Below are 115,343 nucleotides of genomic sequence, written 5' to 3' on the forward strand. Positions count from 1 at the left end.
GCTGGCCGCAACCGTTGCGCCCTCATGCTCACCCTCAACAATGCGAGCAGATTGGATGCTCAAAGCTGAAGCGTTCGATGTCGCCGCAAGTACGAAAATCCCTTTGCCAGCGTTGCGTGCCAACTCAAACGGTCCTGAAAGTTCTGAAACGCCCTGGTACGCGACAGCCGTCATTGCATCAGCTTCCAGAGGAGATCCCGGAGTGAGCCACGCTTGCCCATACGCCTCTACCGAAGACGAGAGATCGCCACGCTTGACGTCGGCGATGACAAGCATTCCGGCCGAACGTGCCAAAGCGAAGGACTCTTCGAGCACCGCATAGCCGGCAGATCCAAAGCGCTCGAAAAATGCCACCTGTGGTTTGATCATTCCTACGTTGCCTGCTGCAGCATCCACCGCACGAAGCGCAAATTCGCGAACACCGTGCACATCATCGGAAAGCCCCCAACTCTCGAGCAAGAACGGGTGGGGGTCAACCCCCATGCAGACTCCCCCGAATTCCTCGAAGGTTTGCTCTAGTCGTGACGCGAAGCTAGGCATTGTTAGCAACTTTCTCCAGCTCGGCAGCGCGATCGAGGGCGTAATCCTGGAGAGAGCGAACATCGAAGCCATCACGGATGGCCTCAAACGAAGCTACCGCCGCCGCAAGTTGGGCCATGGTTGTGAAGATCGGTTTGTCGGCGGCGACCGTCGCTGTGCGGATTTCGTAACCATCGGCACGCGCGCTGCGGCCGCTTGGCGTGTTGATGACGACATCCACCTTGCCTTCGTTGATCATCTCCACGATCGACGGTTCCGCAGCGTCAACCTCTTGACCCATGAAGTATTTTCGCACCACTTGAGCCTCGATGCCGTTGCGCGCGAGAATTTCGGCGGTGCCTTCGGTGGCGAGAATCGTGAAGCCAAGCTGGCTGAGGCGCAGCACCGGCAGGATGACGGCTCGCTTGTCACGGTCAGCAACCGATACGAACACCGATCCGCTGTCGGGTAATCCACCATAAGCCGCCTCCTGGCTCTTGGCGAAGGCCTTCGGGAAGTTGGAGTCGATTCCCATGACCTCACCGGTCGAGCGCATCTCTGGGCCAAGAACGGAGTCAACAACCTGACCCTCAACCGTGCGGAAGCGGCGGAATGGCAACACTGCTTCTTTCACCGAGACCGGCGACGTCGATGGCACTTGCGAGCCATCGAGAATCGGCAGTAGGCCGCTATCGACGAGCGAACGGATGCTCGAACCGGCCATCACGAGAGCGGCAGCCTTCGCCAGCGGGATACCGAGTGCCTTCGATACGAAGGGAACGGTACGACTCGCGCGAGGGTTGGCTTCGAGCACATAAAGGATGCCCTGACCGATCGCAAACTGCACGTTCAGCAGACCGCGCACGCCGACGCCTTCAGCGATGGCGAGTGTTGCTTCGCGCACGCGATTGAGCACGTCGCGGCCAAGAGTGACCGACGGAAGGGTGCATGCAGAATCGCCGGAGTGAATACCGGCTTCTTCGATGTGCTCCATGATTCCGCCGACGTAAAGCTCAGTACCGTCATAAATTGCGTCGATGTCGATCTCGATCGCGTCATCGAGGAAGCGGTCAACGAGCAACGGTGAGCTCGGCGAGATGATCACAACGTCGCGCACCCGTTCGAAGTAGTCGGCGAGAGCTTCGGAGTCATAAATGATCTCCATGCCACGCCCACCAAGCACGTGCGAGGGACGAACGAGAACCGGGAACCCGATGTGCTCTGCGATCTCAATCGCTTCGGACTGGTTAGTGGCGGTGCCGTTCTTTGGTGCGAGCAGTCCAGCGTTGTCGAGAATCTCCGAGAACAACCCGCGCTCCTCGGCAAGGTCAATCGCCTCTGGTGTCGTTCCGAGGATCGGGATGCCTGCATCCTTGAGTCCCTGAGCGAGACCCAGAGCTGTCTGGCCGCCGAGCTGCACGATCACTCCGAGGAGTTCACCACTCTTGCTCTCTGCATGGATGATCTCGAGCACATCTTCGAGGGTGAGGGGCTCGAAGTAGAGCCGGTCACTCGTGTCGTAGTCAGTCGAGACCGTCTCGGGGTTGCAGTTGATCATGATGGTCTCGTAGCCCGCATCGGAGAGGGCGAACGAGGCATGAACACACGAGTAGTCGAACTCAATACCCTGGCCAATACGGTTCGGTCCCGAACCAAGAATGATGACCTTCGTCTTGTCGCTCGGGGCAACTTCAGTCTCGGAGTCGTAGCTGGAGTAGTGGTACGGGGTAAGTGCGGGGAACTCGCCGGCACAGGTATCGACCGTCTTGAAGACGGGACGTACGTTCAGGCCCCAGCGAAGATCGCGAATTTCTGCCTCGGTGGAACCACGAAGGTCAGCAATCTGCACGTCGCTGAACCCATGATTCTTGGCGTGAGTGAGCAGGGCAACAGTCAGCTTTTCTGCTTCGGCAATGTCAATTGCGACCTCGTTGATTAGCGCGATCTGGTCGATAAACCACGGGTCGATTTTGGTGGCATCGAAGACCTCTTCGGTCGTGGCGCCGGCGCGCATGGCCTGCTGCACCGTAACAATGCGACCGTCAGTAGCGATGGCCGACAGGGCAAGCAATTCCGTCTTGTCACCCACTTGACCGTTCCAGTGGAAGCTTGAATCTCGCTTCTCTAGTGAGCGAAGCGCTTTTTGCAGGGCCGTCGAATAGTTGCGACCGATTGCCATGGCCTCACCGACCGATTTCATGGTGGTCGTGAGGCGGGTGTCTGCCGCCGGGAACTTCTCAAACGCGAACCGCGGAACCTTGACCACGACGTAGTCGAGGGTCGGCTCGAAGCTTGCGGGGGTGACCTTGGTGATGTCGTTTGGGATTTCGTCGAGACGGTAGCCGATGGCGAGCTTGGCCGCGATCTTTGCGATCGGGAATCCGGTTGCTTTCGACGCGAGTGCGCTCGAGCGTGATACCCGTGGGTTCATCTCGATGACAATCACACGACCAGTCGCGGGATCGATAGCGAACTGAACGTTGCAGCCACCAGTGTCGACCCCAACAGCACGGATGATGTCGATGCCAATGTTGCGAAGGTTCTGGTACTCACGGTCTGTCAAAGTGAGCGCCGGCGCGACTGTGATCGAGTCACCGGTGTGAACACCGACCGGGTCAACATTCTCAATCGAACACACGACAACAGTGTTGTCTGACGTGTCGCGCATGAGCTCGAGCTCGTACTCTTTCCAGCCCAGGATGCTCTCCTCGAGCAGCACCTCGGTAGTTGGACTCTGGTGCAAGCCGTCGGTGACCATGCGGATCAGTTCCTCGCGAGAGTACGCAAACCCCGAACCGAGACCGCCCATCGTGAAAGAGGGGCGGATCACGAGTGGATATCCAAGATCCTCGGCGAACTCAACCGCCTCCGTAACTGTACGAGCGATGTACGACTTTGCGACGTCTGCCCCACAGTCGATCACGAGCTGCTTGAAAATCTGGCGGTCTTCTCCGCGGTTGATCGCTTCGAGGTTCGCGCCGATCAGCTCGACGTTGTACTTTTCGAGGATGCCGTGAGCGTCGAGCTCGATAGCCGCGTTGAGCGCCGTCTGGCCGCCGAGGGTCGGGAGCAGAGCATCCGGACGCTCCTTGGCGATGATCGACTCGATGACTTCCCACGTGATGGGCTCGATGTAGGTTGCATCGGCGAAATCGGGGTCGGTCATGATCGTCGCGGGGTTCGAGTTGACCAGGATGACCCGGATGCCCTCCTCGCGCAACACTCGACAGGCTTGTGTTCCCGAGTAGTCAAACTCTGCTGCCTGACCGATAACGATCGGGCCGGAACCGATGACCAGTACCGAGGAAATGTCTTGTCTCTTGGGCATTACTTGCTGTCCTTTGCGTTCTCGAGAACAAGGTCGCGGAACCTGTCGAAAAGATAGTTGGCATCGTGGGGGCCAGAGGCCGCCTCGGGGTGGTACTGAACTGAGAAGGCGGGGATGTCGAGCGCTCGAAGGCCCTCGACCACGTTGTCATTGAGGTTGACGTGGCTTACTTCGACGCGACCGAAGCCGGCCGGTGACTGGCTGATCACACCGACGGGGGCGTCAACCGCGAAGCCGTGATTGTGAGAAGTGATCTCAGTGCGGAGTGTGTTCACATCGACAACTGGTTGGTTGATTCCGCGGTGACCGAATGGCAACTTGTAGGTTCCGTACCCGAGGGCTCGGCCCAAAAGTTGGTTTCCGAAGCAAATTCCGAAGAACGGAAGTCCCTTCTTGAGGACGTCGGTGAGGAGGGCGACATGATCATCCGATGCAGAAGGGTCGCCGGGCCCATTCGAATAGAAGACTGCGACCGGGTTGATGGCGAGCAGCTCATCGAAAGTGACCGTCTGTGGCAGCACGTGCACTTCGAAGCCGCGCTCCGCCAAGAATCTCAGGGTGGATGTTTTCACACCGAGATCAAGCACGGCGAGACGCCCGATGCTGTCGCCGATCGCGTCGACGACATAGCTTTCAGCGGTGGACACCTCGGATGACAAGCTTCGGCCGGTCATCTGCGCTGTGCTGTTCACTGCGGCGAGCTGATCTTCGTGACTCAACTCAGCGTCAGCACCGGAAAAGATTCCGCCGCGCATTGACCCAGAATCACGCAAGCGCCGGGTGATCGCCCTAGTATCGACACCGCTGATGCCCACGATTGACTGCTCGGTGAGCTGGTCATCGAGGGAACCGTTTGCGCGATAGTTGGAAACAACGCGGCTAGCGTCGCGAACGACAAAGCCCGATACCCAGATGCGCGAGGACTCAGGGTCTTCGTCGTTAACCCCGGTGTTGCCAATATGCGGCGCCGTCATCACGACGATTTGTCCGGCATAGCTCGGGTCGGTGATCGTCTCTTGGTAACCGGTCATCCCTGTGGCGAACACGACTTCGCCAAGACGCTGGCCGCGGGCACCGTATGCCTGTCCGAGATAGCGAGTGCCATCTTCCAGTACGAGCACTGCTGCTTCAAAGGTCATGGGGCTGCCTCTCATTGCTGATGACACCGGCGAGGGCTTGTTCACAGGCCTCGGGGTCATCCATTCGGAAATAACTATCGACTGCTGTGCCATCGAGCGTCCACTCGATCACCTGCAATCCGTTGTTCTCGACGACACGGTCGATCGTCAAAGATGCCCGCGAAATGCCGCGCACGTCGGCGCGCGGTATCCACACATCGCGTTCGCCAGTGCGGAACACCGCGACGCCGTGGGGGTGCACCTCGATGCTGCAGTTGCCGCGGAAGCCCAGCGTGTGAACGGCAACACGATTGAGTTGATCTCCGCCGAGCGTCGTCGACACATACTTTCCCGTGAAGCTCGGGTGCGTGCCAGGCAAATCTGCTGGAGGCAGCTGGGGAACGCTGATGTGCGATTGGCGACGCTTGCGCGCGAACCACCCGGCAACCATCAGCCCCAGGAGTAGCGCGAGGAAAGCGACCACGATCAGCGTTGACACATCTTTAGACATTGTTGGCCTCCACGGTGGCAAGTCGCGCGCTCCGAGCAACTTCATCACTATCAACCAATTCGCCATCCCTCACGGTTTCATACCCGTTATGGATCGTAGTGAGCACGCGGCCGGGAAGCGTGCGCCCCAAATACGGCGAGTTCGTGCTCTTGCCGCGCAACGATTCGGTACTGAACGTCGATCGTGCACTCGGGTCAATCAGCACGAGGTTCGCTGGCGAGCCGAGCGCAAACGGAACCTGATAGCCGTCGAGACGCCCGATCTGTGCCGGCGCCTGTGAGAGTACGCGCGCGACATCTGCCCATGTCAACTGACCGGTATCGACAACGGCCTCTTGCACAACGTTCAGCGCTGATTCGAGACCGACCATTCCAAACGCTGCCTCTGCCCACGAACACTCTTTTGCCTCGGGAGGATGCGGAGCATGATCGGTAGCAACAATGTCGATGGTTCCGTCGGCGAGAGCCGCTCGTAACGCGTGCACATCCTCATCACGGCGAAGCGGCGGATTCACTTTGAATCGAGCGTCGTAGCCACGCACAAGTTCGTCTGTCAGCAGAAGGTGATGCGGTGTGACTTCTGCCGTTACCGCAATGCCGCGGGCTTTCGCCCACCGAATGACGTCAACCGAACCTGCCGTTGAGAGGTGACAAATGTGAAGCCGTGCTCCGACGTGCTCAGCGAGCAGTACATCGCGAGCGATGATCGACTCTTCGGCAACCGCCGGCCACCCGGCGAGACCAAGCTCGCTCGATACAGCGCCCTCGTTCATTTGGGCATCCACTGTCAGAGTCGGCTCTTGCGCGTGCTGAGCAACAACTCCATCAAACGTCTTCACATATTCAAGCGCTCGGCGCATGAGAAGCGCGTTGTGAACGCACTTGCCGTCGTCGGAAAAAACCCGGACACCCGCACGCGAGTTCGCCATGGCACCAATCTCAGAGAGTGTCGTGCCGCCAAGGCCCTCGGTGACAGCGCCGATGGGGCGCACTGTGGCATAGCCGTGGGTATCGCCCAATGACTGCACTTGCTCTACTACTCCGGCAGTGTCTTGCACCGGCATGGTGTTTGCCATAGCAAAGACGGCGGTAAAGCCGCCGATAGCCGCTGCCCGCGTGCCTGACAAGACGGTTTCGCTCTGTTCAAAGCCAGGTTCACGAAGGTGGGTGTGGAGGTCAACCAGACCTGGCAAGGCTTGAAGTCCCGAAGCATCAATGGTGCGATCCGCAGTGCTGTCGTCGGTAAAAACGCCCCGGTCAATGGTGAAGTCGGTGCGCTCGCCACTAGGCAAAGTTGCGTTGACAATTCTTATACTCAAGAGAGTCCTCTTCTCTGGGGTACTACACGGACGTCGGTGACAGAGGCTAGTTCTTCACTCATCGCTCTACAGCTCCGGACAGCAAGTGATACAGCACCGACATTCTCACTGAGACGCCATTTCTGACCTGATCGAGCACTGTCGACTGCGGCGAATCTGCCGCCGCAGCGGAGATTTCTAGACCGCGGTTCATCGGCCCAGGATGCATAACCATGCTACTGGCTGGAAGTGCACGCATTCGTTCGTCGTTGAGTCCCCACTGCTTCGAATATTCGCGAGCATTAGGAAAGAATGCGGCAGCCATTCGTTCACCCTGAACTCGCAACATCATGATGACATCTGGGCCCTTGGCAATCGCGTGATCGAGGTCATAGGACACTTCAACAGGCCACCCGCTGAGGTTCACCGGCAAGAGCGTGGCCGGGGCGACGAGAGTGACGTGCGCTCCGAGCGTTGTGAGTAGCCAGACGTTCGACCGGGCTACCCGAGAATGCACAATGTCGCCAACAACGGTGACGGTGACGCCGTCGAGATCCCGTCCGCGAGCGTTCGCACCATGAAGTCGGCGCCGAATGGTAAACGCGTCAAGCAGCGCTTGAGTGGGATGCTCGTGGGTTCCGTCGCCAGCATTGACAATGCCGGCATCGATCCATCCGCTGTCAGCGAGTGTTTTGGGCGCTCCAGATGCCCAATGACGAACGACCACAGCATCAGCCCCCATGGCGGCAAGAGTCTGAGCGGTGTCTTTGAGGTTCTCCCCCTTAGATACGCTCGAGCCCTTGGCGGCGAAGTTGATCACATCGGCACTGAGCCGTTTCGCTGCTGCCTCGAAGGAGATACGAGTGCGAGTGGAGTCTTCGAAGAACAGGTTGATGACGGTCTTGCCGCGGAGAGTCGGCAACTTTTTGACCTCACGCTCGCCAACAGCCGCCATGTCTTCGGCAACATCGAGAATCGCGATGGCTTCGTCACGTTGTAGACCCTGTGTTGTCAGTAGGTGCCTCATCCGATCGTCACCTCATCAGTGCCGTCGATTTCTTCCAGGCGCACATTAATGCGTTCTTCCATTGAGCTCGGAAGGTTCTTCCCTACGAAGTCAGCGCGAATCGGAAACTCGCGGTGGCCACGGTCAACAAGCACAGCTAATCGAACCGCTCTCGGTCGCCCTAGGTCACCCAGCGCATCAAGAGCAGCGCGAATTGTTCGGCCTGAGTAGAGAACGTCGTCAACGAGCACAACAGTCTTACCGTCGATACCACCACCGGGGATGTCTGTCGGGCCAGTTGCGCGAGTGGGGTTCTGAGCAAGGTCGTCGCGGTACATCGTCACGTCGAGCGCACCGGCGGGAATAACCGCAGAGTCGACGGAGTGGATGATCGTCGAGATTCGCTTCGCGAGAGTTACACCGCGGGTAGGGATACCGAGAATGACGAGATCGTCTGAACCGCGATTGGACTCAAGAATCTCGTGGGAAATACGAGTCAACGCTCGGGTGATATCAGCATGCTGCAGCACTGTGCGTACAGGCATTCTGACCTCCTTCCCCGCCTCTCTGGACGGAATTTAAAGGAAATCTGTTTCACCGACTATAGCGTGCTCACGACAGACTTATGAACCCCAGCGCTTGAGTAGGAAACGCTCAAGCAAGCCCACAAGGCTGTCGGTGGTCTTGCCAAGCACACCAAGCAGAATGATCGTCAAGAACAATCGATCGATCCGACCATTGTTCTGTGAATCAACCAGCAGATAACCGAGTCCCAAAGATGCTCCTAGCAGCTCGCCCGCCACCAGAAATAACCACGCCTGCGCCAGAGCAAGCCGCAGCGAAGAAATAACTGCAGGCACCACCGCTGGCAGCTGAACGAGACTCAGGAGGGCCGGGCCGGAGTAACCGTAGCTACGACCCAATTCCACTAGGTGAGCATCCACATGTCTGAGAGCGGACGCGACCGTTGTGTAGACAGGAAAGAACGCGCCGATCGCAATCAAAACAACTTTGGAATCCTCGTTGTAACCGAGGTAGAGCCCGAGGAGCGGAACCCAAGCCAGCGACGGGACTGCACGAAGCGCCCCCAACGTCGGGGCAAAAAAATCAGAGACGCGAGCGGACAATCCGACAACGGCTGCCAATGCCAAACCAACAATTGAGCCCATCGCGAAGCCAAGGATCACCCGTTGCGTCGAGATAGCAACATGCTGATAGAGCACTCCACGCTCGTAGAGATCTACGCCCGCTATCCAGACACTGAGGGGTGTTGGCAGTCGATAGCTCGCTACCACGCCGGAAGTCGCAATGATTTGCCACAGCACGATTAACGCAACAGGAACAACCGCACCCAGACTCATTGAGCGCACCAAGCGACGTCGGCGCTGTGGCGCTGCGGCAGAGATCGCCGGAACGGCCTCGACGTGGTTCACGTCGGGCCGCTCCAACACGCTTGAATCGTTACTCGGCGACACGGCTCGGATCCGCAGCATCGACATATGTGGTCTCGAAGAGTGAGGCGAGTGCATCGTCAATCTGTGATTGCGCAGCAACAGCACCAGAATCCACGAAAATTGGACCGATTATGTTCAGCACATCGAGCTGCTTCTGGCCCGGCGCGGGATCGATGGCAAGGTTGGTGCGCTCCAGCAGCACCGAGTTGGCGATGGGAAGATCAATACCCGCAACATCAGCGAAAATCGCTGCAGCATCATCGGGGTTATCTGCGGCCCACTGCCGAGCCTTCTCGTAAGCATCCACTACGAGTTGGGCGAGATCAGGGGACTTCTCGAGAAAACTTTCCGTCGCATTCAAGAACCCGTAGCTGTTGAAGTCAGGATTGTCATAGACGATGCGCGAACCCGCATTGACGACGGATGCACTCATCAGCGGATCAAGACCAGCCCACGCATCCACTGCACCCGATTCCAACGCCGTCTTACCGTCAGCGTGTTGAAGCTGGGTGATCGTAACTTCATCAAGGCCGATACCGAATTCTGCGAGAGTTTGAAGCAAGAAGAAATAGGGGTCGGTTCCCGCATTGGCTCCAATGTTCTTACCGCGCAGGTCCTCAGCCGATTGAATAGGCGAATCCGCGGCAACGACAATAGCGGACCAGTTTGGTTGCGAGTACACATCAACCGTTTTGATCGGTGAACCATTAGCCCGCGCCAGCAGTGCTGCTGAGCCAGCAGTCGAACCGATGTCAAGAGCTCCGGCGCGGAGAGCATCGTTCGCCGCTGCGGAACCGGATGACTGAATCCAGGTCACCTCGACATCATCGCCCAGGGTGTCTTCAAGCCAGCCCTCTTCCTTGATGATGAGACTCAGAGGGTTGTAGGTAGCGAAGTCAACAGCGAGGTGGTCACTGCTCCAGCCACCGTCGTTGTTTGCAGCCTCCGGAGACAGTGCGGAACCTTCACCGGCAACACAGCCAGAAATGCCAAGCGTCAACGCAACTGCGCCAGCGGCAAGGGGAGAAAAAAGTGAACGGCGAGACATGATTTCCTTCGTGGGTGAGTAAAGAAGCGGGGATTAGTGGGAACTGAGATGGTGGGTGGGAACCCCGAGGCCTTCAAGTAGTTCGGCCCGAAGTTCGGCAAGATCTCCGCTGCCGCGATCACGAGGGCGCACACCGGGGACAGTGACAGTGGCCCTGATACTCGAGCCCTCGTGTGCGGTGTCACTACCGACCGCACCAAGCAAAATGACGCGATCCGCTAAGTAGAGCGCTTCATCAACATCGTGAGTGACGATGACGATAGTGGCGGGTTCAGCAGCATGAAGCTCGAGAAGCAGATCTTGCATTGAGAGCCTCGTTAGCGCGTCGAGCGCTCCGAAAGGTTCGTCGAGAAGGAGCACGCCTGGCCGGCGGGCGAGAGCTCGCGCGAGAGAAACTCGCTGCGCCATTCCCCCCGAGATTTCCCGCGGGCGAAGCTGTGCAGATTCAGACAGTTTGACAAGCTCGAGGAGGTCAGCGACCCGATCGCTATCGTCGCTCGTACGCTTGCCACGAGGAAGCCCGACCTCGACATTTCGTTTGATCGAACGCCACGGAAGCAAACGAGGCTCTTGAAAAGCAATTGCCGAACGCGCGTCAAGACCGGTAACGGGTGCACCGCCGATGCTGATTGCGCCACCGGTTGGTGAATCCAATCCACCGATATGGCGCAACAGCGTTGACTTGCCGCAGCCAGAGGGCCCGATGAGGGCAACAATTTCTCCGGCGCTGATGTCGAGATCGATGTTGTTGAGAACACGGCGCTCGCCAAACCTTCGCGAGAGATCGCGAATAGTGACGGACAGCGCATCGGCTGCCGTGCTGCGGCGGGGGGATGAAGAACTCATCCCTGAACGCTAGAACTCCTCGGCGACAATGGCGATCTGCGCCGTAACGTAGCGTCACGCAACTGCGTAACGCTACGTCACAATAGAGCTAGTTACTCGCTACTGGCCGCAATGCGACCGAGCAAACCGTTGATGAAACCTGCTGAATCTTCAGTGGAGTGAACCTTGGCCGATTCGACGGCTTCAGAAATCGCGACACCGGTGGGAACATCATCGTTGTACAAGATTTCCCAGAGACCGATACGCAATAGAGCGCGATCTACCGCGGGCATCCGGTTAAGGGGCCACCCCTGCGAATAGGTCTCGATGAGTTCATCAATCTCGTCACCGTGAGCGGTAATCCCTAAGACAACTTGCTGGGCGTACGCCCACGAGGTTGCCCGTGCCGGATCGTTCATCGCACGGAGTGACTCTGCTGCCAACGCTTCGTTGATGCTTTCGCCACGAACATCGGCACCGTACATAAGGTCAAGCGCGCGCTTACGCGCCTTGCTGCGTGCCCCCATTTACTCGTTCACGCGGCCGAGGTAGCTACCATCGCGAGTATCAACCTTGACGCGGGTGCCCTGCTCGAGGAACAAAGGAACCTGAATCTGATATCCGGTTTCGACGGTCGCAGGCTTGCTGCCACCGGTCGAACGGTCGCCCTGAAGGCCAGGCTCCGTGTACGTGATCTCCAGAACAACGGATGCCGGGAGCTCGACGTAGAGAGGGTCACCGTTGTGGAGAGCGATTACCACGTTCTGGTTCTCGAGCATAAAGTTTGCGGCATCGCCAACAGCTTCAGCACTCAACGTGATCTGGTCGTAGTCGCTCGTGTTCATGAACACGAAATTTTCCATGTCCTTGTACAGGTACTGGAATTCGGAACGGTCAACCGTCTCGGTCTCGATCTTGGCGCCAGCGTTGAATGTGCGGTCAACGGTCTTACCCGAACGCACGTTCTTCACCTTGGTTCGAACGAAAGCGCCACCCTTGCCGGGCTTGACGTGTTGGAACTCGATAACGGTCCACAATCCACCGTCCATGTTGAGAACGACGCCGTTCCTGATGTCAGCGGTAGAGGCCATGCGTAAATCCGTTTCTGTTAACGAGCAAAAGCGCGAGTAAGTCGCGAAGGCGACAAATGCGACGTTCGAGTCTAACTGAGTCGACGAGCAACCGCGTCGAGGGCGAGAATGTACGATTCGAAACCGAATCCGGCAATCACTCCGGTTGCCACACCAGAAATCACGCTCGTGTGACGGAATTCTTCTCTGGCGTGTGGATTCGTGATGTGCACCTCCACGAGCGGGAGCCCTGCGCCAGTGACTTGAGCTGCAGCATCCCGCAGAGCGTACGAGTAGTGAGTGAAAGCAGCAGGATTCATGATGACCGGCGATCCTGAATCGACAGCCTCATGGAGCCAAGAAATCAGTTCTGTTTCGCTGTCGGTTTGGCGAAAGTCGAGCACAACATTTTCTCCATTGGCCAGCCCTCGGGTGTGAGCTTCAAGAGCGGATTGCAGCTCGCGAAGCGTTCCCCCACCATAAACATCAGGCTCTCGACTGCCGAGCCTGCTGAGGTTGGGCCCATTGAGGACAAATACTGTAGTCACCGCTCCACTCTAGCGAGGCACGAGCCCGCTAGACCCCGACTTCCTGATAGGCGGAGTACAGCATCGCTTCGTCGGGGCCATTCAACATGGATGTGCGGCCGACAGAGTCGAGCACCACAAAACGAATCATTCCCGCCCGGGCCTTCTTATCGCGCTGCATAGTCGCGAGAAGAGTGTTCCAACGACCGAGGGGGTAATCGATGGGCAAGCTGAGCGACTGCAGGATGCTCCGGTGCCTGTCGACAACTTCAGAACTGAGCGATCCAGCGAGGTGGGCTAGTTCCGCAGCAAAAACCATTCCGACGGACACTGCAGCGCCGTGACGCCAGCGGTAACGCTCGGCATGCTCAATTGCGTGACCAAGAGTGTGCCCGTAGTTCAGAATCTCTCGAAGACCGGTCTCCGTGAAGTCTTCGCCAACTACACGAGCTTTCAGTCCGATCGACAATTCAACAACGCGCCGAAACTGTTCAGAATGTGGATCGATGACCTTGTCGACGTCAGCTTCAATGATGTCAAGAATTTCGGGCTCACCGATGAATCCGCACTTGACGATCTCAGCGAATCCGGCCAAGATCTCGTTGCGAGGAAGGTCTTCTAACACGTCGAGGTCCGCGACCACAGCGCTCGGGGCATAGAACGCTCCCACAAGATTCTTGCCTTCAGCAGTGTTGATTCCGGTTTTTCCACCCACAGCAGCGTCAACCATGCCCGCGACACTCGTTGGGCACTGAATGAGCTTGATTCCGCGCAGCCAGGTGGCGGCGACAAAGCCAGCAAGGTCAGTCGCTGCTCCCCCGCCGAAACCAATCACAGCATCGGTGCGAGTGAAATCGGTCTGACCCATGATCTGCCAGCAAAAAGCGGCAACTTCGATCCGCTTGGCGTCTTCGGCATCCGGAATCTCCGCAAGAAGTACCTCGTAGTTCTCCGAGAGCGACTCGCGCAGTGCATTTGCTCTCGCACCAAGCGTCGGCGGGTGAATGATCAACACCTTTGTTACTCGCGGACCTAGCTGCTCAGCGAGCTTCGGCAGCAGGCCTCGGCCGATGAGAACATCGTAGGGGCTCGTTCCAGGGACCGGGATGATCGTGGTTTCAGTCATTGCTGTTGGGTTCCCAACCAGTCGGCGATCTCGCGCGCAACTTTCTCCATAGGCTTAAGTGAGGTATCAATCGTGAGAGAAGCAAGCTCGTCATAAATAGGACGACGGGCTTCGACGAGCTTTTCCCATTCATCAGCGTTATTGGCCAATGGCCGTTTACTTCCGGCAATCCGCAGGCGCGCGGCAGCCTTCGACATCGTCAATTGCACAACGCGGTGGGACGCAAGGTCAGCACGCGTCTCGAGGTTCAGCACCGCTCCCCCACCCAGAGTGACGACGGCAGGTTCGAGTAGTGCGTTGGCGACGGCTTCGCGCTCTCGCGCACGAAAATATTCTTCGCCAAATTCTGCGAATAGTTCAGGGATGGGGCCGTGTGAGGCGACGACAACCTTGTCAGTGTCGACAAGGGGCACATCCAAAATTTTGGCTAGTCGCTTGCCTGCTTTAGTTTTTCCTGCACCGGGCGCCCCAATGATGACAACGATCGCTCCGCCATCATTGAGCATACGTAGCCCCGGTGGTCTGGAGCGCATCAGGGATCGCGGCTAGGTATGCCTCGAGGTTTCGCTTAGTTTCGCCAAGCGAATCTCCACCAAATTTTTCGAGCACTGAGTTCGCCAGAGTGAGCGCAACCATCGCTTCCGCTACCACGCCCGCAGCGGGAACGGCACACACATCCGAACGCTGATGATGCGCCACGGCTGCTTCGCCCGTCGCAATATCCACCGTTCGAAGAGCACGAGGAACCGTCGAGATTGGCTTCATGGCGGCACGAACACGCAAGACAGTGCCGGTAGACATTCCGCCTTCGATTCCGCCGGCACGGTCACTCTCTCGAGAGATTCCGTCAGGCGAGTGCACAAGTTCATCGTGCGCGACTGAACCACGACGTGCAGCTGTCTCGAAACCATCCCCGACTTCGACGCCCTTGATCGCTTGGATGCCCATGAGTGCGGCAGAAAGCTGCGCGTCGAGACGACGATCCCAGTGGGTGTACGAACCGAGTCCCGGTGGCAAGCCATAGGCGAGGACTTCGACGATTCCCCCGAGGGTGTCGCCATCTTCATGGGCGAGATCGACCTCAGCAACCATTTGCTCAGATGTCTCGGGGTTGAAGCACCGCAAAAGGTCGGCGTCGAGGGTCGCAACATCGCCGGGTGTTGGCAGTGCGCTTCCTGCTGGCACCCGAACCGTACCAATCGACAGAGTGTGACTAACGAGATGAATTCCGAGACCGTCGAGGAACGCGCGCGCAACGGCCCCGAGAGCAACGCGAGCTGCAGTTTCGCGTGCGCTCGCTCGTTCGAGAACGTTACGGGACTCGGCAAAGTCGTACTTTTGCATCCCTGTGAGGTCGGCGTGCCCCGGACGCGGACGCGTGAGGGCGGCGCCGCGCCCCTTGGGCAGAGTCTCTGGGTCGACGGGAACCGGACTCATCACTTCGACCCACCGAGGCCATTCAGTGTTACCGATGCGCAACGCAATGGGGCTACCCATCGTGGCACCGAAACGGATTCCCCCACTCAGCGTGAGCTCATCCTGCTCAAACTTCATGCGGGCACCACGGCCATAGCCGAGCGTACGACGCACCAAGTCCGCCTGAATTTGTTCAGGTGAGATGGGCACGCCCGAAGGCATCCCCTCAAGAATTGCGACCAATTCTGGGCCGTGAGATTCACCGGCCGTTAACCATCGAAGCATGCGTCAATCCTCCCACACGAGATGACGCCACATTTTACGCAGTGCTGGATCACCGTCCCAGTGAACTCGCCGTACCTGTTGCTAGACCTCGTCGCGAATCGACGGCGTCTCAATTGCGGCACGCATCGAGTCAATCGCATCCGCCTCATGCGCCAGCGGCACATCTGGCGTTCCTGAGGCAAAAATACGTACTTGAGCAATGGCCTGATTGATCAGCAAATCATGACCAGAAATTACTGTTCCGCTTGCAGCCATCCAGCTGTGCGCAATGTCGCTCGGCCATGGGTCATAGGCAACATCAAAGAGGGCTGCTTGCTTGCGCACAGCCTCAGCGAACTCAAGATCTATGGCCCCGCCAGGGACCGTTGTGACAACAACAGAGGGAATGTCGGCCGCCCGAGCCGCATCGTGCCATTGTCGAACAATAATCGTTGCACCGAGCGACTCGCCAAGCACCTTGAGGGGTTCCGCTTTTGCTGGGCGGCGCGCGAAGATGACGATCTTTTGCGCGCCGAGACGAACAGAAGCCACGAGAAGCGATGCGGCAGTGGCACCTGCCCCCAGAATCCAGACGGATTCCAAGCTCGACAATCCGGCATCGAGAAAACTGCGCATGGCGCCCTCGACGTCCGTGTTGTAGCCACGGAGACCGGCATCCGTCACTACGACAGTGTTTGCCCCTCCAACGAGCTCAACAAGCGGGTCAGCCCAATCGAGTAGTGGAACGACATCGCGCTTGAGAGGCATCGTCAGTGACAGTCCACGCCAGCGTCCATCGAGAGCCGCAAGAAACGCGGGCAGAGACTCTTCTGACAGATCGATTGCATCGTATTCCCAATCGAAACCGAGAGTTTTGTACGCCGCACGATGGATTGCCGGGCTCAACGAGTGAGCGATGGGAGAACCGAGAACGGCAAGCTTCGATCGGGCGGATCCCGCGGCCGGAACACGTGAGCTGTCTAGCAATAGCTGCCATTCTCTTCGCTCTCGGCGCACCAATCGCGAAGCTGCTGGGCTGCAGCCTCATGGTCGTCAACATTGCTGGTGAAGACCGTCTCCCCTGTCGCCAAGTTGATCGGAACGAAGAATAGCCAGTCGCCGGCGGCAGGGTTCAGGGCAGCATCGATCGCCAACTCGCCGGGGAGACCAATCGGTCCGACAGGCAGACCGGGATTGGCGTACGTGTTGTAGGGATTGCTGGCATCAGCGCGTTCGGAGTCTGTTGTCCACACCGTGTGGAGATTTCCGGTGCCATAGGCGACGGTCGCGTCGGACTGAAGCAACATCCCCTGATCGAGTCGGTTGTAGAAGACACGGGCAATTTTGTAGAAGTCGTCGGTATTGGGGCCGGCTTCGCGCTGGACAAGCGCTGCCATTGTCAGAATTCGGTAGCGGTCTTCAACAGGGACACCCGCTGCATCCAACTTCTCGTACATGGTGTTGACCATCAGGTCGAGTACGACGTAGGGGTCTTGGCTGCCGTCGAGTTCGTAGGTTGCAGGGAACAGGTAGCCCTCAAGGCTGACAGCTTCGGCGGGAAGCCCAAAGTGTGCGAGATCTTCGGATGCCGCCTGCACATCAGCGAGGGCAATGCCGGTGGTTTGGGAGATGATTTCGAGCGCGTCGGGCAAGGTTGTGCCCTCGGTGATCAAGACTCTGTCGGTTACCTTGTTCTCTGGGTCAAGCAGAGCATCAAGTGCAGATTGAGCACTCATCTCCTTTTGAAGGGAGTAGTTTCCTGGAAAGAAGGCTGGGTCCGTTTCTTGCGCAAGCAACAGATCGTAGAACGCATCGAAGGTCATCGTGACGCCAGCAACATTAAGGCTCCGCGCGATATCGGATCCGATATCACCCGAGTTGACGGTGACGATAACTTCCTCGCCGTTGCCACTTCCTTCAAAGTCGTTTGGCAGTTCCCAGCCGAGCACTTCGCGGATCTTCTCTTCGTAGTTGACCCACGCAAAAGTTGCGACTGCAGCACCGGCGATGGCAATAACAAGAATCGGGAGCCCAATGATGAGCCACCAACGACGCTTGCGTGGTAGGCCTCCTGGTGTCGAACCGTCAGTTTCCGGAGCAGCTTCTGCGGTCCTCCCCCGCGATGCTTGCGCCTCGTGAGCCGCTCGCGCTTCGCGCCGGGTCAGTGGCTGTTCGCCAGCGCCTACTACCGGAGTAGAGGATTCGGTGCTTGCCGCGCCATCGGCACGTTCGGTGCCATGCGAGGCCGCGGCGCGAGCCGACTTCGGTGCACTTTCACCGGGTTGATCGTTGAAGATATCTTCCCAGTTCGGTTCATCGGCCATGGTTCAGGATCCTAGCGTCGGTTCGACAAGTTCTCCGGGCAATCGCGCCGCTGAGCGCTCGAAGTCGAGGGCGTGTTGCAAAATTATAACGGCGGCAACCTGATCGACGACCGAGCGAGAATTTTTTGCGGTGCGACCGGATGCCCGCAGCGCAGTATGCGCACTCATCGTGGTCATCCGCTCATCTACGAGCCGCACGGGCAAATCGGAGCTATCGGCAAGCTGTTGAGCGAATTCTCGAGCATCACCGGTTGACGCAGTATCCCGTCCAGAAAGAGCGATGGGGAGGCCGACGACCAGTTCAACAGCCTCGTATTCCTTCGCGATAGCCAGCACTCTTGTGATACTTGCTTGTGCGCGCTTCACCGTCTCTACTGGGGTCGCCAACATCCCGTGAGGGTCGCTTCTCGCAACCCCGACCCGAACTTTTCCGACGTCAATACCGATTCGAGTACCTGAGCGCATGGACTAAGCGGACAGAGTCGAGACGATAAGTGCGAGAGCGTCGGGAATCGAAGCGGGGTTTGCGCCACCACCCTGTGCGATGTCTGGCTTGCCGCCACCGCCGCCACCGAGCACCCCTGCTGCCGCCTTGGCCAGTGCCCCAGCGGCGAGACCATGAGCACGAGCCGCCTCATTGGTCGCGACAATGACGGCAGGCTTTTCGCCAATTGTGGCAGCAAGTGCTACGACAGCAGCCTTCGAGCCGAGCCGCTCACGAACTGACTGGACAAGTCCACGAAGGTCATCGTTTGACGGAAGCTCGCCAACATTCTCGACGACGGCCTTCACCGAGCCCAGCACTTGCGCTGTCTCGACCAAGGCCGGTACGCGCTGCGAGAGCTGGCCAGCCTCAAGCTGGGCAATCTTGCGCTCGGCTGCCTTAAGGTTTGCCATCAGTTCGGCAATCCGATCAGGCAATTGCTCCTTAGGCGTCTTCAAATTGGCAGTAAGTTCTGAGACGATTGCGCGCTCCGCTGCAAAGTTTCGGAATGCGCTCATGCCGACGAGGGACTCAACGCGGCGGTTTGACGATCCGACCGACGACTCACCAACGAGCGAAATAAGTCCGATCTCAGCGGAACGGGCAACGTGGGTGCCAGCACACAACTCGAGCGACCAAGGTCCACCGATTTCGACAACGCGAACCGTATCGCCGTACTTCTCACCAAACAGCGCCATCGCGCCGAGGTCCTTGGCGTCATCGAGTGCCATGATTCGTGTCGTGACTTCGAGGTTGTCACGCACAGCAGTGTTCGCGACTTCTTCAATCTCAGACTTTGTCTCAGCCGAGAGAGCCTGCGACCACGAGAAGTCCAGACGCATGTAGCCAGCCTTGTTGTATGAACCAGACTGGTGAGCATCCTTGCCCAAAATTTGACGCAAAGCTGCGTGGATGACGTGGGTTGCCGAGTGCGCTTGAGTTGCGCCGCGACGCCAATCGGCATCCACGATCGCTGTTGCAGCGTCTCCGACGCCGACCTCACCGGACGTCACTTGCACCTTGTGGCTGATGAGTCCCTTTACCGGGCGTTGGACGTCGAGAACCTCTAGGTGGTAGCTGGCACCAACAATCGCACCCGCATCCGCTTCTTGACCACCGGATTCGGCGTAGAGCGACGTTTCGGCGAGGATCACTTCAGCGACTTGGCCGGATGTCGCTTGCGATACCGAGACGCCGTCGACGATGATCCCGAGAACGCTAGATTCGGTTTCAAGATTTTCGTAGCCGGTGAAGGTGGTCTCGCCGAGCGCGCGGAAGGCGCCGTAAACCGACAGGTCAGCAAGGAATTGCTTTTTGGAGCCTGCGTCTGCTTTTGCGCGATCGCGCTGCTGTTTCATGAGCGAATCAAAAGCTTCGCGGTCCACCGATAGTCCAGCTTCGCCCGCCATCTCCAGCGTCAGGTCGATGGGAAATCCAAAGGTGTCGTGCAGGAGGAATGCGGTGTCACTAGGCAGTTCCGAAGCGCCGGACTTCTTGGTGTTTTCGACCGCAGTGTCAAGGATCGTTGTTCCGCTAGCGAGCGTGCGCATGAAGGTATCTTCTTCGGCGAGAACGACGCGCGAAATGCGATCGTAGTCTTTCTCGACTTCGGGGTAGGCGGCCTTCATGGCATCCCGCGACTCGGGAAAGAGTTCAGCGAAGGTGGTTCCTTCAACCCCAAGCAGGCGCATGGCGCGCACTGTGCGGCGTAGTAGGCGCCGCAGCACGTACCCGCGACCTTCGTTGCTGGGAGTAACGCCATCCGCAATGAGCATGAGGCTCGAACGAACGTGGTCAGCGACTACGCGCAGTCGAACGTCAGCTTCATGGTCAGCGCCGTAAGTGCGGCCAGAAAGTTCTGCGGCCTTGTCGAGCACGGGACGGACTTGGTCGATTTCGTACATGTTCTCGACGCCCTGCTTGAGGAACGCAACGCGCTCCAGGCCCATGCCGGTGTCAATGTTCTGCTTGGGCAGTTCGCCGAGGATCGAGAAATCTTTGCCTTTACCTTCGCCACGGAGGTACTGCATGAAGACGAGGTTCCAGATTTCAACGTAACGATCGTCGTCGGTGGCTGGGCCGCCATCGGCGCCGTAAGCAGGGCCTCGATCGAAGAAAATTTCCGAACAGGGTCCAGCGGGACCTGGCTGGCCTGTTGACCAGTAGTTGCTGTCCATCCCGAGTCGCTGAATGCGCTCGTCAGGAAGCCCTGCGGTCTCTTTCCAATAGGCGACAGCATCGTCATCGTCTTCGTAAACGGTGACCCAGAGGTCCTCTGCGTGAAAACCAAGTCCCCCATCGGCCTCGGGAAGCGTGAGGAACTCCCAGGCAAACTGAATGGCTTCCTTTTTGAAATAGTCGCCGAAAGAAAAGTTTCCGTTCATCTGGAAGAACGTTCCGTGACGCGGTGTCTTGCCGACTTCTTCGATATCGAGCGTTCGGATGCACTTCTGAACGCTCGTTGCGCGATCGAACGGCGCCGGAACGAGGCCCGTCAGATAGGGAACGAAGGGAACCATGCCCGCGACAGTGAATAGCAGCGTCGGGTCATCGCTGACGAGCGAGGCTGAAGGAACAATAGTGTGACCACGGTCGCCAAAATAGGTCAACCAACGGTTCTGAATGTCTGCGGTCTGCATGGGATCCCCGGGAACTCAATAATGCGGCCCGAGGGCCCTGATTTTCTTACTTAGAACGCTGCGAAAAGTCCGAGAGAGCTTCTTCTGCCTCGCCCACTGCTGCGCGAAGTTCTGCTTCACGCTCGCGGTAGCCATCAACAACGGCACTCGTGAACTCGCGTGCCTTGCTGTCAACCTCAGAGAAGAACTGCTTGCCCTCAGGTGTCTTCGCGACTTGGTGGGCTGCGACGAAACCGACGGCAATACCTACAACGAAAAGAACGGCGCCTTTCATAACTTCTCCTTCAGATTTGGGTGCGAGAGCGGTACTAGAACCGTACTAGCTTAGGCCGTGCGAAAAGGTCAGCGACGGCGCTTCGGGCGGATGCTCAGCACAGCGGCACGCACTCCGGCACTGAGGCCAGCGATCTTGATCAAAGGGCCGCCGACGGTTGCGGCTGCTAGTGCGACCAATGCTGAGACATTCCCGGTGGTTTCTTCCACATTCTGAGTGATCGCATCGACGCGAGCCAATTGGCGATTCGTCTCCGAAATCGTGGCCGTTGCCTCAGTCAACATGGGGTCCAGATTGTCGCTGACTCCACGTATTGCGGAACTCGTTTCGTCGAACACCCTTCCCAACTTGAGCAAGGGAACGGCGAGCAACCCGACAAGGACTGCGAATACTCCTGCCGCGATAAGCCCTGCGATATCTCCGCCAGTCATGCCTGCTCCGATCCGTCTCAGAAAAAGTGGTGGTTACACGCTATTCGACAATCGCACCAACATCCCGCCAAACGCAAAAAAGGGCCGGAGCATAAGCCCCGACCCTTTCGTGCGTTAGTTAGCGTGCTGCGTAGTACTCAACAACGAGCTGAACTTCACAGGTCACGGGAACCTCGGCGCGCTTCGGGCGACGTACGAGACGTGCCTGCAGCTTGTCGATTTCAACTTCGAGGTAACCAGGAGTCTTAGGCAGAACATCCACGTGTCCACCAGCTGCGGCGACCTGGAAGATTTCCATGCCCTCGCTGCGAGCCTTGACGTGCATGAGCTGTCCCGGCTTGACGCGGAACGAGGGACGGTCAACGAGCTGGCCGTCAACCAGGATGTGGCGGTGAACGATCATCTGACGAGCCTGAGCGGTCGTGCGAGCGATAGCCGAACGAACGAGCAGTGCATCGAGACGCATTTCGAGCTGCTCAACCAAGTTCTCACCGGTTAGGCCGGCGGTCTTGCGAGCTTCCTCGAACTGAATCTTCAGCTGAGCTTCACGGATTCCGTACTGGGCCCGTAGACGCTGCTTCTCGCGAAGACGAACAGCGTAGTCACTGTCCTGCTTGCGCTTGGTGCGGCCGTGCTCACCGGGAGCATAGGGGCGCTTTTCGAGGTACTTTGCAGCCTTCGGCGTGAGGGCAATGCCCAGTGCACGCGAAAGGCGAGTCTTGCTGCGGGTACGTGACTTAGTAGACACAAGATCCTTTTCGATTGATTCAAGTAAGAACACTCTGGTGATTACTCGCACGCGAACGCGCGTACACAACACACCAGAAGAAAGTAGAGGGATGGCCCAATGGAGACTGGTCGGCTACAGACCTTGCTCCGCGATTTCCGGTTTCATTGCAGCCGCGCGCCGAAACCGTATCGATGGGACGCATAACTCTAACACGCCAAGCATCGCTATGGCACGAAACGAGGCAAGCAAGGGTTTGGCGCGTCGGCTGGTCACTCTCCGCGGATAATCTCTCGAAGTTTCGCCAGTCGAGCCGACACGTCGCGTTCGTTTCCGTTGTTGGTTGGGCGGTAGTACTCGGTCCCCTGAAGGACATCGGGGAGGTACTGCTGCTTCACGACGCCGAACTCGGAATCGTGAGAATACTGGTACCCCTTGCCATGGCCGAGGCGTTTTGCTCCCGGATAGTGCGCATCGCGCAGCGGCTTGGGAACCCGCCCAATCTTTCCCGCGCGAACATCGGCGATTGCGGCGTCCAAGGCAACATAAGCGGCGTTCGACTTGGGCGCTGTCGCGAGATACACAACGGCCTCCGCGAGAGGGATTCGGCCCTCCGGCATCCCGATCATCTGCACGGCATCGGCCGCAGCGACGGCGATGACGAGAGCTTGGGGGTCTGCGACGCCGACATCTTCAGCGGCACTGATGATGATCCGTCTGGCGATGAACCGCGGATCTTCACCCGCTTCGATCATTCTCGCCAAGTAGTGGATGGCAGCGTCGACGTCTGAACCACGCACCGATTTGATAAAAGCGCTGATGACGTCGTAGTGCTCATCGCCCTGACGGTCGTAGCGCAACAGCGCACGGTCAACGGCAGTGGCAACATGCTCTGCGGTAACTACGGGTGGACTCGAAGCGTTGTCTTCGTTGGCAGCCGATACCGCTGAAGCCTCTAGCGCCGTGAGGGCGCGTCTCGCGTCGCCAGATGACAGCCGTACAAGCAATGCGCGAGCGTCTGATTCAAGCACTACCGCATCGTTCAGTCCACGAGCGTCGGAAACCGCCCGATCGACCAACTCGCCTAGCTCATCATCGTCAAGTTGATTGAGCGTCAACAACAATGACCGTGAGAGGAGAGGAGAGATTACAGAGAACGACGGATTCTCGGTCGTTGCGGCAATCAAAATGATCCACCCGTTCTCGACCCCCGGCAGCAGAGCATCCTGCTGTGCCTTCGTGAACCGGTGAATCTCATCGAGAAACAACACGGTAGAGACGCCGTAGAGGTCGCGCGCGGTCAAGGCTTCTTCAATTGTCAGACGCACGTCCTTAACCCCGGCGGTCACGGCAGACAATTCAACGAACTTGCGTTGAGACCCTCGCGCGATTGCCTTCGCGATGGTTGTTTTGCCCGTGCCCGGAGGACCCCACAAAATAATGGATGCCGAGCCATGACTGCCGCCAGCATCCGATGCGAGACTCATGAGCGGCGAACCTCGCTGCAGCAGATGCTTCTGCCCAACGATCTCGTCAAGTGTCAGCGGACGCATGCGCACAGCAAGAGGCGTAGCCCCGCTGTGAAGACTTGCGGAAGCATCCATAGGTCAATCGTAATCGTCCGCACTGATGAAATGCGCAGCCCTTCGGCTCAGGGCTAGAACGCCGTGGCGTTTGGTCGAGATTCGCACGAGACCGTAAGGTTCAGTGTGGCGTTCCTACGACCGCGGCGAAATCCGCAATTCTTCAAGGAGTAATGGTGGCATCCAGCAAAAAGCATTCACGCGAGCAACGAGACGCTCGGGAACGCCTGCGCCACTACTCTGCCCGCAATGCGGTCCATGAGAACACTCTTGCACGCCGCAAGCGCGACAATGTTCTGGCCGTTGGCGTTGGGATCCTCGTAATCGCGCTTGTCTCGACCGCTCAAGTGTTCTATTTCAGTGCTGGACCAGGAACGCCGGAACCCGCGCCGTCCTTCACCCCCGAACCCACTGCGGCCGCCCAGGAGAACGTCGGCGACGTTCCAGATGTCTCAGTCTCCGAAGACCGCACGTGGACGGGTGAGCTTACTCTCAACGACGTGGCTCTCGGAATTGAACTCGACGGAGCCGCTGCACCTCAAGCTGTTGCCTCAATCATCGACTCGATCGCTACTGACTACTACGTCGGTACTACCTGCCACCGCATGGTGAAAACTGAGAACGCCGGGTTGATCCAGTGTGGATCGCTCGACGGCACCGGCGCCAGTGATCCCGACTACGCCTATGGGCCGGTGGAAAATGCAGGAGTTGGCGGCTTCTACCCCGCGGGCACTATCGCAATGGCGCGTACCGGAAACAATGCCTTCTCCAATGGGCGACAGTTCTTCATCGTCTTTGACGATGCGATAATTCCTGACGACACCGCCGGCGGCTACAGCATTGTCGGTACGGTCGTTTCTGGTCTCGATGCTTTGCAGTCCGAGATCACCTCTGGAGGCATTGTCGACAATGCCGAGGATGGGGCTCCGGTGATTGCCACAAGCATCACGGGCTTCACGATCCAGTAACAGCGTCAACGACCGTAAGCGTGGTTGTCCTAAGCTTGGGTTCACCCGGGCAGCGGCTTCCGGCATAACCAGCAAGGTGAAGTAATTGGCTACACAGGAGCAAAACGAGTGGGGACGCGTCGATGAGACGGGTACCGTCTTTGTACGCGAAGCAGAAAGCGAACGCGCTGTCGGTCAATACCCCGATGGAACACCGGAAGAAGCTTTGGCTTACTTCACCCGCAAGTATCACGAGCTTGCAGGTCAAGTGACGTTGCTCGAGCAGCGCGTGAAGAACGGTGCGCCCGCCGCAGACGTCTCGAAGGCGATTAGCGCCCTGAAGGAGTCAATCGCAACCGCAAACGCCGTTGGCGATCTCGCGGCGCTCAGCGCACGTGTCGAAGCCCTTGGTGGCTCGGTCTCAAAACTCACCGAGAAGCAGAGCGAAGAAGCCAAACTGGCTCTGGGCGAAGCTATCGCTGTGCGAACTGCCCTTGTTGTCGAAGCTGAGACGCTTGCTGCGGCAGATCCTGCCAAAGCACAGTGGAAGCAGGTCACGGCTCAGATCGACGACATCTTCGCGCGTTGGAAAGCCCACCAGGCCGATGGCCCCCGTCTTCCGAAGGCGGAAGCGAACGAGTTGTGGAAGCGTTTTCGAGCCGCCCGCAGCACGATCGACACCCATCGCCGCGCATTCTTCGCTGAACTCGACACGAGTCACAAACAAGCCCGCGCTGACAAACAGGCTCTTGTCGACGAAGCGGAAGCGTTGGTAGCTCAGGGTGCCGACGCCATCCCCAACTACCGTCGCCTCCTCGATCGTTGGAAGGCAGCCGGGCGCGCTGGCAAGAAGTTTGACGATGCACTCTGGGCAAAGTTTAAGCAGGCTGGCGACGTGCTCTACGCCGCAAAGTCCGAGGTGGATGCGCAAGACAACGTCGAGTTCACCGCAAATTGGGAGCTCAAGAAAGCGTTGCTCGCCGAGGCCGAGCCACTCTTGACCGCCACAGACCGCGCTCAAGCCAAGAAGTCGTTGTTGTCGATTCAGAAGCGCTGGGATGAAATTGGTAAGGTCCCTCGCGACAAGATCAAAGTCGCCGAGGAACGCCTGCGCAAAATCGAAACGGCCGTGCGCAAGCTCGACGAGGATCACTGGAACAAGAGCAACCCCGAGCGCCAAGAGCGTTCCGAAGGATTCTTGGGTCAGCTCAACGACGCAATCGCGAAACTTGAAGCCGAACTTGCTGAAGCGAAGGCCACCGGCAATGCTAGGAAGATTGCGGATGCTCAGGACGCACTAGATGCTCGCAAGGCATGGCTCGGGGCACTGAAGTAGCAGACTCTCCACAGGCCATCTGTTTGTCCACCGAACCAGAGTGAACACACCGTCGGCGTGAGTGCCACTGCACGATAGAGGAATGACCTCGCGACTTCCTTCCGTGCTCAGCGCACTCGATCTGCCCCTTGTTGAGCTGCAGTGTGCCGTCCTCGATGGAGAGCTCTATGCCCTCGATCAATGCTTCTGCCCTATTGACGAATTTGAAACGACGCACTTGCGTGCACGGGCCCTCGGTGTGGTGCTCGATCCGCGAATAATTGCCGAGAGGTTGAGCGCAGCCTGGGTGTGGGGTGCGCTGGTGACTCCCCACGGCGGCATCAGCTCTGCGTTGCCATCGGCGCACGAACTAGGCCGCATGCGAGCCTGAATGCAACGCTGCGGGAAGTCGTGATCTCTCCAGAAGAGATTGATAGCGTGGCCGGCGTGAGCGTGACCTCACGACTCCGCACAGTAATTGACCTACTGAGATTTAGCGAGAGCTTCGGAAACCGCGAGATCCAAGCAATTGCAACATTGATGACCGAAGGCACGTTGGATTATTCCGAGTGCGCTAACTCAATGCTGGTCCGTCGCAATTTGCCCCAAAAACGGATCGCCCTTGAGCGACTCACGTTGGTGCGTGCGAGACATCCTCAGCCCGCCGCGAGCTAGCCGCTATTGACGCGATAAACGTCATAGACCGCGTCAACACGACGCACGGCATTGAGCACGCGATCGAGATGGGTTGTATCTCCCATTTCAAAAACAAATTTGCTGATAGCTAAACGGTCCGTTGACGTGTTGACGGTGGCAGAAAGAATGTTGACGTGTGTTTCGCTCAGCACCTTGGTGATGTCTGAAAGCAAGCCAGAACGATCGAGCGCCTCAACCTGAATCTGCACGAGAAAGAGACTCTTTGACGTTGGCGCCCATTCAACGTCGATCATGCGCTCGGGCTCGTCTAGGAGCGATTGAACATTCTTACAATCCGCCCGGTGAACGGAAACACCGGCGCCACGAGTGACAAATCCGACAACCTTGTCTCCCGGTACCGGGGTGCAACAGCGCGCCAGCTTCACCAGAATGTCTGGCGCTCCCCGCACGAGAATTCCGGAGTCAGAGTGCTTGAAGGGACGCAGCTTTCCCTGCGCGGGGAATGTGAGTTCCCCTTCGTCCTCTTCAGTACCTGAACTCAGCGACGCGACAAGCTTTTCAATTACCGACTGAGTGGAAACGTGCCCTTCACCCACTGCGGCATACAACGCAGATACGTCTTCGTAACGCATTGTCGACGCGAGGTCGGCGAAAGACTCGTGATTCATGAGCTTTTGCAGTGGCATATTCTGCTTACGCATTGCGCGCGCGATCGCGTCCTTGCCCTGCTCGATAGCTTCGTCGCGGCGTTCCCTCGTGAACCAGGCGCGAATCTTGTTTCGGGCTCGAGTGCTCTTGACGAAACTGAGCCAGTCCTGGCTAGGAGCAGCATCCGGACTCTTGGAGGTGAAGACCTCAACAGAGTCGCCACTGGTGAGTTCTGTCTCTAGGGGAACGAGCCGCCCATTGACCTTGGCACCCATAGTGCGGTGCCCGATTTCCGTGTGCACCGCGTAGGCAAAGTCGACGGGCGTCGCGCCAGCTGGTAGGCCGATCACTTTTCCCTGAGGAGTGAAGACGTATACCTCTTTGGCGCCGATCTCGAATCGCAGCGACTCAAGGAACTCACCGGGGTCTGACGTTTCGGCCTGCCAGTCCGTGATGTGCGCAAGCCACGCCATATCGCTATCAACGGGCCCAGATTCGACGATCTTGCCCGCACTACGGTCTTTGTATTTCCAGTGCGCAGCTACACCGAACTCGGCACGGTGGTGCATCTCGCTCGTTCGAATCTGGATCTCAACCGCGCGACCGTGCGGTCCGATGACCGTCGTGTGAAGAGACTGATAAAGATTGAACTTAGGCGTCGCAATGTAGTCCTTGAAACGACCAGGAATCGGATTCCATCTGGCGTGGATCGACCCAAGCACCGCATAACAATCGCGAACAGAGTTCACGAGAACACGAATGCCCACAAGGTCATAAATTTCATCGAACTCGCGACCTCGAACGATCATCTTCTGATAGATCGAGTAGTACTGTTTCGGACGGCCAGCGACAGTGCCCTTGATCCGCGATGTCTTGAGGTCGTCATTAACCGAGGCAATGACCTCTTTGACGAATTCGTCACGCATCGGGGTGCGCTTAGTTACCAGGCTCTCGATTTCGACGTAGATCTTAGGGTGGAGCACAGCGAACGACAGGTCTTCGAGTTCAATTTTTATCGCCTGAATACCCAGACGATGCGCGAGCGGTGCATAAATCTCAAGTGTCTCTTGTGCTTTTCGGGAAGCAGACTCGCGCGGCACAAAGCCCCACGTGCGAGCGTTATGGAGACGGTCGGCCAGCTTAATCACGAGGACTCGGATGTCTTTCGACATCGCGACGATCATCTTGCGCACCGTCTCGGCTTGCGCGCTGTCGCCGTACTTGACCTTGTCGAGCTTGGTCACACCATCGACCAACATCGCAATCTCATCGCCGAATTCAACCCTCAACTCATCAAGCGAGTAGTCAGTGTCTTCAACGGTGTCATGCAAGAGTGCAGCGGCGATCGTCTTCTCACCGATACCGAGATCAGCGAGAATCTGCGCCACCGCGACGGGATGAGTTATGTAGGGCTCACCGCTCTTACGCTTCTGACCGTCGTGCGCTCGGAAAGCTGCGGCATAGGCGCGCTCGATCAGTGCAAGGTTCGCTTTAGGGTGATGAGTCTTTACCGTTCGCAGTAAATTCTCTACGGCTCCAGCGGGCTGAGCGCGGGAGAAAATCCTCGGCAACAGCGCACGGAACGAGGCAGCTGACTGTGGTGATTCACTCATTCCGCTACCCCCTAGAACAATTCTAGAACGCGTAGCTGCATTGGCATACCGTTACCCCTATCGGGGCACTGCGCAGCCTGCGAACGTCGAGATCCACGTCCGCGCACGCTGGCTACTTGCGGTCCTTCTCTTCGGCGCGCGCTGCGGTCAACCGCTTCGTGCGACTGAGAATTGCAGGCTCATTCTCACGGAACTGCGCGTAGAGCGGAGCAGCGATGAAGATCGTGGAATAAGTACCAACAATGATTCCGATAAAGAGCGCAAGAGCAATATCGCGCAACGTGCCGGCACCGAGCACATAAGCGCCAATGAAGAGAATCGCACCGACAGGCAGAGCTGCAACGACTCCGGTGTTGATCGAGCGAACAAGAGTCTGGTTAACCGCAAGGTTGACAGATTCAGCGAACGTGCGTCGGGATTCGGCCCCGTCTTCCGAGGTGTTCTCTCGAATTTTGTCGAACACCACAACGGTGTCGTAAAGCGAGAAACCAAGGATCGTCAAGAACCCGATAACTGCGGAAGGAGTGATCTCGAATCCGAAGAGTCCATAGACGCCGGCAGTGATGACAATGTCGTGGAGCAACGCAATCATCGCTGCGAGCGACATCTTCCACGTGCGGAAATAGATCGCCATCATGATGGCCGCGAGAGCGACGAAGACGAGCAAAGCCCGCAGTGCAGAACTCGTGATGTCTGCGCCCCATGACGGGCCAACAAACGATGCGGCCACCTGGTCGCTGTCGACATTGAACGCGCCGGCCAAGGCATCGCGCACCTCGTCGGACTGGTCGGCTTCAAGCTGTTCCGTTTGCACACGCAAGGAGTCAGTTCCCACCACGGTGACCTTGGGATCAGCTTCTGCTACCACTCCCGATACGGTGTCAATCGCAAGGTTCTGAGCGTCGGCGTTGGTAGCAGGATCTGTTAGCGCTTCGACCGAGTCGATCTGGAATTGTGATCCACCAGTAAATTCAATGCCCAGTACGTAACCACCACGGAGCGCGGGGCCAGCAATGGACACCACAATCAAAACTATCGCGAGGGTGTACCACACCATCCGACGCCCGATGAAGTTAACCGATAGTTCACCGGTGTAGAGGTCGTTGCCGAACTTCGAGAAGCTAGCCATCAGGATGCCTTTCCATCTGAGCTGGAATCTTTGGCGGTTCCCGCCAACTCAGCAGCTTTTCGTTCAGCAATAGTTTGGCGGCGAGCAGCCTCGCGGCTTGCTCCCGCGGTCGCCTTCGTGGCTACCGGCGTTCTGAACTGAGCTCGACCGCGGTAGACCGCGCCCAGAGCTCGGGGATCAAGACCGCTAATGGGGTGTCCGCTCGCAAAGAACTTCGTTGTTGCGAGCAACTGAAGCATGGGATGCGTGAAGAGAACGACAACGAGCACGTCGATCACTGTGGTGAGTCCCAAGGTCAGCGCGAAACCGCGAACGTTTCCCACGGCAAGGACGAACAGAACTACGGCCGAAAGAAGGTTGACGGCCTTCGCAGCGAAGATAGTGCGCAGGGCACGCTTCCAACCGGCCTCGACCGCGCCGGTCAGAGATCGACCATCGCGAAGTTCGTCTCGAATGCGTTCGAAGTAGACGATGAACGAGTCCGCGGTAAATCCGATCGCCACAATCAGTCCGGCAACACCAGCCAACGAGAGTCGGTAGCCGTGCTGCCACGAAAGGTAGGCGATGACGAGATAGGTGAGCACTCCGGCGACTACAAGCGAAGCCACCGTAACGAGACCGAGAAGGCGGTATTGGAACAGCGAGTAGATGACGACCAGCAGGAGACCAATCAGACCAGCGATCAGCCCAGAATTAAGCTGAGTTGTACCTAGCGTCGCTGAGATGGAATCGTTGCTCTGTACTTCGAAACCAATGGGTAGCGCACCGAACTTCAACTGGTCAGCAAGAACTTTTGCGCTGTCCTGGTCGAACGAACCCGAAATCTGTGGGTTTCCGCCAGTAATGATGCCCTGAGTCGTCGGCGCCGAAATGACACGACCGTCGAGCACGATTCCGAATCGGTTGCGCGGATCAGTGTTGTCGAAGCCGAAGAGACGCGTAGTCATCGCTGCGACGTCTGTGGTGCCCTCGGCGTTGAACGTCGGGAAGACGCCCCACTGTCCGGTGCTGACGCCTTGCGAGCTGGAAATCAGTCCGCTGCTCGCGTCGGTGATCGTGCTGCCCTCTACCTCGACTGGGCCGAGAATGTACTTGAAGGCATCATCCGAATCACAAGTGATGAGCGGCTCAGCAGCGGGAGCAACGCTAAAGCTGTCGAGCGAAGCACAATCGAAGTTGGTGTATTCGTCGAAAAGAGATTCGGTAATCCAGTTGAGATCGCTTGCGTCGGTGGGTGTCGCGGTTGGCGTTGTGGCCAAGGTCGGCTCTGGGGTGCTCGTTGCCGACTCTCCGTCCGGCGTCTCCGCCGCATCGGTCGGTTCAGGAGTTGCTTCAGCAGCAGCAGTCGTCGCGACCTCGGTGTAGAGCACCGGGCGGAATTCGAGCTTTGCCGATGACTGGATCCGGTTGAGTGTTTCCTTATCAGGAGTACCCGGGATCGAGACAATGACGTTGCTCGCGCCTTGAGTCGTAACTTCAGCTTCAGCGACACCACTGGCGTCGACACGATCTCGAATAATCGAGACTGCTTGAGCCAGCTGCTCCTTGGAAACCGTCTGTCCGCTCTCGAGCTGAGGGGCGAGAACGATTTGCGTTCCCCCCTCAAGGTCAAGAGCGAGCTTCGGAGCCCAGGAGGCCGAACCGAAAATGGAGCCAGCACCGATCAATACGGAGAGCCCCACCGTGAGTGCGGTGAGCCAGACGATGGCTCGCCACGCGTTTTTCACAGGGGTAGTTCTTGCCACCTAATTGACTCAGCTTTCTTAACAGAGCAGTGCAGAAGCGCACGCCATTGGACAACCGTCCTCGGGAGGGACGACTCTCAACACTAGTGGGTTACTCGGACGCCTTTTTTGACTCAGCAGAGCTAGCCGGCTTCGTGTCTGACAACTCACCAAATTCTGGCTTCACGTCAGCGTCAACCTCAGCAGTGCCAGCTTCGCGTTCCGCAGCTTCGCGGTTGGCGATTTCCATAGCTTCTTCCACCGAACGAGGAGCGCCTTCGACAGCCTCTTCTTCGACAACGACCTTGGCCAGCGTCTGGCTGTGAACCTTGACGATTACGCCAGTGCTGATCTCGATCTCGGCAGAGTTGGCAACGGTGTCGTTGGTAACGAGCGTTCCAAAAAGCCCGAAGTTAGTCATAACTTCGACGCCAGGAACCATCTGCTCGCGCAGTTCTGCCATCTGAGCTTTGCGCTTGCGGCTGTTGCGGAACATAAAGAAGATGAGTACGCCAAGAATGGCGAGCATCGCAATAGAAAGAGGATCCATGAGGTACCTTTCGGTGGTCTGTGGGCCTGGCGCTCAAGCTGAGGCGCGTACTAAGCCAATAAAACTATAGTTCATCACTGAAGAGAGACGAATTTCGATCGTCGATGCCGAAGTGCTCCCACGCTGCGCGAGTCGCAACACGACCGCGCGGCGTGCGCGACAACAGCCCTATTCGCACCAGGAACGGCTCGACGACTGACTCGACCGTCTCTGCTTCTTCTCCGACGGAAACTGCAAGCGTGCTGAGTCCAACTGGTCCGCCATCAAAGCGGGTCAGTACGGTCTGCATCACCGCTCTGTCCAGACGATCAAGGCCGCGTTCATCGACGTCGTACAGCTCAAGGGCGGCACGCACCGCATCCCGAGAAGCCGGAATGTGATTGACGAGCGCGTAATCGCGCACACGCCGAAGCAATCGGTTCGCGATTCGAGGAGTGCCGCGACAACGACCAGCAATCTCCGCGATCGCATCGCGATCAATCTCGAGCTCAAGCATCACGGCAGCACGAACGAGTACCTGTTCAAGCTCGGGCTCGTCATAGAACTCAAGGTGTGCGGTAAACCCAAAACGATCTCGCAGCGGGTTCGGCAGCAATCCCGATCGCGTCGTGGCACCGACAAGCGTGAACGGCGCAATGTCTAAAGGAATGGATGTCGCGCCGGCGCCCTTGCCGACCATAATATCGATGCGAAAGTCTTCCATCGCGAGGTAGAGCATCTCTTCGGCCGAGCGTGCCATCCGGTGGATTTCGTCGATGAAGAGAACTTCGCCGGGAAGAAGCGACGACAATACCGCCGCAAGATCACCGGCGTGCTGGATCGCAGGACCGCTAGACATGCGCAATGGTCGGTTACTTTCGTGCGCAACAATCATCGCCAATGTTGTCTTGCCGAGGCCGGGTGGGCCCGCAAGCAAGATGTGGTCTGCCGTGCGGTTTTGCATCGCTGCTGCCTTCAGAAGAAGCTGCAGTTGGCCACGCACCTTCTGCTGACCGACAAACTCATGGAGGGATTTCGGTCGAAGCGCGCCCTCAAAGGCAAGCTCTGCATCCGACTCAACACCAGAGTTGGCGACGACATCATCGTTGTCAGGCATCACGAACCACCATTCGGGGTTTGCGAGCCGACGAGCAGAAGGGCGCGCCTCAAGACGGCCTGTGTATTGCCTTTATCGGCCTCTGCTGCCTCGCGGAAGGCAGCCTCAGCCGCGGGCCGGGCAAGCTTCTCAGACCACCCGAGCCCCTGCAACGCCATCGACACACTTTCGGATACCGGAGTGGAGACAACGGGCTGAGCGCCACGCTGGGGAGAACTAACGAAGAGTTTGCCTGCGAGATTGAGAACAATGAGTTTTGCCGTCTTCGGACCGATGCCCGATACCTTACGAAATGCAGCGTCGTTCTCTTCGGCCACGGCACGGGCTATCTCCTCTGGCGCGAGGGCAGCAAGCACGCCCATCGCACTTTTAGGGCCAACGCCCGTTACGCCGCGAAGCAGGGTGAACGCAGAAAGTTCGTCCGGAGTGCGAAACCCATAGAGCGCTAAATCATCTTCACGCACGATGAGCGCTGTATTGAGTTGAGTTTCGGATCCGACGCGCACCGATAGTGCGTGCTCGGGAGTGACACTCACCGAGAGGCCCACTCCCCCAACTTCGATGACGACCGTGGTTCCGGCCGCGGCAAGGACGGTGCCACGAAGGGAAGAAATCATGGCTTCACCCTACGAGCACCCGCCGACTTCTCTGCTGACCGCCACGCCTCCTGGGCCGGTGTCAGCTGTGATGAGCCGGATGACCCTGAGCGATCAGCCCCGCGACCTGACGGAGAAGCAGCGAAACCAGGGCCACTCTTCCACGCTCCACAAATTGCGAGAGCACAGGCATCCGCCGCATCCGCAGGTTTAGGAGCTTCAGCGAGGCCCAAAACACGCGCAACCATTGTGCCAACCTGCTTCTTTTCAGCGCCACCGTATCCCGTAATCGCAAGCTTCACTTCGGTGGGGGTGTGGAGGGTGACCGGTATGCCGTGGCGAGCGGCGACATACATTGCGACTCCGCTTGCTTGAGCCGTTCCCATCACTGTGCTCACGTTGTTTTGGGCAAAGACTCGTTCGAGCGCAAGCTGTTGAGGCGCGAATTCGGCGATCACCGCATCGATGCCGTCGCCAATTTCGCGGAGTCGCTCTTCTAACGCCATGCCCGGAGGGGTGCGCACCACGCCAACATGCACGAGCGTCGCGCGACGATCTGGTGCAACATCCACCACACCGATGCCGCATCGCGTGAGACCGGGATCAATCCCGATCACGCGGAGCGTCATCGACTAGTCCTCGTCGAGTTCGGCCTGCACCTCAGGCGTGATGTCGAAGTTCGAGTAAATATTCTGAACGTCGTCAGACTCTTCAAGAGCATCAATCAGTCGGAAAACCTTGCGCGCGGTGTCCGCATCAACTTCGACCTTGAGGTGGGGAACGAATTCTGCCTCTGAGGAGTCGTAGTCAATCCCTGCCGCCTGAAGGGCGTCCCGCGATTGAACGAGGTGCGCCGTGTCGGTAATTACCTCGAAGCCTTCGCCGTGGTTCTTGACCTCTTCAGCACCGGCATCGAGTACGGCAATGAGGATGTCGTCTTCGGTGACGCCCTCGGTCTTAGTGATCGAGATAACACCCTTGCGTTCGAAGTTGTAAGCGACGCTGCCAGGGTCAGCGAGCGAACCGCCGTTACGACTCATGATGGTGCGTACGTCTGCCGCAGCGCGGTTCTTGTTGTCGGTGAGACATTCGACCAGAAGAGCAACACCATTGGGGCCGTAGCCTTCGTACATGATGTTGAGATACTCAATGGCATCGCCAAGCTGGCCGGAGCCGCGCTTGACTGCACGATCGATGTTGTCGTTGGGCACCGATGTCTTCTTCGCCTTTTGAATAGCGTCAACAAGAGTCGGATTACCCGAGAGGTCAGCTCCGCCAATCTTGGCGGCGACCTCAATATTCTTGATCAGTTTCGCGAATGACTTCGCGCGGCGAGAATCAGTAATCGCCTTCTTGTGCTTGGTAGTTGCCCATTTGGAATGCCCTGACATAAACACCATTCTACCGGGCACGCAGACAGTTCGCCTGCGCGAATCCCCGCTCTAGTGCTCGACAAGCGCGCTGCGCACGCCGAGCGAGTGCAACTGGAGCTGTGCAAGACGCGCGACAATCACCGGATCCCCAGCCCGCCACAGCGCGGCGGCGTCTGGCGCCACCTCGGCAAGATCCCCCAGCTTGTGAGTAGATAACGCGCGAAGAGCAAGCAAATCTGCGCCACCTGGAGAACTCAAGAGGATTTTCGCTTCGGTTGCTCGGCGCGCGAATCGCAGTCGGGGCACCAGCCACAACAAAAGGATTAGCGCAATGGGAACAACCGCAATCACTATCCCAACGACGGTCGCAGTAGCAAGCACCGTGTCTTGTTGGCTCTGTCCGGCATTTTCCAACGCGACCCCGGCGTCGCTCGCTCCATCAAAGGGAACTCGGATGCCCGCCCCGATGAGGGGAACCGAACCCAGAGTGTCCCCCAGCTCGATCATCGTAGACCTGAAGCCGGCCCCCGCCTCCTGCATCTGAACACCGAGCTGCTGGAACGCAGCGATCAGTTGATACACCCATACTCCGAGCGCAATCCACCCAACGATGAAAACTAGCGCGAGGATGTCACCGGTCAGTTGGCGAGCCCGACGAGGAGCATGGTCTGCGTACAGTTTCATTCCCCCATGATGCAGGAACTAGCTGCGGCTCCGCACTCGCGCGACGAAATACTCGTGAAAACGTGTATCGCCCGTGATCTCTGGGTGAAAAGAGGTACCCATGAGCTGGCCGTGTTCGACAGCGACCACGCGACCGTCTTCGAGGGTAGCGAGAGCACGAACATCCGTCCCCAGAGAGACGACGACTGGAGCCCGAATGAAAACAGCGCGCACGGGTACTTCACCGAGCTCAGGCACGACAAGATCAGTCTCAAAAGAGTCAGTCTGCGAGCCGAACGCATTGCGCCTGACGACGATATCGAGACCGCCAAAGGACTGTTGACCTTCGATTGCATCAAGAACGGTGTCTGCGAGCATAATCAGCCCTGCGCAGGTTCCGTACACGGGCAGACCCGCCGCAATCGCGGACCGGATGGGTTCAGCAAGCCCATAGAGGCGGGACAGTTTGTCGATCACACTTGATTCGCCACCAGGAATGACAAGGCCGGCGATGTGCTCCAGCTGTTCAGGCGTCTTGACCGCTACTGCGGTTTCGCCCAGTTGCTGGAGCACATGCAGGTGCTCACGAAAATCGCCCTGGAGAGCGAGAACTCCAATAGGGAGTTGACCGACTGGTGAACTACCAGCCACGCTCAGAGAGACGGTGAGGAGCAGCGAGGTCAGAAACGTTAATGCCGACCATGGCTTCACCGAGTCCGCGCGATGCTGCCGCAATCACACTGGGGTCATCGAAGAACGTCGTTGCCTTGACGATCGCGGCGGCGCGCTGAGCCGGGTTTCCCGACTTGAAGATTCCTGAACCAACGAATACGCCATCGGCACCAAGCTGCATCATCAACGCAGCGTCGGCCGGAGTCGCAACTCCACCAGCGGTGAAAAGAACAACCGGGAGCTTGCCGGTTTCAGCGATCTCCCGAACGAGGTCGTAGGGAGCCTGAAGCTCCTTAGCTGCAACATAGAGTTCGTCAGCAGTCTTCGAACGAAGCTCGTTGATTTGGCCCTTGATGGTGCGGATGTGCTTGGTCGCCTCAGAGACGTCACCGGTTCCGGCTTCACCCTTCGAGCGGATCATCGCGGCACCCTCAGTGATGCGACGCAGCGCCTCACCCAGGTTGGTAGCACCACAAACGAAGGGAACATCGAAGTTCCACTTGTCGATGTGGTTCACGTAGTCAGCAGGGCTCAGTACTTCTGATTCGTCAATGTAGTCAACCTTGAGCGCCTGAAGAACCTGCGCCTCAACGAAGTGACCGATGCGGGCCTTCGCCATAACCGGGATCGACACAGCTTCGATGATTCCGTCGATGAGGTCGGGATCGCTCATGCGAGCCACTCCGCCTTGTGAACGGATGTCTGCGGGAACGCGCTCGAGAGCCATCACGGCTACTGCGCCGGCGTCTTCAGCGATCTTCGCTTGTTCTGCGTTGACGACGTCCATAATGACGCCGCCCTTGAGCATTTCAGCGAGTCCACGCTTAACGCGGCTCGTGCCCGACTGGTTTGATGAAGTGTTGTCGCTCATAGTGACCCAATTTTACCGTCGGATTGGCGGTGAAGGGCGTAGCCAATTCCTTCTCAGTGGTTCGTTGGCCACGCGTTAGCGAGCTCGTCACGCACTTCACCAAGTAGACGCGGAATCGCCTTTGTTCCCGCAACGATGGGAAAGAAGTTCGAGTCGGTGGCCCACCGAGGCACCACATGTTGATGAAGGTGGTTAGCGATGCCCGCTCCGGCCAACGCTCCCTGATTCATGCCGATATTGAATCCGTGCGATTTCGAGGTTTCGCGCAGCACTCGCATTGCTGTCTGAGTGAGTGAGGCGATCTCGGCAACTTCGTCATCCGTAGCTTCGTCATAGAGCGCGACGTGGCGGTACGGGCACACGAGCAAGTGCCCGCTGTTGTACGGAAAGAGGTTGAGCAGAACGTACGCGTGAGTTCCCCGCGCAACGATGAGAGCCTTTTCGTCATCCAGGGTTGGCGCAACGCAGAACGGACAATCATCCTTCTCTGGTTGGGTCTGGTCCATGATGTACGCAATGCGATGGGGCGTCCACAGCCGCTGGAACGCGTCAGGCACCGCAGCGAAGTCGTTACTAGACTCCCCCGCCGGAAGCTCGGAACCGTCGTAGTCGCGCACGAATTAAACCTGGGCTCGGGTCGCGATCGCGTCGGTAATACGCGCAACCGCGTCCGCAATCGGGATGCCGTTCTCCTGAGTTCCGTCACGGAAACGGAAGCTGACCGAGCCAGCAGCCTGATCTTGCTCTCCAGCAATGAGCTGGAACGGAACCTTCGACTTCGTGTGCGTGCGGATCTTCTTCTGCATGCGCTCACTGGATGCGTCGAGCTCGGCGCGAACACCGAGAGCTTTGAGCTGGTCGACAACACCGCCCAAGTACTCCTCGTAGGCTTCAGCGACAGGGATGCCGACAACCTGAACTGGCGAAAGCCAGACCGGGAATGCCCCAGCGTAGTGCTCGGTGAGAACGCCGAAGAAGCGCTCGATCGAGCCGAACAGCGCGCGGTGAATCATGACGGGACGCTGGCGTGAACCATCCGCAGCCGTGTACTCCAGATCGAAGCGTTCCGGAAGGTTGAAGTCGAGCTGCACGGTAGACATCTGCCACGTACGCCCGATGGCGTCGCGAGCCTGAACCGAAATCTTGGGGCCATAGAACGCGGCTCCGCCCGGGTCAGGAACAAGTTCAAGCCCCGACTCTTCGGCCACCTCGGCAAGGGTCTGCGTCGCTTCATCCCACACATCGTCGTCACCGACATACTTCTCAGGATCCTTCGTCGACAGTTCAAGGTAAAAGTCTGTGAGGCCATAATCCCGCAACAAAGAGAGCACGAAGTTGAGAGTGTTAGTGAGCTCAGCCTTCATCCCCTCCTTTGTTGTGAAAATGTGGGCGTCATCCATGGTGAGTCCACGCACGCGAGTCAGTCCGTGAATAACACCAGACTTCTCATTGCGGTACACCGTGCCGAATTCAAACAGGCGCATGGGAAGGTCGCGGTAGGAGCGGCCGCCTGACTTGTAAATCAGGATGTGCATCGGGCAGTTCATGGGCTTGAGGTAATAGTCGGCACCCTGGCGAGTTATTTCGCCTTCCTCATTGCGCGCCTCATCGAGGTGCATCGGTGGGAACATACCGTCTTTGTACCAGCCCAAGTGACCGGAAGTTTCGAACAGCGCCTCTTTAGTGATGTGAGGCGTGTTGACGAAGGAATAGCCCTCCTGCAAGTGGCGCGTTCGGGAGTAGTTCTCCATCTCGTGGCGGATGATTCCGCCCTTGGGGTGGAAGACAGCAAGGCCAGAACCGATTTCGTCAGGGAACGAAAAGAGATCTAGCTCAGCGCCGAGCTTGCGGTGATCGCGCTTCAATGCTTCCTCTTGACGCGCTTGGTATTCACGAAGCTCATCTTTGGTCGGCCAGGCCGTGCCATAGACGCGCTGCAGCTGCTTGTTCTTTTCCGAACCGCGCCAATATGCGGCAGCGGTACGCGTGAGTGACCACCCGTTGCCGATCATGCGAGTGTTGGGAAGGTGCGGTCCACGGCACAAATCTTTCCAGTAGACCTCGCCAGTCTTGCCATCGACGTTGTCGTAGATGGTGAGCTCGGCGCCGCCGACCTCGACCGACTCGTTATCTGCATCGGCGTCGCCCTCGGCAACAGCCCCCTTCAGGCCGATAAGTTCAAGCTTGTACGGCTCGTTAGCGAGCTCTTCCCGGGCTTCAGCCTCAGTCACGACACGACGCTGAAAGCGTTGCCCCTGACGGATGATGCGATCCATCGCCTTGGTGATCGCCTTGAGGTCCTCGGGCGTAAACGGCTCCTCGACATCGAAGTCGTAATAGAAACCATCCGTAACGGGCGGACCAATACCGAGTTTTGCCTCAGGGTTAATGGTCTGGATCGCTTGAGCTGCGACGTGCGCCGCCGAGTGACGAAGGATATTGAGCCCATCAGGCGAATCGATAGTGACAGCCTCGACCTCATCCGTGTCAGTTACCGTCGTGGCGAGGTCTTTCAGCTCACCGTCGACGCGCATGGCGACGACGTTGCGGTCGGTGTATAGGTCAAATCCAGTCTTAGTCACAGTGCAACTTTAGCGGCGATCAGGTCACTGCCGTGTCACGAGACAAACGAGCGTTCGGTTGCGCTTCTTAAACGAAAAAACCCGACCTGAGTCGGGTGTTTTCGAGTGAGCGATACTGGGATCGAACCAGCGACCTCTTCCGTGTCAGGGAAGCGCGCTACCGCTGCGCCAATCGCTCATGCTATTTAGTTGAAACACTAGATACCGAGGTGGAGACGGGATTTGAACCCGCGTATACGGCTTTGCAGGCCGCTGCCTCGCCTCTCGGCCACTCCACCGCACATGGAAAGTGCCAGCGAGGCTGACACTTCCCACTCGAGCGGATGACGAGATTCGAACTCGCGACCCTAACCTTGGCAAGGTTATGCGCTACCACTGCGCCACATCCGCACTTTGCAGCTATTCGGTTACCCGTTTTCGCGTGCTAGATGACTGTATACGAAGTCTGCGCTGAGAGCCAATTCGGTAGCGAGCGTGTCGCGAAGATATGCGAAGATTGGCCTGCGGGGCGATTGGCGCAGTTGGTAGCGCGCTTCCTTCACACGGAAGAGGTCATCGGTTCGAGTCCGGTATCGCCCACTATTTATGCACTGAATTGCAAGAGCGACACGTATTCGCCATCAGGCCGTGTGTGCAATCAGCCACGTTGAGGCCTTGCCCAATGCCAGTACCCTTGGGGAATGCGCGCCGCGAAGTCCCCCAGATCAACGCCACTTCGTCGATTCTTCGTCGGCGTCAGTTTCTTGTTTCGAGGCTTCCGCGAAGTGCTCACGGCGCCCCGCCAAATGTTTCTGGGGATGATTCCTGCAGCTATCGTCGGCGCTGTCGCAATCGCGGTATTAATTACCCTGATTGTCACCATTGACCCCATAGCGACCCTGATAACCCCTTTCGCTAACGACTGGGACGAACTCCCCCGAACCGCTGTGCGATTTGCCGCCGGGGTTGCGCTGCTCTTAGCGAGCATCCTCATCATCGTGAACACCTACACGACGGTGACGCTGATGGTCGGAGATTTCTTTTATCGTCAAATTTCTAGCCACGTAGATTTCCGTCATGGTGCGCCGCCCACGCCCGCGACGCAAGGGTTCTGGAAAGACGCACGACGCGGATTCGGCGAGGGCCTGCGACTGCTTTTCCCCACGATCGGTCTAGCCCTGCTCGTGCTCCTGCTCGGATTTATCCCCATCGTCGGCGCCATTATTGCTGCCACCGCCGGTGCCTTACTCGGCGGCTGGCTCCTAGTCGTCGAGCTCGCCAACATCCCCTTCGAGGCTCGAGATATGCACCTCACTGCACGGCGTCGCATCCTCAGAGCCTCACGGGCACAGTCGCTCGGATTGGGAACAGCGACCTATCTTGTCTTCTTGATTCCGTTCGGTGCTGTGTTCGCCATGCCCGCTGCCGTCGCCGGTGCCACGCTCCTCACGCGATCGCTACTTGACGAAGAGGTGCGAGTCGCGGGCGCGAACGCCTCTACCGACCTTGCTGAGCAACCACCAGCATCCTGACGAAATAACAAACGACCAGCTTGCCGTCGCGACGACGCTGAGGAGCTGTTCTTGGAAAATTCCCGTCTGGCCGGTGAATAGAAAACCTGACCCGGTCGCGAGTACGCCCAAGGAAACAACGCCAAGACTCCCACCCAATAAATGGGTGTTGACCAGAAAACGCAACTGGTTACCCAGCGGCGATCCGCGCCGCACGGTAAACACACACGCCACAGCACCCGCAATAAGCCCGGCCACTGCCGCAGAAACTGGAGTGAAAAGTGGTGCGCCGGCCGTTACCGCAATCAGGCCACTCACCACGCCGCCTGCGAGCGATCTGAGACTAATTACACCGTGGCCAATCAACTGAACTGCGATCCAACCAACCGCACCGGCGATAGCGCTCACTACACCATTGACGATAATGAGGCCCGCGACATCGTCGATGGCAAACTCTGCTCCAACTAGCCAACCAATCCACGACACAACCACGATGACCAGTGCGACGATCCCCAGCGGGACGGGGACAAACATCCGACGACCACGAATCAGCGACTTCCGTTCCACCACCAGGACGGCGAACATGCCGGCACCAACCGCAACGCTCATAACGAGCGCACCACCGTGATCAATCGGACTCAGCCCAAGAGGCGTGGTTGCTCCGAATGGCTCAAACGTGCGGATCGCCGTCGGCACAAACACACCAACGGCCCAAATAGATCCAAAAGTCATACTCCGAACAAACGATGCACCCGCACTTCGCGCGACGACGGTCACCAGGTAGCTACAGATTCCCCCAAGCAACGATAGCGAAGGCATCATGATGGGGCGCAATGTCGATGACATAAGAGGGCCAAGAGCCAGCCACGCAACGACACCGGGCAACGAGCACAGGAGAGACTCTGTCATCACGCGTGCCCAAGACGCTTCCGGAAGAATCCGGGCGTACAAAACGATCAGCGCCGACAACAACACTGCAAGCGCAATTACCCCAATGGTCGCCGCCGCGAATGCTTCCGCCACAGTGAACCTCCCCGTGACCAGTCTTATGCCTCAGCGGGCACATACACAATGACTTCGCCAAGAACCACCCTTGATGGGCGAATTGGGCCGGTCCACTGCATACCGCGACTAGACGTGGTTGGCAGTCAGCGCAATAAGTCGGGATACGGCACGCAAATACTTCTTGCTATAGCCGCCAGCGAGCATGTCGTCGGGGAAAACACCGTCGAGTGGCGTCCCCTCAGCGAAAATACGAACCTGCGCGTCATACAGTCGATCTACAAACGCAACAAATCGCAGCGCATCCGTCTGGTTAGAAAATGGATGCACGTCCGTCAAGCCAATCGCGTCGATCCCCTCAATCAGTTTCACGTAGCGCGAGGGGTGAACTCCCGATAGATGTTTCAGCACTTCATCGAACGAGTCCAAAGTCACTGTCCCGGCTATCTGAGAAACCGCCGCAGCCGCATCCTCGACTGTGAGCGCGTGCGCCCCGGTGTCTCGGCGCCGATAGTCAACTCCATCAATTCGAATGGTTTCGAACTTGGCTGAAAGGGAGTCAATTTCTCGCAAGAAGTCCTGAGCGGCAAACCGTCCTTCGCCGAGCGCGTTCGGCGGAGTATTCGAGGTTGCCGCAATCTTGGTGCCCGAGCCGACGAGGTCAGACAGCAGTCGCGAAATTAACCGAGTGTCTCCGGGATCGTCAAGCTCAAATTCGTCGATGCACACCAGCGAAGCACCCTTGAGAAGCTCAACAGCTTGGGCATAGCCCACGGCACCGACGAGAGCTGTGTACTCAATGAACGTGCCGAAATACTTGCGGCCAGGAATGTGATGCCACAAAGCCGCAAGCAAGTGGGTCTTACCAACCCCAAACCCGCCGTCCAAATAAACTCCAGGTTTAGCTACCGGCGTTTTTTTGCGAGAAAACAGTCCTCCGCCGGGTTTCGTCGGGGCAGAAAAGTGGCGCATCGCGGCAACGGCGGCGCCCTGAGAGGGGTAGTCGCGGTCAGGTCGATAGGAATCTAAGGTCGCCCCGGTGAACTGACGCGGTGGCACCAGTTCGGCGAGCATCTGCGCTCCGGTCAACGACGGGATACGATCGACTAGACGCTCAGGAGTCGTAGGCGCAGTAGCGCTCATTCTCAGCCTCGGTTATGTTTCGCAGTCTTACGGCAACGCGGTGTAATCAGCGGCGAATGCGTAATTTTCTTGGGCAAGGGACTAATCAAGCTTAGTTTGAAGCCCGCGCCAGTTTTTCCATCCACTATCGGAGGTAGCTATGACTATCGAACGCGACCCGGCCCCCCAATTCGTTGAGTTCTCGAACCCTGAACGATTGGTTTCGGCGGACTGGCTTGAAGAACGTCTCGAAACTCCTGGCTTAGTAGTTGTCGAATCTGATGAAGACGTTTTGCTTTACGAAACTGGCCACATCCGCGGCGCCGTAAAAATCGACTGGCACACTGATCTCAATGATCCCGTAACCCGCGACTACATCGACGGTGAGGGATTCGCCGAGCTCATGTCTCGTAGCGGAATTTCCCGAGACACTACCGTCGTCATCTACGGCGACAAGACAAACTGGTGGGCGGCCTACGCACTATGGGTCTTCACTCTTTTCGGGCACGATGATGTCCGCTTGCTCGATGGTGGGCGCGCAAAGTGGGAAGCTGATGGCCGCGAATACACTCTCGAGGTACCGACTCCCCAAGCCACCGAGTACCCGATCGTCGAGCGCAACGACTCCACAATTCGCGCGTTCCGTGACGACGTACTCACCCACTTGGGCAACCCGCTCATTGATGTCCGTTCCCCTGAGGAGTACAGCGGAGAGCGCACCACAGCGCCTGCCTACCCTGAAGAGGGTGCGCTCCGTGCCGGTCACATTCCCAGCGCTCAGAGTGTGCCATGGTCCAAGGCTGTCGCGGATGACGGAACTTTCCGTCCGCTCAGCGAGCTGAACGCGATCTACCGTGACGGTGCCGGGCTGAAAGATGGCGACGATATTGTTGCGTACTGCCGTATCGGTGAGCGCTCGAGCCACACATGGTTCGTGCTCAACTACCTGATGGGCTTCGATAACGTTCGCAACTACGACGGGTCTTGGACTGAATGGGGATCTTTGGTCGCAGTGCCGATCGTCATCGGCACTGAGCCCGGCGAGGTTCCTTCCCGTTAGACTTAAGTGATGAGTGAGCAGCAGATCCCGACCCAGTTGGCTGAAATCCGCGACGATTTTTTGGACCTCCAGCTGCGGGATCGGCTGCAACTTCTCCTTGAGTTCTCGAATGAGCTGCCGGAACTCCCGGAGCGCTACCGCGATCACCCCGATCTTTTTGAACGGGTAGAGGAGTGCCAGTCCCCGGTCTTCATTTTCATTGAGGTCGAAAACGACACGGTGCACATGTTCGCGACCGCGCCTCCCGAAGCTCCGACCACACGCGGGTTTGCTTCGATTTTGGCACAGGGCCTTTCTGGCCTCAGCACCCAGGAAGTCCTGGAGTTGTCGGACGACTTCCCTCAGTCACTTGGCCTGGCCAAGGCAGTCAGTCCACTCCGCCTTCGCGGCATGACTGGAATGCTGGCACGAGCTAAGCGTCAGATTCGCCTCAAGAGCATTTCCTAGTCGAGACCTTCTCGGGCGTCGTCTTCGCCCACGTGAATTCTCAACCATGACCGAATAGCCGAAAGCCACCGTTCGCTGTCGTAGTTCCACAGCCTCGTGTGACCGGCAGTGTCAAATTCTTCGAAGGTGACGATGTCCGGGCGAAGCACCGCAAGCGCACGTGACGGTTCAACGGGAACATAAGCGTCAGCTGTGCTGTGCATCAGCAGGATGGGACGATCGAGTTCGGTCGCGCGGCCGACGAAATTCATCGCGGCAAAATCGAGCGGGTTCTCGGTGCCTACGAGCAGCTGCGCTTGTTCGCCCGCGAGAATTTCTTGCGCCGCGCGCTGAATCGGAGTGGGGATTCGGTTAATTGTGCCGTGAAGCTCGAGGATGGGACCCCAGGCGATTACGGGAGAATCCAAGATGAGGCCAACGATTACTTCCCGACTCTTGGAGCGCATCAGTGTCTGCAAGACTGTCGCACCTCCCATTGACCATCCCATCAGAACGATTCGCTCTGCACCTGCCTCGAGCGCATAACTGATAGCAGCGTCGACGTCGCGATACTCCGTAGAACCCAACCCGTAGCGCCTGTCGGGTGAATCTGGTGCTTCAGTATCATTGCGGTATGACACGGCAAGTGATGTGATTCCGGCGTCATAAAACTCGGGCAGAGCGCGCAGAGTCTCTTGGCGTCGGACTCCCCGACCGTGTACATGAATTGCCCACGTCGAACTCGCCGCCGCTGCTGGGACCAACCACGCCGGTGCCGCGCCCAGCTCCGTTTCAATGTGTACTTCGGAAAATTCGAGCCCAAGTTCTGCGGGACTGAGATAGAACCAGCCACTCGTTCGCGCGTTGTCCCCGGCGTGCGGAATCCCTCGTTGAACCGAGATCAACTCTCGTGCGACCCATCGTGAACTCTCCGAAACGACAGCACCGATGCGGGCGTGACCTGCCTCGTCGGCAAACCACAAGCTAAAGCGGCCTGGCGCGCGACTCTCCAGAGCGGCTGAAAGCACAATCGTCGATTCGCCGACCGCAAGAATCTGCAGTCCACTGTCTGCTCGCCCTGGTGGGGTCACGAGCCGCCGAGCAAAAACTACGGAAAGAACCGCGCTAGCGACCAAACCGACGATTCCGACTGCTGTGACACCGATAGCAATTCCGCTGACGATGCCGACGACCATGCGCCCCGGTTGTGGTGCTCGCATCCGCAAACCTCCGTCTGCACCCGCACTGGCGCGGCGTGCCTCACTAGCGATCGTTCCTCTAAAGCCTAATCTTCAGTCGTGCCCGATTCACCAGCTGGACCAACACCACCCGCAGTCTTCACTGCCGCGGTCGAGTCGCTTCGTGGCGCATCTTTGCGCTCGGAGCTCGCAGTAACCGAAATCACTGCTCCGTCTCAGATCGCACCATGGTCATTCGCTCTGGCCGCCGACGTCACTCCGTCACGTCACGGTGAAGACTCAGATCTTGGCACTGGCCGTTTTGTTCTTTTATACGATCCCGAAGTTCCGGACGCTTGGGACAGCGAGTTTCGCATAATTTGCTTCGCACAGGCACCGTTAGAACCGGAGATCGGCGTTGATCCGTTCCTGAGCGAGGTCACCTGGTCGTGGCTCGTTGATGCTCTTGACGGTCGCGGTGCTACCTACGATCAAGTGTCCGGAACTGCGACCCGAATTTTGTCGACAGGGTTTGGCGAACTTGAGTCGCAGCCTGACGGTGCTCAGATCGAATTACGTGCCTCGTGGAGCCCCAAAGATCTCAGCATGGCCGCGCATGTGGAAGGCTGGAGTGAATTGGTCTGCATGTTAGCTGGCCTACCACCAGCCATTGAAGGAGTCACCCTGTTGTCGGCCCGTAAAGTTGGACGTGAATAGCGCAACCGAAAGTGCAACCCCTGAGGGTGAGTCGCACGCAACCCAAGCCCCTCATGATCCCGTAAACGTCATAGACGATCGGGAAGAATACCTTGCCGCCGTTGCGGCTATTGCTGCGGGCCATGGTCCTATCGGAATTGATGCCGAACGTGCGAGCGGCTATCGCTACTCGCAGCGTGCGTACCTCATTCAAATCTTTCGTCGCGGAGCTGGCACCTTCTTATTTGATCCGCCAGCTATCGGCGACTTCGCCGAGCTCAATGACATCATCGCCGGTGAAGAGTGGATTCTGCACGCAGCGACACAAGACCTCACGTGTTTGCGCGAAGTTGGTCTCCACCCCACTCGACTATTTGACACAGAATTGGGCGCTCGTCTCGCGGGGCTCCCCCGTGTTGGACTCGGCACTGTCGTCGAACATCTCCTCGGCATTCACCTAGCGAAAGAGCATTCGTCGGCGGACTGGTCAACGCGGCCGCTTCCGCAGGCGTGGCTCGTCTATGCCGCTCTCGATGTTGAGTTGCTCGTAGATCTTCGCGAAGCTCTTGGTGAACTGCTCGACTCTGCAGACAAACACGACATCGCACAGCAGGAATTCGATTCTGTCTTAGTTCGGGATCTCAGCAATGTTCGCGCAGAACCTTGGCGCCGGCTCAGCGGGGTTCACTCACTTCGTGGCGGAAAAAATCTCGCCATTGCGCGTGAACTCTGGCTTGCTCGGGATGCCTACGCTCAAGAAGTAGACACGGCTCCCGGTCGACTTGTTCCTGATTCGGCGCTTCTCGCCGCCGCGCGCTTTCTGCCCGAGTCAAAGCGTCAGCTCTCTGCGATGAAAGAGTTCAGCGGGCGTGCTAGTCGTACTCAAATTGATCGTTGGTGGGACGCGATTCAAGCGGGAATCGCGTCGACGGACATTCCGGCTTCTCGTGTCGCTAGCGACGCACTTCCGCCGCCACGAGTGTGGTCAGACAAGAACCCCGCAGCCGATCTTCGGCTGAAGGCAGCACGAGCGATGATGACCGAGCGCTCGGAAGAATTGTCGATCCCGATCGAGAATTTGCTCACTCCTGACTACCTCCGACGTGTCGCTTGGACCCCACCGACCGAGATCACGCGCGAGAGCATTGCGGCAGTACTTCATGCCCTCGGCGCGCGCCAATGGCAAATTGACGTTTCTGCACAGTCAATCGCCCAAGCCTTTGTCGAAGCCCACCAAACGCCTGAGGAGTCCGACGACACCGAGTCGTAGGAACAATCAAAGGATTCCTAACCCTAATCTTGGCCACCTAGGATCAGTCCTACATCCAAGGATCTAGTGGAGGCATTGTGGCCAAGGAAACCGAGATTGTGTTCGTAGATGGAGTCCGTACTCCATTTGGGCGTGCTGGCGAGAAGGGCATGTTCTGGAATACCAGAGCGGATGACCTCGTCGTCAAGGCGATGATCGGACTGCTGGAGCGTAACCCCCAAATCCCTAAAGAACGCTTTGACGAAGTTGCGATTGCCGCGACAACTCAGACCGGTGATCAGGGACTCACAATCGGACGCAGCGCAGCAATTCTCGCTGGATTGCCGATTTCAGTTCCTGGTTACGCCATCGACCGCATGTGCGCCGGAGCTATGACCGCCGTCACGAATGTCGCCGGAGGCATCGCATTCGGCGCCTACGATCTGGCAATTGCTGGCGGCGTGGAGCACATGGGGCACCACCCGATGGGATCTGGCGTTGACCCTAACCCCCGATTCATGTCAGAGAAGCTCGTCGACCCCGAAGCGCTCAACATGGGAAACACTGCTGAGAAGCTACACGACCGCTTCCCTCACCTCACGAAGGCTCGCGCCGATGCCTTTGCACTTCGCAGCCAGCAGCGTGCAACCGCTGCGTACGAAGCCAACAACATTCAGCCTGACCTGATTCCTGTCGCCACGCGAAGTGACGCCGGATGGGGAATGGCCACTCGCGACGAGGGACTCCGCCCCGAGACAACTCTTGAGGGACTCGCCGCACTCAAAACCCCGTTCCGCTCTCACGGACGCATCACCGCGGGAAACGCATCCGGTCTTAACGATGGTGCAACAGCCAGCATCATGGCGAGCGGCGAAGTAGCGCGCGAGTTGGGATTGAAGCCCAAAATGCGCATGGTGAGCTTCGCCTACGCCGGTGTCGAGCCAGAAATCATGGGCATCGGGCCCATTCCGTCAACCGAGAAAGCACTGCGCAAGGCGAGCCTCTCGATCGACGACATCGGACTCTTCGAACTCAATGAAGCTTTTGCGGTGCAGGTTCTCTCACTGCTCGATCACTATGGCATCGACGATGAAGACCCCCGCGTAAACCAGTGGGGCGGCGCGATCGCGATGGGCCACCCCCTAGCGTCATCGGGTGTCCGTCTTATGATTCAGCTCGCAGCCCAGTTCGAACAGCACCCTGAGGTGCGCTACGGGCTTACGGCAATGTGCGTCGGTCTTGGCCAAGGTGGATCCGTTATCTGGGAAAACCCCAACTACAAGGGAGCTAAGTAACAATGACCCAGCAGTTTGCACGTCTCGCTGGCCTGTCTCAAGACGAGGTCATCACCCACTCCTTCGTTCGCGATGTGCCGTTGTCCGGCGGGCGCACGCTTGCTCTCGTCACTCTCGACAACGGGAAAGACCACACTCGGCCGAACACTCTCGGCCCAGCAACTCTTCTTGAGTTTGCAAAAGTACTCGATGAGCAGAAAGAACGGGCATCCGCTGGAGAAATCCACGGATTGGCTGTCACCGGCAAGCCATTCATTTTTGCCGCAGGCGCCGACCTCTCGAAGGTCAGCGAAATCCCTGACCGCGAAACCGGTAAGCAGATGGCGCAGCTTGGTCACTGGGCGCTCGGCAAGCTGAGCGACTTGGGTGTTCCCTCGTTCGTGTTCATTAATGGACTCGCTCTCGGTGGCGGCGTCGAGGTTCCTCTCAACGCTGACTACCGCACCATCGACAGTTCGGTACCTGCGCTGGCGCTTCCTGAGGTATTCCTCGGTCTGATTCCTGGTTGGGGCGGCGCCTGGTTGCTTCCTAACCTGATCGGAATCGAAAATGCACTCAAGGTAGTGATCGAGAATCCGCTCAAGAACAACCGAATGCTGAAGGGGCCAGAAGCTTTCGAGCTGGGTATTGCTGACGCCATGTTTGGTCCTGCGAACTTCCTCGAAGACTCTATTCGCTGGGCCGACGGTGTCATTGCTGGCACGACGAAGGTCAAGCGCAAGAACGAGCCGGGAAAAATCGAACGTACCGTCAAATGGGATGTTGCGATCGGAATCGCCGAGAAGATGCTCGCGAACCGCATTGGTCGCGTCGCCAAGTCGCCCTATGCAGCGCTCGCATTATTGAAGGCAGCCAAGAACACTGACAAGAAGACCGGGTTCGAAGCTGAAGATGAGGCTCTGGCTGACATGATCTCTGGAGATCAGTTCCAGGCGAGCATCTACGCATTCAACCTCGTTCAGAAGCGCGCCAAGCGACCGGCTGGGGCTCCAGACAAGGAACTGGCCCACAAAGTAACAAAGGTGGGTGTGATTGGCGCAGGGCTCATGGCCCGCCAATTCGCATTGCTCTTCGTCCGCCGCCTGCAGGTCCCGGTTGTTATTACTGACCTCGATCAGGCAGCGACGGATGCCGGTGTTGTCGCGATTCACTCGGAGATCGACAAGCTGCACGACAAAGGCCGGGTGTCATCAGACGACACTAACCGCCTCAAAGCCCTTGTTACCGGCACCACGAACAAAGCGGACTTTGCTGATTGCGACTGGGTGATTGAAGCGATCTACGAAGAACTCGGTGCTAAGCAGGCTGTGTTCGCGGAGGTTGAGCAGTACATCTCCGAGGAAGCAATCCTGGCCACAAACACTTCGTCGTTGTCGGTGGAACAGATCGGTGCAAACTTGTCGCATCCGGAGCGCCTTGTTGGGTTCCACTTCTTCAACCCCGTCGCAGTCATGCCGCTCATCGAAGTCGTCAAAACACCGCACACCAACGATGAGACGTTGTCGACCGCAATGGTCACGGCTAAGAACCTGCGCAAGAACGCGGTGATCACAACCGATACGCCCGGTTTCGTCGTGAACCGCATCTTGGCCAAGGTTTTGGGTGAGGCAATGAACGCTGTCGACACCGGAACGCCGTTTGAGGTCGTCGAGGAGTCGACCCGTCCTTTCGGGCTGCCGATGACTCCGTTCGAACTTCTCGAGCTGGTTGGACTCAAGGTCGGGGCGCACGTGCTCGACACTCATCACGCTGCATTCCCTGAACGATTCTTCAAGAGTGAGAACCTGCACAAGCTCGCCGAGCTCGGATACATCTTTGACCGTGACAGTAAGGGCAAGGCAAAGGGCGTTTCCAAGAAGGCTGTAGAAATCGTCAAGGGCGGCACTTCACCGATGACGGCCGAGGAGCTTCAGATTCGCATCGAAGACGGTCTTGCCGACGAGATTCACCGGATGCTTGAAGACAGGGTGGTTGCGGCGGCGGAGGACATCGACCTGTGCCTCATCCTCGGTGCCGGCTACCCCTTCCAGATGGGTGGAGTCACGCCCTACCTCGATCGCGCTGGCGCTTCGGAGCGGGCGTTTGGTGGAACTTTCCACGATCCGCAGATTCGCGGAGTGCAGTAAGCGTTTCGCACTAACGCGGCATAGCTAGGAAGAGGGCCGACCCGGACACTGTCTGGGTCGGCCATCTTCTGCTGTTAAAAGCCGAGGGGCTCATTGGAGCACGCAGAAAGTGTCGAAGAGAACTATCTCGTTGACGTCACGGAGAATAATCCGGGAAATCTAGCTTCGTTCGGCGGGAAGCGTAACAGCCTGCGAATCGGTATCACTCAGCGGTCGAGCAATAGGAATTTTGCTTCCGAGGACTTGCGCTACCACGTCGCGCGCGATGTGTTGAGGAGTAAGCCCGACCTGATCAAGAACGTAGTCGCGGCTGCCGTGATCCAAGAACTCGGCAGGGAGTCCCAACTCATTCACCGCAGTATCTACGCCCTGAGCCCGCATATCCTGACGAATCCGGGTACCGATTCCGCCTACACGAACTCCATCTTCAATCGTGATCACAATTCGGTATTGAGCCGAGAAATCGATCACGCTCTGCGCTACGGGAACTACCCATCGCGGGTCAATTACGGTTGCGCCGATTCCCTGCGCCGCGAGAAGCTCAGCGACCTGGAGTCCGGTCTTTGCCATTGAGCCAACGGTGACAATGAGCACATCGTGTTGCTCATCCTCGCGGAGAACATCCACGCCGTCGTCCGTTCGGCGAACCGCATCGTAGGAGGTTCCCACAGTGCCTTTAGCGAAACGGATGACCGTGGGACCATCATCAACCGCGACGGCTTCTCCGAGCTCTTCACGCAGGCGCTCAGCGTCGCGAGGGGCCGCAATGCGGATGTGCGGGACAACCTGGAGCAGAGCAAGGTCCCACATACCGTGGTGACTAGCACCATCGGGACCAGTGACCCCTGCACGGTCGAGCACGAACGTGACGCCAGCTCGGTGCAACGCGACATCCATCAGTACCTGATCGAAGGCACGGTTCATAAACGTCGCGTACAGCGCCACTACCGGGTGCAGACCGCCAAAGGCAAGCCCAGCGGCCGAAGTGACAGCGTGCTGCTCGGCGATGCCAACATCGTGAACACGTTCTGGATACTTTTCCGCAAATAGATGGAGCCCTGTTGGCCGCAACATCGCCGCAGTGATACCAACGAGTCGAGGGTTCTCGTCAGCAAGCGCGACGATTTCTTCTGAGAACACCGAGGTCCACGATGCTGCTCCCCCGGACTGAACCGGCTCGCCTGTTGCTGGATCAATCTGACCCACGGCATGAAATTGATCCGCAACGTCGAGCAGTGCTGGCTCGTAGCCACGGCCCTTCTCGGTGATCGCGTGAACAATGACCGGCGCACCGTATGACTTGGCCTGTTCGAGAACTTCAGTGAGGGCCGCAATATCGTGGCCATGAACCGGGCCAAGATACTTGATGTCAAGATTCGAATACAGAGCCTCGTTGTTGCTGAAACGAGAGAGGAAGCCGTGCGTCCCCCCGCGAATACCGCGATATAGGGCACGGCCTGGACCGCCAAAAGCGCCGAAGAAGCGCTGGCTTGAGCTGTACAGGGAGCGGTACGAACGACGAGTCCGTACGCTGTTGAGGAAATGAGCCATTCCGCCGATGGTCGGCGCGTATGAACGACCGTTATCGTTCACTACGATAATGAGGTTGCGACTGTTGTCGTCGCTGATGTTATTGAGCGCTTCCCACGTCATTCCGCCTGTGAGCGCGCCGTCACCAACGACAGCGACAACGTGGCGATCGCTCTGCCCTGTCATCTCGAACGCTCGTGAAATTCCATCGGCCCACGAGAGTGAACTTGAGGCGTGAGAACTCTCAACAATGTCGTGCTCTGACTCTGAACGCTGCGGATACCCCGCTAGGCCGCCCTCAGTGCGCAGCTTCGTAAAGTCTTTGCGTCCCGTCAGAATCTTGTGAACATAACTCTGGTGCCCCGTATCGAACACAATGGAATCCCGCGGCGAATCAAAGACACGATGAATAGCGGTTGTGAGCTCGACCACTCCGAGATTTGGCCCCAAATGCCCACCGGTTTGCGAAACATTCTGAATCAGAAACTCACGGATCTCTTGCGCTAACTCGACAAGCTGGGCAGTAGAGAGACCGTCAAGATCTCGGGGACCATTGATTCCCTCGAGTAAGTTCATTCCTTCAGTCTAGGCTCCTTCAGCTGACCGTGAAGGATTACGCACGGGGTTCTGCGGTACCGGGATTTTCCGCCGGGGAACGCAGAAGGCGCGTGGCGAAAGTAAATACTTTCGGCCACGCGCCTTGAGCAGCTAGTTCGAGCTAGACCAGCGAACGCAAAACGTACTGAAGAATGCCGCCATTTCGGTAGTAGTCAGCCTCACCAGGAGTATCGATGCGCAGTTTCGCGTCGAACTCCACCGTCGTCTTGCCCTCTGGAGAGTGCGCAGTCGGCTCCGCTACAACGTGCAGGGTGCCCGGAATGCGGTCGTCATTGAGCTCTTCGACTCCCGAGATGCTGATGCTCTCAGTGCCGTCAAGACCCAACGATTCCCAGGATTGTCCCTCAGGGAACTGGAGCGGAAGAACACCCATTCCGATGAGGTTCGAGCGGTGAATGCGCTCGAAGCTCTCGCAGATGACAGCCTTGACGCCGAGCAAGCTCGTGCCCTTAGCCGCCCAGTCGCGTGAGGAACCAGAGCCGTATTCCTTGCCACCAAGAACGACGAGCGGAGTGTCCTGGGCTGCATAGTTTTGAGCCGCATCGTAGATGAACGACTGCGCAGCATCCGGCGTGGTGAAGTCACGGGTGTAGCCACCCTCGACGCCATCGAGAAGCTGGTTCTTGAGGCGGATGTTCGCGAACGTTCCACGAATCATTACCTCGTGGTTTCCGCGACGCGATCCGTAGGAGTTGAAGTCCTTGCGATCAATGCCGTGCTCAGCCAGGTATTGTCCGGCCGGGCTGTCGCCCTTGATCGAACCAGCGGGGCTGATGTGGTCGGTGGTGACCGAGTCGCCAAGCTTTGCGAGGACACGTGCACCCGTGATCGAGCTGACCGGAGTGATCTCCATCGTCATGCCTTCGAAGTACGGAGGCTTGCGAACGTAGGTCGACTCGTCATCCCACTCGAAAGTGGATCCGGTTGGCGTTGGCAAGTTCTGCCAACGCTCGTCGCCGTCGAAGACACCCGCGTATTCGTGGATGAACATGTCTCGGTCGATCGACGAGTCGATCGTGGCCTGAACTTCAGATGCATCGGGCCAAATGTCCTTCAAGAAGACATCATTGCCATCCTGATCTTGACCGAGAGCATCGCTGTCGAAGTCGAAGTTCATCGATCCGGCAAGCGCGTATGCAATGACCAGGGGCGGGCTAGCGAGATAGTTCATCTTCACATCGGGGTTGATACGGCCCTCGAAGTTGCGGTTACCAGAGAGCACCGCAGTGACCGCGAGATCGTTCTCGTTGATCGCGGCAGAGATTTCATCTTCCAGCGGTCCCGAGTTTCCGATACACGTTGTGCAGCCATAGCCGACGGTGTAGAAACCCAAAGCCTCGAGAGAAACGTCAAGTCCAGACTTTGCGTAGTAGTCAGTGACTACTTTGGAGCCTGGTGCAAGAGTGGTTTTGACCCACGGCTTCGACTTCAAGCCCTTGGCGGCAGCATTCCGAGCCAGAAGGCCGGCAGCAAGCATGACCGATGGGTTCGAGGTGTTCGTGCACGAGGTGATAGCCGCGATTGCGACAGCACCGTGATCAAGGGTGAACGGGTCTCCCCCATCAACACTCACGGAAGTGGGCGAGGAAGCAGTGTACGGCGCATGGCTAGCGTGAGTGTGCGAGCGCTCGTGAGCCGAGTCCTCATCCTGCGGCGTGAGACCAATCGGGTCGGATGCCGGGAACGTACCCTCAACCGCGGCATCAACCTTGGAGTGATCTCTCGACGCGTAGTTGTTGAGGTCGATTTCGAACTGGTTCTTCGCATTCGTGAGCTCGACACGGTCCTGAGGACGCTTCGGCCCGGCGATCGAAGGCACAACGGTAGCGAGGTCAAGTTCGAGATACTCGCTGTAGTTTGGCTCAACGCTGGGGTCGTGCCACAGCGACTGCAGCTTCGAGTACGCCTCCACAAGGTCAACCTGCTCTTCGCTGCGACCGGTAAGACGCAGGTAGTCAAGAGTCACGTCATCGATGGGGAACATCGCGGCGGTCGAACCGAACTCAGGGCTCATGTTTCCGATAGTTGCGCGGTTCGCGAGCGGAACTGCGCCAACGCCCTCACCATAGAACTCGACGAACTTGCCGACGACGCCGTGCTGGCGCAGCATCTGCGTGATCGTGAGAACAACGTCAGTTGCGGTGACGCCGGCCGGGATCGAACCCTTGAGCTTGAATCCAACAACCTTGGGGATGAGCATGGAAACCGGCTGGCCGAGCATCGCTGCTTCGGCTTCGATTCCGCCGACTCCCCATCCGAGAACACCGAGGCCATTGACCATTGTGGTGTGCGAGTCGGTTCCGACAAGAGTGTCGGGGAAGGCGCGCGTCTTGCCGTCCACCTCGCGCGTGTAGGTGACTCGAGCGAGGTGCTCAATGTTCACCTGGTGAACGATTCCCGTTCCGGGAGGAACTACCTTGAAGTCGTCGAAAGCCGTTTGTCCCCACCGAAGGAACTGGTAACGCTCACCGTTGCGCTCGTACTCAAGTTCAACGTTGCGCTCCAGCGCGTTCTCAGAACCGAACAGGTCCGCAATCACGGAGTGGTCAATGACGAGCTCTGCTGGCGCGAGCGGATTGACCTTGGTGGGGTCTCCACCGAGCTCGGCGACAGCTTCGCGCATCGTAGCGAGGTCAACGATGCAGGGAACTCCAGTGAAGTCCTGCATGACGACGCGTGCTGGAGTGAACTGAATCTCGGTGTCGGGCTCTGCACTGGGAACCCAGGAGCTCAGCGACGTAATGTGCGCTTCGGTGACGTTCTTTCCGTCTTCCGTGCGCAACAGGTTCTCGAGCAGAACCTTCAGGCTAAAGGGAAGCTTTTCGTATCCCGCTACTTTGTCGATGCGAAACACTTCGTAGTCGGTTGACCCGACTGTGAGTGTGTCTTTCGACCCAAAACTATTGACTGTCGACACTGTCATCTCCCTTGCTACGGTTCATCAATCCTTGCGCGGAGCGTGCGCTGCATCCAGCAAGGCAAGCCTAAGGCTGAATCGCAGCAACAAGACTACGATTGCGGCCAAAAGTATCTTGACGTCGAGATAAATATACACCATCGCGAACCTCGGGCGAGATCGCCACGACGAAAAACACGAACTAGTCGGATGCCGTTCGTCCGTAGGCCGTGCGCATGAGCAACCATGTAACCCACAACACTCCCGCATACAGCGGTACGCCCAAGAGAAGCTTCATCGTGGCCAAAGCCTGAGTCTCTTCGGCGAAATAGAGCGGCAACTCGACGCCGAGTCGAAGTGCGAATAATCCCGCCCACATGACGGTAGCGATGGACGCAACGCGAAACTTCGCTTTGTCCTCACGCCAGTCAGCAGCAGAAGGAACCAAGAGCATCGCAATCAATCCGACGAGAGGTCGACGAACGATGATGCTGACGATGATGGCGACAAGGAATACCACGTTAATGATGAAGCCGAGGACGAAATTGTCTTCGGCTCGCCCGGTAATAAGCGCCAGTCCCGCTGACAGCGCTACTCCGACAACGCCGACAAGGGCTGACGACACAGGAGTGCGCGTGATCAAGCGAACCGCAACGAACCCCAAAGCCACGATCACCGGGGCAGCAACCGAGATGACCAACTGTTGAGTGAGAGTGAAAATAACCAGAAAACTCAGCCCGGGAAGAATCGACTCGACGAGTCCTCGAATTCCCCCCATGGCGGCGAGCAATGCGCCACCCGTAGGCGTCTCACCAGGAGCCACATGCCCAACCGCGGATCGGCGTGCGGCAGCCGCGAGAGCATCACGCACCGACGGTTCGGCCGACGACGGTTCGGCCGACGAAGGGTCCGCCGAGGAAGGATCCTCCGGCGCTCCAGACGGCAGGTCGGAAGAACTCACGCCTGAGCTTCCTTCTCTCCCGTTGCTGGCATGTGCAGCGGAATCAGGTCCCGCGGCGGCATTGGCGTATTGCCCCGAACGACGACGATGGAACGGAACAGGTCTTCGATCTTTGTCGCGGCATCCGCATTAGTGAGAGCCTCACCAGCGATCACGCCACGCAGGAACCAACGCGGACCGTCAACGCCAACAAAGCGAGCGATTCGCTTCTCACCAGACTGTGCCCCGGCAACCGGAATCTCTGCAAACACTTCAGGCCCAAATGGGCCTTCCGAAACCTTCGTCGTCCCGCCCTGGGTGTGCACCTGATCAATAATCTGCTGGCGAATTTCGTGCCACAGCCCGCTTGATCGCGGAGCAGCGAACGGCTGAATTTGAAGTGTGGAACCCGAATAGTCCAGTCCGACCGCAACAACACGCTTGCTGGCTTCCTCAACTTCAAGGCGCAAGTGCAGTTCTTGGCGAGGCAGAATTTTCACGCCACCGAGATCTACATAGGGTCGCACTGCATTGGCTTCGCTCTCGTCAAGCGGACCCTCGCTTGCACGATTCTCTGGCGCTGACTTTGGCTGGTCTTGAGGTTCAAGAGATTCGGTGTTGTCGCTCACGAAGTGGCTCCTTGTTGGGTTGAATCTGCACGGAATCCGGTCGAGCCAAAGCCCGACTCACCGCGATGACTGCCGGGAAGTGTCGATACCGGGATGAAGCGAGCACGGGACACCGGCATAACGATCAATTGCGCGATTCTATCCCCCGGCTCGATCTCGAATGTGGATGCTGTATCCGTATTAAGCAAGGTAACGCGAATTTCTCCACGATATCCGGCATCTACGGTGCCCGGGCTGTTCACAATAGTGATTCCGCTGCGTGCCGCCAAACCACTTCGTGGCACAACAAAAGCAACGTATCCATCGGGAAGCGCGAGCGAAACTCCGGTAGCGACGGTGTCGCGGTGGCCGGGAGGTAGGGAGTAGCTTCCTGCCGAATACAGGTCAGCTCCGGCATCACCGGGATGTGCATAGGTGGGAGTTTGCCCACCGGAGATGAGCACCTCTACGTTGTCAATCACGAGTCGAGGCTAGTGCAGAACGCCAGCCAGCCCGAAACGCCATCAAGAAAAGCAGTGTGTAATGGATGAGTGACTATCTATCGTGAACGTTTGTGGCCAACTGCTTGGCTATATGTCAGCACCGCACTCATCATTCCCGCAAGCATCTTGGTCTTTATGCCCATCAACATTCTTGCCGGCTACATCACCGCAGCGGTGTTGTATGGGGGAATCGTCTTATTTCTCGTGGCATCGGCACCAACGATTGAAGTTGATGAGACTGAACTTCGCGCCGGAAAAGCACGGCTGCCAATTTCAATCATTGGCGCGGTGACGACATTCCACGGGGCTGAGGCGACTCTCGAACGAGGTCAGCGACTCGACGCTCGTGCGTGGCTAATGATTCGGGGCTGGGTTTCTCCCGTAGCGAAACTCGAAGTCAACGATGAGGGCGACCCGACACCATATTGGTTGTTGTCGAGTCGCACTCCCGAGTTGCTTGCTGAAGCAATTGCGCAGTCTAGGCTGCGCACTCCAAGCAGATAGCGCCGAGCTTGGTGGTGTGGTCTACCTGCGAGCGGTGCTTCACAAGGAAGCAACTCACGCAAGTGAATTCGTCCGCCTGAGGAGGCAGAACAACCACGTCGAGGTCGAGATCAGAAAGGTCTGCCCCAGCGAGTTCAAAGTTCGCAGGGTTATCTGAATCGTCGACGTCAACCGAGCCCGACATCTTGTCAGGAACACGCTCTTTAAGAGCTTCGATCGACTCGGAGTCGTCGTCGGTCTTACGAGGTGCGTCGTAGTCGGTGGCCATGCCCATCCACTTCTGTTTTACGTTGAATCACCGGAATCGGCGGGCACAGTCTCCATGAAAGCGAGCCGAAATGCAAACCGCCGAATCTGCATCACGGTGCAGCGCCTGAGACAACTGTTATCCGAGGCGTGTTATTCCCACGTTTTCGGGCAACTTCATGCGATCCTGAAGCAGAATCGTCAGGGCTGGAGAAGTTCACTATGGAAGACCTTCGGGTAGTCGAAGTACAAGACGGTGCACTGATCGTTTCAGGCACTGATGGAACGCAGTACCGCCTCGCGGTAGATAGCGTGCTGCAGTCACGCCTCCGCCAGAGTCGCGGTCAAGCCAGCGCTAGCCCCAAAATTGCGCCCCGTGAAATCCAGGCGCACATCCGTGCCGGAATGTCTGCGCAAGACGTCGCGAGTGTCACCGGTGCCGATTTGGAATACATTCTTCGTTTCGAAGGTCCAGTCATGGCCGAGCGTGAGTTTGTTATTGAATCCGCGCTGGGAATTCCCGTGCACGTTGCTGGCGAGACTGACACTCTCACCTCCTCGCGCACTTTCGGATCCGCTATTCGCGATCGCCTCCTCGAGCTCCGTGCCACAGATGAGCGTTGGGCAAGCTGGAAAGATCCCGAAACCGGGTGGATCGTCAAACTAGCTTTTACCGCGAGCGAGATTGACCACGACGCTCGCTGGCAATTTGATCCGAAACGTCAATCACTAGCTCCCCTCAACAACGAAGCTAAGACCTTGTCGCAGCAAGGAGAGTCCACTGGCGCCCTTATCCCTCGACTCCGTGCCGTTGCGCCCGTAGACAGTGCAGCGGATGCCGCTCGCTTCGACAGCGGGGCGTTTGACATGAACGGTCTCGATGACGAACCAACGCCCGTTCGGCCAGCTGAACTCCCAGTCATGCGTGATCGCACCGCCGAAGCTGGGGTTGGTAATCAAACGGCTGATCTTCTTGATGCGCTGCGCAGACGCCGCGGTGAGCGAGAGCCTGCGAGCTTCGATGCTTCTGACGAGGATGACTCGCCCGCGGCAGCCCCCGAAGCATCAATGCGCCTTCTCGATCCACCGGTTGTTGAACAGCGTCATGATGCTCCTGCCCCGCCTCAGGCAACTGCGCCCCAACCGACCACTAAGTCGCGCAGGCGACGTGTAGCAATGCCCAGCTGGGATGACATCGTCTTCGGTACGAAGCCAGACGACGACCCTGCCTAAACCGCTAGATCCAGCGCAACCCGCTAATGGGCAAACGCGCCGAAACGCACGAGCGGAACGCGCAGCTCATCGTCTGTCCACGATCCATGCTGACCAACCATGAGTCGACCGTGATCATTCGGAATTCGTGAGTCGTAGTACGCGATTGCCTTGCGTGCCGCAACGATGATGTCGCCAATACGCGCTGCGACTGCAGGGGCGACATCGCCGAACCAGCCAGCAGCTATTGCGTCATCACGGCTAACGACCCACGAACGATGACTCTCAGCCGCGTACCAACGATCGAAGACCTCGGTGCGTTCATCCGTCGTCAATGACGGTTCATAATGAAGCTGCAAACAGCGAGGTTCTCCGGCAACGTGACGCACGCCAGCAAGGAGCTCTGGCGAAGTGTCGAAGAGCACATGAGCGTGGGCAGGAACATCCACCATGCCGTGATCGGCGGTAACGAGCATTCCCTGATCATCAGCAAGCTGCCCAACAACACCGGCGAGAGCCCCATCGAGAGCTTCCAGCGCGTGAGTCCATTGCGGTGACTGCCAACCGTTAGCGTGACCGGCCATGTCAAGTTCTGGAGCATAAACGTAGGTGAGGGATGCCGCATCACTCGAGCCGGCAACTGCCACGGCCGCGCGCAATCGGTCAGCTAAAGAACCTGCCGCGACGTATTTCGCTCCACGCAGTACGGCTCGAGTGAACCCAGAGTCGCGATAGCGAGCCGCCCCAACCGCCACTGCCGTGTGTCCGCGCTCGCTAGCGCGTTCGAAGAGAGTCGGAACACGCTGCCATACGGCAGGGTCGAGCCGAGCATCCCAACCAGAAAGCTGATTGACCACCCGGTCATTGACGGTATCGAGAGCGCTATAGCCGACCAACCCATGCTGGCCAGCTCGAGCGCCAGTCGTCAGGCTCGCTAGCGCTGCTGCCGTTGTGGTGGGAAATCCTGATTGAATCACCGAAGTTTTTGAGAACGCAGAACTGAGAGTGCGCGCGTGGCCGGCGCGGGCCTTCAAGCTCTGAGCGCCAAGGCCATCGACGAGCACAACTACCGCGTGCCGGACGGATGGCAAGCTTAAGCGATTAGCCTCACCTTCGATTGCCTGGAATGAACTTGACAACACATCGGTGAGGTTCGCTGAGTCTGGGTTAAGCGCCGGTAACATTAGGGCAATCCTATGGCTACTCCCACAAAACCCACCCCAGACTCCCCTGCCGGCGAACGCATCGAAGATATCGATGTAACCACTGAAATGCAGGGGTCCTTCTTGGAGTACGCGTACTCCGTGATTTATTCGCGCGCTCTTCCCGATGCCCGCGACGGCCTCAAGCCCGTACAACGCCGCATTTTGTACCAGATGAGCGAGATGGGGCTGCGCCCCGAAAAGGGTCACGTCAAGTCCTCCCGCGTCGTTGGCGACGTCATGGGAAAACTCCACCCTCACGGTGACGCGTCAATCTACGACGCGATGGTTCGACTGACCCAAAGCTTTATTCTTCGCGTTCCGCTCATTGACGGCCACGGTAACTTTGGCTCGCTCGATGATGGTCCCGCTGCCCCGCGTTACACCGAGGCACGCTTGCAGGCCTCCGCGATCGCAATGACCGACAACCTCGACGAAGACGTCGTCGACTTCGTGCCGAACTACGACAACTCCACAACTCAGCCAGAAGTTTTGCCTGCGGCATTCCCCAATCTGCTCGTCAACGGCGCCAGCGGAATCGCTGTCGGCATGGCAACGAACATGGCACCGCACAACCTCATCGAGGTCGTGGGAGCCGCACGCCACCTGCTGTCAAATCCCGACGCTTCGCTCGAAGAACTCATGCAGTTCGTACCCGGTCCAGACTTGCCGACCGGGGGAAAAATCATCGGACTCGCCGGTGTAAAGGATGCGTACGCGAACGGCCGAGGAGCGTTCAAGACACGAGCGAAAGTTTCTGTCGAATCCATCACAGCCCGCAAAATGGGGCTCGTCGTCACCGAACTCCCCTACCTCGTTGGCCCCGAGCGTGTGATCGAAAAGATCAAAGACGGCGTCAACGCAAAAAAGATCGTCGGCATCTCTGACGTTACCGACCTCACTGACCGAAATCATGGTCTTCGCCTTGTCATCGGAATCAAAACGGGCTTCAGCCCGGATGCTGTCCTCGAACAGCTCTATCGCCTCACTCCCCTAGAAGACAACTTCAGCATCAACGCCGTCACCCTCGTTGACGGTCGCCCACAAACTTTGGGCCTCAAAGCGCTGCTTGAAGTTTTTCTCAAGCACCGCCTCCAAGTGGTTACGCGGCGCAGCAATTTTCGTCTAACCAAGCACCGTGAGCGCTTGCACCTGGTCGAGGGACTGCTCGTCGCGATCGTCGACATCGATGAAGTGATTCAAGTCATTCGCCAGAGTGATGACAGCGATCAAGCGCGAACGCGCCTGCGCGATGTCTTCGATCTGAGCGAACTGCAGGCTGAATACATTCTTGAGCTGCGCTTGCGACGACTCACGAAGTTCAGCCGGATCGAACTCGAGGCAGAGGCCGACAAGTTGCGTGCCGAGATTGCGCGCCTTGAAGCCCTACTGGCAGACGAAAAACTGATTCGCGCACTCGTCTCAGACGAACTCGAAGAAGTCGCTGAGAAATTTGGTACACCGCGACGCACGCTACTCACCGAAGCTCCCGCATCGATCGCAACAACCTCACGCTCCGCCGCCCGCAAGAACTTGCCGGTGCTCGAAATAGCGGACGAGCCGTGCGTCATTCTGCTGTCAACAACGGGCCGCGTCATCCGCGTTGGTATACCCGAGGGTGAAACCGTCCTTGCCACTCCCCGTCGATCACAGCATGATGCGATTCGCTCGCGCGTTACAACAACAAGCCGCACCGAAGTCGGCGCAATCACAAGCCGTGGCCGCCTCATTCGATTCACGGCGATGGAACTGCCGAACGTTCCATCAAGCTCGGTGCAGCTGGGAGCCGGATCCAAGATCAACGAATACTTAGCAATCGACGGCAAAGAGAAAGTATTGGCTCTCGTCTCGCTCGAGAGCGATCAGCCGATCGCGTTGGGAACTCGACTCGGCACGGTAAAGCGGGTCACCCCCGGCGCGTGGCCATCGAAACCTGACTTCGAGATCATCGCTCTGAAAGATGGCGACGAACTGGTCGGAGCGGGACACAGCAAAGACGGTGATGAACTCACATTCATCACCTCAAATGCACAATTGCTTCACTTTGCGGCGTCATCAGTGCGCCCCCAAGGACTCACGGCTGGAGGAATGGCCGGAATCCGCGTGGAGTCCAGCGCCGCCGTGATCTTCTTCGATTCCATCGACCCAAGCACCACCCCTGTAGCCGTGACCGTTTCCGGTTCGAGCGCAACGATTGCCGGCACCGACCCTGGCCGCGCTAAGGTAAGCGAATTCGACCAGTTCCCGGCCAAAGGACGAGGAACAGGCGGGGTGCGCGCACACTCACTCCTCAAGGGCGAAGACGTGCTCACCCTTGGATGGGTCGGAGCGGCTCCTGCAACCGCCGTAGCGCCCGATGGGGTCGTACGTCACCTCCCAACAGAGCTAGTGAAACGCGATGCCTCAGGGGCACCTCTTGACGGCGTAATTGGCTCGATTGGAACGACTCCCTAGCTGGGCAGTCGGCTGTGTAGGCGGCGGCCCTTCCGTCGCTAGATGTCGATCCGGTCGCGGTCGAGACCCTGACCCTGGATGATGAACTCCTTGCGCGGAGCAACCTCATTGCCCATGAGCAGCTCGAACACGGTTCCGGCTTGTTCGGCATCCGAGATGTTCACGCGACGCAGCACCCGGTTATTGCGATCCATGGTCGTCGTCGCTAGCTGATCGGCATCCATCTCACCCAGACCCTTGTAGCGCTGGATGGGATCTTGGTAGCGCTTGCCCGACTTTTTGAGGCCAGCCAAGACGCCGTTGAGTTCCTTTTCGGAGTACGTGTAGATCGTCTCATTGGGCTTCGACCCTGGATTGATCACGACTACCCGGTGAAGTGGTGGGACCGCGGCGTAGACCCGGCCGTCACGAATCATGTCAGGCATGTAGCGGAAGAAGAGAGTGAGGAGCAAGGTACGAATGTGGGCACCGTCGACATCTGCATCGGCCATGATGATGACCTTGCCGTAGCGGGCTGTTGAAAGATCAAAGCTTCGCCCGGAGCCAGCACCAATAACTTGAATGATCGACGCGCACTCTGCATTCGACAACATGTCGCTAATCGATGCTTTTTGAACGTTGAGGATCTTGCCTCTGATGGGTAGCAACGCTTGGTATTCACTGTCACGGCCGAGCTTCGCCGTGCCAAGTGCCGAGTCACCCTCGACGATAAATAGTTCGCTATTGGCAACATCGCTCGAGCGGCAGTCCACAAGTTTCGCCGGCAAGCTCGAGCTCTCGAGCGCATTTTTTCGGCGTTGAGTCTCTTTATGGGCACGCGCGGAAATGCGCGACTTCATTTCAGCAACGACCTTGTCGAGCACCAACGAGGACTGAGCCTTGTCGTCGCGCTTCGTCGATGAGAACTTTTCAGCCAGAGCGGTGGCAACAACCTTCGCGACGATTGCGCGTACCGCCGGGGTTCCCAAGATCTCCTTAGTTTGCCCTTCGAACTGAGGCTCTGGCAATCGCACTGTCAATACAACCGTCAGACCAGCAAGTACGTCGTCTTTGTCGAGCTTGTCGTTGCCCAGCTTCAGTCGTCGTGAATTTTTTTCTGTCTCGGCCCGCAAGAACTTGAGCAAGCTCTGCTCAAAACCTGCGAGGTGCGTTCCGCCCTTGGGGGTAGCAATGATGTTGACGAAGCTCTTGACCACAGTGTCGTACCCCGTGCCCCAACGGAGAGCGACATCCACGACGCAGTCTCGGGAGACCTCGGTAGAAACCATGTGACCGTTTGGCTGCAAGACGGGCACGCTCTCAGTGAAGCCGCCTGAGCCAGTGAGCCGCCACGTGTCGGTAATGGGCGGATCAACGGCGAGATGTTCAACGAACTCTGAGATTCCGCCTTCAAACGCGAAGCTCTCGTGGCGGGGCTCGTCACCGCGCTCGTCCGTGACATTCAACGTGAGGTTGGGCACGAGGAACGCGGTTTGGCGAAGTCGATCGATCAATCCGTCAGACTGAAATGTTGCGCCCTTGGTGAAAATCTGGCGGTCAGCCCAGTAACGAACACGGGTACCGGTGCGTGCCTTGGGCACCTTGCCAACGATGCGAAGTTCACTGCCGGAAACGAAAGGAGTGAATGGTGCGTCTGGCGTAGGTGCGCCCGTGTCCGCGAATGTTCCTGGCTCGCCACGATGGAATGACATTGCCCAGGTCTTGCCGTCGCGGTCGACCTCAACGTCGAGTCGTTCAGACAGAGCGTTGACGACCGAGGCGCCGACACCGTGAAGACCACCGGATGCCGCATACGAGCCCGAACCAAACTTGCCTCCGGCGTGCAGCTTTGTGAAAACTACTTCGACCCCTGAGAGCCCGGTCTTAGGTTCGATATCGACGGGGATGCCCCGTGCTTGGTCTCGCACTTCAACGCTCTCGTCAGCGTGCAGAATCACGCTGATTTCTGAACCGTGCCCGTCGAGCGCCTCGTCGACTGAGTTGTCGATGACTTCCCATAGGCAGTGCATAAGCCCGCGGGAGTCAGTGGAACCGATGTACATACCGGGACGTTTGCGTACAGCTTCGAGCCCCTCAAGTACTGAAAGGTGACGGGCTGAATAGTCAGAGCTCGCCATGATGTGCTCCTAGGGTTTGACGACGGAAGACCAGCGTTAAGACTACGTTCTCCGCACGACATTGCTGCCCATCAACACCCATCGCGCACTGAGACCGCCATGGACTGATTCTGATACGCGCTGAGCGAAATGCCCTCGATATAGGAACAATCCGCAGGTCCGCATGCTTGTATAGGCGTACGGATTAACAACCGCAAGCAAGAAGGAGTAGGCCATGTCGAACATTGCAACAGAAGACACCACAGTCGATGAGATGGACTACACCCTCACGGCGCTCGATCGCTGTGACAGTTGTGGCGCGCAGGCATACATTCGCGCGACTCTCGCCAGTGGCGATCTCCTCTTCTGCGCTCACCACGGCGCAAAATTCAAGGAGAAGCTCTTCCCTACCGCTCTTGGGTGGATCGACGAGTCGAGCCGTCTGGCCTCTGGACGCACCGTTTAGTTTCGCCCGCTAGCTAGCTCGTAACCGGCACCCGTGTCGGTGTGACCTTCGTAGGAGAACTGTGAAGCGCATCCGGCATTATGTGTCGCGTCTGAAGTCTTTGGACGTTTCGAATATGTTGGCGGTTGCGCGGGCCATTAGCGCGCGCGACCGCACTCCGGTCATCCAAATTTTGCTCGACATGGTGTGGTGCTCGCTCGTTTATCAAGCGGGTTACCTCGACTATGAGGAATTCGAATTTAACGTGCTCAGTCGCGCCGAACGACGCACGTGGATCACGAGCGGGAATGCAAACTCGATCGTCGTCAAATATAACCAGCGTGACTTTCGACAACGCTTCTACGACAAACCAACGTTCAACACAACGTTCAACGAATGGCTTGGTCGTGATTGGCTAGATCTCAGAACCGCCACGGAGTCTGAGTTTGTCGAATTTGTCGGTTCCCATGACCCCATCATGGTCAAAGTGGTCGACAGCATGAGCGGTGCCGGAATCGCGAAACATTCCGGTCAAGAACTAGCTGATGCTCCTGCTTTGTACCGCGAGCTCATGAACAATCGCCAGTTTCTGGTGGAAGCGTTCATCGAGCAACACCCTGGTATGTCAGCGCTGTGTCCTACTAGCGTCAACTCGCTGCGCATGATCACTTTCTTCGATGGAACCGATGTGCATGTCCTTGAGGCGGTACTGCGCATGGGCAACGGCGCCGACGTCGATAACTATGGCCGAGGCGGCATGTATACCGTTCTCGACGAAAAAACTGGCATCGCCCCCTATGGCGCCTTCGATAAGTACGCGAATACTTTCGTTACTCATCCACAAACAGGAACCCCAATCGTCGGGTTCAAAGTTCCCCTCTACGACGAGGTACTGAGTACCCTCGACACGGTCTCTCGCATCATTCCGCAGATACCGTATGTCGGATGGGACATCGCAATTTCGACCACAGGTCCGGCAATTATCGAAGGCAATTACAACACTGGCGTGTTTCAGATGAAACCGAGCCTGACCGGAATCAAGACAGGTTTGTTGCCCAAGTTCCGCGAAGTAATCGACTTCTAGTTGCACACCTTGTTCGGCAGCTGCCACAGTTCGAGGCAGTTACGCCGGCAGCCGGAATCTAAACTGCAGCGCGACGGATGACACCAAGTGGCGTGCTCTGGTGGTCTTGCCCGAGCGGATTATCTTTGAGAACGTGCAGTACTAACGCGTTCGTGCTCTTGTCTGTTGAGCCGAGAACGTTGCCACCGAAGTCGTTGATATCGACGACTGCCACCGTGATCGAACCGCCGAGAGCCTGAGCAATATCGTTCGCGACGCCATTGGGCCGAGCCGGGCCGAGCACGACGTGGGAATCGTACGGCGGGATGGTGTTCTTTGTCGGGCCATCGATGGCGCGAGCCTTCGGACCAGCAATCCGGTAGAAATCACCACGGCGGCCAAAAGCCTTCGTGACGGCGGCGACCGCTGCAGCAAAAAGAATCCGGGGCGTTCCACACTCCCGAAGCGCCATTTCCATCGTTTCGGGCATGCCAAGGCCAATGCCATGAGAGGTCTTGGTGACGTATTTCGAGAGCGTCGTCGCAAGTTTGCGCGGTACAACCTCAGAGATTGGGTACGCGCGGCCCTGCGTGATTCCGACGATCTTCTCCGTCACGAAAAGAATGTCGCCATCGCGCACGACGTCTGTCGCGTACTCCGTGACAACCTGAACTATGTCGTCATTATGAACCACCAAGCGAGTCTTGATGGGAAGTCGCTCGTAAACAACTCCATCTACCTCGACGGTGAGACTCTTTCCCGCATTCGCTTCAGAACCCATTGTTGGCCTATTCGAGGTAGTCGCGTAGGGACTGCGAACGTGACGGGTGGCGCAGCTTGGCCATCGTCTTGGATTCAATCTGTCGGATGCGCTCGCGCGTAACACCGAACGTGTCACCGATCTGGTCGAGAGTCTTCGGCATTCCATCGCCGAGTCCAAAGCGCATGCGGATTACTCCAGCTTCGCGCTCGGAAAGTGAATCAAGCAGGCTCTCCAGTTGCTTCTGCAACATGGTGAATCCAACGGCATCCGCAGGAACTACGGCCTCGGTGTCCTCGATGAGGTCACCGAACTCGCTATCGCCGTCTTCACCAAGCGGCGTGTGGAGCGAAATTGGCTCACGCCCGTACTTCTGAACTTCGACAACCTTCTCAGGGGTCATATCGAGTTCGCGCGAAAGCTCTTCCGGAGTGGGCTCGCGACCCAAGTCCTGGAGCATCTGGCGCTGAACGCGGGCAAGCTTGTTGATGACTTCAACCATGTGCACGGGGATGCGGATCGTGCGAGCCTGATCGGCCATCGCCCGGGTAATCGCCTGGCGAATCCACCACGTTGCATAGGTCGAGAACTTGAAGCCCTTGGTGTAGTCGAACTTCTCAACAGCACGGATAAGACCGAGGTTTCCCTCTTGAATGAGGTCAAGGAACTGCATTCCTCGGCCCGTATAACGCTTGGCGAGCGAGACAACCAGTCGAAGGTTGGCTCCAAGCAAGTGGCTCTTAGCGCGTTGACCGTCTTTGGCAACCCACTGAAGTTCGCGACCAAGAGTCGAACGAACTTCGGCTGGAGTCATCGCAGCGAGCTTGTCTTCAGCGAAAAGTCCCGCTTCGATACGCATCGCGAGCTCAACTTCTTGAGCCGCGTTGAGCAGAGCAACTTTACCGATCTGCTTCAGGTAGTCCTTGACGGGGTCAGCAGTTGCTCCGGTGATCGCAGCCGAGTAAACCGGAACGTCATCTTCATCATCAACGAGCGAGAGTACGAGCGCACCAGTGGGCAGCGCTTCGTCTTTGCTCGTCGACTTCTCTTCTTGGTCGTCGTCTTTCGGCTCCTCGTTACCATCAGCCTCAACAATTTCGACGGTCGAAGCGGCAGCTTTACGGGCCTTGGCCGGGGCTTTCGCCTTGGCCGGCGCCTTAGCTGTGGCTGGCTTTTTCACTGCTGCAGCCTTCTTTGCCGTTGCCGATCCGGCGGCCGACTTCGTCGTCGTCGCCTTCTTGGTTGCTGGCTTCTTGGCGGCAGTCTCCACGCCATCAACAGATGTGGTCGCCTCGTCGGCCGCTGCGGCGGCTTTCGTGCTCGCTGCTGTCTTAGCAGGAGCCTTCTTCGATGCGGTTACGGACTCCGCAGTCTTGGTTCGGGTCGCCATGTGAACACCTTTCCGAGGTTTTCGGGCAGTACTAAGACCCATGTCAAGTATCTGAACCTTTTGTGCACTGCACAAAGTCCCAGAACAAGAACGGGTCTTACTTCTAGTATGCCACGCTTTTGGGCGGTTACACACCAGAGCTAAAGAGGGAGTCCCGGGTTGCTATTGTCATCGCCCGCGCGCTTGATGGCGAGGAACTTTTGCAGTTCTGCGGCGATTTCATCGGCCGACGGCAATTCGCCATCCTCATCGGTCAGTGGCGACCGCATCGGATTTTCTTCCATGTAATTGTCGTGACGCTCTTCTAAAGTGCCGACGAGGCGCGCGAGTTCTTGATTGCTCTCGACTTGGCTATCGATCTTGGCCAAAAATTCCCGGCCATCTTCACGCAGTCGATCGGTGGGAAAAATCAAGCCAGTCGCCGCGCTCACGCTTTCTAGCGCGGTAACAGCGGCGGTCGGCCATTCGGTATCGGCCAAGTAGTGCGGAATGAGTAAGACGAAACCTGCGGTCGGATGCCCGAGCTCTTGCAAGCGGAACTCAATGAGGTGCATGGCGTTTGCCGGGACCTGCGTGTGAGGCTTCCAGACGGAAAGTGCGTCAATCAGCTCAGTGCGATTGCCGCTGACGGTAACGCCGATACCTCTCGTGTGCGGAACCGGCATGGGAATAGCGTGAACCCAAGTGGTTGACGCTACGTCGAATTTCTCAACAAGGCGGAGGACTGCAGCCGAGAATCGTTCCCACTGAAAATCTGGTTCGTACCCCGTAAGCAACAAGAAGGGTTGCCCTAGCTCGTCCTTGGCGAGATACAGCTCAAGCTTGGCCGGACGGTAATCACTCAAGTGGTCTTGATCGAAATAGATCGTCGGTCGTCGCGCCCGGTAGTCAAGAAGGGTGTCATTGTCGAATGATGCAACCACCGTGCGTTCGAGCGTATCGAGTAGGTATTGGCTGAGCTGACTGACAGCCCCGCCAGCATCAGCAAAGCCCGTAAGACCCGCTACCAGTGGGAGGCCGCGGGGCACTGCAGCAACATCGGTGACGATGTCGTATAGGCCTGCCGGATCTCGCATGATTCAACTCTAATCGCGTGGGCGCCTGCATCCTGAGGATTACGGCCCACAACATCAAGCTGCTAGCGAACACGCAGCCGGATGCTGGATATCATGAGGGTATGACCGTTGCTACTTTGCATTTGTCCACCGCGCCCGCCTCTGAAATTGAATCCGATGTACTCGTAATTGGGGTGGTAAAGACGGAATCTGGACCGCAATTGGTCGACAGTTCTGCCGCGCTTGCGCCTTTTGCTGACGCGCTGAAGATCATCGGCGCGACTGGCGCTCAGGATGAGCTTTACCGCATCCCCGCTTCCGGAATCTCAGCACCAGCAGTTGCCTTCATCGGCCTCGGAGACAAGGAAGTTACCGCCGAGGTTGTGCGCTACGCCGCTGGCTCCGCTGCTCGCCAGTTGAAGGGTGCTGCGCACATTTCTCTCGCCTTAGGTATCGAATCATCTGAGGACACGCTCGCGGCCCTAGAAGGCGCAGCGATCGGCGCATACTCCTACGACGTCTACCGGTCAACTGCACCCGATGCCGCAAAGAGCCTTGCCGCCACGATCACGGTAGTAAGCCCGGCAGACGACCCTGCGTTAGTAGAGCGCGCGCTCATCATCGCCCATGCCACCCACGTGACCCGCGACCTTGTCAATCAAGCTCCCGGTGAGCTCTACCCCGCTACCTTCGCTGAACGCGCAAGTGCGCTGGCCGATCTCGATAATATCGAGGTAGAAATCCTTGCCGAGAAAGAACTCGAAGATGGCGGATATGGCGGCATCCTCGGTGTAGGTCAAGGATCGAGCCGCGGACCCCGACTGGTGAAGCTCAGCTACAACCCGGCAGGCGCCACCAAGCACCTTGCACTGGTTGGTAAAGGAATCACGTTTGATTCCGGCGGGCTATCACTCAAACCAGGACTCGGCATGATCGGCATGAAGTTCGACATGAGTGGCGCAGCAACCGTCATGGCTGTAGTCGAAGCGTGCGCGAAACTCGGCACCAAGGTTCGCCTTACTGCGTGGCTCTGCCTTGCGGAAAACATGCCATCTGGCACCGCTATCCGCCCCAACGATGTACTGACCATTCGCGGCGGTAAGACCGTTGAAGTCCTCAACACGGATGCTGAGGGCCGCCTGGTCATGGCCGATGGCCTCGTCGCCGCCAGCGAAGAGAACCCCGATGCCATTGTCGATATCGCGACGCTCACCGGCGCGGCGGTTGTCGCCCTCGGAAATCGCTATGCGGGGACAATGGGCGACAAGGAACTCGTAAGTCAGGTAGTTGCGGTTGCTGATCGAGTCGGAGAGCCTTTCTGGCCAATGCCGATCAGCCCAGAACTGCGCCCGATGCTTGCCTCGGACATTGCGGACATCGCCAACATAAAGGCGGGGAACTCGGCGGGAGGCATGCTGATCGCTGCCGCTTTCCTTAAGGACTTCGTTGGCAAGCGCGCTGACAGCACCGAAACTATCCCGTGGGCGCACATCGATATTGCCGGGCCTTCCGATAATCGCGCCACTGGCTGGGGTTACATCGGCAAGGGCGCAACCGGAATCGGTGTAAGAACGCTCATCGAACTGGCCGAGGAATTTTCTCGACCGTAGTAAGGTTTTTACGCGGGTACTTTCCGCACCATCCGGTCGCACCGTGAACACACTCTGCGTACCGTCGAACAAATTTCCTTACAGAGGAGCTGCTGTATTGGCTGAGCACAATTTTGACCTTGTCGTTCTTGGTGGAGGAAGCGGTGGCTACGCAGCCGCGTTGCGCGCCTCCGAACTGGGCATGACCGTTGGCTTGATCGAGAAGGGCAAGCTCGGCGGCACGTGTCTCCACGTCGGCTGCATTCCGACGAAGGCGCTTCTCCACTCGGCAGAAGTTGCTGACGTTACTCGGGAAGCGGCTAAGTACGGCGTAAACACCACCCTTGAAGGCATTGACATCGCGGGGGTAACGAAGTACCGCCAGGACATCGTTGCCAGCAAGTACAAGGGCCTTCAGGGACTCATCAAGATGCGCGGAATCACCGTCATCGAGGGCGAGGGCAAGCTTGTCGCGCCCAATACCGTCCAGGTCGGTGAAGACACCGTAGTTGGCAAGAATGTAGTTCTTGCCACAGGTTCCTACTCTCGCTCGCTTCCCGGTCTCGAAATCGGCGGTCGAGTAATCACCTCCGAACAGGCTCTTGAACTCGACTTCGTTCCGAAGAAGGTTGCCGTTCTCGGCGGCGGCGTCATCGGTGTCGAATTCTCTAGCGTGTGGAAGAGCTGGGGCGCCGACGTGACGATCATCGAAGGTCTCCCTCACCTCGTTCCCAATGAGGACGAATCCGTCAGCAAGCAGTTCGAACGTGCGTTCCGCCGTCGCGGAATCAACTTCCACACCGGTGTGCGCTTCAAGAGCGTTGAGCAGAACGATGACGGTGTCGTTGTCACGCTGGAGAACGGTGAGACTGTCGAGGCGGAGCTTCTTCTGGTTGCTGTCGGGCGTGGACCATCCACTGCCGGGCTTGGCTTCGAAGAAGTTGGCATCGAAATGGATCGCGGCTTCGTGCTAACCAATGACCGACTCGCAACCAACGTTCCCGGCATCTACGCCGTAGGCGACATTGTTCCTGGCCTCCAGCTCGCACACCGCGGGTTCCAGCAAGGAATCTTCGTTGTCGAAGAAATCGCTGGCCTCAAGCCGATCGTTATCGACGACCTCAACATCCCCAAGGTCACGTACAGCGACCCTGAAGTTGCCTCCATAGGTCTCAGCGAAACGAAGGCCATTGAGCTTCACGGCGCGGACAACGTCAAGGCTTACGACTACAACCTTGGCGGAAACGGCAAGAGCGCCATCATCGGTACTGCTGGATCGATCAAGGTAGTTCGGGTAGTCGACGGGCCCGTCATCGGCGTCCACATGATTGGTGCACGAGTAGGCGAACTGATTGGTGAAGCACAGCTCATCGTCAACTGGGAAGCGCATCCAGAGGACATTACGCCGCTGCTTCACGCACACCCCACCCAAAACGAGGCCCTCGGCGAGGCATTCCTCGCTCTGGCCGGTAAACCGCTTCACGCGGTATAGGCTCCGCCTCAACCACGGAACTAAGCTATTGATGACAAGCATCACAAAGGAGCAGTACTGATGAGCGAATCCGTTAACCTTCCGGCACTCGGCGAGAGTGTCACCGAGGGCACGGTGACCCGCTGGCTTAAGCAAGTCGGCGATAGCGTAGAGGTCGATGAGCCCCTACTCGAGGTCTCAACTGACAAGGTCGACACGGAGATTCCTTCTCCTGTCGCCGGCGTCATCGAAGAGATCCTGGTCGCCGAAGACGAAACAGTAGAAGTGGGCACTGCACTGGTACGAATCGGTGACGGATCTGGCGGCTCTGATGCTGCTCCCGCCGCCGAACCCGCCGCCGCTGAAGCTGAGGCGACCGCCCCGGCTGCTGAGGCCGCTACCGAGGCTGCGCCCGCTGCTGAAGCTGCGCCCGCTGCTGAAGCACCAGCTCAAGAAGCACCAGCTCAAGAACAGCCCGAAGCGACACCTGCTGCGGCTGAGCCCGAGCCAACTCCGGCTGCGGCGCCTTCCGCTGAAGCTCCGGCTTCCGAGCAAGCCCCCGCTGAGGAAGCTCCTGCCGCTGAGCAGGCTCCTGCCGAGGAAACTCAGGCGACTGAGGCTGCAGCTACTGAGGCTGCGCCTGCTGCTGAAGCTCCGGCTCACGCTGCAGCAGAAGCTAGTGTCGAGTCCAACAGCGACACTAAGACTGATGACTCTGACGCTGACGATTCCGAGGCTGATGACTCCGACGCTGATGACTCGCAGGCCGGGTACCTCACTCCCCTCGTGCGCAAGCTAGCTAATGAGCGTGGTGTTGACTTGAGCACAATCACCGGTACCGGTGTTGGTGGTCGAATTCGTAAGCAGGATGTTCTCGAAGCAAGCGAAAAGGCCGCTAACGTAGAAGCGCCCGCGGCTGCTGCAAGTGCACCCGCTGCTCGCGAAGTTTCACCGTTGCGCGGAACGACAGTACCGATGTCTCGCTTGCGCAAGGTCATCGCTGAGCGTGCCGTCATTTCGATGCAGTCCTCCGCGCAACTCACCTCGGTGGTTGAGGTCGATGTCACCGCAGTGGCCAACTTCCGCACTTCGGTCAAGGACAAGTTCCTAGAGAAGACCGGAACGAAGCTTTCGTTCTTGCCATTCTTTGCCCTTGCGGCAGCTGAAGCACTCACGTCGAACCCGATTATCAACGCGACAATCGAAGACAACTCGATCGTGTACCCTGCGCAGGAAAACATCAGCATTGCTGTCGACACCGAGCGTGGGCTCCTCACACCGGTCATCCGCGACGCGGCATCGCTTGACCTTGCAGGACTCGCTGGAGAGATCGCCGATCTCGCCAAGCGAACCCGCGACAACAAGCTCACGCCCGACGAGCTTTCTGGAGGAACGTTTACGCTAACCAACACAGGTTCGCGCGGCGCACTCTTCGACACTCCGATTGTGTTCCTCCCGCAATCCGCCATCCTCGGCACCGGAATCGTCACGAAGAAGCCCGTTGTCATCAGCGACGCTAACGGTGACTCAATCGGCATCCGCTCGATGGTCTACTTGGCTCTCAGCTACGATCACCGCATCGTAGATGGCGCCGACGCAGCTCGTTTCCTCGTTGACATGAAGAACCGTCTCGAGGGTGGCGATTTCGCCGACAAGCTCGGAATCTAGATAACTACGCACTACTGAGCAAGCGTGTAGCTTCTTATTCGCCAACCGGCCTCGCCCTTCACCAGAAGGATCGAGGCCGGTTTGCTTGTATCCGCTGTCGCGAACTCAAAAAGGACGCTATCCCCAAGTTGTTGAACTTCCACACTTTTCTCGATAGCGAAAAGCGACGCAGTCGGGAACTCACCGCCAGCGAGTACGGCGTTGACCAGCGCGACATCGCTCGCATACGACGGGGTGCCGACAAGAGAAACAGACTCAAGACACACCGTGGAGAGGTCTCGAAGACATTCTGACCTTGCCTTCAACAACACAGGCAATGCATCCGCGGCCTCACCCCCGAGCAGCGCCACCGATACCGGCGCATCGACCGTTTCCTCAGTGATTTCAGTTGGTTCTTCCTCCACCGGACCGGAGAGTCGATTCGCCTGCACTGCAGCCTCGCCCTCATCGGTTGCATCGACGGCGAGGACCACGCCAGCGAGCACCACACAGAGTAGGCCAGCAGTCGCGAACAGCCACGTTCGCTTGCGAACGGGCCTGCACCACGCAGATGCCGCACGAATCCCCGCCGCGCTCCGCCGGCGCACTAACTCAAGCACCTGCGTGAGGTCAAGGTCGAGCCACGGCGGTAGAGCAAGAACGGAACTGGCTTCGCTCTCAGTGTGCACCGTACGATCGACGACAGCACTCACGCGGAGGGCGGTCGGTTCCTCAGCGGCGGACTGGGAGTCATCGCTGTTGAGCCGCAGCGGCTCAGGAGCGCCAATGCTGAACAGTCGCCTCTCTAGGTGGTGATCCCAGTTAGGTTCATCGAAGTGAGCATCGTCAGCGAGCCAATCATCGAGCTCGCACACCGCACGCTGCCCGTCTCGATCACCGCGCACAGCGGCGAGAACGCTTCGAGCGAGCTGTGCCAACAATCGACGATCATCGGTGAAAGCACAGTTAATCTGGAGCTCATGAGGTGTTCGCGGTGCGGTATGAAGCTGCGCGAAACTGAAATCAGTAAAGAATGGGCACCCCGTCTCATCAAATTGGACGGCATCCAGATTTATTGCGACGATCGCGACACCCGATCGATGCGCACGGCCGAGTGACGTCAGGAGCGGTGCAACGATCGTGATCGCCTCGCCTGGACGCAACGAGTTGCGATCGCGCAGAATCTTTCGGAGCGAAACGCCTCCGCCCCATCGCACGACCAGAATCGGCTCGTCGTCCGCGGACGCAGCCACATCGTCGATATCGGGAACGTGACGACCACTAGCCAGAGAGAGACAGTGGATCTCATTAAGTATTTGCGTGCTCGTCGTGGTCTTCGGGAATTGTTTGAGAGATCGAATTTCAGGCCAGCTTTCCGCAGATGATTGCGGAGTTACAGAGTGCTGATCTTGTGCGGATATCCGCTTCAGCTGTCGAGCGTGGGCAAGAACAAGGCGTGCCCGAGCGTTCTCTTCCAGAACCCGAACACTCCTATAGCCAGCCACAACGTCATCAGTCACGGAACCATTCTTTGCGGAGAATTCCGGGGGCACTGGGGACGAGAGGCGAGCTGGGGAAAACCGTCCATTACCCCTACCCGTTGGGGCGAGGTGGGCGCGCCTCTCCTTTGAGAACGATCCGATTGCGGCGAGAGCTCAGATCCGGAATTCCGGAACGCGCTCTAGGCCGTATCCTAGAAGCATGGCACGCAGAGAAAAGACGACAAAGGCTCCAAAAGAACCAGGCCGCATCAAGCAGATGTATCAGGTCTTCCAGATGACGAGGCGGTACGACAACCTCGCAGTATGGTTCTTCTTGCTCGCATTCCTGCTGCCGATAGTCGTCGGACTCGCCCTTGCGTTCCTGCTCTCTGCAGACAACGTACTCGGCTTCGTCCTCTATATCATTGCTGGCGTTATGGCTGGACTCCTCGCCTTCCTCATCGTTCTCGGTCGTCGCGCCGAACGCGCTGCCTACTCGCAGATCGCTGGCGAGCCCGGTGCAGTTGGCGCCGTTTTGAAGAGCTCTCTTCGCCGCGGCTGGACCGCGAGCGAAATGCCGGTCGCGATTAGCCCCAAGACCCAGGATGCTGTCTATCGTGCGGTCGGCAAGGGTGGCGTCGCACTAATCGGCGAAGGCCCGCGAAGCCGCACGCAAAAGATGCTTGAAGACGAACGTCGCAAGCTTGTTCGCTTCTTGCCCAACGTTCCCGTCCATTTCATTTATGTCGGCCCTGACGCTGAGTCGGTGCCGCTTCACAAACTTGCCCCCGCCCTCGGTCGCCTCAAGAGCGTTCTCCGCAAGCCAGAAATACTCGCGATTTCGAATCGTCTTACGTCCCTCGACAAGAATGGGCTGCCCATTCCCAAGGGAATCGATCCGATGAAAGCCCGCGCGCAGCGCTCACAACGCGCTTAGCACTTCTCGCGCCACGTGCAGGAGTGTGCTGCTTGCGCAGACCTGCCGGGCTAGCGACGAACGAGTAGAGTCCCTGCTAGTCGATCGTGCATGCCTCGCTGATCGATGTCCCAAATCACCGCCGGGATCACAATGGCCATGAGGAGCGTTCTCACAATGGGACGCCAGACACCGAGGTAGCCTCCGGCAAGGGGCACCACTCGCATCCCCATAATGATGTGCCCGAAGCTGCCATTCGCTGTGATGAGCAAGACGATCTCGGCTGTCACGAAAACAGCAAGGGTCGCGAACGCGTCATAATCAAAAAAGGCAATCGATACAACGACGGCAAAACCCCAGTCGATCGCCAAGGCGACAAGGCGACGGCCGAGTCGCACAATCGAACGTGGGCCCTCGGCAGGGAGTCCGATTCGCTTGCCCGGCCACTGATCGTTAGAGTTTTGCTGCTGATTCACTGCCTCAGCCTAACCAATACCTCTCATGTAACACGCCCGAAACAATTCGGTGATGATTGTGAAACTCGGGTTCTGTACCCTAAGAGGTGGTTGTAACGACAGCCGATCGCCAATGAACACCTTGGAGTTCCACTCAATGTCTCATCCGAAGTTTTCCAATTCGTCTGAGGTTCTTGCATTTATCAAGGACACAGACGTGAAGTTTCTCGACATCCGGTTTACCGATCTGCCCGGAATCCAGCAGCACTTCAACATTCCTGCTGCCACCGTCGACGAAGACTTCTTCACCGTAGGCCAGCTCTTTGATGGTTCATCAATCCGCGGTTTCCAGTCGATCCACGAATCAGACCTCCAGCTCATCCCCGACGTCACCACCGCATACGTTGACCCGTTCCGTGTCGAGCGCACCCTCATCATCATTTTCGACATCTACAACCCGCGCAATGGTGAGATTTACCCTCGCGACCCGCGCCAGGTAGCCAAGAAGGCTGAGAAGTACCTCACGTCGACGGGAATCGCCGACACTGCTTTCTTCGCCTCCGAGGCAGAGTTCTACATCTTCGACGATGTTCGCTACGAAGTAAGCGCCAACAAGAGCTTCTACGAAGTTGACTCCAGCGAAGGTGCTTGGAACAGCGGACGCACGGAAGAAGGCGGAAACCTCGCAAACAAAACGCCATTCAAGGGCGGCTACTTCCCCGTCTCCCCCGTCGACCAGCACGCTGACTTGCGCGACGACATCGTCGTCAAGCTCATCGATGTCGGACTCGACGTCGAACGCAGCCACCACGAGGTCGGCACGGCAGGGCAGGGTGAGATCAACTACAAGTTCGACACTCTGGTTCACGCTGGCGACGACATCCTCAAGTTCAAGTACATCGTCAAGAACACGGCGAACGAATGGGGCAAGACTGCAACGTTCATGCCGAAGCCGCTCTTTGGCGACAACGGCTCGGGAATGCACACGCACCAGTCGCTGTGGAACGACGGAACTCCGTTGTTCTATGACGAAAAGGGCTATGGCGGACTCAGCGACGTGGCTCGTTGGTACATCGGTGGACTGCTCAAGCACGCACCAGCGGTGCTCGCATTCACCAACCCGACCGTCAACTCGTACCGTCGTTTGATCCCTGGATTCGAAGCTCCCGTGAACCTCGTGTACTCGGCCGGAAATCGTTCGGCTTCCATCCGTATTCCGATTACCGGAACGAACCCCAAGGCAAAGCGCATCGAGTTCCGCGCACCCGACGCATCAGGTAACCCCTACCTCGCGTTCGCTGCCCAGCTCATGGCTGGCCTTGACGGCATCAAGAACAAAATTGAGCCGCACGAGCCCGTCGACAAGGACCTCTACGAATTGCCTCCCGAGGAAGCACGCCTGATTCCTCAGGTTCCTGCCTCTCTTGAAGAAGCTCTCGTAGCTCTCGAAGGTGACCACGAGTTCCTCATGGAAGGAAACGTCTTCACCAAGGACCTCATTGAGACCTGGATCGACTACAAGCGTACGAACGAACTGCTCCCATTCGCACAGCGCCCGCACCCGTACGAGTACGAACTGTACTTCGGCGTCTAAGCGCTAACACAGCACATAATCGGGTCGCACCTTTCGGGGTGCGGCCCGATTTGCGTTAACCCGGCTAGCGGCGGACGGTATTCGCGACACCATAGAAGCGTCGCTCGAAGACCCGTCGAGCTCGGCGGGTTGCACGAAGGTAGTCTTCTTCGAGTTTGGTAGCAGAGCCAGGTGGGTACTCCAGCATTCGGGCTATACCCTCTAGCTGGAGCCGATCATTAGGAAGCACGTCGGCAGACTTTGACGTCCACAGGGTGATTGCGGAGCGTGCGCGCGAAGCCAAAATCCACGCTTCACGCAACCGGGCAGCATCAGAGGCAATGACGAGTTTTTCTGCCACAGCAGCGTCAAGTGCATCCAAAGTTGACGTCGTGCGGAGCCCCGGCACCCGTGCGCCGTGCTGGAGTTGAAGCAACTGGACAAACCACTCGACATCGCTAATCGACCCGCGTCCCAGTTTGAGGTGTCGCGAGGGGTCAGCAGCTTGCGGAAGTCGTTCGGACTCGACTCTGGCTTTGATCCGCTTCACTTCGCGTACATCTTGGGGAGAAATCGCTTTCGGATAGCGAACACCATTAGCCAAGGTTTCAAAGTCGTTTAGCAGCCCCAGATCGCCCGCTACGCCGCGCGCACGCAACAACGCCTGTGCTTCCCACGTGAGTGACCAACGCTCGTAGTAGGCCTGATAGGAGTCCAATGAGCGCACTATTGCGCCGTTCTTCCCCTCTGGCCGCAAGTCGAGATCCAAGTCGAGCGGCAACTTCACATCTTCCGTGATGCGTTTGAGCCCCTTAGCGAGAGCTTCCGCTCGTTTGGCGGCAACTTCACTCTCGGCATCCGTGGCTCGGTAGACGTACATCACGTCGGTATCTGAGCCGAAGCCAGACTCCGCACCGCCGTAGCGCCCCATCGCAATTACGCCGAACTCTATGCCGTCGGGCTCGGGCCGGAGCACCGCCAACGCGCCCTCGAGGATTGTTGTGGTCACATCACTGAGACCACGGCCCAACTCCTGAATAGAAATAACTCCGAGGATCGAGCCAAGTGCGAGACGTAACACCTCACGTCGCCTCGCAGTGCGCAGCGCGACTGCCGCGGCATCCTCGTCACCGCGATGACGCGCGACGATTGCTCGTGCCTCATCCCGCAAGACGTCCGCCGATCGGGGGCGAAGCTCCTTCTCTGATTCCAACCAGGCGGCCGCCTCGGGAATCCTCTCAAAAAGCCCACCGACATACTTCGATGAGGAGAGCACTTGGGTGAGCCGCTCCGCTGCCCCTGAGGAGTCTCGCAGCATCCGCAGGAACCAGTACGCCTCTCCGAGAGCCTCGCTGAGTCGTCGAAAAGCCAAAAGCCCATAGTCGGGGTCCGCTCCGTCAGCGAACCATTGCAACATGACGGGAAGAAGTGTCTTTTGCACAGTCGCTCGGCGGCTGACTCCCCCGGTGAGTGCCGCAATATGGGCAAGAGCACCTTTCGGATCGAGGAAGCCGATAGCAGCAAGTCGCGCCGACGCCTGATCGCTAGACAGCGCGAGCCCTTCTTCTGGAAGAGCGGCGACAGCTGAAAGGAGCGGGCGATAGAACAGGCGCTCGTGCAAACGACGAACCGCAATCTTGGTCCGCTGCCACTGCTCGGTCAGATCACTTGCACTCTTAGCAACACCAGTAGCGCGAGCCAAGACGCACAGATCATCAGGATCGCGCGGCATCAGGTGAGTGCGCCGCAGTCGTGACAACTGGATGCGATGCTCCAATAGGCGGAGGAACCGGTAATCACGCGCAAACTCGCCCGCCTCAGTACGGCCGATATAGCCCTGCTCCGCTAGAGCGATGAGTGCCCGCAGACTCGAAGTTTGACGCACTTCTTCGTCGTTTTGTCCGTGCACAAGTTGCAGCAATTGAACAGTGAATTCAATATCACGCAAGCCACCGGGGCCCAGTTTGAGTTGCACGTCGCGTTCTTCTGGCGGGATGTTCTCTGTTACCCGCTCCCGCATCCGCTGGACCGACGCAACAAAGTTCTCGCGGGATGCACTCGACCACACCATCGGCGCAACTCCGGCAACGTAGCGTTCGCCGAGGTCCTGATCGCCCGCAATCGGTCGGGCCTTGAGGAGTGCTTGAAACTCCCAACTGTCTGCCCAGCGTTCGTAGTAGGCAAGATGCGATTCCAACGTACGAACCAGCGCACCGTCTTTGCCCTCTGGTCGGAGATTGGCGTCGACTTCCCACAGCCCGGGTTCAAGGGTGAGGTCATTGATTCCGCGCATCGTCTGAACAGCAAGGCTCGTTGCGATGTCGACAGCACGGTTCGCCTCGATGCCATCCGGCTCGGTGACAAAAATGACGTCGACATCCGACACATAATTGAGTTCGCGGGCGCCGGCTTTCCCCATTCCGATAATTGCGACCCGAGTGCCCGCGATATCAGATGCGGGAAAATTGACTGTGCGGCGAGCAATGTTTAGCGATTCTTCTAGCGCTGCCCCCGCGAGATCCGCCAGTGCCATCGCCACACGGTCCACAGCAGCAAGGGGATCTTCCTGCGCTAAATCCCACCCCGTTAGCTTGGCCAGTTCGCTCCGGTAGCGGATTCGCAATGCGACCCACGCGTCTTCGCCGTCAAGCCCCACCGTCGCCTCAGCCAGCTTCGCCACGTATTCTTCTGGCGTTGGCGGGCCCTCGATAGGCGAGCAAAGAGCATCCAATTCTTGAGGATGGCGGACAAAGAAATCGCCCAACCCGGATGACGCACCCAAGATCTGCACAAGACGCACCGCAGCGGCAGCGTCTTCGAGAATGGGTTCAAGCTTTTCTGGTGCCGTTTCGGAGAGCGATAACAGCAGCCGTAACGCCTGATCGGGATCTGCCGCTCGCGCGAAAAGTTGCGGAACTTCAGGACGATCGAGAGCAAGAAGCCGCTCACGCGCTTCGCTCAGTTCTAGGAAACCCAGCTTGGCGAGTTCGGTCAGAGTATAGGGAGACTTAGACATGAGACGTCGGCGTCCTCTAGAGAATCTCTAGGTTGCTCTCCAGCTCATAGGGAGTCACCTGAGCGCCGTATGCCTTCCATTCGCGTCGCTTGTTGAGGAGAACGAAATTGAAGACCTGCTCCCCCAGCGTTTCAGCGACGAGCTCGGAACTCTCCATGATCGCGAGAGCATCATTGAGATTCGACGGCAACTGCTCGTAGCCGAGAGCCCGGCGCTCGTGCTCGGAAAGGTCACCGACGGCGTCTTCAGCTTCTAGAGGTAATTCATAGCCTTCTTCGATGCCTTTGAGCCCAGCAGCGAGCAAAAGCGAGTATGCCAAGTACGGGTTCGCTGCAGAATCGAGGGCACGGTATTCGATGCGAGCGCTCTGGCCCTTGCCTGGCTTGTACAGCGGAACCCGGACGAGTGCAGAACGGTTGTTGTGGCCCCACGTTACGAAGCTCGGCGCCTCGTCGCCACCCCAGAGCCGCTTGTAGGAGTTGACGAACTGGTTCGTGACCGCTGTAATTTCGGGTGCATGCTTGAGAACGCCAGCCATGAATTGCCGCCCGACCTTGGAAAGCTGGTAGTGACCGCTCGCGTCGTAGAACGCATTCTGGTCGCCTTCGAAGAGCGACATGTGGGTATGCATGCCAGAACCTGGCTGGTCGGACATCGGTTTCGGCATGAACGTTGCATAAACGCCCTGCTCGATTGCGACCTCTTTGATCACCGTGCGGAACGTCATGATGTTGTCAGCCGTCGTCAGCGCATCTGCGTAGCGAAGATCGATTTCGTTCTGGCCAGGACCAGACTCGTGGTGGCTGAACTCAACCGAAATGCCCAGGTCTTCGAGCATCCGCACAGAACGGCGACGGAAATCGTGTGCTGTTCCGCCAGGAACGTTGTCAAAGAAGCCGGCTGAATCGACGGGCTGCGGCTTACCGTTCTTCAGCTTGCTCGACTTGAGGAGGTAGAACTCGATCTCAGGATGTGTGTAGAAAGTAAAGCCGCGATCCGCAGCTTTTTCGAGTGTGCGCTTCAGAACATTGCGGGGGTCAGAAGCTGCAGGCTGGCCATCTGGCGTTGTGATGTCACAGAACATGCGTGCTGTGGGATCAATCTCGCCACGCCACGGCAGAATCTGGAAAGTTGTGGGGTCTGGATGCGCAAGCATGTCTGCTTCGTAAGCGCGGGTAAAACCTTCAATCGCTGAACCATCAAAGCCCAATCCTTCGGCAAACGCGCCCTCGATTTCGGCAGGAGCAACAGCAACGCTCTTGAGGGTTCCGACGACATCCGTAAACCAGAGACGAACGAACTTGATTCCACGTTCTTCGATCGTACGAAGAACGAAGTCGCGCTGCTTGTCCATTGACATTGAGTCCCTCGATCCGTGCCGTGTCGCGAAACCGCGACGTCGATTGTGCCTTCCTTAGGCTACTTGCTCTGAAGCGGCATTGCAGCGCAATCGCCGCCGCGCGACCCAATCATCGGCTGCTGCGGTGTCGTTAGACTTACCCGTATGACTGACCCTGCAGCAGCTGCCGCGCAAGCCAACCTGAAACGTGTCCGCACTCGCCATTTTCAGACGGCAAAAGAGAATGGCATCAAGATCGTTGGACTAACCAGCTATGACCAACTAACTGCTGGCATTTTTGACGAGTCCGGCATCGACTTTCTGCTAGTCGGGGACTCCGCAGGTAACAACGTTTACGGCTATGACACAACTTTGCCGGTCAGCATCGATGACCTCATTCCGCTCACGCGGGCGGTAGCAGGCGCTGTTACCCGCGCTTTTGTCGTTGCGGATCTCCCATTCGGCTCCTACGAGACTGGCCCGGATGAAGCCCTCCACACCGCGTTCCGGTTCATGAAAGAGACGGGCGCTCACGCCGTGAAGCTTGAAGGCGGAGTTCGCAGTGCCGAACAGATCCGTCGAATTGTCGACTCCGGCATCCCTCTCATGGCGCACATCGGCTTCACCCCGCAGAGTGAACACGGCCTCGGCGGGCACGTCATTCAAGGGCGAGGCGAAGGTTTCGAACAGTTGCTTGAGGATGCACTCGCGGTTCAAGAGGCCGGTGCATTCGCTGTTGTGCTTGAAATGGTTCCTGCGGATGCTGCCGCCAAGATCACCGAAGCGCTCAGGATCCCCACGATCGGTGTTGGCGCCGGCCCCCACGTTGACGGGCAGTTGCTCGTCTGGACGGACTGGGCGGGACTCACGAAGGGCCGCATCCCCAAATTTGTGAAGCAGTACGCCGATCTGCGTTCGACACTTTCCGGTGCCGTCTCTGAGTATCGCGCTGAAGTCGAAGCAGGAATCTATCCCACAGCGGAACACTCCTATTAGAGCGCCCCGCTGTAGAACAGCGCGGACACGACTTAGTCTGCCTTTTCCTCTTCGGCCCACTTGCGAGCTCGTTCGGCGATGATCTGGGGTGCGCGCTCAGCGCTCTCACGGCTATCAAACGGACCGTCCCGATCTACCCCGAGAGATTGTGGGCCCTCTTCGACTTCACCGGTCTTATGGTTGTACCACCATTGCGTCATGGTCTCGTCCCTTCGTTAAGCACAAGGCTACGCCGGTAGACTGGTCAGATGCCTCGGAATAAATCTGGTCACCTCGTTCCGGGAGTAATCCCACCCCCACTCGCAGTTCCGTCGTCAATAACCCGTCCGGAGTATGTCGGCAAGAAGGCACCACGCCCGTTCACCGGGTCTGATGTCTACAGTGCAGAAGCGATTGACCGCATCCGTGAGTCTGGCAAGATCGCAGCCGGTGCTGTTGAAGCGGTAGGCGCCGCGGTCGCACCGGGCGTTACCACCGCACAACTCGACCAGATCGCTCACGAATACATGATCTCCCGTGGAGCCTACCCATCCACCCTGGGCTATCGGGGCTTTCCCAAATCGTGCTGCACGAGCATCAATGAGGTGATCTGTCACGGGATTCCCGATGACACCGTGCTCGAAGAAGGTGACATCATCAACATTGATATCACCGCATACAAAAACGGGATGCACGGAGACCTCAACAAGACCTTCCTGGTCGGCACAGTGTCAGAAGATGCGCGCAACCTCGTCGAGCGAACTCAAGAAGCACTCAATCGTGGAATTAAGGCTGTAGCTCCCGGCCGCCAGGTTAACGTCATAGGTCGTGCAATCGAGTCATACGCCAAGCGCTTCGGCTATGGCGTTGTTCGGGACTTTACTGGCCACGGAGTTGGCGAAGCCTTCCACTCCGGCCTCATCATTCCCCACTACGATTCGGCGCCGCAATTCAATGACCTCATTGAGGTCGGGATGGTCTTCACAATCGAACCAATGCTCACGCTCGGAACTCACGAGTGGGATCAATGGGAAGACGACTGGACGGTCACAACCCGCGACAAGAGTTTGACCGCACAATTCGAGCACACGATGGTCGTCACAGAACGCGGCACTGAAATTCTGACGCTTCCCTAACTACGCGAAAGAGACACACAATGACTCAGGCTCTAGGCATCGATATTGGCGGCACGGGAATCAAAGGTGCCATCGTCGATACAAGTACCGGAGAACTTGTCAGCGAGAGAAAGAAGCTCGCGACGCCCAAGTCGGGCAAACCACACGCCATCATTGATGTCGTCGTCGAACTCATCGAGAAACTCGGTGGCATCCCTGAGGACATGCCCATCGGAATCTGCTTTCCTGCCATCGTTCACAACGGAAAAACCATGTCAGCAGCCAACATCTCTGACGAATGGATCGGCCTCGAAGCGGAAGAACTGTTCGAGAAAGCACTCGGGCGCGACATCCACTTTGTCAACGATGCGGATGCCGCTGGTGTCGCCGAAGTTCGCTACGGTGCCGCAAAAGGCGTTCGCGGTCTCGTGCTACTCACAACGTTGGGAACGGGAATCGGCAGCGCGCTGATCTACAACGGCACGCTCATCCCGAACTCTGAGCTCGGCCACCTGCTCATTGGCGGTCGTGATGCCGAAAAGGGGGCATCTTTCGCAGCGAAGGAACGTCGCAGACTCAGTTGGAAATCGTGGGCAAAGCGACTGCAGCGCTACTATTCACACCTCGAGCTGCTCTTCTCCCCCGACCTCATCCTTGTCGGAGGCGGAGTCTCAAAAAGCCACGAAAAGTTCTTGCCATTATTGAAGCTCACTACCCCCATCATCCCTGCAGAGCTGCGCAACAATGCTGGCATTCTTGGCGCAGCCGCCCTTGCCGTAAAGGAATAAGTCGTGAGTATTCACCCGAATGAACCCCACACCGGAGATCTCGCAGGGCGCCTTAACTGGCTTCGCGCTGGAGTTCTGGGAGCCAATGATGGAATTGTGTCTGTTGCGGCGATTGTCGTCGGTGTTGCTGGAGCGACGTCAGCTATAGCGCCCATCCTCACTGCCGGCATTGCCGGGCTGGTCGGCGGTGCGATCTCGATGGCTCTTGGCGAGTACGTTTCCGTCAGCAGTCAAAGCGATAGCCAGCGCGCACTCATCGAGAAAGAACGACGAGAGCTTGCCGAAATGCCTGAAGAGGAGCTTGCCGAGCTGACGGCGATTTATGAGTCAAAGGGCATCAGTTTGGCTACGGCCACGCAGGTAGCGAAAGAACTCACCGAACACGACGCGTTGGCCGCGCATCTGGAAGCCGAGCTCGGGATCACAGAACATGCCGTTACTAGCCCGTGGGACGCTGCTGGAGCATCGGCGTTGGCATTCACCGTCGGTGGGATACTGCCGGTAGCAGCCATCCTTCTCGCTCCCGAACCGGTGCGGGTACTCGCAACATTCATCGCGGTGCTCACCGCGCTCATCATCACCGGTGCTCTCTCGGCTAGGGTCGGCGGCAACCATTGGCTGCGCCCTACGCTAAGAATTGTGATCGGTGGAGCACTGGCTCTCGCAACAACGTTCCTTATCGGAACTTTGCTCGGAACCTCAGGAATCGTCTAACCGAAGAGAAGAATGGGCCGGCTAGTACGCCGGGTTCTGTTCACACGAGACCGAGATCTCGTGCTGGACGGTCATCTATCTACGATGTACGTTGCCGCACACCTCTAGCGATCTACCCGAAGACTCGGCGAGCAGCCTTAGCGTCTTCTGTCTGATCTTGCTCCGGACGAGGTTTACCTAGCCGACCGAGTCACCCCGGCCGCTGGTGGTCTCTTACACCACCGTTTCACCCTTACCCCAGGTCGAAACCTGTGGCGGTCTGTTTTCTGTTGCACTGTTCTCGCGGGTTACCCCGGGTGGGTGTTACCCACCATCCTGCTCTACGGAGCCCGGACGTTCCTCGGTACCCTTGCGGGCAACGCGACCGTCTTGCCGACCCATTCAGCTGTCAATCCTATCGTTCGAGCTGCAGGTGGCACACCACAGTGCTGTGGCGCTAGAGTCCGGACTGGTCCGTGCGCACCAGAATTGCTTCGCTGCTGGCACACATGATGACCGCCTCGGGAGCTGCCGCGCGAATTTCTTGCATCTCGTTCTCGAGAAGCTTCACACCGGATGCCAAGGAAACGCCTCCTCGCAGGAGCGAAGCACCGGTTCCGTAGCGAGTGCGCTGGCGCTCGTAGAGAGCGAGGAGGTCTTCAGGAATCGTGCTCTGGAGCGCAGTACGCCCCGCCCGCACGGTGCCCAACTCGGCCTCAATCTCTCGAAGAGCTTCATCTCGGGCTGCTTCAAGCTCAGCAGTCTGGGCAGTAAGGTTTTGGCCCTGCTCAATGAGGTTGTCGACAACTTTCTGCTGACCCTCGAGGCGCTCCATAACGGCAAGCTCAATGTCTTCGAGGTTGCTCAAGCGCGTTCGCAGTGCGGTCAACTCGTGTTCGAAAGCCGCCGCGTCTTTTGCCGACGACGTTGCATCGAGACGGGCGCTGTCCCGAGCGATACGGGCGTCAACAACCTTCACATCGGAGTCAATACGACTCAGCTCAAGCTCGATATCTTCTTTGATTCCACGCTCTTCAAGAAGGGTCAGTTGAAGCTTGTCTCGGTGTTGTTGCAACTCCGCTAGTGCCTCGTGCTGCGGGAGCTTCTTGGTACGGTGCTCAAGCTGCGAAATCTTTGTGTCAAACGCCTGCAAGTCGAGGAGTAATGCCTGGTCGGCTGGGCTAGCAGTTAACGCCATAGTGATACTTCTTTCTGTCTACCGGTGCGCTTACTGCACAACCGCAAAATCCCAAGGATCGGTGCGCAGTTCGCTCACCGTAATCATGACTTCTGGGAGCAAAGCCCGTAATTCTTCTGCTGCAGCCTCCAGCCACAGCCATTCACTTGCCCAATGCGAAACATCCACAAGCGCCGGGCCCTTCATGAGGCGAGCGTTCTCTCGTGCCTCCGAGGCCGGATGGTGCCTCAAATCACTCGTGATGTACACATCAGCGGCAAGAACCGCCGGCTCGTTCAAGTATGCGTCACCGGCTCCCCCACACAGCGCCACCGATTGCACGAGCTGATCGAAATCACCAGCGACTCGGATGCCGGTCGCTGTTGGCGGCAAGATCTCGCCAATGAGACGAGCGAGTCTGCCGAGCGTCATTGGCTCTGGCAAATTTCCGGTGCGACCGATGCCGCGATCCGGAGTCTGACCAGCAACGATCGGTGCAACGTCAGTGAGGCCCAACCGTGCTGCGAAGCGCCCAGAAGTACCGGTCTCAACGACATCCGCGTTGGTGTGTGCAGCGAGGAGCGCACACTCGGCCCTGACAAGTTTGGTAAGAACTGCGCCCTTATAGCGGTCGCTCGCAATTGACGTGACGCCGCGCAACAGTAATGGGTGGTGGGTGATGAGGATGTCAGCGTCATCTTCGATCGCTTCGTTCACCGTGTCCAGCACAGCATCAACTGCGAGGGAAATTCTTGACACCGGTGCATCGAGATCACCCGCAATGAGACCGACCGCATCCCACGACTCGGCCCCAGAAGACGGCCAGAGTTTTTCGGATGCAGCGATTACTTCGGCAACAGTAGTAGACACGCTTTCAGTCTAGGCGGGGCGGGCAGCACGATCAGGGCTGCCCGCTTCTTGACGCCGGATCGCGGGGATGCCAGCAACGATTGGCGTGAGAATTCCGAGAACGAGCGCGACGAGTACCCCAAGGTCGGTTGCGGCCAGCTCAGAGCTGAGATCGATGCCCAACGCTACGAAGCCATACCCCTGCCAAGAGAGCCATGCAATCGTTGCGCTGGTCAGCGCAAACCCTATCGCCGAAATCACGATGAAGGCGCTGAGGTTTACCCACCGGAAGTCTGGGTAGATTCCTCCGCGCGTAGTCAGCGCGGCGCTGTCGAGACGGCGAGTGCGAATCATCGTTTCTGCGGCAAAGATTCCTACCCACGCTGCCGTCGGCACAGCAAGGGTCGTTGCCACATCGCGGAAGAGTTCGTTGATTCCGCCATCCACTCCGAAAGCAAACAAGACGGCCAGCGCCCCCAAGAGCACTCCGACAATGACGATCGACCACTGGCGAGGGAGGCGCACACCGACAGCTTGTAGAGCGAAACCACCAGAGTAAAGACTCAGCGTTATGCCGGAAAGCAGGCTCAGCCCCGCAGCCAACAGGAGGGGAATCGGGTACCAGCCAGGAAGCAGCAGTAGGAGGGTGTCGAGTGGTGAGGCCAAGAAACCGCGAGCGATCGCCGGGTCTGACGCTGCTAGTAGCGCGCCATAGGCAATCAGCACGAACGCGGGAAGAGTGGCACCGAACGCGGCAGAGAGAGCTGAAGCCGGTCCGCTTGACGATGGGCGTTGGTAGCGCGCGATATCAGCACCGCTGTAAGCCCAGACGAGTCCTAAGAAGCTGAAGACAAGTACCGCGCCTGTAACGGTCAGTAGCCACGATCCGTCTGGGGTAGCAAGGGCCTGCGATACATCGATGTACTGAGCAGTGAAGACGATGAGGCCAACGACCAACAGTCCCGAAATGATGCTCAGGATCAGCTGGATGCGCGCAAACAGCGGGTAGCCAGCGAAGGCGATCACGAGCGCAACGAGGAACGAGAGCGCGAGAGCGAGCAGCAAGATCTGGCGATCACCCAGGCCGACATTCATGTCGGAGCCGATCAGGACGATGGCGACGGACGACGCGAGGACCCAGAGGAGAACTGCTCCCCAGAAGAGTCGAGCGATCAACGCGATCACCGAGGGAACAACGTTGCCAATCAACCCAAATGCTGATCGTGAGATGACCATTGTGGGCTGGCCGCTTCGCTTGCCCGCCAGTGTCGTTAGGCCAAGGGGGATGAACGACAGTGCTACACCGGCGAGAATCGCCACAACAGACTGCCGGAGACTCATTCCCACAGCAAAGACTGCTGCTCCTAGTCCGATACTAATGATCGATGAGTTCGCGGCGAACCAGAGCCAGAACAAACGAGCGGCGTGACCGATGCGTCGGTCGATTGGAGTCGGCTCAAGCCCGCTTTCCTCAAGACTAAAAACGCGTTGCGCAGTAGGAGCGACGTCTTCAAGGCCGAGAGGCTGCTGGCTGACCATCGCTGTCGCGAGGGGCATCGGCTGCGGAATAGCGGATGAGTCTGTCACTGGCGGAATCGCGGCAGACGTTGGCGCGGCTACGCCACTTGATGCAGACTGAGTTGCCGCTGCTGCGGCCCCTGTAGCAACGGCAGTACCCGCTCCAGCTGCCGCAAACGGGATGGGGTTGCTGTCGTCTGTAGCTGGCGAATCAGGCCGGTCTGCCAGCGGTACCCGGCGATCGCTTGGGTCTACAGCATCGTCGGATTCTTCTTCGAACGCGGTTTGGGCGATCGGGAACGAACCCGTCTGCACTGCGGCGAGCGGGTCGCTCTGCTGCACAAGTTCGGACTCGGACTCCGGCCGAGCCTCGGACGCTGGAGCTGCGTCACTCTGCGGTTCGGCGAGGAACGCGTCTAACGGATTATCCTCGTTCGCTTCCGGCTCGTCGATCGCCTCCTCGAGGCCAGCGGTCTTGAGCAGGTCATCAAAGCTCACAGGTGCTGCGGGAACGTAGCGCGGTGTTTCCTGCGAAGCGAAATTGAATGCAACAGGGCCCGTATCGCTTTCGGCTAGCGAGCCAGCCGACGTTGATCCGTCGTCTCCTACGGCACCGTCCGTGCTCGCACTGTCGGCCAGGTCGGCCTCAGAACTCTCAAATTCTGCGACGGCGGATGTTGCGGCCGAGTCGAGATCAAACGCGAAGGGAGCCTCGGTGTCGGTGTCACTCGCAGCTGCCGTCGCGGAAGCTGACGCTGGTTCGTCACCTGCTTCTGGGTCTCCTGTGATTGGCGGCGTGAAACCGAAGTCTCCGAAAGAGACGTGTTCGTCGAGGTTTGCGCGCGGTGTCGATGGCGCCGTAATCGGTTCGACTAGAGGCGGCGGAGTGAAAGGAATCTCGTCGTAGTCGCCATCTTCGTCGGCCGGAAATTGCGGAGATGAGGAAAATTGACCAGCCGCTACGGCGGCGCTGTCTTCGACTGGTGGTGTTGCGGGTGCTGGCATCGGCGACATTTCGTCAAGGCTCAACAAACCAGATTCTGCATCAAAGTGCGGAACGACTGGATCAGCTGCGGACTCAGTCTCCGCTTTGGGGACATCCTGTGCTGCATTTTCATCCACGTGTTCAGGCGTAGCGGCAGCAAATTCTGAGGTCGGCGACGTTGCGTCGCTCGGTAAGCCACTTCCGTCTGCAGCGGACTGGTCGACCGTAGATGACCCGGTTGCAGCGAAGGCGGTAGCCTCGTCGTCGTCACGAGTCGCTTTAGTGGGTTCTTCGTTGAGAGGGGGCAGGGTGATTGACCCGGTCGGGTCTGCGTGCGCGGCGAACGGAATTTCGTCGTCGAAGTCATCACCGGGTGCCCAGGTGTCGCTGGGCGGCGGCACATCCCAGGCTGGCAATTGTGCTGCTGCCGACGTTTCGGGCGCGACGGGTTCTGGCGCTGTTTCTGACGCTGCGGGCGAAGCAACGGCAGTGGGCTCACTCGACGCCGCGGGCTCAGTTGGTGACTCAGCCGAGGATGCTCGTTCTTCCACGGGAACTGACTCGACGCTCTCTTCAGGAACAGGAGCTGCCTTAGAGCGAAGTGTTGTTTCCCATTCACGATATTCGCGAGCTTCTTCTTCGCGAAGTCGTAGTTGAGCTTCGAGCACTTCGATCACGCTGAGGGTGCCGGTTGACTGGTTTTCCGGATTATCAGCCCAATTCAGCAGCTCATCGTCAGCCATTGATCGCCGTACCGGTGGTGCGGGAATTTCCGACTCATACGCGAGTTCAGGAGTCTCAGTCTGCTCGGCCGTAAGCTCAATCGCTGTGTCGTCAGTCGTTCCGGACTCGGAAGTCGGCTCTGCAGATGCGGGCGATTCAGCTATTTGTGGTTCAGAACGCTCAGCCGTCGAAGCTGCTGACGGTGATTCACTAGCCGCCGAAGCGAATGGCGCGTCGACCCAGCCACTCTCTTTGGCGATCGCATCAGTTTCTGCGGGTTCGACCGGTTCGCCATCGGCCGCAGGCACGACGGCTACAGCAGTAAAGTCTTCCTCGACGCCAACCTGTGGATCGGCAGCAGGCTCTGTCTCTGCGGCAGGCTCTGTTTCGGCAGCAGGCTCTGTCTCCGCGGCAGGCCCTGTTTCGGGAGGCTCTGTTTCGGCAGATGCCGCTAACGAGTCGGATGGCACGACCGGCAGCTGCTCCTCGGATGGCGCGACCGATGAGTCAATGGGAGTGTCGGCAGCGTCGCCAACATCTGCAGCGTCGCCAACATCTGCAGCGTCGCCAACATCTGCAGCATCTGCAGCATCTGCAGCATCTGCAGCATCTGCAGCATCTGCAACATACTCGGTGTCCGCCGTCGCAACGCTGTCCGTCGCGGGCTCTGCGGATGGGGTGAAGAAAGGCTCTTCCGGCTCGTCATTGTCGAAATCATCAAACAGATCTGACTCGTCGCTGACTTCAGGCAGTACCAGGAAGCCATCGGCATCAACTGTTCCCGCTGCCGCTGACGTCTCTGAGTTCTCGGACTGGTCATCTACAGATGACGAAGCTGCTGCCTGTGGAGCGAATTCGGCAGCGGCAGCGGAGAACGCGTCCGCAGGAAATTCGACCGGCTGTGAGCCTCCGAAAGGCGACGCTGCAGTTGGGGGCGAAGGCTCATTCGAGCCTGCAGCGCTGGCAGCCTCTGGAGTATCAACGCCGTCGAGGTTCCACATCGGTGCGCCCTCGATGACCTCTTCAATCGCCGGCGGGAGTCCAGCGGATGCCGAATCACCGTTAGCGGGAACTGTGACCTCATCCGAATCTACGGGTTCGTCGGGCGCCTCAGGCTGAACGTTGGGCTCGAGTGGCCCAAGCTTCCAGACGTTATTGGTCGCGAGGTTATCGTCGGCCGGAGCCGAGTGCGTTGCACTCAACGGTGGCGCGACATCCGCCGCCGTATCCTCGCCTGCAGGCATGGGGCTTGCAGCGCTATCCGGTTCTGTCGTTGCGAACAGGGAATCGAAATCAAAGTCACCTGTGTCTTCTGGTTCTGCCGAGTCAGCAAACTCATCGACCTGCGGACCGCGTTCATCAAACGGTTCCGCAGGCATATTAACGGGCGACGCGTGCTCCTCGGTATTCTCCGCCGAAGTGCCCTCTACCGAAGCGCCCTCTACCGAAGCGCCCTCTAGAGAAGTGTCGTCCGCGGGACCGTTCTCTGCGGTGTTATCGAGATCGTTCTCGTCGGGAGTTACACGACGGCGTGAGATGCGCGAAGCGAAGAAATCCGGTGTCGTGTAGTCAGCAGGAATCTGGTACGGATCGTCGTGTGTTGCCGCAGCAGACTTTGGCGCAAAGTCGTCGACCGAAGCACCATCGGCATCGGAAGCGTTCTCGAAACTGCCCGAGTTCTGGGCCGTCCCGGCATCATCCGATTCGCTTGCTGCCGTGCGCTGTTCGTCTGAGAGACCATCCGGCGCTTCGAGCTGAGAGACAGCCTGCGTTGGATCGGGAGCTGGCGCCATCGCCCACGGCGGCTTTCCCTGGTCGAGCCCCTCCGAAAGGTCGGAACGTTCGAACTCCTCGTTCAAATCAATCGGGGCGGAACTGGATGCGCTGGGAGGCGGTGGCAAGTCCGCCGGCGCTGCGATATCGGGCGAAGCGGGCAAACCCAGCGCGGTATCCAAGTCAAATTCGGCGCCCAAATTAAATTCGGCATCCAAATCGAAAACGCCCCCCGTGGACGCTTCGCTGAGGTCGACGGGCCTCGAGTCATCGCCGTCATCCGCCGAATTCGCAGCGGGCACTCCCGACGCGGCACGTCGAGGGAAAGGTAGTTCGAACTCATGCTCGGAAGACGTTTTGTCGTTCGCATCGTTCGCGTCGTCAACGTCGTCGTGGAATGCCATGCACAGATACTAAGACGAGTCCAGTGTTTTGCGGGGATGACGAGCCGTGCTCAGTACAGATACCGCAACAAATATGAGGCCAAGACCCGCCCACGACACCGGCGAAAGCACCTCCCCCACGATGAGCACCGCAAGAAGCGTCGCAACAACGGGTTCGAGAAGGGTGATCGTGGTCGCCGTCGAACTGCTGGTTGTTCGAAGTCCTCGACCAAACAGGACATACGCCACGAACATGGGACCGATGATCAAATACACCGCGAGGCTCACACTCCCAGCAGAGTGAAGAATGGGCGCGCCGAAGGCAATGAGCACGGGCAACAGCCCGAGAGCGCCCGTTCCAAACATTGCGCCCATTGTGGCGTCCGACGAGTGACCGATACGGATAGCTCGCGTTGAGCAATAGGTGTAGAGGGCGTAGGCGAACCCGGCGACGAGACCAAGAATCACGCCGGGAAATAGTGTTCCGCTAGTCGTAGCGCCTAGGTGACTGCCACCGAACGCCAAGAGGATGACTCCGAGCAGCGCGATTGATGTTGTTGCTGCCCACAGTCTGCTGAGGTGCCTGTGATCGATAAGGCGTTCAAGGAGAGCCGCGAAGAGGGGGCCCGTGCCCAGAGAAACCACGTTTCCGACAGCTATTCCTGCGAGATTCATTGAGCTGTAAAACGCGAGCGGATACATGACCACCCCGAGCGCCCCGAGCAACAGCCACCGTCGCGCACGTGAATCGCGCAACGCAACTTGGGAACTCCGAAAACTGCGAAGAAAGAGAAGTACTCCGCCGCCAATCATCGTCACGGCACCAATAGCTAGTGAGCTGACGTTTTCCGGGAAGAAACTTGCTGCGGTTCCCGTAGTGCCCCACAGTACCGCCGCGCCAATTATGGCCAGAGATCCAGCCCGGTTTGTTGCAGTTGTCGGCACTAGGTCAGCCTATTGCTGCGCTGACCTCATTCGTGTCGCAGCCTCTGGTAGATCGACAGGATGGCGACAGCACTCTGAGCGATGTCTTCTTCTGACGTAGCCCAATTTGTTACCGAGATCCGCATTGCCGCTTGGCCATTCCAGTTGGTTCCGCTAGCCCAGCACGTTCCTTCATCTTGAACGTGAGCAACAACGGCACGAGTGACTTCATCGTCGTCACCGAAACGAATCAGTGCCTGATTCAACACGACATCGTTGAGAACCTGGACGCCTTCCTCTGCTTCCAGCATCGACGCCATTTGTTGGGCTCGCGCACAACCCCGCGTTATGAGATCCGCAACACCTTTCCGGCCCAATGCCCGCAAACACGCGTAAATCGGTATGGCTCGCGCCCGCCGGGATAGTTCAGGAACCCAATCGATCGCGTCTCGCTCTGGCCCGTGGGTTTGGATGAGATACGAAGCGGATGATGTCATCGCTGCACGATGGTCAGCAGAGTGCTTCACAATCGCCACGCCGCTGTCATACGGTACGTTCAACCATTTGTGGGCGTCGGTCGACCATGAATCCGCCAATTCGATCCCGTCGACAAGCGCTGACAGCTGCGTGCTGGCGCGGGCCCACAAACCGAAGGCACCATCAACGTGCAACCATGCTTCAGCCTTGTTGGCCACCACCGCTATTTCTCGCAACGGATCGAACGACCCGCTATTGACGTTGCCTGCCTGCGCGCAGATGATCGTCGGACCTTCGAGCGTCGCCATCAGTTCGCGCAATTTGTCTGCGCGCATACGTCCCTGACTGTCGGACTCCACAATCAACAGCGAGCGGGTTCCGTACCCGAGATAGCGGAGAGCCACATCGATCGTGACGTGCGCGCCCGCGCCAACGACGATATTGACATGGGGGGAACCAGCAACCCCATCGAGTTCTACATCCCACCCCACTCGCCTCAACACGTTGTGCCTCGCCGCTGCCAGACAAGTGAAATTTGCCATCTGCCCACCAGTGACGAACCCGACAGAAGAATCTCGCGGAAGATCGAAAAGTTCGAGCATCCACTCAGCCGCTACTTCCTCCACTGCGGCCGAGAACGGTGAAATGGCGTGGATGCCTGCATTTTGGTCCCAGGTCGACACCAGCCAGTCCGCTGCGAGTGCCACTGGTTGAGTGCCGCCGATCACGAACCCGAAATATCGAGGAGAACTGCACGACGTCATCCCTACCTCAGCTTGACTCGCTAAAAGGTCAATTACGGCCGAAGGGTCTTCTCCGCTGACCGGCAACGGAGCGCGGAGGCTCTCAAACATCTCATTGCGACCGTGTAACGCACCAACATGACGGGTCGCAAGCCCCTCGAGATACCTCGCGGCATGCAGACGTGCCGTTTCAAGCACAGGATCTAGCAAATCATTTGACATGATGCTCCACCTCGCGAGGGTAAGGCGAATCCGAGTTGATCGCCCGCGATCTTGCCCGGAGCCTATCGCTGAAAAGGCGGCGAAAACGAAGAAAACCCCCGCGATTGCGGGGGTTTTCTGTTGCGGTGGGCCCTACCGGGATCGAACCGATGACATCCACGGTGTAAACGTGGCGCTCTACCAGCTGAGCTAAAGGCCCGCAGCGTCGCAATGCGAAGCAGCGCGAGATAATGTTACAGGTTTTTTTTACAAGGCGTTGAACACCGCAGCTACGCTCACGACCACTCGGCGATTTCCATCAACGAAATCGCGTCTTCATACCGAGAAAAATCGCGGATGCCGTCTAGTGGGGCCTCAATAACATCACGCACGATCCTCGATCGATCGATCAAGAAACTCGTTCGCGAAGCAAAACCCTTGTCTTCGAGAAGCACACCAAAGCTTTGGGCCACAGCGCCATGCGGCCAAAAGTCTGAAAGAAACGAATAGTCATAGGCGCCAGCATCCGCCCATGCTCGAAGCGTGGCTGTCGAGTCAACAGAAACCACCACTACGGCGAGCCCAGCATCCACAAAACGCTGTCTTTCGCGGTGAAGAGTCTCGACTTCACTCGTGCACCCCAGAGAGAACGCGAGCGGCAAAAACACGACCAGCACCGGTTCGTGTGCGAGCAGGGCGCTCAATCGCACCAGCTGACCGTGCTGATTTTTCAATTCAAAGTCCGGTGCGTGATCTCCGACAGCAATTTTCATGGCTTCAGACCTTTCATTCGCAAGCGCGTGACCTGTGAGTTCAGGCCGCAATCACCCTCGGTTCGAGACTTGCTGCATTCGACAACTAGAATCGATGGGCGTAGTTGATCCCATCACATCCGTAACCCGGTAGTGCCTCGACTCGCACGACTCTGTTCTCTACACGAAAGAGGTCAACGGTGACGGTAAACGACCAGGACCCATACTCGGTAACCAACACCGACAAGGACCCGGAGGAGACCGCCGAGTGGAACGAATCACTCGACTCCCTCGTTGCAGCACAAGGCCACGAGCGCGGTCGCGAGATCATGCTCAGCCTTCTCAAGCGTTCTAAAGATTTGCACCTTGGTGTACCGATGGTCCCGACCACCGATTACATCAACACCATCGCCAAGGATGACGAACCCGACTTCCCGGGTGATGAGACTCTTGAGCGTCGCTACCGTGCGTGGATCCGCTGGAATGCAGCGATCACCGTGCACCGCGCGCAGCGCCCAGGCGTCGGCGTCGGAGGGCACATCTCGACCTATGCCTCGTCTGCCGCTCTCTACGAAGTAGGCCACAACCACTTCTTCCGTGGTGCAGACCACGAATCTGGTGGAGACCAAATCTTCTACCAGGGCCACGCCTCCCCCGGTATGTACGCTCGTGCTTTCCTTGAAGGCCGCATGAGCGAAGATCAGCTGAAGGGCTTCCGTCAAGAGAAGTCTCAGGCACCCAACGGCATTTCGAGCTATCCGCACCCGCGCCTTATGCCGGAGTTTTGGCAGTTCCCCACCGTGTCGATGGGTCTCGGCCCGATCAACGCCATCTATCAGGCACAGAACAACAAATACGTCACCAACCGCGGCATCCGCGACGTCTCAGAGAAACAAGTTTGGGCATTCCTGGGTGACGGCGAGATGGATGAGGTCGAAAGCCGCGGAGCCCTCCAGTGGGCCGCGAACGAGAAGCTCGACAACCTCAACTTCGTCATCAACTGCAACCTGCAGCGCCTCGACGGCCCTGTGCGCGGTAACGGCAAGATCATTCAGGAGCTCGAGAGCTTCTTCCGTGGTGCTGGCTGGAACGTTATCAAGGTGATTTGGGGCCGCGAGTGGGATGACCTGCTTGCCAACGACCATGAGGGTGCACTTCGCGACCTCATGAACCAAACCCCCGATGGCGATTACCAGACCTATAAAGCAGAGTCGGGAGCCTACGTTCGCGAGAACTTCTTCGGTCGCGACCCCCGCACGCTCAAAATGGTTGAACACCTTTCCGACGATCAGGTGTGGAACCTCAAGCGCGGTGGCCATGACTACCGCAAGGTGTACGCAGCGTTTAAGGCTGCCAGTGAACACAAGGGCCAGCCAACGGTCATCCTCGCGAAGACGGTCAAGGGCTACGGTCTCGGCCCGAGCTTCGAGGGCCGCAATGCGACCCACCAGATGAAGAAGCTCACGCTCGATAACCTCAAGAAGTTCCGCGACGAAATGCACATCCCGATTACGGATGCCGCACTCGAAGCAGATCCGTACCAGCCCCCGTTCTACCACCCGGGTGAAGACGACGAAGCGATTCAGTATTTGCAGGAGCGCCGACGCGAACTCGGCGGCTACGTTCCCGAACGTCGCACGAAGTACACGCAGATTTCACTGCCAGAGGCGAAGACCTACGATGTCGTCAAGAAGGGCTCAGGCAAGCAGGAGATCGCCACCACAATGGCGTTCGCTCGCTTGTTGAAAGACCTGCTGCGCGACAAGTCAATTGGTAACCGGATCGTTCCGATTATTCCGGATGAGGCACGCACGTTCGGCATGGATGCCTACTTCCCCACGGCGAAAATTTACAACCCTGCCGGTCAGCACTACACCTCGGTAGACCGTGAGCAGTTGCTGGCGTATAAGGAGAGCCCTCAGGGGCAGATTGTGCACGTCGGCATCAACGAGGCAGGAGCATTTGCTGCCTTCACTGCCGTCGGCACCTCGTATGCCACCAACGGTGAGCCCCTCATCCCGGTTTACGTCTTCTACTCGATGTTCGGTTTCCAGCGCACTGGTGACGCGATGTGGGCTGCCGGCGACCAAATGGCGCGCGGTTTCATCATGGGCGCAACTGCGGGTCGCACGACGCTCACGGGTGAAGGGCTTCAGCACGCTGATGGCCACTCGCTCTTGCTGGCATCGACTAACCCTGCAGTCGTCAGTTATGACGCCGCATACGGTTATGAGCTTGGCCACATTGTTCGCGCGGGAATCGAGCGTATGTATGGCGGCGAGCACGAGGATCCCAACGTCATGTACTACTTGACGTTGTACAACGAGCCTCTTGTTCAGCCTGCCGAACCGGAGAACTTCGACGTCGACGGTGCTCTCAAGGGTATTTATCACTTGACTGCTCCGACGATCACTGGTCCGAAGGCACAATTGTTGGCGTCCGGTGTCGCTGTTCCGTGGGCGCTCGAAGCGCAGCAAATTCTCGCCTCCGATTGGGGCGTTGCTGCTGATGTCTGGTCAGTCACCTCGTGGACTGAGTTGCGTCGCGACGGACTTGCGGCTGAGGAATACAACTTCCTCAACCCCAACGAAGAGCCGCGTGTGCCGTATGTCACCTCGAAGCTTGCGGATGCCAAGGGCCCGTTTGTTGCGGTCACTGACTTCATGCATGCGGTGCCGGATCAGATCCGTGCGTTCGTACCTGGCGACTTCGCGACGCTCGGTGCTGATGACTTCGGCTTCTCAGACACACGCGCCGCTGCACGACGCTTCTTCAAGATCGACAGCCACTCGCTCGTCGTTCGCACGTTGGAGTCACTCGTCAAGCGCGGCGAAATGGACCCAGCTGTTCCCGCTCAAGCAATTGAGAAGTACAGCCTCCATGACGTCAATGCAGGCACCACCGGTTCTGCCGGCGGCGAAAGCTAGGCGCAACCATTCCCCCGGTACAGAAGACCAAGGCGCAGACGCTCGCCTGGTTGCGTGTGATTTCGGGCGAACTTGCGACAGCAACACTGAAACAGCTTGAGGACACGCTGCCCTGGTATGGCGAAATGCCACCAGGTCGGCGTTCCGCTGTCGGACTCGTGGCGCAGGCCGGCATTACGAGCTTCATCAGTTGGTTCGAAGATCCGACAACGACACCGTGGATTGCGGCAGATGTTTTCGGGGCAGCACCTCGCGAGCTGCTCCGCTCGGTCTCCTTGCAACAGACGCTGCAGCTGATCCGCATCACGGTTGAGGTTGTTGAAGCACGGGTCAAGGCTGATGACGATGTCTTGCGTGAAGCAATCCTGCTTTACTCACGGGAAATCGCGTTTGCTTCGGCAGATGTCTACGCTCGAGCCGCTGAAGCACGAGGACTCTGGGATGCACGTCTTGAAGCTCTCGTTGTCGATTCGATTCTCAGCGGGGAGTACGACAACGAGCTCCCCAGTCGCATTGCCGCTTTGGGGTGGAACGGTCATGGAGAGGTGTGTGTGCTTGTTGGCACCGCACCTCGGATGCTCGATGTCGACCAGCTTCGCCGCACAGCGCGGCATTTGGATGCCGATGTTCTGATCGGTGTTCAAGGTAGTCGCCTTGTTTTGGTGATCGGGCGCGCTGCTCCCCGTTCTGAAAAGAGCGAGGATGCTGAGCCCCTCCCGTTCATCACGATCGCCGAACAGCTCGAACCCGGGTTCGGAAGTGGCCATCTGGTTCTTGGTCCTGAGGTTGCGAGTCTGGTTGATGCGTCTAAGAGCGCGAAGGCCGCCTTGGCAGGTTTCGCCGTTGCTCGGTCGTGGCGAAACGCTCCACGACCGACTTTGGCCAATGATCTACTGCCGGAACGTGCTTTCGCTGGAGATCCGCTCGCGCGTTCGACGCTCATCAACAAGATCTACAAGCCTCTTCAGGCTCATTCAACCGATCTACTGACCACGCTGTGGTGTTATCTCGACAACGGCCGCTCGCTTGAGGCGACGGCGCGGGAACTCTTCGTGCACCCCAACACGGTGCGGTATCGCCTCAAGCGTGTCAGCGAAGTCATCGGCTGGGATGCTACCGGGGCTCGTGAAGCGCTAATCCTGCAGGCAGCACTCATTGTCGGGTCGATTTCGGACCCAGACGCGGGCCGCTCACACTAGCCTCGTTCCTTCTTTGGTGATTTCACACAACGATCCCCCAAAGGTTTGGTGGGGTCATCCAAGCGTTTCTGAGAAAAGATTGGCAGACTAGCTAAGTGATTGTTGTAGTAGCGCCCGGTCAGGGCTCCCAGACCCCCGGTTTTCTCGTACCTTGGCTCGAGGATGAAACCCTGCGCGATCAGCTCGGGGCCATTTCTGAGGTCGCGGGAATCGATCTCGTCAAGCACGGCACGGAGTCGGATGCCGACACTATCCGCGACACCGCGGTTGCCCAACCCCTCATCGTTGCGGCCGGTCTTCTGACTCTCACTGCGCTCACCGGCGGCGACCGCCGTAAGCACATCGGTGCGGTTGCTGGCCACTCTGTCGGCGAGATTACGGCAGCGGCGGCGGCGGGAATCCTTTCTGAGGATGATGCAATCCGCTTCGTTGTTGAACGTGGCTCGTCGATGGCTTCTGCGGCCGCCCTCGAGGACACAGGAATGTCCGCGGTTATCGGCGGCGATGAAGAAGCGCTGCTCGAACGCCTTGCTGAGCTTGGGCTGCAGCCGGCAAACTTCAACGGTGGCGGCCAGATTGTTGTCGCTGGAGCGCTCGATGCCCTCGCCAAACTTGCCGAGGAACCGCTCAAGGGCACTCGCGTTATCCCCCTGCAGGTCGCTGGGGCATTCCACACGCACTACATGCAGCCCGCCGTCGCTCACCTGGAGACGGTCGCCGCTGGACTCGCCAAGAACGATCCCACTCTCCCCATTTTTACCAACCGTGATGGATCGCTCATTGAAGTCGGCGAGCACTTCGTTGAGTTGTTGGTTGGCCAGGTGTCGTCACCGGTGCGTTGGGATCTCACCATGAATGCGTTGGCGGATGCTGGCGTCACCGGAATTATTGAACTTGCGCCTGCCGGCGCTTTAGTTGGTCTCGCGAAGCGTGGACTCCGGGGCATCCCGGCGGTCGCCGTCAAGACACCAGATGACTTATCAGCAGCATTTGACCTGATGGAGGCCAACGCATGACCGCACCCACACTGAACCAGTCAGTCGGCACACAGTTCACCAGAATTTATAGTTACGGCGCCGCACGCGGTGACCTTATTGTTGACAACAACCAGCTTGTCGAGGCGATTGACTCGAGCGATGAGTGGATTCAACAGCGCACTGGAATGATCACACGCCGTCGTGCTTCCGCTGGCATCCTTGCGCTCGACTTGGCAACGGATGCGGCACGTGAAGCGATTGAGAAGTCGGGTATCGATCCTGCCGAGATCGGTGTGGTGATTGTTGCAACGATCAGCAACGTTCAGCAGTCCCCCTCAATCTCCGCCGTCGTCGCCGACCGCGTTGGTGCGAATCCGGCTGCGGCCTATGACATGAATGCAGCATGCGCTGGTTTCAGCTATGCCGTCACTCAGGCCGACGCGCTTATCCGCAGCGGTGCAGCGAAGTACGCGCTAGTTATCGGTGCCGAGAAGCTGTCAGACGTGGTCGATCCCACCGATCGTAGTATTTCGTTCCTGCTTGGCGATGGTGCAGGTGCCGTCATTATCGGACCGAGTGACACTCCCGGAATCTCCGCACCAGTATGGGGCTCCGATGGCTCTAAAGCAGACGCCATCAAGATGAATGCGACGCTCGTCGACTTCCGCGAGGGTGATGCGGCTTGGCCGACGCTCCGCCAGGAGGGCCAGACGGTTTTCCGCTGGGCCGTCTGGGACATGGCGAAGGTAGCGAAAGAGGCTCTGGATGTCGCAGGCATCACTGCAGAGGACCTCGCAGCGTTCATCCCCCATCAGGCAAACATGCGGATCATCGATGAGTTCGCAAAGCAACTCAAGCTTCCGGAGTCCGTTGTCATCGCACGCGATATTGCCGACACTGGCAACACATCAGCCGCGTCAATCCCGCTGGCCACTCACCGTCTGCTCAAGGAAAACCCTGAACTCAGTGGGGGCCTTGCACTGCAGATTGGCTTCGGTGCTGGTCTTGTTTTCGGCGCGCAGGTAATCGTTCTGCCGTAGCACCCCCGCTAAGCGCGGCCGCTGGCCTACACTGGCTAACGGTCAATTCACACCCCAAGGAGAAAAACATGGCACTGTCCACCGAAGAAGTCATGGCCGGACTGGCTGAGCTCATCAACGACGAGACCGGCATTGCGACCGACACTGTCGAGATGGACAAGTCGTTCACCGATGACCTAGATATCGACTCGATTTCGATGATGACGATCGTTGTCAACGCCGAAGAGAAGTTCGACGTAAAGATCCCCGACGAAGAGGTAAAGAACCTCAAGACCGTCGGTGACGCTGTCACCTTCATCACCAACGCTCAAGGCTAGATCGAGCTAATCGCGGCCGGCCAATCGACACGAGTTCGGTTGGCCGCCGCGCAGCACTATGTCTACGCGCAGCCCCTTGTGGAATGCCTGAGTCGTATATTCAAAAGGAACGTGAAATGACCAAAAAGATCGTTGTCACCGGCATTGGTGCCACTACGCCACTCGGCGGAACCGCGACGGAGTCGTGGAACGCCCTCCTCGCCGGCGAATCCGGTGCCCGCTCACTCGATCACGACTGGGTCGCGGAACACTCTTTGCCTGTGACCTTTGCCGCTCAGGCGAAGGTACGGCCAGAAGAAGTTCTTGAGCGCGTTGAATACAAGCGCCTCGACCCCTCCAGCCAATTCGCGTTGATTTCTGCCCGTGAAGCTTGGGCTGATGCTGGCTCGCCCGACGTCGACCCTGTGCGTATCGGTGTTGACTACTCGACCGGTATCGGTGGCCTCTGGACTCTCCTTGACGCCTGGGACACCCTGCGCGAAAAGGGCCCGCGTCGCGTTCTGCCCATGACCATCCCGATGCTCATGCCCAACGCTGCAGCAGCGGCTATTAGCATGGCGATTCCGTCACGCGCTTACGCCCGCACCGATGTTTCTGCTTGTGCCTCCAGCACCGAAGCACTGGCAAATGCTTACGCCCACCTTCAAGCCGGACTCGCGGATGTCGTGATCGCTGGTGGAACTGAAGCAGTGGTGCACCCTCTGCCGATTGCCGCCTTCGCATCAATGCAAGCGCTGTCGAAGCGCAACGATGACCCAGCGACTGCTTCGCGCCCCTATGACATTTCGCGCGATGGTTTCGTTCTTGGCGAAGGTGCAGCAACGCTCGTGCTCGAGACGGAAGAACACGCGCTTGCTCGTGGAGCACGTATTTATGCCGAGTTGGCCGGTGGTGCTGTTACGAGCGACTCGTTCCACATCACTGCGCCCGATCCTGAGGGAACCGCTGCGGCACGCGCCGTTCGCGACGCTCTGGAGGCGGCAGGAGCCACTCCGGCAGACGTCACACACATCAATGCTCACGCTACGAGCACGCCCGTCGGTGACATCGCGGAATACAAGGCGCTCCTACGCATCTTTGGCGACCACCTGCCCAACATTCCCGTTTCGGCCACTAAGGGCGCGACAGGGCATTTGCTTGGCGGTACAGGTGCACTCGAAGCGATCTTCACTGTGCTGGCTCTTTACCACCGCACAGCTCCTCCGACGATCAACCTGACCGAACAGGATCCCGCAATTCCACTGGATGTTGTAACGTCGCCGCGCGACCTCGGCACGGGTCCGCAGCTAGCAATCAGCAACTCGTTTGGCTTTGGCGGACACAACGCTGTCGCCGCATTCCGCTCGGTCTAACAAGCTCATTTCGCGCACTCTGTGCGAAGCACTACAACAAAGAGTCGCCCGTCACGATCCACGATCTGGCGGGCGATTCTTGGTCGACGACTGTGCAGAGGCGGCGTAGGGACGGCGCAGGTGTCTCTTCTGCGGGGGCAGGCAAAACTAGGAGCCAGGCGATGCGCTGGACGCAAAGGAGCTCTCACTCGTGACTGCATCTTTAGAGGATTGACCGGCACCCGTCATGGAGAGTGCATTCGCCATCAAAATTCGAATCTGCTGGATCGATAACCACATCGACACAGTCACTCCACTCGATGAGGAAGATCCGCGTGTCAGCCGCGTACTGAAGGGCCTGCGGGCGTTCGGAGATCATCGTCATCCCACCTTATGGAGCCACACCACTGCCGAGTCTTGACCCGCATGGCGGAAAGACTCGAGTTCGTCGTCCCACGCCTGGCCCAGTGCCAAACGAAGTTCACGGTGGAGCTCGAAAGCGTCAGATCCGGCCACTTCCATGGCGTAGCGAACCCGATCTTCTGGGATAACCATGTTGCCAGCGCTGTCTGTCTGGGCGAAAAATATCCCCAGATCGGGCGTGTGCATCCAACGACCTCCGTCACTACCCGGCGATGGATCTTCTGTTACCTCGAACCGAAGGTGCTCCCAACCGCGGAGTGACGATGCGAGTTGCGCGCCAGAGCCCTGAGGGCCCTCCCAATAGAACTCAGCTCGCTGAGAACCTTTGAGCACCGGCTGGTCATCCCAGTCAAAGTTCACGGCACGTTCAAGAGCGCGACCAGCTGCCCACTCGATGTGTGGGCAGAGCGCGCGAGGAGCAGAGTGCACGTAGAGCACTCCGCGAGCGTTTTGTGCAGTCACGATATCTCCGTTCCGTTTGGGTGCGACTTCCCCATCGACCCACGAACGGCACCTGTGACGGCACTTAAGCTATTAAATTGTGCGGCGAACCGCTTGGGGACATTATCGCCGAAGGTGGGTGAGATACGCAAGAGAATTTCCCTAGTAGTCTCGAATTGCTCAACAAGGAAAAGGTGTTCAGTGACAAATACGGACGTTGTCATCGTCGGCTCAGGCCCCAATGGACTCGCAGCTGCGGTGACGATGGCTCGGGCAGGGCTCGCCGTCCACGTCATCGAGCGCAACGACACGATCGGCGGTGGAGCACGCACCGCCGAAATAACGCTCCCCGGCTTCCGACACGACATCTGCTCGGCCGTACACCCGATGGCGCTCGCCTCACCGTTCTTCCAAGAGTTTCAGCTCGCAGAGCGCCTTGACTTTATCGTTCCCGAAATTTCCTACGCGCATCCGCTCGACAAGGGCGAGGCGGGAATCGCCTACCGAGACCTCGAACGAACTGTCGATTCGCTGGGCCGAGATGGTGCAGCCTGGCACCGCCTCATGCGCCCCCTAGTCGATCGCATGGATGCCGTCACCGACTTTACAAGTAACCAACTTCTCCGCATTCCGCGCTCCCCCATCGCCGCAGCGGCCTATGCACTGCGCGTGCTAGAGCAAGGATCGCCAGCATGGAACATGCGGTTTAGGGAAAGTATTGCGCCTGCCATGCTTGCGGGTCTCAGCGCTCACGCGATAGGCCCAATGCCGCGCCTGTCATCGGCGGGTGCCGGCCTGCTCCTCGGGGCCCAAGCTCATGCGCGAGGTTGGGCGATTCCTGTGGGAGGCAGTCAAGGAATTGTCGATGTGATGGCCGACGATTTACGCGCCCACGGCGGCACAATCACCACAGGCACTGAAGTGGATTCGCTTGACCAATTACCTGCGTCGAAAGCGGTGTTGCTCGATGTTTCCGCCCGCGCACTCGACCACATCGCCGGCGAAAAGCTGCCGTCACGCTACAGAAAATCGCTTCGCCGCTTCCGCTACGGTAACGCGGCAGCCAAAGTGGATTTCGCCCTCTCTGGCCCCATTCCGTGGACGAATCACGAAGTGGCGAACGCGGGAACAATTCATTTGGGCGGCTCTCGAGAAGAAATCGCTCATTCCGAGGATCAGGTTGCGCACGGAATTCATCCCGAATCACCGTATGTGCTCGTCTCGCAACCCACCGTTCTCGATCCAAGTCGAGCACCGGCGGGAAAACACGTGGTGTGGGCGTACGCCCACGTTCCGAGCGGCTCCACTGTCGACATGACCGAATTGATCGTCGCCCAAATTGAGCGATTTGCGCCAGGATTCCGCGATCTCATCATTGGTTCGCACCACATGGCCGCAACAGACCTTGAGCTGTACAACCCCAACTACGTCGGCGGTGACTTTTCCGCTGGCGCCGTCACTCTTCGGCAGCTTCTCCAGCGACCCGTCGTGTCAACTGATCCATGGCGCACCCCGACGAAGGGCATCTATCTAGCATCGTCGTCCACACCGCCAGGACCGGCAGTTCACGGACTGTGTGGTTTCTATGCCGCTCGTTCAGCGCTGCGACATGAATTCGGAATCACGAAGACACCTGACCTCACAATTGGTGGCTAACGCACCCCTCCCGGTCTAACAACAACCAGCCATAACCGAGGAAAGATGCGGTCAGCCGTCATCAGCAAGGACGCTACCGTACCCATCTAGGAACGGTTCAGTGCCTCAGGGATGCTGCTGCGCCACTCTTCGGGAGCCTCAGCAGCAGGCGCTGCCGGAAGGTTGCCTTTTCCATCCGGTTCAGGAATGGCCGAGATAAGCGCGCGAGTGTAAGGGTGCACCGGCTCGTTCCAGATAAGGTCAGAAACACCAGATTCCACGACTTTGCCGCGGTACATCACGACAGTACGGTCAGCGATCAAACGCACGATCGCAAGGTCATGAGAAATGAAGAGCAAACCGGCGCCAGCATCGAGCGCGAGCCGTCGCATCATGTTGGCAACCGATGCCTGGCTTGACGCATCCAGAGCTGAAATCGGTTCATCGGCGACCAGAAGATCGGGCCTAGCCGCAAGCGCACGGGCGATAGCAACCCGCTGCCGCTGTCCACCCGACAATTCGTGGGCGTAACGAGAGACCATCTCCGTGGGGAGGCCAACCCGCTCAAGCCACTCCTCAGGGACCGAACCCTCATCGCCACGCTCCACTGCCGTGCGAATGCCCTCAGAAACCTGCTGTCCTACACGAATACGGGGATTGAGCGACGAGTTCGGGTCTTGAAAAACCATCTGAATCGACGTGAAATTCGGTGTTCGACGACGAACACCAAGCAAGGGAACATTCGAGCCACGGTAGCTCACGGTTCCAGCGCGTGGCCTCTCCATACCAACAACAGCGCGCGCCAAGCTCGACTTGCCGCAACCACTCTCACCGACGAGCGCGAGAACCTCGCCCGGCGCGATAGTAAGCGACACCTCGTCGACAGCACGCACGACAGTAGCTCCGTGATATTCGATAATGAGGTCAGAGACCTCAAGCAGTTCGCTCATTCGTTCGCCTCCTGAAAGCCTGAAGCACCCGGCAAAGACGCGAGCAACTCACGCGTATAAGCATGCTTCGGATGATCGAAAATCTCCTGCCGAACATTGGATTCAACGACTTCACCATGACGCATAATGGCGATGTCATCAGCAATGGCGCTCATGACACCGAGGTCATGAGTAACAAGCAACACGGCGAGCTGACGCTCATTCGCAAGATCGCGCAGCAAATGCAAGATACCGGCTTGCACCGTCACATCAAGAGCCGTGGTTGGTTCATCAGCAAGCAAAACAACAGGGTCGCACGCCAAAGCAATCGCAATCGCAATGCGCTGACGCTGACCGCCCGAAAACTGATGGGGATACCGAGCAAGAGCTTCCTCGGGATTCGGAACCCTCACCCGATCCAGAAGCGCAATTGCATGGACGCGAGCCTGCTTGGTCGAGAACCCCAGATGACGTTTAACGTGATCGGTGAGCTGCGTACCGACCGTCAACTGAGGGTGCAAGCTCGACGACGGATCCTGGAAAATCATTGCGACACGTCGACCACGGATCTGGTTCAACTCGCGCCGCGACATCCCCACAAGTTCGGTGTCTTCGAGACGGATCGACCCGCCAACAACTGAGTTACTGGGAAGCAACCCCAGAATCGCCAACGACGTGATCGTCTTTCCTGACCCCGACTCCCCCGCGAGCCCCTGAACACGTCCGGGGGTAAGTGCGAGGCTGATGCCCTTAACGATGGCTTTGACGTTATTTCGCGAGCCGATGCCGATCGTGAGCGCGTCGATCGTGAGAACTGCGCTGCGGGAAGTGCTCGCGGCATCCGCTGATTCTGGTGTTGCTACGTCGCTCATGATCGTGCCGCCGCTCTCGAGACCTGTGAGGTGGGATCGAAAATGTCACGCAGCGAGTCGCCAAGAAAGTTGAACGCCATTACCACGGTGAGAATCGCGAGACCGGGGAACAGCCCGATCCACCAGCTATCAAAGTTTTGGATGGCCGCCGAAATCATGGAACCCCACTCTGGTGTTGGCGGTTGCGCACCAAGGCCCAAGAACGACAGTCCAGAGAGCAAAAGAATCGCCGTGCCGACGTCGAGACTCGCGAGCACCAAAATCGGTCCGACAACGTTGGGGGCGATGTCGACGCGGAGTGTTTTGAACGGCGAGAAGCCCATAAGACGACCAGCCATCACATAGTTCTGAGTGCGAAGTCCGAGCACAATACTGCGAGTCATTCGAGCGTATTGCGGCCACGAAACCACAAAGGCTGCGATCACCGCGTTGAAGAGCGACGGGCCAAGAGCAGCCGCGACCACCATGGCCAGGATGACCGTGGGGAACGCCATGACCAAGTCAGTCAGCCGCATGAGCAACTCATCAACCCATTTGCCGAAGTACCCGGCAATTGCCCCGATCAGCGTTCCCACAACCAAGGACATCAGTACGAGCATCAGCGCCAACGGAATCGTCACGCCGGCACCGGTCATGAGTCGCGAGAAAATGTCGCGGCCGAGAGCATCCGTGCCCATGAGCGTGTCAATGCCGGGAGCCTGGAGCCGGGGCAAGTCCTGCGCGAGAGGGTCGAAAGGAACCCAGAGTCGAGACGTGAAGGCAATGCCCACCCACGCCACAGCAATGACCGCACCGATGACTCCAAGCGGAGTCACCCAGGCTGCGGGAATCTTTAGCCAACGTTTTCTCATGCGAGCCTCACCCTCGGGTCGAGTACACCGTAAAGAAGGTCGACGGCGAAGTTGATAGTCAAGTAGACGACGCCGACAACGAGACCGACGCCCATGACGCCGGGCAAGTCAAGGCTCGTCGCCGAGTTATACGCGTAGCTACCGAGGCCAGGCCACGCAAAGACTGCCTCAACCAGAACTGTTCCTGACAGCAACGTTCCGAAGGCGAGACCCACGATCGTGAGGATAGGCAGCGAAGCACCGCGCAGCACATAACCGAAGAGCAGCCGTGAGCCGCTGAGGCCCTTGGCGCGACCAGCACGAACGTAGTCGGCATCCAACACCTCAAGAACGGAGGTGCGAACAAACCGTGTCAGGAGGCCGATGGTAAATAGCGACAGAACGAACACGGGAAGCATGAGGTGGGCAAGCGCATCAGTAAAGGTGACCCACTGGCCGGCCAGCAACGAATCCACTGTGTAGAACCCCGTCACCGTCGGCGGCGGAGGAAGTGCCGGTGAAAGCCTGCCGGAACCGGGAGCGATACGCAGTTGAAGGAAGAAGAAGTTGAAACTAACCAGCGCCATCCAGAACGTTGGGATGCTGAGGCCGATAAGTGAAAAGACACGCACCAGCTGGTCACTGATCTTGCCACGACGGTAGGCGGCGAGTGAGCCCAGGGCCACTCCGACACCCAAACTGACGACGATGGCCAAGAGGGCGATCTCGACAGTTGCGGGAACAGCCTGAGCGAGGTCGGATGCCACGGGCTGAGCTGTGCGCAACGAGACCCCCATATCGCCCTGGAAGAGTCCGCCGATGTAGTTGGCGTATTGCACCGGAAGCGGCTGATCGAGACCACGTTCCTGAACGTAGGCCGCGACTGTCGCCGGGTTGCTCGCCGCCCCTTCACCAAGCGCTGCCGCAATCGGATCTCCTGGCACTAGGTTCGCCAAAGCGAACGTGACAATAGTGACCCCGAAGAGGAGCAGGACTGAGGTTCCGAGGCGACGAAGCAAGTACCCGACCAGCGGTGATCTGGACGGGTACTTGCGAGTCGCGCGGGGTGTGTTTCCCACGCTAGAGATACTTTCTACTTAGCTTGCAGTTCGGCGATGTCCATCGTCCAGGTGGAGTTGTAAGCAACTCCGGAGATGTAGTCAACCGTGGCGATGTTCGAGCCGGGAACAATCAGCGGAACGAAGGGTCCGCGCTGCTGCAGTGCCTCAGCAAAGTTGCTGAACGCGGTCTCACGCTCGTCGAAGTTCGTTGCATTCTCTGCCGCAGCAGCGAGGTTGACAACGTCCGAGTCCTGCTCAGCGGTCCAGCCGGCGCGCAGTCCAACCTTTTGCCCTGCCGCGAACGGAAGGAAGTTGGCCGAGTCAGCGTAGTCAGGGCCCCAGAACCAGATGCTGAATCCTTCAGCGCCGGTTACGTAGCGATCGATCTGAGTGGTGAACGGCGCCGGAGCGAGCTCGATAGTGATGCCAGCATCCGCAAGCTGAGACTGGATGCGCTCAGCCAGCGGGGTGAAGCTCACTCCACCAACCGGGTAGTCATTCGGGTATTCGAGGGTGATGCTCTCACCGTTGTAGCCGGATGCCTCTAGCGATGCTGCCGCAACGTCCAAGTCTTGCTCAACGCCTGAATCAAGTGCGCCGAGGAAGGATGGTGGGATAACGCCGGTTGCCTGCGCGGAGCCGGCACCAGCAAGCTCAAGCAGACCCGGGTAGTCGAGAGCGTAACGAACGGCGTTCGCAAAGTCAGGGCTCGACGTAACGCTGGCTACTTCATCGTTCTGGTTGATCAGAAGGAAGATCGTCTGCGCTGACGGAGTTGAGAAGACGTTGATGCCGTCACTCAGGCCAGCGACCTGGTCACCGCTGAGGTCAACAGCGATCTGCGAGTCATTGCCCTCAAGGTTGATCTTCTGCGTTGCCGCTTCCGATACGTTGCGGATTACGACACGAGTGAAGTCGATATCTTCGTCGCCGTTGTAGTTCTCGTTTTCGGTGAGCACTACCTGCGACTCAAAGTTGATCGAATCAAGGATGTACGGGCCCGAACCCGCCGAGGTGGTGTTCAAGAACTCTTCAGCAGCATCCGAGTCATCCGTCGTTCCACCGTTTTCGACAACAAGCTTCGAGTTGAGGATGGCGAGTGACGGGTTGGTCATGAGAGCGGGGAGCTTGAGCGACGGGGTCTCCGTGCTGAGCTCGACGGTCATGTCGTCGATCTTGGTAACGGTGATTCCGTTCATCAAGAAGTTTGCCTTGCTCTCCGTCATTCCCGCTACGCGGTTGAGCGAGAAGACAACGTCATCGGCGGTGATCGCTGATCCGTCCGAGAAGACGCGGCCGTCTTCGAGAGTGAAGGTGAATACTGTCGCGTCATCGTTCGACTCGAACGTCGCGAGTCCGGGAACGGGAGTTGATTCGTCCGACCCTGCGAAGTCGAGGAGGGTCTCGTAAAGAGCCTTCGACACCATGTAGCCGGTGGGTACGTAGTTGCGTCCCGGGTCGCTGGTCTCGAGAGTAAAGGCGGTGTCGATAACGACGCTAGCGCTTACTTCGGGCGCCGCCGCGGCGCAACCGGCAAGTGCCAGTGATGCCGTCAATCCGAACGCTGCCGCTACATAGCGGAACTGTGTACGCAAAAGGAACTCCTTGTGGTTTTTGAGGACAGCCGCTGGACGGCTTTTCTTGAGATTGGCATAAATGCCGCTAGTCTGTCCAATCAAAGGCACCATAGTTCAGACCTTGGTTCAAAGTTGAGGGAGACTTCGTACAATATGTCTAGTAAAGCAAGCAGCACATCATCCACCGCTGGACAATCACCGCCCGTATTGGATGAGATCAACCTGAAGATATTGAGCGAGCTGCGCTATAACGGACGAATATCGATGTCGGCTCTTGCGGAGAAGGTAAACGTCTCCCGCGCCAATGTGTACACGCGGGTTGAGCAGCTCATGTCCGATGGCGTCATCACGGGATTTAGCGCCCAGGTTGATCCAGCCAAGACTGGTCTCGGCATCTGCGCTCTCGTGTTTCTCTCCGTGCATCCGCAGACCTGGGCGAGCTTTCGCGACCGCATCACGAACATGACCGAGATCGAGTCGTGCCGCATCACCACCGGTGAGCACGATACAATGCTCCTCATCAGAGGTCATGAAGTTGGGGCAATTCACGACTTCATCGTCGGCGTGCTGTCAGTCTTGCCAGAAGTGAAGTCGCTTGAGACGGTACTCGTGCTCGATGAAGTCTTTCAGCGGCCCTACCTCTTGCCC

102 protein-coding genes, 5 tRNA genes and 1 other RNA gene (2 of these 108 running past the window's edge) are annotated in these 115,343 nt (G+C 58.2%); 34 read left to right on the forward strand and 74 right to left on the reverse strand.

The window, feature by feature from the left end; translation table 11 throughout:
* From pyrF to AC1ENN_RS07535, 24 genes are all read right to left on the reverse strand, one after another.
* Positions 1-540: the 5' portion of an orotidine-5'-phosphate decarboxylase gene (gene pyrF / locus AC1ENN_RS07420; RefSeq protein ID WP_449646722.1), read on the reverse strand. 303 nt of this gene lie to the left of the window's left edge; only the first 540 of its 843 coding nucleotides appear in the window; it begins with the start codon at positions 538-540; its stop codon lies off the left edge, out of view.
* On the reverse strand, positions 533-3,847 hold the full coding sequence (gene carB, locus AC1ENN_RS07425; RefSeq protein WP_480390793.1) for a carbamoyl-phosphate synthase large subunit: 3,315 nt from the start codon (positions 3,845-3,847) through the stop codon (positions 533-535). The genes pyrF and carB overlap by 8 nt, the downstream gene beginning before the upstream one ends.
* Entirely contained in the window at positions 3,847-4,986 is a 1,140-nt protein-coding gene (gene carA, locus AC1ENN_RS07430) for a glutamine-hydrolyzing carbamoyl-phosphate synthase small subunit (RefSeq protein WP_449646724.1), read from the reverse strand. Before carA ends, carB begins: the two co-directional genes overlap by 1 nt.
* Positions 4,976-5,476, reverse strand: coding sequence for a PH-like domain-containing protein (locus tag AC1ENN_RS07435; protein ID WP_449646725.1), 501 nt, complete (start codon positions 5,474-5,476; stop codon positions 4,976-4,978). The genes carA and AC1ENN_RS07435 overlap by 11 nt, the downstream gene beginning before the upstream one ends.
* Positions 5,469-6,794, reverse strand: a complete 1,326-nt coding sequence (locus AC1ENN_RS07440; protein ID WP_449646726.1) for a dihydroorotase — start codon at positions 6,792-6,794, stop codon at positions 5,469-5,471. Before AC1ENN_RS07440 ends, AC1ENN_RS07435 begins: the two co-directional genes overlap by 8 nt.
* Positions 6,795-6,852: 58 nt before the next feature.
* Positions 6,853-7,800 (reverse strand): aspartate carbamoyltransferase catalytic subunit, encoded by a 948-nt coding sequence (locus AC1ENN_RS07445; RefSeq protein WP_480405755.1) that lies wholly within the window; start codon positions 7,798-7,800, stop codon positions 6,853-6,855.
* Positions 7,797-8,324, reverse strand: coding sequence for a bifunctional pyr operon transcriptional regulator/uracil phosphoribosyltransferase PyrR (pyrR, locus tag AC1ENN_RS07450; protein ID WP_449646728.1), 528 nt, complete (start codon positions 8,322-8,324; stop codon positions 7,797-7,799). Before pyrR ends, AC1ENN_RS07445 begins: the two co-directional genes overlap by 4 nt.
* Positions 8,325-8,402: 78 nt before the next feature.
* Positions 8,403-9,230, reverse strand: coding sequence for an ABC transporter permease (locus tag AC1ENN_RS07455; protein WP_480405756.1), 828 nt, complete (start codon positions 9,228-9,230; stop codon positions 8,403-8,405).
* A gap of 10 nt (positions 9,231-9,240) precedes the next feature.
* Positions 9,241-10,281 (reverse strand): aliphatic sulfonate ABC transporter substrate-binding protein, encoded by a 1,041-nt coding sequence (locus AC1ENN_RS07460; RefSeq protein ID WP_449646730.1) that lies wholly within the window; start codon positions 10,279-10,281, stop codon positions 9,241-9,243.
* A 33-nt stretch (positions 10,282-10,314) separates the two neighbouring features.
* Positions 10,315-11,127, reverse strand: coding sequence for an ABC transporter ATP-binding protein (locus AC1ENN_RS07465; RefSeq protein ID WP_480405757.1), 813 nt, complete (start codon positions 11,125-11,127; stop codon positions 10,315-10,317).
* Positions 11,128-11,219: 92 nt separating this feature from the next.
* On the reverse strand, positions 11,220-11,633 hold the full coding sequence (gene nusB / locus AC1ENN_RS07470; protein WP_449646732.1) for a transcription antitermination factor NusB: 414 nt from the start codon (positions 11,631-11,633) through the stop codon (positions 11,220-11,222).
* Complete coding sequence (efp, locus tag AC1ENN_RS07475; RefSeq protein WP_449646733.1) at positions 11,634-12,197, reverse strand: elongation factor P; 564 nt, start codon at positions 12,195-12,197, stop codon at positions 11,634-11,636.
* Positions 12,198-12,268: 71 nt separating this feature from the next.
* Positions 12,269-12,724, reverse strand: a complete 456-nt coding sequence (locus AC1ENN_RS07480) for a type II 3-dehydroquinate dehydratase (protein WP_449646734.1) — start codon at positions 12,722-12,724, stop codon at positions 12,269-12,271.
* A 28-nt stretch (positions 12,725-12,752) separates the two neighbouring features.
* Positions 12,753-13,829: a 3-dehydroquinate synthase gene (aroB, locus tag AC1ENN_RS07485; RefSeq protein ID WP_449646735.1), complete on the reverse strand. Its 1,077-nt coding sequence runs from the start codon at positions 13,827-13,829 to the stop codon at positions 12,753-12,755.
* Entirely contained in the window at positions 13,826-14,335 is a 510-nt protein-coding gene (locus AC1ENN_RS07490; RefSeq protein WP_449646736.1) for a shikimate kinase, read from the reverse strand. The genes aroB and AC1ENN_RS07490 overlap by 4 nt, the downstream gene beginning before the upstream one ends.
* Positions 14,325-15,530, reverse strand: coding sequence for a chorismate synthase (gene aroC, locus AC1ENN_RS07495; RefSeq protein WP_449646737.1), 1,206 nt, complete (start codon positions 15,528-15,530; stop codon positions 14,325-14,327). The genes AC1ENN_RS07490 and aroC overlap by 11 nt, the downstream gene beginning before the upstream one ends.
* Positions 15,531-15,611: 81 nt before the next feature.
* Positions 15,612-16,496, reverse strand: coding sequence for a shikimate dehydrogenase (locus AC1ENN_RS07500; protein WP_449646738.1), 885 nt, complete (start codon positions 16,494-16,496; stop codon positions 15,612-15,614).
* The gene (mltG, locus tag AC1ENN_RS07505) at positions 16,490-17,833 is read right to left on the reverse strand and encodes an endolytic transglycosylase MltG (RefSeq protein ID WP_449646739.1); all 1,344 of its coding nucleotides are present in this window, start codon (positions 17,831-17,833) and stop codon (positions 16,490-16,492) included. The genes AC1ENN_RS07500 and mltG overlap by 7 nt, the downstream gene beginning before the upstream one ends.
* A gap of 3 nt (positions 17,834-17,836) precedes the next feature.
* Positions 17,837-18,298: a Holliday junction resolvase RuvX gene (gene ruvX / locus AC1ENN_RS07510; RefSeq protein WP_449646740.1), complete on the reverse strand. Its 462-nt coding sequence runs from the start codon at positions 18,296-18,298 to the stop codon at positions 17,837-17,839.
* A 3-nt stretch (positions 18,299-18,301) separates the two neighbouring features.
* Entirely contained in the window at positions 18,302-20,956 is a 2,655-nt protein-coding gene (alaS, locus tag AC1ENN_RS07515; protein WP_480405758.1) for an alanine--tRNA ligase, read from the reverse strand.
* A gap of 46 nt (positions 20,957-21,002) precedes the next feature.
* Entirely contained in the window at positions 21,003-21,230 is a 228-nt protein-coding gene (locus AC1ENN_RS07520; protein ID WP_449646742.1) for a hypothetical protein, read from the reverse strand.
* A 68-nt stretch (positions 21,231-21,298) separates the two neighbouring features.
* On the reverse strand, positions 21,299-21,661 hold the full coding sequence (locus AC1ENN_RS07525; RefSeq protein ID WP_480390803.1) for a DUF948 domain-containing protein: 363 nt from the start codon (positions 21,659-21,661) through the stop codon (positions 21,299-21,301).
* A 118-nt stretch (positions 21,662-21,779) separates the two neighbouring features.
* The gene (gene rpsD / locus AC1ENN_RS07530) at positions 21,780-22,409 is read right to left on the reverse strand and encodes a 30S ribosomal protein S4 (protein WP_010202678.1); all 630 of its coding nucleotides are present in this window, start codon (positions 22,407-22,409) and stop codon (positions 21,780-21,782) included.
* A 251-nt stretch (positions 22,410-22,660) separates the two neighbouring features.
* Positions 22,661-23,992 (reverse strand): replication-associated recombination protein A, encoded by a 1,332-nt coding sequence (locus AC1ENN_RS07535; protein ID WP_449646744.1) that lies wholly within the window; start codon positions 23,990-23,992, stop codon positions 22,661-22,663.
* A gap of 152 nt (positions 23,993-24,144) precedes the next feature.
* On the opposite strand from AC1ENN_RS07535, the gene AC1ENN_RS07540 reads away from it, so the two are divergent.
* From AC1ENN_RS07540 to AC1ENN_RS07555, 4 genes are all read left to right on the forward strand, one after another.
* On the forward strand, positions 24,145-24,939 hold the full coding sequence (locus tag AC1ENN_RS07540; protein WP_449646745.1) for a peptidylprolyl isomerase: 795 nt from the start codon (positions 24,145-24,147) through the stop codon (positions 24,937-24,939).
* Between the two features lie 85 nt (positions 24,940-25,024).
* Positions 25,025-26,254, forward strand: a complete 1,230-nt coding sequence (locus tag AC1ENN_RS07545) for a DUF349 domain-containing protein (RefSeq protein WP_480390805.1) — start codon at positions 25,025-25,027, stop codon at positions 26,252-26,254.
* A gap of 82 nt (positions 26,255-26,336) precedes the next feature.
* The gene (locus AC1ENN_RS07550) at positions 26,337-26,624 is read left to right on the forward strand and encodes a hypothetical protein (RefSeq protein WP_480405759.1); all 288 of its coding nucleotides are present in this window, start codon (positions 26,337-26,339) and stop codon (positions 26,622-26,624) included.
* Positions 26,625-26,644: 20 nt separating this feature from the next.
* A complete protein-coding gene (locus tag AC1ENN_RS07555) occupies positions 26,645-26,908 on the forward strand; it encodes a hypothetical protein (protein ID WP_480405760.1) in 264 nt (87 codons plus the stop codon).
* Here AC1ENN_RS07555 and AC1ENN_RS07560 read toward each other — a convergent pair.
* The 16 genes from AC1ENN_RS07560 to AC1ENN_RS07635 form a co-directional block, all read right to left on the reverse strand.
* Positions 26,905-29,151, reverse strand: coding sequence for a RelA/SpoT family protein (locus AC1ENN_RS07560; RefSeq protein WP_480405761.1), 2,247 nt, complete (start codon positions 29,149-29,151; stop codon positions 26,905-26,907). The genes AC1ENN_RS07555 and AC1ENN_RS07560 overlap by 4 nt on opposite strands.
* 112 nt (positions 29,152-29,263) lie before the next feature.
* Entirely contained in the window at positions 29,264-30,280 is a 1,017-nt protein-coding gene (gene secF, locus AC1ENN_RS07565) for a protein translocase subunit SecF (protein WP_449646749.1), read from the reverse strand.
* Positions 30,280-32,025: a protein translocase subunit SecD gene (secD, locus tag AC1ENN_RS07570; RefSeq protein WP_480405762.1), complete on the reverse strand. Its 1,746-nt coding sequence runs from the start codon at positions 32,023-32,025 to the stop codon at positions 30,280-30,282. Before secD ends, secF begins: the two co-directional genes overlap by 1 nt.
* A gap of 91 nt (positions 32,026-32,116) precedes the next feature.
* Entirely contained in the window at positions 32,117-32,554 is a 438-nt protein-coding gene (locus tag AC1ENN_RS07575) for a preprotein translocase subunit YajC (RefSeq protein WP_449646751.1), read from the reverse strand.
* A 64-nt stretch (positions 32,555-32,618) separates the two neighbouring features.
* Entirely contained in the window at positions 32,619-33,650 is a 1,032-nt protein-coding gene (gene ruvB, locus AC1ENN_RS07580; RefSeq protein WP_449646752.1) for a Holliday junction branch migration DNA helicase RuvB, read from the reverse strand.
* A complete protein-coding gene (gene ruvA / locus AC1ENN_RS07585; RefSeq protein WP_480390807.1) occupies positions 33,650-34,267 on the reverse strand; it encodes a Holliday junction branch migration protein RuvA in 618 nt (205 codons plus the stop codon). The genes ruvB and ruvA overlap by 1 nt, the downstream gene beginning before the upstream one ends.
* The gene (ruvC, locus tag AC1ENN_RS07590) at positions 34,264-34,875 is read right to left on the reverse strand and encodes a crossover junction endodeoxyribonuclease RuvC (RefSeq protein ID WP_480390808.1); all 612 of its coding nucleotides are present in this window, start codon (positions 34,873-34,875) and stop codon (positions 34,264-34,266) included. The genes ruvA and ruvC overlap by 4 nt, the downstream gene beginning before the upstream one ends.
* 3 nt (positions 34,876-34,878) lie before the next feature.
* Positions 34,879-35,637 (reverse strand): YebC/PmpR family DNA-binding transcriptional regulator, encoded by a 759-nt coding sequence (locus AC1ENN_RS07595; RefSeq protein ID WP_449646755.1) that lies wholly within the window; start codon positions 35,635-35,637, stop codon positions 34,879-34,881.
* 51 nt (positions 35,638-35,688) lie between these two features.
* Positions 35,689-36,303, reverse strand: a complete 615-nt coding sequence (locus AC1ENN_RS07600; RefSeq protein ID WP_449646756.1) for a hypothetical protein — start codon at positions 36,301-36,303, stop codon at positions 35,689-35,691.
* An 18-nt stretch (positions 36,304-36,321) separates the two neighbouring features.
* Positions 36,322-36,933, reverse strand: a complete 612-nt coding sequence (pdxT, locus tag AC1ENN_RS07605) for a pyridoxal 5'-phosphate synthase glutaminase subunit PdxT (protein WP_449646757.1) — start codon at positions 36,931-36,933, stop codon at positions 36,322-36,324.
* The gene (gene pdxS, locus AC1ENN_RS07610) at positions 36,923-37,825 is read right to left on the reverse strand and encodes a pyridoxal 5'-phosphate synthase lyase subunit PdxS (RefSeq protein WP_449646758.1); all 903 of its coding nucleotides are present in this window, start codon (positions 37,823-37,825) and stop codon (positions 36,923-36,925) included. The genes pdxT and pdxS overlap by 11 nt, the downstream gene beginning before the upstream one ends.
* Before the next feature lie 53 nt (positions 37,826-37,878).
* A complete protein-coding gene (locus AC1ENN_RS07615; protein ID WP_449646759.1) occupies positions 37,879-38,442 on the reverse strand; it encodes an HIT family protein in 564 nt (187 codons plus the stop codon).
* A gap of 3 nt (positions 38,443-38,445) precedes the next feature.
* On the reverse strand, positions 38,446-40,359 hold the full coding sequence (thrS, locus tag AC1ENN_RS07620; RefSeq protein WP_480406938.1) for a threonine--tRNA ligase: 1,914 nt from the start codon (positions 40,357-40,359) through the stop codon (positions 38,446-38,448).
* 154 nt (positions 40,360-40,513) lie between these two features.
* Positions 40,514-40,585 (reverse strand) — tRNA-Val (locus tag AC1ENN_RS07625).
* Between the two features lie 29 nt (positions 40,586-40,614).
* Positions 40,615-40,685, reverse strand: a tRNA-Cys gene (locus AC1ENN_RS07630).
* 40 nt (positions 40,686-40,725) lie between these two features.
* Positions 40,726-40,797 (reverse strand) — tRNA-Gly (locus AC1ENN_RS07635).
* A 116-nt stretch (positions 40,798-40,913) separates the two neighbouring features.
* Here AC1ENN_RS07635 and AC1ENN_RS07640 point away from each other — a divergent pair.
* Both AC1ENN_RS07640 and AC1ENN_RS07645 read left to right on the forward strand, forming a co-directional pair.
* Positions 40,914-40,986, forward strand: a tRNA-Val gene (locus AC1ENN_RS07640).
* 101 nt (positions 40,987-41,087) lie between these two features.
* Positions 41,088-41,918, forward strand: a complete 831-nt coding sequence (locus AC1ENN_RS07645) for an EI24 domain-containing protein (protein ID WP_449646760.1) — start codon at positions 41,088-41,090, stop codon at positions 41,916-41,918.
* On the opposite strand, the gene AC1ENN_RS07650 is transcribed toward AC1ENN_RS07645, so the two are convergent.
* Together AC1ENN_RS07650 and zapE are read right to left on the reverse strand one after the other, a co-directional pair.
* Positions 41,844-42,920 carry an ammonium transporter gene (locus AC1ENN_RS07650; RefSeq protein WP_480405763.1) on the reverse strand — a complete coding sequence of 359 codons (1,077 nt, stop codon included), beginning with the start codon at positions 42,918-42,920 and terminating at the stop codon, positions 41,844-41,846. The two genes, AC1ENN_RS07645 and AC1ENN_RS07650, sit on opposite strands and share 75 nt — an antisense overlap.
* 108 nt (positions 42,921-43,028) lie before the next feature.
* On the reverse strand, positions 43,029-44,042 hold the full coding sequence (zapE, locus tag AC1ENN_RS07655) for a cell division protein ZapE (RefSeq protein WP_449646762.1): 1,014 nt from the start codon (positions 44,040-44,042) through the stop codon (positions 43,029-43,031).
* A gap of 139 nt (positions 44,043-44,181) precedes the next feature.
* On the opposite strand from zapE, the gene AC1ENN_RS07660 reads away from it, so the two are divergent.
* Positions 44,182-45,081 (forward strand): sulfurtransferase, encoded by a 900-nt coding sequence (locus tag AC1ENN_RS07660; RefSeq protein WP_449646763.1) that lies wholly within the window; start codon positions 44,182-44,184, stop codon positions 45,079-45,081.
* A gap of 9 nt (positions 45,082-45,090) precedes the next feature.
* Positions 45,091-45,528, forward strand: a complete 438-nt coding sequence (locus AC1ENN_RS07665) for a SufE family protein (protein WP_449646764.1) — start codon at positions 45,091-45,093, stop codon at positions 45,526-45,528.
* On the opposite strand, the gene AC1ENN_RS07670 is transcribed toward AC1ENN_RS07665, so the two are convergent.
* Positions 45,525-46,727, reverse strand: a complete 1,203-nt coding sequence (locus AC1ENN_RS07670) for an alpha/beta hydrolase family protein (protein ID WP_449646765.1) — start codon at positions 46,725-46,727, stop codon at positions 45,525-45,527. The genes AC1ENN_RS07665 and AC1ENN_RS07670 overlap by 4 nt on opposite strands.
* 78 nt (positions 46,728-46,805) lie before the next feature.
* Between AC1ENN_RS07670 and AC1ENN_RS07675 the strand changes: the two genes are divergently transcribed.
* From AC1ENN_RS07675 to AC1ENN_RS07690, 4 genes are all read left to right on the forward strand, one after another.
* Positions 46,806-47,402 carry a DUF3000 domain-containing protein gene (locus AC1ENN_RS07675; RefSeq protein ID WP_449646766.1) on the forward strand — a complete coding sequence of 199 codons (597 nt, stop codon included), beginning with the start codon at positions 46,806-46,808 and terminating at the stop codon, positions 47,400-47,402.
* The gene (locus AC1ENN_RS07680; protein WP_480390809.1) at positions 47,395-48,651 is read left to right on the forward strand and encodes an HRDC domain-containing protein; all 1,257 of its coding nucleotides are present in this window, start codon (positions 47,395-47,397) and stop codon (positions 48,649-48,651) included. The genes AC1ENN_RS07675 and AC1ENN_RS07680 overlap by 8 nt, the downstream gene beginning before the upstream one ends.
* A gap of 77 nt (positions 48,652-48,728) precedes the next feature.
* Entirely contained in the window at positions 48,729-49,925 is a 1,197-nt protein-coding gene (locus tag AC1ENN_RS07685; protein ID WP_449646768.1) for a thiolase family protein, read from the forward strand.
* A 2-nt stretch (positions 49,926-49,927) separates the two neighbouring features.
* Positions 49,928-52,051 carry a 3-hydroxyacyl-CoA dehydrogenase NAD-binding domain-containing protein gene (locus AC1ENN_RS07690; protein WP_480405764.1) on the forward strand — a complete coding sequence of 708 codons (2,124 nt, stop codon included), beginning with the start codon at positions 49,928-49,930 and terminating at the stop codon, positions 52,049-52,051.
* Positions 52,052-52,210: 159 nt separating this feature from the next.
* On the opposite strand, the gene dxs is transcribed toward AC1ENN_RS07690, so the two are convergent.
* The 5 genes from dxs to dut all read right to left on the reverse strand — a co-directional run bounded on the left by dxs (position 52,211) and on the right by dut (position 59,125).
* Positions 52,211-54,157, reverse strand: a complete 1,947-nt coding sequence (gene dxs, locus AC1ENN_RS07695) for a 1-deoxy-D-xylulose-5-phosphate synthase (RefSeq protein WP_449646770.1) — start codon at positions 54,155-54,157, stop codon at positions 52,211-52,213.
* 142 nt (positions 54,158-54,299) lie between these two features.
* Positions 54,300-57,116 (reverse strand): aconitate hydratase AcnA, encoded by a 2,817-nt coding sequence (acnA, locus tag AC1ENN_RS07700; RefSeq protein WP_480405765.1) that lies wholly within the window; start codon positions 57,114-57,116, stop codon positions 54,300-54,302.
* A gap of 181 nt (positions 57,117-57,297) precedes the next feature.
* Positions 57,298-58,056: a DUF3159 domain-containing protein gene (locus AC1ENN_RS07705; protein WP_480405766.1), complete on the reverse strand. Its 759-nt coding sequence runs from the start codon at positions 58,054-58,056 to the stop codon at positions 57,298-57,300.
* Positions 58,053-58,664, reverse strand: coding sequence for a DUF3710 domain-containing protein (locus tag AC1ENN_RS07710; RefSeq protein WP_449646773.1), 612 nt, complete (start codon positions 58,662-58,664; stop codon positions 58,053-58,055). Before AC1ENN_RS07710 ends, AC1ENN_RS07705 begins: the two co-directional genes overlap by 4 nt.
* On the reverse strand, positions 58,661-59,125 hold the full coding sequence (dut, locus tag AC1ENN_RS07715; RefSeq protein WP_449646774.1) for a dUTP diphosphatase: 465 nt from the start codon (positions 59,123-59,125) through the stop codon (positions 58,661-58,663). Before dut ends, AC1ENN_RS07710 begins: the two co-directional genes overlap by 4 nt.
* A gap of 69 nt (positions 59,126-59,194) precedes the next feature.
* Here dut and AC1ENN_RS07720 point away from each other — a divergent pair, with 69 nt between their 5' ends.
* On the forward strand, positions 59,195-59,650 hold the full coding sequence (locus AC1ENN_RS07720) for a DUF3093 domain-containing protein (protein ID WP_449646775.1): 456 nt from the start codon (positions 59,195-59,197) through the stop codon (positions 59,648-59,650).
* Here AC1ENN_RS07720 and AC1ENN_RS07725 read toward each other — a convergent pair.
* On the reverse strand, positions 59,625-59,918 hold the full coding sequence (locus AC1ENN_RS07725; RefSeq protein ID WP_100389298.1) for a DUF4193 domain-containing protein: 294 nt from the start codon (positions 59,916-59,918) through the stop codon (positions 59,625-59,627). The two genes, AC1ENN_RS07720 and AC1ENN_RS07725, sit on opposite strands and share 26 nt — an antisense overlap.
* Positions 59,919-60,118: 200 nt before the next feature.
* Between AC1ENN_RS07725 and sepH the strand changes: the two genes are divergently transcribed.
* Positions 60,119-61,129: a septation protein SepH gene (sepH, locus tag AC1ENN_RS07730; RefSeq protein WP_449646776.1), complete on the forward strand. Its 1,011-nt coding sequence runs from the start codon at positions 60,119-60,121 to the stop codon at positions 61,127-61,129.
* Positions 61,130-61,152: 23 nt separating this feature from the next.
* Here sepH and AC1ENN_RS07735 read toward each other — a convergent pair whose 3' ends face one another.
* Positions 61,153-62,292, reverse strand: coding sequence for an alkaline phosphatase family protein (locus tag AC1ENN_RS07735; RefSeq protein WP_480405767.1), 1,140 nt, complete (start codon positions 62,290-62,292; stop codon positions 61,153-61,155).
* A gap of 12 nt (positions 62,293-62,304) precedes the next feature.
* Here AC1ENN_RS07735 and AC1ENN_RS07740 point away from each other — a divergent pair, with 12 nt between their 5' ends.
* Entirely contained in the window at positions 62,305-64,764 is a 2,460-nt protein-coding gene (locus AC1ENN_RS07740) for a DNA gyrase/topoisomerase IV subunit A (RefSeq protein WP_480405768.1), read from the forward strand.
* Positions 64,765-64,802: 38 nt separating this feature from the next.
* Here the strand turns inward: AC1ENN_RS07740 and AC1ENN_RS07745 are convergent, their stop codons facing one another.
* Positions 64,803-66,881, reverse strand: coding sequence for a DNA gyrase/topoisomerase IV subunit B (locus AC1ENN_RS07745; protein WP_449646779.1), 2,079 nt, complete (start codon positions 66,879-66,881; stop codon positions 64,803-64,805).
* Positions 66,882-67,095: 214 nt separating this feature from the next.
* Between AC1ENN_RS07745 and AC1ENN_RS07750 the strand changes: the two genes are divergently transcribed.
* Positions 67,096-67,326 carry a DUF7455 domain-containing protein gene (locus AC1ENN_RS07750; RefSeq protein WP_449646780.1) on the forward strand — a complete coding sequence of 77 codons (231 nt, stop codon included), beginning with the start codon at positions 67,096-67,098 and terminating at the stop codon, positions 67,324-67,326.
* Between the two features lie 61 nt (positions 67,327-67,387).
* Positions 67,388-68,389, forward strand: a complete 1,002-nt coding sequence (locus AC1ENN_RS07755) for a sugar-transfer associated ATP-grasp domain-containing protein (protein WP_449646781.1) — start codon at positions 67,388-67,390, stop codon at positions 68,387-68,389.
* A gap of 58 nt (positions 68,390-68,447) precedes the next feature.
* Here AC1ENN_RS07755 and AC1ENN_RS07760 read toward each other — a convergent pair whose 3' ends face one another.
* The 3 genes from AC1ENN_RS07760 to AC1ENN_RS07770 all read right to left on the reverse strand — a co-directional run bounded on the left by AC1ENN_RS07760 (position 68,448) and on the right by AC1ENN_RS07770 (position 71,594).
* Positions 68,448-69,149, reverse strand: coding sequence for a coenzyme F420-0:L-glutamate ligase (locus tag AC1ENN_RS07760; RefSeq protein WP_449646782.1), 702 nt, complete (start codon positions 69,147-69,149; stop codon positions 68,448-68,450).
* Between the two features lie 7 nt (positions 69,150-69,156).
* Positions 69,157-70,518, reverse strand: coding sequence for an RNA polymerase sigma factor (locus AC1ENN_RS07765; RefSeq protein WP_480405769.1), 1,362 nt, complete (start codon positions 70,516-70,518; stop codon positions 69,157-69,159).
* A gap of 140 nt (positions 70,519-70,658) precedes the next feature.
* Complete coding sequence (locus AC1ENN_RS07770) at positions 70,659-71,594, reverse strand: proteasome assembly chaperone family protein (RefSeq protein ID WP_449646784.1); 936 nt, start codon at positions 71,592-71,594, stop codon at positions 70,659-70,661.
* A 101-nt stretch (positions 71,595-71,695) separates the two neighbouring features.
* On the opposite strand from AC1ENN_RS07770, the gene AC1ENN_RS07775 reads away from it, so the two are divergent.
* The 3 genes from AC1ENN_RS07775 to sucB all read left to right on the forward strand — a co-directional run bounded on the left by AC1ENN_RS07775 (position 71,696) and on the right by sucB (position 76,301).
* Positions 71,696-73,183, forward strand: a complete 1,488-nt coding sequence (locus tag AC1ENN_RS07775; protein WP_449646785.1) for a leucyl aminopeptidase — start codon at positions 71,696-71,698, stop codon at positions 73,181-73,183.
* A gap of 97 nt (positions 73,184-73,280) precedes the next feature.
* Positions 73,281-74,654 carry a dihydrolipoyl dehydrogenase gene (lpdA, locus tag AC1ENN_RS07780; RefSeq protein WP_480390816.1) on the forward strand — a complete coding sequence of 458 codons (1,374 nt, stop codon included), beginning with the start codon at positions 73,281-73,283 and terminating at the stop codon, positions 74,652-74,654.
* Between the two features lie 60 nt (positions 74,655-74,714).
* Positions 74,715-76,301 (forward strand): 2-oxoglutarate dehydrogenase, E2 component, dihydrolipoamide succinyltransferase, encoded by a 1,587-nt coding sequence (gene sucB / locus AC1ENN_RS07785; protein ID WP_480405770.1) that lies wholly within the window; start codon positions 74,715-74,717, stop codon positions 76,299-76,301.
* An 11-nt stretch (positions 76,302-76,312) separates the two neighbouring features.
* Here the strand turns inward: sucB and AC1ENN_RS07790 are convergent, their stop codons facing one another.
* Positions 76,313-77,800, reverse strand: coding sequence for a hypothetical protein (locus AC1ENN_RS07790; protein WP_480405771.1), 1,488 nt, complete (start codon positions 77,798-77,800; stop codon positions 76,313-76,315).
* A gap of 181 nt (positions 77,801-77,981) precedes the next feature.
* On the opposite strand from AC1ENN_RS07790, the gene AC1ENN_RS07795 reads away from it, so the two are divergent.
* Positions 77,982-78,698 (forward strand): DUF4191 domain-containing protein, encoded by a 717-nt coding sequence (locus tag AC1ENN_RS07795; RefSeq protein ID WP_449646789.1) that lies wholly within the window; start codon positions 77,982-77,984, stop codon positions 78,696-78,698.
* 50 nt (positions 78,699-78,748) lie between these two features.
* Here AC1ENN_RS07795 and AC1ENN_RS07800 read toward each other — a convergent pair whose 3' ends face one another.
* Complete coding sequence (locus tag AC1ENN_RS07800) at positions 78,749-79,153, reverse strand: RDD family protein (protein WP_480405772.1); 405 nt, start codon at positions 79,151-79,153, stop codon at positions 78,749-78,751.
* 136 nt (positions 79,154-79,289) lie between these two features.
* On the opposite strand from AC1ENN_RS07800, the gene glnA reads away from it, so the two are divergent.
* Positions 79,290-80,726 carry a type I glutamate--ammonia ligase gene (gene glnA, locus AC1ENN_RS07805; protein ID WP_449646791.1) on the forward strand — a complete coding sequence of 479 codons (1,437 nt, stop codon included), beginning with the start codon at positions 79,290-79,292 and terminating at the stop codon, positions 80,724-80,726.
* Between the two features lie 64 nt (positions 80,727-80,790).
* On the opposite strand, the gene AC1ENN_RS07810 is transcribed toward glnA, so the two are convergent.
* Together AC1ENN_RS07810 and AC1ENN_RS07815 are read right to left on the reverse strand one after the other, a co-directional pair.
* A complete protein-coding gene (locus tag AC1ENN_RS07810) occupies positions 80,791-83,721 on the reverse strand; it encodes a bifunctional [glutamine synthetase] adenylyltransferase/[glutamine synthetase]-adenylyl-L-tyrosine phosphorylase (RefSeq protein ID WP_480405773.1) in 2,931 nt (976 codons plus the stop codon).
* A gap of 16 nt (positions 83,722-83,737) precedes the next feature.
* Entirely contained in the window at positions 83,738-85,075 is a 1,338-nt protein-coding gene (locus tag AC1ENN_RS07815) for a glutamine synthetase family protein (protein WP_449646793.1), read from the reverse strand.
* A gap of 150 nt (positions 85,076-85,225) precedes the next feature.
* Here AC1ENN_RS07815 and panB point away from each other — a divergent pair, with 150 nt between their 5' ends.
* A complete protein-coding gene (gene panB, locus AC1ENN_RS07820; protein ID WP_449646794.1) occupies positions 85,226-86,056 on the forward strand; it encodes a 3-methyl-2-oxobutanoate hydroxymethyltransferase in 831 nt (276 codons plus the stop codon).
* Positions 86,057-86,088: 32 nt separating this feature from the next.
* On the opposite strand, the gene AC1ENN_RS07825 is transcribed toward panB, so the two are convergent.
* Entirely contained in the window at positions 86,089-86,256 is a 168-nt protein-coding gene (locus AC1ENN_RS07825; RefSeq protein WP_449646795.1) for a methionine aminopeptidase, read from the reverse strand.
* Between the two features lie 48 nt (positions 86,257-86,304).
* Between AC1ENN_RS07825 and map the strand changes: the two genes are divergently transcribed.
* From map to AC1ENN_RS07840, 3 genes are read left to right on the forward strand one after another with little or no spacing between them, the layout of a single operon-like run.
* Positions 86,305-87,171, forward strand: a complete 867-nt coding sequence (gene map, locus AC1ENN_RS07830) for a type I methionyl aminopeptidase (protein WP_449646796.1) — start codon at positions 86,305-86,307, stop codon at positions 87,169-87,171.
* Between the two features lie 20 nt (positions 87,172-87,191).
* Positions 87,192-87,938 (forward strand): polyphosphate--glucose phosphotransferase, encoded by a 747-nt coding sequence (gene ppgK / locus AC1ENN_RS07835; protein ID WP_449646797.1) that lies wholly within the window; start codon positions 87,192-87,194, stop codon positions 87,936-87,938.
* 3 nt (positions 87,939-87,941) lie between these two features.
* On the forward strand, positions 87,942-88,652 hold the full coding sequence (locus AC1ENN_RS07840) for a VIT1/CCC1 transporter family protein (protein ID WP_480405774.1): 711 nt from the start codon (positions 87,942-87,944) through the stop codon (positions 88,650-88,652).
* A gap of 9 nt (positions 88,653-88,661) precedes the next feature.
* Here AC1ENN_RS07840 and rnpB read toward each other — a convergent pair.
* The 8 genes from rnpB to AC1ENN_RS07880 all read right to left on the reverse strand — a co-directional run bounded on the left by rnpB (position 88,662) and on the right by AC1ENN_RS07880 (position 99,157).
* Positions 88,662-89,032: RNase P RNA component class A (gene rnpB / locus AC1ENN_RS07845), an RNA gene on the reverse strand.
* A gap of 56 nt (positions 89,033-89,088) precedes the next feature.
* Positions 89,089-89,829 (reverse strand): zinc ribbon domain-containing protein, encoded by a 741-nt coding sequence (locus tag AC1ENN_RS07850; protein ID WP_449646799.1) that lies wholly within the window; start codon positions 89,827-89,829, stop codon positions 89,089-89,091.
* 30 nt (positions 89,830-89,859) lie between these two features.
* Positions 89,860-90,678, reverse strand: coding sequence for a Nif3-like dinuclear metal center hexameric protein (locus AC1ENN_RS07855; RefSeq protein ID WP_449646800.1), 819 nt, complete (start codon positions 90,676-90,678; stop codon positions 89,860-89,862).
* Between the two features lie 9 nt (positions 90,679-90,687).
* Positions 90,688-96,060, reverse strand: a complete 5,373-nt coding sequence (locus AC1ENN_RS07860; RefSeq protein ID WP_480405775.1) for a cytosine permease — start codon at positions 96,058-96,060, stop codon at positions 90,688-90,690.
* Positions 96,061-96,069: 9 nt separating this feature from the next.
* Positions 96,070-96,984, reverse strand: coding sequence for a DMT family transporter (locus AC1ENN_RS07865; protein WP_480405776.1), 915 nt, complete (start codon positions 96,982-96,984; stop codon positions 96,070-96,072).
* Positions 96,985-97,010: 26 nt separating this feature from the next.
* On the reverse strand, positions 97,011-98,405 hold the full coding sequence (locus AC1ENN_RS07870) for a pyridoxal phosphate-dependent decarboxylase family protein (protein WP_480405777.1): 1,395 nt from the start codon (positions 98,403-98,405) through the stop codon (positions 97,011-97,013).
* 126 nt (positions 98,406-98,531) lie between these two features.
* Positions 98,532-98,604, reverse strand: a tRNA-Val gene (locus AC1ENN_RS07875).
* Between the two features lie 76 nt (positions 98,605-98,680).
* Positions 98,681-99,157 (reverse strand): redoxin domain-containing protein, encoded by a 477-nt coding sequence (locus AC1ENN_RS07880; RefSeq protein ID WP_480405778.1) that lies wholly within the window; start codon positions 99,155-99,157, stop codon positions 98,681-98,683.
* A gap of 179 nt (positions 99,158-99,336) precedes the next feature.
* Between AC1ENN_RS07880 and aceE the strand changes: the two genes are divergently transcribed.
* The 6 genes from aceE to AC1ENN_RS07910 all read left to right on the forward strand — a co-directional run bounded on the left by aceE (position 99,337) and on the right by AC1ENN_RS07910 (position 106,948).
* On the forward strand, positions 99,337-102,063 hold the full coding sequence (gene aceE, locus AC1ENN_RS07885; RefSeq protein WP_449646805.1) for a pyruvate dehydrogenase (acetyl-transferring), homodimeric type: 2,727 nt from the start codon (positions 99,337-99,339) through the stop codon (positions 102,061-102,063).
* 50 nt (positions 102,064-102,113) lie between these two features.
* Entirely contained in the window at positions 102,114-103,262 is a 1,149-nt protein-coding gene (locus AC1ENN_RS07890; RefSeq protein WP_449646806.1) for a PucR family transcriptional regulator, read from the forward strand.
* Between the two features lie 95 nt (positions 103,263-103,357).
* Positions 103,358-104,278, forward strand: coding sequence for an ACP S-malonyltransferase (locus tag AC1ENN_RS07895; protein ID WP_480390828.1), 921 nt, complete (start codon positions 103,358-103,360; stop codon positions 104,276-104,278).
* The gene (locus AC1ENN_RS07900) at positions 104,275-105,279 is read left to right on the forward strand and encodes a beta-ketoacyl-ACP synthase III (RefSeq protein ID WP_449646808.1); all 1,005 of its coding nucleotides are present in this window, start codon (positions 104,275-104,277) and stop codon (positions 105,277-105,279) included. The genes AC1ENN_RS07895 and AC1ENN_RS07900 overlap by 4 nt, the downstream gene beginning before the upstream one ends.
* Before the next feature lie 68 nt (positions 105,280-105,347).
* Positions 105,348-105,596 (forward strand): acyl carrier protein, encoded by a 249-nt coding sequence (locus AC1ENN_RS07905; protein WP_009772406.1) that lies wholly within the window; start codon positions 105,348-105,350, stop codon positions 105,594-105,596.
* Between the two features lie 116 nt (positions 105,597-105,712).
* Positions 105,713-106,948, forward strand: a complete 1,236-nt coding sequence (locus AC1ENN_RS07910; RefSeq protein ID WP_480405779.1) for a beta-ketoacyl-[acyl-carrier-protein] synthase family protein — start codon at positions 105,713-105,715, stop codon at positions 106,946-106,948.
* A gap of 202 nt (positions 106,949-107,150) precedes the next feature.
* Here AC1ENN_RS07910 and AC1ENN_RS07915 read toward each other — a convergent pair whose 3' ends face one another.
* A complete protein-coding gene (locus AC1ENN_RS07915) occupies positions 107,151-107,306 on the reverse strand; it encodes a hypothetical protein (RefSeq protein WP_480405780.1) in 156 nt (51 codons plus the stop codon).
* A 2-nt stretch (positions 107,307-107,308) separates the two neighbouring features.
* The gene (locus AC1ENN_RS07920) at positions 107,309-107,812 is read right to left on the reverse strand and encodes a DUF3145 domain-containing protein (protein ID WP_449646812.1); all 504 of its coding nucleotides are present in this window, start codon (positions 107,810-107,812) and stop codon (positions 107,309-107,311) included.
* Positions 107,813-107,992: 180 nt separating this feature from the next.
* Between AC1ENN_RS07920 and AC1ENN_RS07925 the strand changes: the two genes are divergently transcribed.
* Complete coding sequence (locus tag AC1ENN_RS07925; protein ID WP_480405781.1) at positions 107,993-109,447, forward strand: phytoene desaturase family protein; 1,455 nt, start codon at positions 107,993-107,995, stop codon at positions 109,445-109,447.
* A gap of 86 nt (positions 109,448-109,533) precedes the next feature.
* Here the strand turns inward: AC1ENN_RS07925 and AC1ENN_RS07930 are convergent, their stop codons facing one another.
* The 5 genes from AC1ENN_RS07930 to AC1ENN_RS07950 are packed head-to-tail and all read right to left on the reverse strand — an operon-like array spanning position 109,534 to position 114,713.
* Complete coding sequence (locus AC1ENN_RS07930; protein WP_449646814.1) at positions 109,534-110,376, reverse strand: ATP-binding cassette domain-containing protein; 843 nt, start codon at positions 110,374-110,376, stop codon at positions 109,534-109,536.
* Positions 110,373-111,227, reverse strand: coding sequence for an ABC transporter ATP-binding protein (locus AC1ENN_RS07935; RefSeq protein ID WP_449646815.1), 855 nt, complete (start codon positions 111,225-111,227; stop codon positions 110,373-110,375). Before AC1ENN_RS07935 ends, AC1ENN_RS07930 begins: the two co-directional genes overlap by 4 nt.
* A complete protein-coding gene (locus AC1ENN_RS07940; RefSeq protein WP_480405782.1) occupies positions 111,224-112,078 on the reverse strand; it encodes an ABC transporter permease in 855 nt (284 codons plus the stop codon). Before AC1ENN_RS07940 ends, AC1ENN_RS07935 begins: the two co-directional genes overlap by 4 nt.
* A complete protein-coding gene (locus tag AC1ENN_RS07945) occupies positions 112,075-113,136 on the reverse strand; it encodes an ABC transporter permease (protein WP_480405783.1) in 1,062 nt (353 codons plus the stop codon). Before AC1ENN_RS07945 ends, AC1ENN_RS07940 begins: the two co-directional genes overlap by 4 nt.
* 14 nt (positions 113,137-113,150) lie before the next feature.
* Positions 113,151-114,713, reverse strand: coding sequence for an ABC transporter substrate-binding protein (locus tag AC1ENN_RS07950; protein ID WP_449646818.1), 1,563 nt, complete (start codon positions 114,711-114,713; stop codon positions 113,151-113,153).
* A 135-nt stretch (positions 114,714-114,848) separates the two neighbouring features.
* Here AC1ENN_RS07950 and AC1ENN_RS07955 point away from each other — a divergent pair, with 135 nt between their 5' ends.
* Positions 114,849-115,343, forward strand: partial view of an Lrp/AsnC family transcriptional regulator gene (locus AC1ENN_RS07955; RefSeq protein ID WP_480405784.1) — the 5' portion only. 93 nt of this gene lie beyond the right edge of the window; only the first 495 of its 588 coding nucleotides appear in the window; it begins with the start codon at positions 114,849-114,851; its stop codon lies off the right edge, out of view.

The sequence above is a fragment of the Rhodoglobus sp. G.S.23 genome (genome assembly GCF_056675935.1).

What these genes read in the sequence shown, in the direction of transcription:
- AC1ENN_RS07690 (WP_480405764.1), top strand. Translation starts at nt 49,928, where the DNA reads ATGACCCAGCAGTTTGCACGTCTCGCTGGCCTGTCTCAAGACGAGGTC.
- ruvC (WP_480390808.1), bottom strand. Translation starts at nt 34,875, where the DNA reads ATGACGCTCCGCGTGATCGGGATTGATCCCGGTCTCACGCGATGCGGC.
- efp (WP_449646733.1), bottom strand. Translation starts at nt 12,197, where the DNA reads ATGGCCTCTACCGCTGACATCAGGAACGGCGTCGTTCTCAACATGGAC.
- ppgK (WP_449646797.1), top strand. Translation starts at nt 87,192, where the DNA reads ATGACTCAGGCTCTAGGCATCGATATTGGCGGCACGGGAATCAAAGGT.
- zapE (WP_449646762.1), bottom strand. Translation starts at nt 44,042, where the DNA reads ATGAGCGCTACTGCGCCTACGACTCCTGAGCGTCTAGTCGATCGTATC.
- pyrR (WP_449646728.1), bottom strand. Translation starts at nt 8,324, where the DNA reads ATGCCTGTACGCACAGTGCTGCAGCATGCTGATATCACCCGAGCGTTG.
- AC1ENN_RS07850 (WP_449646799.1), bottom strand. Translation starts at nt 89,829, where the DNA reads ATGGCGTTAACTGCTAGCCCAGCCGACCAGGCATTACTCCTCGACTTG.
- AC1ENN_RS07880 (WP_480405778.1), bottom strand. Translation starts at nt 99,157, where the DNA reads ATGAAAATTGCTGTCGGAGATCACGCACCGGACTTTGAATTGAAAAAT.
- AC1ENN_RS07750 (WP_449646780.1), top strand. Translation starts at nt 67,096, where the DNA reads ATGTCGAACATTGCAACAGAAGACACCACAGTCGATGAGATGGACTAC.
- AC1ENN_RS07900 (WP_449646808.1), top strand. Translation starts at nt 104,275, where the DNA reads ATGACCGCACCCACACTGAACCAGTCAGTCGGCACACAGTTCACCAGA.
- AC1ENN_RS07600 (WP_449646756.1), bottom strand. Translation starts at nt 36,303, where the DNA reads ATGAAACTGTACGCAGACCATGCTCCTCGTCGGGCTCGCCAACTGACC.
- AC1ENN_RS07490 (WP_449646736.1), bottom strand. Translation starts at nt 14,335, where the DNA reads ATGCTCAATGATGGCGGAGCGATCGTTGTCATCATTGGGGCGCCCGGT.
- aroB (WP_449646735.1), bottom strand. Translation starts at nt 13,829, where the DNA reads ATGACTGAAACCACGATCATCCCGGTCCCTGGAACGAGCCCCTACGAT.
- secF (WP_449646749.1), bottom strand. Translation starts at nt 30,280, where the DNA reads ATGGCTAGCTTCTCGAAGTTCGGCAACGACCTCTACACCGGTGAACTA.
- AC1ENN_RS07940 (WP_480405782.1), bottom strand. Translation starts at nt 112,078, where the DNA reads ATGAGAAAACGTTGGCTAAAGATTCCCGCAGCCTGGGTGACTCCGCTT.
- AC1ENN_RS07910 (WP_480405779.1), top strand. Translation starts at nt 105,713, where the DNA reads ATGACCAAAAAGATCGTTGTCACCGGCATTGGTGCCACTACGCCACTC.
- AC1ENN_RS07775 (WP_449646785.1), top strand. Translation starts at nt 71,696, where the DNA reads ATGACCGTTGCTACTTTGCATTTGTCCACCGCGCCCGCCTCTGAAATT.
- AC1ENN_RS07930 (WP_449646814.1), bottom strand. Translation starts at nt 110,376, where the DNA reads ATGAGCGAACTGCTTGAGGTCTCTGACCTCATTATCGAATATCACGGA.
- AC1ENN_RS07745 (WP_449646779.1), bottom strand. Translation starts at nt 66,881, where the DNA reads ATGGCGAGCTCTGACTATTCAGCCCGTCACCTTTCAGTACTTGAGGGG.
- AC1ENN_RS07870 (WP_480405777.1), bottom strand. Translation starts at nt 98,405, where the DNA reads ATGTCAAATGATTTGCTAGATCCTGTGCTTGAAACGGCACGTCTGCAT.
- AC1ENN_RS07815 (WP_449646793.1), bottom strand. Translation starts at nt 85,075, where the DNA reads ATGGACAAGCAGCGCGACTTCGTTCTTCGTACGATCGAAGAACGTGGA.
- AC1ENN_RS07460 (WP_449646730.1), bottom strand. Translation starts at nt 10,281, where the DNA reads ATGTCTCGCCGTTCACTTTTTTCTCCCCTTGCCGCTGGCGCAGTTGCG.
- AC1ENN_RS07860 (WP_480405775.1), bottom strand. Translation starts at nt 96,060, where the DNA reads ATGGCATTCCACGACGACGTTGACGACGCGAACGATGCGAACGACAAA.
- AC1ENN_RS07770 (WP_449646784.1), bottom strand. Translation starts at nt 71,594, where the DNA reads ATGCGAGATCCGGCAGGCCTATACGACATCGTCACCGATGTTGCTGCA.
- pdxS (WP_449646758.1), bottom strand. Translation starts at nt 37,825, where the DNA reads ATGAGCGACAACACTTCATCAAACCAGTCGGGCACGAGCCGCGTTAAG.
- AC1ENN_RS07595 (WP_449646755.1), bottom strand. Translation starts at nt 35,637, where the DNA reads ATGTCAGGGCATTCCAAATGGGCAACTACCAAGCACAAGAAGGCGATT.
- AC1ENN_RS07660 (WP_449646763.1), top strand. Translation starts at nt 44,182, where the DNA reads ATGACTATCGAACGCGACCCGGCCCCCCAATTCGTTGAGTTCTCGAAC.
- panB (WP_449646794.1), top strand. Translation starts at nt 85,226, where the DNA reads ATGACTGACCCTGCAGCAGCTGCCGCGCAAGCCAACCTGAAACGTGTC.
- AC1ENN_RS07445 (WP_480405755.1), bottom strand. Translation starts at nt 7,800, where the DNA reads ATGAGGCACCTACTGACAACACAGGGTCTACAACGTGACGAAGCCATC.
- AC1ENN_RS07525 (WP_480390803.1), bottom strand. Translation starts at nt 21,661, where the DNA reads ATGACTGGCGGAGATATCGCAGGGCTTATCGCGGCAGGAGTATTCGCA.
- carB (WP_480390793.1), bottom strand. Translation starts at nt 3,847, where the DNA reads ATGCCCAAGAGACAAGACATTTCCTCGGTACTGGTCATCGGTTCCGGC.
- ruvX (WP_449646740.1), bottom strand. Translation starts at nt 18,298, where the DNA reads ATGCGCTCAGGTACTCGAATCGGTATTGACGTCGGAAAAGTTCGGGTC.
- AC1ENN_RS07905 (WP_009772406.1), top strand. Translation starts at nt 105,348, where the DNA reads ATGGCACTGTCCACCGAAGAAGTCATGGCCGGACTGGCTGAGCTCATC.
- AC1ENN_RS07435 (WP_449646725.1), bottom strand. Translation starts at nt 5,476, where the DNA reads ATGTCTAAAGATGTGTCAACGCTGATCGTGGTCGCTTTCCTCGCGCTA.
- AC1ENN_RS07645 (WP_449646760.1), top strand. Translation starts at nt 41,088, where the DNA reads ATGCGCGCCGCGAAGTCCCCCAGATCAACGCCACTTCGTCGATTCTTC.
- AC1ENN_RS07520 (WP_449646742.1), bottom strand. Translation starts at nt 21,230, where the DNA reads ATGAAAGGCGCCGTTCTTTTCGTTGTAGGTATTGCCGTCGGTTTCGTC.
- AC1ENN_RS07550 (WP_480405759.1), top strand. Translation starts at nt 26,337, where the DNA reads ATGACCTCGCGACTTCCTTCCGTGCTCAGCGCACTCGATCTGCCCCTT.
- thrS (WP_480406938.1), bottom strand. Translation starts at nt 40,359, where the DNA reads ATGCGCGTCGACGGTGAGCTGAAAGACCTCGCCACGACGGTAACTGAC.
- dxs (WP_449646770.1), bottom strand. Translation starts at nt 54,157, where the DNA reads ATGAACTTACTCGAGGGAATCAATGGTCCCCGAGATCTTGACGGTCTC.
- AC1ENN_RS07560 (WP_480405761.1), bottom strand. Translation starts at nt 29,151, where the DNA reads ATGAGTGAATCACCACAGTCAGCTGCCTCGTTCCGTGCGCTGTTGCCG.
- nusB (WP_449646732.1), bottom strand. Translation starts at nt 11,633, where the DNA reads ATGGGGGCACGCAGCAAGGCGCGTAAGCGCGCGCTTGACCTTATGTAC.
- aroC (WP_449646737.1), bottom strand. Translation starts at nt 15,530, where the DNA reads ATGCTTCGATGGTTAACGGCCGGTGAATCTCACGGCCCAGAATTGGTC.
- AC1ENN_RS07535 (WP_449646744.1), bottom strand. Translation starts at nt 23,992, where the DNA reads ATGGATGCTTCCGCAAGTCTTCACAGCGGGGCTACGCCTCTTGCTGTG.
- AC1ENN_RS07735 (WP_480405767.1), bottom strand. Translation starts at nt 62,292, where the DNA reads ATGTTACCGGCGCTTAACCCAGACTCAGCGAACCTCACCGATGTGTTG.
- AC1ENN_RS07765 (WP_480405769.1), bottom strand. Translation starts at nt 70,518, where the DNA reads ATGGCGACCCGAACCAAGACTGCGGAGTCCGTAACCGCATCGAAGAAG.
- AC1ENN_RS07725 (WP_100389298.1), bottom strand. Translation starts at nt 59,918, where the DNA reads ATGGCCACCGACTACGACGCACCTCGTAAGACCGACGACGACTCCGAG.
- AC1ENN_RS07740 (WP_480405768.1), top strand. Translation starts at nt 62,305, where the DNA reads ATGGCTACTCCCACAAAACCCACCCCAGACTCCCCTGCCGGCGAACGC.
- AC1ENN_RS07540 (WP_449646745.1), top strand. Translation starts at nt 24,145, where the DNA reads ATGGTGGCATCCAGCAAAAAGCATTCACGCGAGCAACGAGACGCTCGG.
- AC1ENN_RS07760 (WP_449646782.1), bottom strand. Translation starts at nt 69,149, where the DNA reads ATGGGTTCTGAAGCGAATGCGGGAAAGAGTCTCACCGTCGAGGTAGAT.
- sepH (WP_449646776.1), top strand. Translation starts at nt 60,119, where the DNA reads ATGGAAGACCTTCGGGTAGTCGAAGTACAAGACGGTGCACTGATCGTT.
- AC1ENN_RS07465 (WP_480405757.1), bottom strand. Translation starts at nt 11,127, where the DNA reads ATGAGTTCTTCATCCCCCCGCCGCAGCACGGCAGCCGATGCGCTGTCC.
- carA (WP_449646724.1), bottom strand. Translation starts at nt 4,986, where the DNA reads ATGACCTTTGAAGCAGCAGTGCTCGTACTGGAAGATGGCACTCGCTAT.
- AC1ENN_RS07915 (WP_480405780.1), bottom strand. Translation starts at nt 107,306, where the DNA reads ATGATCTCCGAACGCCCGCAGGCCCTTCAGTACGCGGCTGACACGCGG.
- map (WP_449646796.1), top strand. Translation starts at nt 86,305, where the DNA reads ATGCCTCGGAATAAATCTGGTCACCTCGTTCCGGGAGTAATCCCACCC.
- AC1ENN_RS07935 (WP_449646815.1), bottom strand. Translation starts at nt 111,227, where the DNA reads ATGAGCGACGTAGCAACACCAGAATCAGCGGATGCCGCGAGCACTTCC.
- AC1ENN_RS07825 (WP_449646795.1), bottom strand. Translation starts at nt 86,256, where the DNA reads ATGACGCAATGGTGGTACAACCATAAGACCGGTGAAGTCGAAGAGGGC.
- sucB (WP_480405770.1), top strand. Translation starts at nt 74,715, where the DNA reads ATGAGCGAATCCGTTAACCTTCCGGCACTCGGCGAGAGTGTCACCGAG.
- AC1ENN_RS07810 (WP_480405773.1), bottom strand. Translation starts at nt 83,721, where the DNA reads ATGTCTAAGTCTCCCTATACTCTGACCGAACTCGCCAAGCTGGGTTTC.
- mltG (WP_449646739.1), bottom strand. Translation starts at nt 17,833, where the DNA reads ATGGCCGATGAACCGAACTGGGAAGATATCTTCAACGATCAACCCGGT.
- glnA (WP_449646791.1), top strand. Translation starts at nt 79,290, where the DNA reads ATGTCTCATCCGAAGTTTTCCAATTCGTCTGAGGTTCTTGCATTTATC.
- AC1ENN_RS07670 (WP_449646765.1), bottom strand. Translation starts at nt 46,727, where the DNA reads ATGCGAGCACCACAACCGGGGCGCATGGTCGTCGGCATCGTCAGCGGA.
- AC1ENN_RS07665 (WP_449646764.1), top strand. Translation starts at nt 45,091, where the DNA reads ATGAGTGAGCAGCAGATCCCGACCCAGTTGGCTGAAATCCGCGACGAT.
- AC1ENN_RS07795 (WP_449646789.1), top strand. Translation starts at nt 77,982, where the DNA reads ATGGCACGCAGAGAAAAGACGACAAAGGCTCCAAAAGAACCAGGCCGC.
- ruvA (WP_480390807.1), bottom strand. Translation starts at nt 34,267, where the DNA reads ATGATTTCTTCCCTTCGTGGCACCGTCCTTGCCGCGGCCGGAACCACG.
- alaS (WP_480405758.1), bottom strand. Translation starts at nt 20,956, where the DNA reads ATGCAGACCGCAGACATTCAGAACCGTTGGTTGACCTATTTTGGCGAC.
- AC1ENN_RS07575 (WP_449646751.1), bottom strand. Translation starts at nt 32,554, where the DNA reads ATGGATCCTCTTTCTATTGCGATGCTCGCCATTCTTGGCGTACTCATC.
- ruvB (WP_449646752.1), bottom strand. Translation starts at nt 33,650, where the DNA reads ATGCCTGACAACGATGATGTCGTCGCCAACTCTGGTGTTGAGTCGGAT.